Genomic DNA, 114,438 nt, shown 5'->3' with positions numbered 1-114,438 from the left:
GCGCTCGAAAGTGCGTTCGGCGACGCGGGCACGGCCGGGGTGATCCTTCGCTGCAACAGCCCGGGTGGCAGTCCCGTGCAAGCGGGCATCATTTATGACCAAATTCGTCGATTGCGTGCAAAACATCCGTCAATTCCGCTCTACGTCGTCGTGGGCGACATGTGTGCGTCGGGCGGTTACTACGCTGCCGCTGCCGGCGACAAGATCTATGTCGACAAGGCGAGCATCGTCGGCTCGATTGGCGTGTTGATGGACAGCTTCGGTTTCACCGGGCTCATGGACAAGCTGGGCATCCAGCGCCGCCTGCATACATCTGGCGAGAATAAGGGGTTTTATGACCCGTTCTCGCCCGAAACGCCGAAGATGGACGAGCATGCGCAAGAAATGCTCGATCAGATCCACGGGCAATTTATCGACGCAGTTCGCCAAGGTCGCGGCAAACGCCTTCACGAAACGCCCGATATGTTCTCCGGGCTCTTCTGGACCGGTCAGAAGAGCGTCGAACTAGGTCTCGCGGATGGTTTTGGCGACGCCAACTTTGTGGCGCGCGAGATTATCAAGGCGCCGGAGATCGTCGACTACACGGTGAAGGAAAGCATCACCGACCGCGTCGCGCGCAAATTCGGCGCGGCCGTCGGCAATGGCGCCGTGCACGCGATGGCGTTGGGCGGCAAGCTCAACTTGCGCTAATCCGAGCGAGGCGCTCCTGTCGCAAAAGCCCCGCGCGGTCGTTCGGACCGGGCGGGGCTTTTTTGCATCGAAGTGGCTGGGAGGCCGTTTCGTTCAAGCGGCCAGTATCAGAAAAATCGCCGGCCGCTTATGCAGATCGAGTGCCGGTTTCTTCTTCCAGTCGGCCACCGTGTGGCTGCGGATCGTTTCCGTTTGTAGCGTCAGATCCACGGCGACGCAAACGAGTGTCGATGGCGCGCAGGTTGCCAGCAAGGTGTCCAGCAGTGCGCGGTTGCGATATGGCGTTTCAATGAAGATCTGCGTCTGCTTGCCCTTGCGCGATGTCAATTCGAGCTCGCGCAGGCGTTTGGCCCGTTCGGTCGCGTCGACCGGCAAATACCCGTGGAAAGCAAAACTTTGGCCGTTCAGCCCGGAAGCCATTAGCGCAAGCAGGATCGAGCTCGGCCCTACGAACGGCACGACCTTGACTCCGCGTTCATGCGCCCGCCGCACCAGCAGCGCTCCTGGATCGGCTACCGCAGGGCAACCCGCTTCCGATACGAGGCCGGCGTCCGTGCCGGCCAGAACCGGCGCAAGCAGTTTGTCGATCTCGCCGGCCGGCGTGTTGACGTTCAGTTCGCGGATCTCGATTTCCTGGATGGGCTGCTCGGTGCCTACCTTCTTCAGAAATGCTCGTGTTGTCTTGGCGTTTTCGCCGATGTAGTACCGAAGCGCCGCGGCGCGGGCCCGCACCGGGGCCGGCAGGACGGCGTCGAGCGCGTCGGCGTCGCCTTCGCCTAGCGTATTCGGAATCAAATAGAGCGTGCCGCTCATTGCGCCCCCAATAACGGATAACCCGCCGTCAGCAGCATGTCCGAGAGCGCAATCAGCGGCAGGCCGACGAGTGCAGTCGGATCGTCGGAATGGATGGCTTCGAGCAGCGCAATGCCGAGCCCTTCGGACTTGGCGCTGCCGGCGACGTCGTACGGCGTTTCAGCGAGAAGATAGGCTTCGAGCGCTGCGTCCGGCAGTTCGCGGAATCGCACGCGGGTGATCACGTCGACGCTCTGGGCGGTTCGCGAGCGGCTGTCGAACAGACACAGCGCACTATGAAACAGCACCTCGCGGCCGCGCATTGCTTGCAATTGTGCGAGCGCCTTGTCGTGAGACCCCGGCTTGCCGATTTGCAGGCCGTCGTAAGTGGCGACCTGGTCGGAGCCGATTACGAGGACGGCTTCGTCGGCGGGAAGCGCGCTGGCAACCGCTCGAGCCTTCGCCTCGGCGAGCCGCAAAGCGGTGGCGTCGGGTGTTTCGCCGGCGTGCGCGGTTTCGTCGATCGCGGGCACAGCAACGTCGAATGGAATGCGAAGGCGTTCAAGCAACTCGCGTCGATAGGGCGAACTCGACGCCAGAATGACGCGTGGCGGGCTTTGTGGGGAGTCTGGCATGGACGATCAACGGCTAAAAGGGCGGGACGTACGACGTTGCGCGGAGGCCGCGCTGGTACGAGCTTAAGTGTTTGACTCGAAAAGACAAAGCGGATATGATTTTGGGCTTTTCATCGGTATGCTTGCGTCAGGCGTGGCTCGCCGAGCGTGACGCGGTGAGAGCTGGAAGGGTAGCTGCAAGCAGGACTGCGGTGTCGTTGCGGTCATGCAGTTTAGCGGCAACACAATCGTGCATCGCTCAAGTTTCGCGGCCTTCTCGCGGACTGATTCACCCCGTGATTACCCTTGATTGACCCGTGAGTTGCCGGTGTTTAACCGGCGAAATCATTGCCGACGCAGGAGCGCACATGACTCAACATCCTGGCAAACCTGCAGGTCTGTCCGACCCGCATGAACTCGATCTGTTCGAATTTGCGCGAAGTGGACGGCAGGCCGCGGGTGTCGTGCGCGTCTCGCAACTGCCGCGCATGTTAAACGAAGTCCCGGCAGAAGCGCCAGAGCGCGACACCGCGTTCACGTGGCAAGCCGAAGGGGCGACGCAGCCGGAATTGCAGGACGACGGCACCGAGGGGCCTCAACCTTATCTGAGGTTGGCGATCCACGGCGCTGCATGGCTCGAATGTCAGCGATGCATGACACCGTATTCGCAGGCGTTCAACGTCGACGCAACTTATCGGATCGTCAACACCGAGGCGGAAGCCGAAGAGTTTCCGCTCGACGAGGATGAAGTCGAAGTGATCGTGGGCTCGCGCCAGTTCGATCTCATCGACTTGATCGAAGAAGAGTTGCTGCTTTCTTTGCCGCTCGTGCCCAAGCATGAGGTCTGTCCCGAGGTGCACGAAAGTCTCGTCTCGGGTGTGGCCGGTGCCGAAGGCGAAGGTGACGAAGCCGCGCTGGACGAAGCAGGCGAGGGCGATGAGCCCGAGCGGCCGAATCCGTTCGCGGCGCTCGAAAGTCTCAAGCGCGGCGAGCCGGGCGACAAGAAGCATTGAACAGTTGCATGGGAGCGCGATACGGGCGCATTGGCCATTCGGCCAATGGCGGACACCGGGTCGGGCTGTGTTAGAATTCGGAAAATTTTTAGGAGTTAGTCATGGCAGTTCAACAAAATAAGAAGTCGCCGTCGAAGCGCGGCATGCACCGTTCGCACGATTTCCTGACGGCAGCGCCGCTGGCCGTGGAACCGAGCACGGGCGAAGTGCATCTGCGTCACCACGTTAGCCCGAACGGCTACTATCGCGGCAAGAAAGTCGTCAAGACGAAGAACGACTAATCGTTTCACTGCGATGCGCCAACTGGCGTTTCGCGTGGCGATCAGCTCGCTTGACATTTTCCCGGCTCGGCAAAAAGGCGGCATTCGTTTGCCGCTTTTTTGTGTCGATCGCAGTTGCAGCTTCAGCGCTTACTGCGATCTCATGCAGAGCGCCTGAAATTCGCCGCACTCCATGACAGTAAAGCTCACGATAGATTGCATGGGAGGCGACCACGGCCCGTCCGTGACCGTTCCCGCTGCCGTCAACTTCGTTCGTTCGCATCCCGACGCGCAATTGCTGCTCGTCGGCATTGAGACTGCGATTCGTGCGCAGCTGAAGAAGTTGAAGGCTCAGGACCTGCCGGCGCTGACGGTCGTATCCGCTTCCGAGATCGTTGCAATGGACGACCCGGTCGAGGTCGCGCTGCGCAAGAAAAAAGATTCATCCATGCGCGTCGCGCTGAATCGCGTCAAGGAAGGCGAGGCGCAAGCCTGCATTTCCGCCGGCAATACCGGCGCACTCATGGCGGTTTCGCGTTATGTGCTGAAAACGCTGTCGGGAATCGAGCGCCCGGCAATTGCGTCCGCTTTGCCGAACCCGAACGGCTACACCATGATGCTCGACCTGGGCGCCAACGTCGACTGCGAGCCGCAGCATCTGCTGCAATTTGCGGAGATGGGGCACGCGCTCGTGTCGGCGCTGGAAGGCCGTGAGCGGCCCACCATTGGTCTCCTGAATATTGGCGAAGAAGTCATCAAGGGCAATGACACGATTAAGCGTGCCGGGGAGTTGCTGCGCGCGAGCACACTTAACTTCCACGGCAACGTAGAAGGCAACGACATCTTCAAGGGCACGGTCGACGTGATCGTGTGCGATGGTTTCGTCGGCAACGTGGCGCTCAAGACCTCTGAAGGCCTCGCGCAAATGCTGTCGAACATCATCAAGGAAGAGTTTGGGCGTTCGTGGCTTACCAAAGTGATGGCGGTGCTCGCGCTGCCCGTGTTGATGCGCTTCAAGAAGCGCGTCGATCATCGGCAATATAATGGTGCTGCGCTGCTCGGCCTGCGCGGACTGGTGATCAAAAGCCACGGTTCCGCAGATGCCTACGCGTTTGAGTGGGCTATCAAACGCGGGTATGATGCCGTCAAAAACGGCGTGCTGGAGCGCCTTGCGCAAGCGATGGAAGAGAACGCTGGTTCTCTTGAACAGGCGGCGCGCGACGCAAGCGGTGCGGGTCACGCAAGCCCCATCGCAGGCCAGCCGGCCGAGCCCTACGCTGCGCAATCCTCGAAGGCATAATGGCTCAATCGACAATTTATTCCCGCGTCCTCGGTACCGGCAGCTATCTGCCGCCCGCGCGCGTCACCAATCAGGACCTCGCTGAGCGTCTGGCGAAGCAAGGCGTCGAAACGAGCGACGAGTGGATCGTGGCCCGCACGGGCATCCATGCACGTCACTTCGCGGATCCTGATGTCACAACCAGCGACCTCGCGCAGTTCGCGTCGCTGCGTGCGATCGAAGCGGCGGACATCGACCCCCAATCCATCGATCTGATCATTGTTGCCACTTCCACGCCGGACTTCGTGTTTCCGAGCACGGCGTGCCTGTTGCAAAACAAGCTCGGCATCAAGAATCACGGCGCGGCGTTCGACGTGCAGGCCGTCTGCTCCGGCTTCGCTTACGCGGTGGCTATGGCCGACAGTCTGATTCGCGGCGGCCAGCATCGCACGGCGCTCGTCGTCGGCGCCGAGACGTTCTCGCGCATTCTCGATTTCAATGACCGCACCACCTGCGTGCTGTTTGGCGACGGCGCCGGCGCGGTGATCCTGCAGGCGTCGGACGAGCCGGGCGTGCTTGCGAGCGCATTGCATGCAGACGGCAGCCATTCGAACATTCTGTGCACGCCGGGCAACGTGAACGGCGGTGTGATCGCCGGTAGCGCGTTCCTGCATATGGACGGGCAGGCGGTGTTCAAGCTCGCTGTGAACGTGCTCGAAAAGGTCGCGGTCGAGGCACTCGAAAAAGCGAATCTTTCCGCCGATCAGATCGACTGGCTGATTCCGCATCAGGCCAACATCCGCATCATGCAGAGCACTTGCCGCAAGCTCGGCTTGCCGCAGGAACGCATGGTCGTCACGGTGGGCGAGCACGGCAATACGTCGGCTGCGTCCATTCCGCTCGCACTCGACGTCGCGGTCCGCGACGGTCGCATCAAGCGCGGCCAGAACGTGCTGATCGAGGGCGTCGGCGGCGGCTTCACGTGGGGCGCGTCGGTCATTCGCTACTAAGCGGGCCGACTTCAGGCGGCGCTCTTCATGCGCCCATGCGTCGCGTGCTTTCGAGCCGCGCGCACCTCACATCTGACTAAATCGATTTTGGGGACGATATGAAATTCGCGTTCGTTTTTCCCGGACAGGGTTCGCAATCGGTCGGCATGCTCAATGCATTTGCCGACCATGCGATTGTGCGCGAGACAGTTCAGGAAGCGTCCGACGCGCTGAGTCAGGATATCGGCAAGCTGATCGCCGAGGGTCCGGCCGAAGATCTGAATCTCACTACGAACACGCAGCCGGTCATGCTGACCGCGGCCTACGCGATCTATCGCGCGTGGCAGCAGGCGGGCGGCCCCACGCCGGCCATCGTCGCGGGTCATAGTCTCGGCGAATACACGGCGCTCGTCGCGGCTGGTGCGATCGCGTTTCGCGATGCCGTGCCGCTCGTGCGTTTCCGCGCGCAGGCGATGCAAACGGCGGTGCCCGTCGGCGAAGGCGGCATGGCGGCGATCCTCGGTCTGGACGACGACACCGTGCGCGCTGTTTGCGCCGAAGCGGCGGCCACGGGCGTCGTCGAAGCGGTCAATTTCAACGCGCCTGCTCAGGTCGTGATCGCGGGCCACAAGGCAGCGGTCGAAAAAGCCTGTGAAGTGGCGAAGGCGAAGGGCGCAAAGCGCGCGCTGCCGCTGCCGGTATCGGCGCCGTTCCATTCGTCGCTGCTGAAGCCGGCGTCGGATCAATTGCGCGAGTATCTGGCGAGCGTCAACGTTCAGGTGCCGTCGATTCCGGTCATCAACAATGTCGACGTCGCGATCGTGAACGAGCCGGCACAGATCAAAGATGCACTGGTGCGCCAGGCGGCCGGCGCGGTGCGCTGGGTCGAATGCATTCAGGCCATGGCGGCTCAAGGCGTCACGCACGTCGTCGAATGCGGGCCGGGCAAGGTCCTTGCGGGCCTCACGAAGCGTATCGACGGCAATCTGGTCGGCGCGTCCGTGTTCGATCCCGCTTCGCTGGAAGAAGCGCTCAAGCTCGTTACGGCAGGTTGAGCGCTGCATCGCATAGACGGCAACAGGCATCAGCAATCAATCAGCCCTCCGAAGGGCATTCGGACCGACAGATGGAAAAGAATCTCGATAAGCAGATCGCAATCGTAACGGGCGCCTCGCGCGGCATCGGCCGCGCCATCGCTATGGAGCTCGCGCGCCAGGGCGCAACGGTGATCGGCACGGCGACCAGCGAAAGCGGCGCGGCGGCAATCAGCGAAGCGTTCAACGCGGCCGGCGTGAGCGGGCGCGGCGCGGTGCTCGACGTGAACGACGCGGCTGCTGCCGAAGCGCTGATCGAAGGCACGGTGAAGGAATTCGGTGCGCTGCATGTGCTCGTGAACAACGCCGGCATCACGCAGGACCAACTGGCCATGCGTATGAAGGACGACGACTGGGATGCGGTGGTCGACACCAATCTGAAGTCGGTGTTCCGTCTGTCGCGCGCGGTGCTGCGTCCAATGATGAAGGCAAAGGGCGGCCGCATCATCAATATCACGTCGGTGGTCGGTTCGGCAGGCAACCCTGGGCAGATCAATTACGCCGCAGCGAAAGCGGGCGTGGCCGGCATGACTCGCGCGCTTGCACGCGAGATCGGCAGCCGTGGCATTACCGTGAATTGCGTGGCGCCCGGTTTCATTGATACAGACATGACGCGCACGTTGCCGGAAGAGCAGCAAACGGCGCTGAAAACGCAGATTCCGCTGGGCCGTCTCGGCAGCCCGGAAGATATCGCACACGCCGTCGCATTCCTCGCGTCGCCGCAAGCAGGCTACATCACCGGCACGACGATGCATGTGAACGGCGGAATGTACATGTCGTAACCAAATTCGGTTACTATCCGCGCCTTGATGCGTTTGCAAATGCGTAAGGCGCATGCCTTGACAGCAACCTGATGCGCCGCTTTTTTGCCGGGTCAAACCTGATAAAATGCGCGCACCTGTATTTTTGAACTTCTTTCCCTTGGAGGGGTAATGGACAATATCGAACAGCGCGTCAAGAAGATCGTCGCAGAACAACTGGGCGTGGCCGAAGCTGAAATCAAGAACGAAGCTTCGTTCGTGAACGACCTCGGCGCCGACTCGCTGGACACGGTTGAACTCGTGATGGCCCTCGAAGACGAATTCGGCATGGAAATTCCGGATGAAGAAGCCGAGAAGATCACCACCGTTCAGCAAGCGATCGATTACGCTCGCGCAAACGTCAAGGCCTAAGGTCATTCGCGCCTGCGTTTATGCGTTAGCGGCGTATGACGCCCTGCCGTGTCGGTTGCCGACGCCAGCGGGGTCGCCATTTTTTGCCGCGAGGTGTGCCGTGCAGGAGCCAGCGATGTTGACAGCGCATTCTTCAGCGCGATTGCCGACTTAACAGCCACAGGGTACACAGGTCAGGTTCCTGTGGCCGCTGTGGCTTTTGTTTTTGTCATCTATGAAAAAGGGGTTACCGTGAGCCGCCGTCGTGTTGTTGTTACAGGCCTGGGGCTGATTTCGCCTGTTGGCAATAATGTTGCCGACGGCTGGGCCAATCTGGTCGCCGGCAAGTCGGGTATTGCCAATATCACGAAGTTCGATGCGTCGAACTTCTCGACTCGTTTCGCCGGCGAGGTGAAGGGCTTCAATATCGAGGACTACATCCCCGGTAAGGAAGCGCGCCACATGGATACGTTCATCCATTACGGCGTGGCTGCCGGCATCCAGGCGATGCAGGACAGCGGCCTGGAAGTCACCGACGAGAATTCGGAGCGTATCGGCGTCGTGGTCGGTTCGGGCATCGGCGGTCTGCCGATGATCGAAGTCACGCAAACCGAACTGCTCAATCGCGGCCCGCGCCGCATTTCGCCGTTCTTCGTGCCGGCGTCGATCATCAACATGATCTCCGGGCACCTGTCGATCAAGTTCGGCATCAAGGGTCCGAATCTCGCCATCGTCACCGCGTGTACGACGGGTTTGCACTGTATCGGCGAGGCTTCGCGCCTGATCGAATACGGCGACGCAGACGTGATGATTGCGGGCGGTGCGGAATCGACCGTGTCGCCGCTCGGCATCGGCGGCTTTGCGGCGGCCCGCGCGCTGTCGCAACGCAATGACGACCCGGCGACGGCAAGCCGTCCGTGGGACAAGGATCGCGACGGTTTCGTGCTCGGCGAAGGCGCTGGCGTGATGGTGCTCGAAGAGTACGAACACGCGAAGGCTCGCGGCGCGAAGATTTACGCCGAAGTCGGCGGCTATGGGATGAGCGGCGACGCCTATCACATGACCGCACCGCTCGAAGACGGTGACGGCGCGCGCCGCTGCATGCTTGCGGCCATGAAGAACGCCGGCATCAACGCCGATCAGGTCAACTACCTGAACGCGCACGGCACGTCCACGCCGCTCGGCGATCTGGCTGAGACAACCGGCATTAAGCGGGCGTTCGGCGACCATGCCAAAGACATCGTCGTGAATTCGACCAAGTCGATGACGGGTCACCTGCTCGGCGGTGCCGGCGGTCTTGAGTCGGTGTTTACCGTGCTGGCTGTTCACCATCAGGTGTCTCCGCCCACGATCAACATCTTCAACCAGGACCCCGAGTGCGATCTGGACTACTGTGCCAACACTGCACGGGAGATGAAGATCGACGTCGCGCTGAAGAACTCGTTCGGGTTCGGCGGCACGAACGGTACGCTCGTCTTCAAGCGCGCCTGATCTCTCGCAACGGGTGAAGCGCCAGCCAACGGCGCCGGCTTTGCCGGCGCTTTTCCGTGATACGGCCATCTTCGAAGGAACGTCGCAGCAAATCGTGCTGCGGCGTTCCTTCGCGATGCGCGTTGCGTTGGCTGCTTTCGTGGTGACGGCGTCGTGTGCGGTGTATAGCTGCATGGCGTCGTGGCTCACCGCATGGCAGGCGGTTCCGTTGACGCTTGCGGTGTTTGCGCTCCTTACGCTTTGCGCGGTCAGGCACGACCGGGCGCAGCCAGCGGCGCTCAGAATGGGACGCGAGGGCATTTCTGTCTGGGGCCGGGCCGGAAATCTGCTCGTATACGGTCGAATCGCCGGCTGTGCGCACTGGAGCGACCGTTTGTTGGTGCTCGAAGTGACGCCAGACGAAGGTCGGCGTCAAACGCTTCTTGTTCCCGCCGACACTGTGCCGACGGCCGTTTTCCGCGAACTGGCGGTGCGCGGGCGGCGCCGCGCTGGCGCGTGACTGTAACGAAAGTAACCGCTGTTACCGCGCGTCATGACCTCCGTAACGTGCCTCGTCGACGGGAACGCTACAATGGTGCCCCCGTCATGCGCCCCAAAGTTAACGGATTTATCAGGTGAGCGAAAAAGAAATTGATCAGGTGCTGGTCGAGCGCGTCCAGAAGGGCGACAAGGCCGCCTTCGAGCTTCTGGTCTCCAAATACCACCGCAAAATTCTCCGGCTAATCTCGCGCCTCGTGCGCGACCCCGCCGAAGTAGAAGACGTTGCGCAAGACGCTTTCATCAAGGCGTATCGGGCGTTGCCGCAATTTCGCGGGGAATCGGCTTTTTATACGTGGTTGTACCGGATTGCGGTCAACACGGCAAAGAACTACCTTGCGACCCAAGGCCGGCGCGCGCCGACTTCGACCGAAGCAGATGCTGAAGAAGCTGAAACTTTCTCGGACGCCGACCAACTAAGAGATATCAACACGCCTGAGTCGATGTTGATGAGCAAGCAGATCGCTGAGACGGTCAATGCTGCAATGGCGGTTTTACCGGAAGAGCTGCGTACCGCCATTACTCTTCGTGAAATTGAAGGTTTGAGCTACGAGGAAATCGCTGAGATGATGGGCTGCCCAATCGGCACCGTCAGATCGCGAATTTTCCGCGCTCGCGAAGCCATTGCGGCAAAATTGCGTCCGTTGCTTGACACACCTGAAGGCAAGCGCTGGTAAGTCACTAGCGCGCCGAACGGGGCGCGGGTGCAATATCTGGATTAGTGGTGTCACTACGGGGTCTTTGTAAGATGGGGAGCATCATGGGGTCAGTCTCGATGCAATCGCAAGCCAGCTCGCGCGGCGAGCGTCTGTCCGCTTTTGTCGACGGTGAGCTGTTCGGCGAAGAGCATCTGAATCTGGACAAGTTTCTGTCCGAGCTGGACGGCGAAGATCGCGCCGCGTGGTCCAGCTATCACCTGATTGGCGACGCATTGCGTTCCGACGATCTCGCGGTCGGTTCCGCGACGAGCGGTGCATTCCTCAGCGGATTCGCCGCCCGGCTGGAAAGCGAGCCGCATTTGCTCGCGCCGGCAGCCATACCGGTTACGCGCCGTCTGCTGGCGCTGCGTCGCCGCGTGGTGCCGGCCTTCGCGGTGGCCGCCGCGGCCGCTACACTAACGTGGATCGTCGTGCCGCAACTGCAGGGCGTACCCGGCGGGCCGGGCTCGACGCAGGTCGCTTCGGTTTCCTCGCACGGCGACGCGGTGCAAAAGGTTGCCATGGCGTCCGTGCCGGTGGCGCAAGACGCGAACATCATTCGCGACGCGGGTCTCGACCAGTATCTCGAAGCTCATCAGCAGTTCGCGCAGCAACCCGTCATGCCGGGCTCAATGCCGCTGATCCGCGCTGCTGCAGTCTCCACGCAAGGCCAATAGTTTGATGCAGACTCCGCGGTTGAATATAACGACTATCTGGGGGCGGCTGCCGGCATTTCTGTTCTGCGCAGCCGTGTTGTTGTCCGCTACACCGCGGGTTTTTGCACAAACCGACGACCCGCTCGTCGCCCGCCGTACCGCTGCCGATCTGCTGGATCGCATCCATCAGGCTGCGCAGCAACAGAACTACGAAGGCGCGTTTGTCTATCAGCGGGGCAATTTCGTCCAGACGTCGCGGATCGCGCACTATGCGACGAAGGCAGACGGCGAATTCGAACAGCTGGAAAGCCTCGACGGCAAGCCACGCAAGATGCTTCGTCATAACGAGGAGCTCTATACGTTCGTGCCGGAACGGCATTTGTGCGTTGTCGAAAAGCGCCAGAACAAAGACTCGTTCCCCGCGCTGCTTGCCGTAAGCGGCGAGCAGGTCCTGTCGGTGTACGAGCCGAAACTGCTCGGCGACGACCGCGTTGCGGGCATCGAAAGTCAGGTCATCGAACTCGATCCGAAAGACGCCTACCGATTCGCTTACAAACTGTGGGCTGACAAGAAAACCGGCCTGCTGCTGCGCGCACAAACGCTCGATCCAAGCGGTCAGGTGCTCGAACAACTGTCGTTCTCGCAGATTCGCATCGGCGTGCCCGTCGACAAGGCGGGCATTGTCAACGGTATTCGCAATACCGCGGGCTGGACGGTGGTGCATCCGCCTATCGAACCGGTCGATATGGCCGCGCAGGGCTGGCAGTTCGGCGTGACGGTGCCGGGCTTTCGCAAGATCCGTGAACTGCGCCGCCCAATGGCGGCGCGCGAAGCGGGCCAGCCCACCATTCCTGTGGATCAGGCCGTGTTCTCCGACGGCCTCGCCGCGATCTCGGTGTTCATCGAGCCGGTTGAAAACAACACGCGCAAGGAAGGCGCGGGCAGTACCGGTGCTACGCACGTACTAGTCAAGCGCCGCGGCGACTTCTGGATTACCCTGCTCGGAGAAGTGCCCCAGACCACGTTGCAGCAATTCGCGTCTGCCATAGAATACAAGGCTCCGAAGTAATCCTCCGAATCCTGAATCCCTCGGCTTCCAACGATATGACGACTTTCTCGGTGCGCAAATTCCTCGCGGCCGCGGTGGTGGCGGCATGTTTGCCGTTCGCACCGCATACGGCGTCAGCGGCCTCCGCAGCCAATCTGCCCGACTTCACCGACCTCGTCGACAAAGTCGGTCCGGCGGTCGTCAACATTCGCACGACCACGCGCGTGACGAACAGTGGCGCGCGCGGCGGTTTGCCGCCCGGCATGGACGACGGCGACATGTCGGAGTTCTTCCGGCGCTTTTTCGGCATTCCGATGCCGCAGTCGCCGCAATCTCCCGGCGCGCCGCGCGGCGGGGACAATGGCGGCCATGGCGGCAGCGGCGGCAGTGGTGGCAGCCAGGACACGCCGGACAGCAACGATCCCGAACAGAATAGCGGCGTCGGCTCGGGCTTCATCCTGTCGGCGGACGGCTACGTGATGACCAACGCGCACGTGATCGACGACGCGGACACCATTTACGTCACGCTCACCGACAAGCGCGAATTCAAGGCGAAACTGATCGGCGTGGACGATCGCACCGACGTCGCGGTCGTGAAGATCAGCGCGGCGAATCTGCCGACCATCACCATCGGCGACTCGAACAAGGTTCGCGTGGGCGAGTGGGTGGTCGCAATCGGCTCGCCGTTCGGGCTCGAGAACACGGTGACGGCCGGCATTGTCAGCGCGAAAGGGCGTGACACCGGCGACTATCTGCCGTTCATCCAGACCGACGTAGCCGTCAATCCGGGCAATTCGGGTGGACCGCTCATCAACATGCAGGGCGAAGTGATCGGCATCAACTCGCAGATCTACAGCCGTACCGGCGGCTTTATGGGCATTTCGTTCGCGATTCCGATCGACGAAGCGATGCGCGTGGCCGATCAGTTAAAAGCGTCGGGCAAGGTGGTGCGCGGCCGGATCGCGGTGGCGATCGGCGAAGTGACCAAAGACGTCGCTGATTCACTCGGTCTGCCGAAGTCGCAGGGCGCGCTTGTCAGCAGCGTCGAGCCGGGCGGTCCGGCGGACAAGGCCGGCGTGCAGCCAGGCGACATCATCCTGAAGTTCAACGGTCATTCGGTCGATACGGCTACTGACTTGCCGCGCATGGTCGGCGATACCAAGCCGGGCACGAAGGCGACCATTACGGTCTGGCGCAAGGGCCAAACGCGCGAGCTGCCGGTCACGATCGCAGAGATGCAGCCGGACAAGACTGCAAAGGCCGATCAGCGCAAGCCGCAGGCGCCGAAGCAGCGGGCCACGAATGCGCTCGGCCTGGCCGTCAGCGACATCCCGTCCGACCAGCTGAAGGCGCTGAAACTGCGCAACGGTGTGCAGATTGACGCCGCGGACGGTCAGGCGGCACGCGTCGGCCTGCAAAAGGGCGACATCATCCTGCGTGTGGGCGACACGGATATCACGAGCGCGAAGCAGTTCGACGAACTGACCTCGCATCTGGACTCGCAGAAGATGGTCGCACTGCTGGTGCGTCGCGGCGAGAACACCCAGTTCGTGCCGATTCGCCCGCGCAGCGCTCAGAAATGACAACGGTGGCGCCGCTCACGCTTTATTCGCGCGCGTGGTGCCACTTGTGCGACGACATGCGCGCCGCGCTCGAGCCCTTGCTGGCCGAGTTCGGCGCGCAAGTAGAAGTCATCGACGTCGACAGCGATCCTTCGCTCGAAGCCCGATACAACGAGCTGGTACCCGTTCTGTTGTGCGACGGAATCGAGCTTTGTCACTACCGTCTCGACGAATCGCGGGTGCGTGAAGCGTTGGCTGCCCGCACCGCTGCGGCTTCCTGAACCGGTCTTTCGTCGAAGGTCTCCGCATCCAGGCCCTGCAAGATGCGCCGGGCACCGGCCTTTTCGGCTAAAATAGACAGGTTTTTCACCTACTTACAAGGCGTGCTCCGCTATTGTCCGAGCGCGCCTTTTTTGCTTGATCGGCACTGAATGGATCATATTCGTAACTTCTCGATCATTGCGCACATCGACCATGGCAAGTCGACGCTTGCCGATCGCATCATCCAGATTTGCGGCGGTTTGTCCGACCGCGAGATGGAAGCTCAGGTGCTCGACTCGATGGACCTCGAGCGCGAGCGCGGCATCACTATTAAGGCACAGACTGCGGCCCTGACCTATCGCGCCCGCGACGGCAAGGTCTACAACCTGAACATGATCGACACGCCGGGGCACGTCGACTTCTCGTACGAAGTCAGCCGCTCGTTGTCCGCGTGCGAAGGCGCACTGCTGGTTGTCGACGCAAGCCAGGGCGTGGAGGCGCAAACAGTCGCCAACTGCTACACGGCAATCGAACTCGGCGTCGACGTCATTCCGGTGCTCAACAAGATCGATCTGCCGGCCGCGAATCCCGAGAACGCAATCGCGGAGATTGAAGACGTAATCGGTATTGACGCAACCGACGCCACGCATTGCAGCGCCAAGACGGGCCAGGGTGTGGAAGACGTGCTCGAAGCGTTGATCGCGAAAGTGCCGCCGCCGAAGGGCGATCCGGAAGCGCCGTTGCAGGCGCTGATCATCGACTCGTGGTTCGACAACTACGTCGGCGTTGTGATGCTCGTGCGTATCGTCAACGGCACACTGCGTCCAAAGGACAAAATCCGCATGATGGCGACCGGCGCGCAGTATCCGGTCGAGCACATTGGCGTGTTCACGCCGAAGTCCAAGAACCTCGAATCGTTGTCGGCGGGGCAGGTGGGTTTCATCATCGCCGGCATCAAGGAATTGGCCGCGGCGAAGGTGGGTGACACCGTCACGCTGGTGAACGCGCCTGCTACCGAGCCGTTGCCGGGCTTCAAGGAAGTGAAGCCACAGGTGTTCGCCGGCCTCTATCCGGTCGAAGCGAACCAGTACGACGCGCTGCGCGACTCGCTTGAAAAGCTGAAGCTGAACGACGCATCGCTGCAATACGAGCCCGAAGTTTCGCAGGCGCTCGGTTTCGGTTTCCGTTGTGGCTTCCTGGGTCTGCTGCACATGGAGATCGTGCAGGAACGTCTCGAACGCGAGTTCGACATGGACCTGATCACCACGGCGCCGACCGTCGTGTACGAAGTCCTGCAACGCGACGGCACAACCATCATGGTCGAAAATCCGGCCAAGATGCCGGAACCCTCGAAGATCGAAGAAGTGCGCGAGCCGATCGTCACCGTGAACCTGTACATGCCGCAGGATTACGTCGGGTCGGTGATCACACTGTGTACGCAAAAGCGCGGCAACCAGATCAACATGCAGTATCACGGCCGTCAGGTGCAGTTGGCCTACGAGATCCCGATGGGCGAGGTCGTGCTGGATTTCTTCGATCGGCTGAAATCGATCTCGCGCGGTTACGCGTCGATGGATTACGAATTCAAGGAATATCGCGCGTCCGACGTCGTCAAGGTCGACATGCTGATCAACGGCGACAAGGTGGACGCGCTGTCGGTCATCGTGCACCGTTCGCAGAGCCAGTACCGCGGCCGCGAAGTCGCGGCGAAAATGCGCGAACTGATTCCGCGCCAGATGTACGACGTTGCGATCCAGGCCACGATTGGCTCGAACATCATCGCGCGCGAAAACATTAAAGCATTGCGTAAGAACGTGCTGGCAAAATGCTACGGCGGCGATATTTCACGTAAGAAAAAGCTGCTGGAAAAGCAGAAGGCAGGCAAGAAGCGAATGAAGCAAGTGGGGTCCGTCGAGATTCCGCAAGAGGCTTTCCTCGCCATCCTGCGTGTCGAAGACAAATAAGACGAACAACGGAACCCTATGAATTTTGCGCTGATTCTTTTTGTGCTCGTCGTTTTGACGGGCGTCGCATGGGTCGCAGACAAACTGGTGTTCATGCCGCAAAGGCGGCGCGCGGCGGAAGCCGCGGTCGCTGAGTTCGACCGTCAGCAGGCACGTATCGGTGAGCGTTTCGCCGACGAAAACGCCGCGCAGACGCGCGCGCGTCTGCGTGACGACAAGCTGCGCCAACCGTGGTGGCTCGAATATTCCGCGAGCTTTTTCCCGGTGATTCTGGTGGTTTTCGTGGTGCGCTCGTTTGTTGTCGAGCCGTTCAAGATTCCGTCCGGCTCAATGGTGCCGACGCTGCTGGTCGGCGACTTCATCCTTGTGAATAAATTCGATTACGGTATCCGGCTGCCGATCGTCAATACGAAAATTACAGAGGGCCGGCCGCTCCAGCGCGGCGACGTGGTGGTGTTCCGCTATCCGAAAGACGAGTCGGTCGACTATATCAAGCGCGTGATCGGCTTGCCGGGCGACACGGTTGCGTATCAGGACAAGCAGCTCACCATCAACGGCAAACCGGTGCCTGAAACGCCGCTGCCCGACTATCTCGACGAGGAGCGTCTTGGCTACGCGAAACAGTTCGAGGAAAACCTCGACGGCCGCAAGAACGCAATTTTGAACAATCCCGCGGTGCCGCCGTTTATCGTCGGCGCAGAAGATTATCCGTATCGCGACAACTGCACATACAACGCGCGCGGCGTGATCTGCAAAGTGCCGCCGGGCAATTACTTCATGATGGGCGATAACCGCGACAACAGCGCCGACAGCCGGTATTGGGGTTTTGCGCCGGACAAGAATATTGTCGGCCGCGCGTTTTTCATCTGGATGAACTTCAGCAATCTCAAGCGCATCGGCTTGTTCCAGTAAGTTTTGCGCCGACTGCATGACGTGCTGCGAACGTGATCGCTTAGCAAAGATCAGCGATCACGTGAACGACCCTGCGGGCGCCCGCGCGTTATCGCTACATAAAGTCCTCTAACGTCGCTTCACACGCTTTTCCCGTCGGGCCGGCCGCGTTTTCGCCCGGCCCGGCGCCCGCGTTATACTCTGCCCATGCCCTCATCTCCGTTGGAAAGCCGTCTGCGCTACGAATTTCGCAATGCGGAATTGCTGCGCCAGGCTTTAACACACCGCAGTCACAGTTCCACGCACAACGAACGGCTCGAATTTCTAGGCGATTCCGTTCTGAATTGCGCGGTGGCTGCGCTTTTGTTCCAACGTTTCGGGAAGCTCGACGAAGGCGACCTGTCTCGCGTTCGCGCTAATCTGGTCAAACAGCAATCGCTTTACGAAATCGCTCAGGCCCTGAATATCTCCGAAGGACTTCGGCTCGGGGAGGGTGAACTGCGCAGCGGCGGCTTCCGTAGGCCGTCAATCCTTGCTGACACGCTCGAAGCGGTGCTGGGTGCAGTGTTCCTCGACGGCGGTTTCGAAGCCGCCCAGACGGTCATTAAGCGGCTCTACGTGCCGATCCTCGATCACATCGACCCGCGTACGCTCGGCAAAGATGCGAAAACGCTTCTGCAGGAATATCTGCAAGGTCACAAGATCGCGTTGCCCACGTACACCGTCGTGGCTACCCATGGTGCAGCGCACAATCAGCAATTCGAAGTTGAATGTACGGTGCCAAAGCTGGACGTGAAGGTCTCTGGCTCGGGCGCCAGTCGGCGCGCGGCTGAGCAGGCCGCAGCCAAAAAAGCGCTCGACGAGGTCCTCGCCGCCGCGCCTGCCGTCGTCGGCAAGTCGAAGCGTTCGAAAGGCGCCCGCGCCGCGAAAAACGTCGAGCTTGAGATCGTTCCAGGCGTGACTGGCGTTCAAACCGCGCTTGACCTGCGCAGCCCGGATCGTAAGAGCGAGCGTGGCGCGGCAAGGGGAGAACCGCGGGTAACGTCCGGAACAGAGCCCGCAGCGGAGCGCAGCGCGTTGGCGACTGCCGTTGCGGCTGCGCCGCTGGCGGTGATTCGCGCGGCGCACGTCGAGTACAGCGCCCCGGAAAGAGTCGAACGTGGCGACAAGGGCGAGCGACTGGAGAAAGCCGACAGGGCGGAAAAGTTCGAGAAATCGGACAGAGCAGCGGTGCAGTCTGGCGAAAAATCGGCGGACAGATCGGCAGGGGACAAGCCGGCGGACAAACTGGACGCGAAGTCGGCCGAGGCCAAGCCAGCAGAGTCAAAAACCGCCGACCCGAAAACCGCCAACGCCTCGTCCGCAGACCCGAAGCCGGTCGACCCGAAGCCCACCGACCCAAAGGCAGAGTCCGCCGTCCGCAACGTAGACAAACCGCCCCGCGGTCGCGAGCCGGCGTCCGACGCTGTATCGCCCGTGACGAACACCGCGGCCCCCACCGAAAACGAACCCGGCGTAGCCGACGCGGTACAAACGCGCGTCGCCGACGCGGGCCATTGATTGCCCCGGTGCGCCACCCGAGCGCGTCGATCCGAAACTGCCGTAGCCCAATATGAACGCTCCCACTCCCACTGGTTTCCGCTGCGGCATGGTCGCGATCGTCGGTCGCCCTAACGTCGGCAAATCCACGCTGATGAACGCGCTGGTCGGCCAGAAAGTCAGCATCACGTCGCGCAAGGCGCAGACTACGCGCCATCGCATCACCGGCATTCATACGCTCGAAGACGTCCAGTACATTTTCGTCGACACGCCCGGTTTTCAAACCAAGCACAGCGGCGCGCTGAACCGTTCGCTGAACCGCGCGGTGACGTCTACGCTGACTTCCGTCGATGCGATCCTGTTCGTGATCGAAGCCGGCCGTTTCGGCCCGGACGACCAGAAAGTGCTCGACCTGATTCCGCCTTCCGTACCCACGTTGCTGATCGCAAACAAGCTCGACCGTGTGTCGGATAAAGACTCGCTGTTTCCGTTCATGCAGCAGGTGAGCGCGCTGCGCCAGTTCAGCGAGATCGTGCCGCTGTCGGCCAAGAACCCGGACGACATCAAGCGCCTGATGGCCACCGTCAAGCCGTATCTGCCGGAAGGCGCACCGATTTACGGCGAAGACGATCTCACCGATCGCAGCGAGCGCTTTCTCGCGGCCGAAATTCTGCGCGAGAAAGTTTTCCGCTGGACCGGCGACGAACTGCCGTACACAAGCACCGTGCTGATCGACAAGTTTGAAACCGAAGGACGCCTGCGCCGCATCTTCGCGACGATCCTCGTGGAGCGCGACACGCACAAGGCCATGATCATCGGCCAGAAGGGTGCGAAGCTGAAGCAGATCAGCACCGAGGCGCGCCTCGACATGGAGAAGCTGTTCGACGGACCCATCTATCTGGAAACCTTCATCAAGGTGAAGAGCGGTTGGGCCGACAACGAAGCAGGGCTTCGTGCGTATGGGTACGAATGACGCGTGGGTCACGCTGAATTCCGACACGGATCCGGACGACTCGGAGCCGGCTGCGCCGCCGCGCGAGCCCTCAAAACCGGCTCGCGCCAGCCGCAAATCTTCCACTAAGAGCGCCTCCGACACCGGCCCCGATGACGCGCCTCGCAAGGCGCCGACTCGCCGGTCCTCGCGCGGTTCCGCATTGGCTTCCGAATACCGGATCGCCGAGCAACCCGCCTTCGTTCTGCATAGTTATCCGTATCGTGAGACCAGTCTGATCATCGACGTGCTGTCGCGCGATCACGGTCGCCTCGCGCTCGTCGCCAAGGGCGCGAAGCGTCCGCACTCCGCGCTGCGCGGCGTGCTGCAGACGTTCCAGCCACTCGCACTGTCGTGGTCCGGCAGAGGCGAGGTACGTACGCTGACCGGCGCCGAGTGGGTCGGCGGCATGCTGCCTTTAACAGGCGACGCGCTGCTGTGTGGCTTCTACGTGAACGAACTCCTCGTGAAGTTTTGCGCGCGCGAAGATCCGCATCCGCAACTGTTCCATCACTATGTCGTCACCATGACGCGTCTCGCGCACGACGAGCCGCCGGTCCAGGTGTTGCGTTCGTTCGAGCGCGTGTTGCTGCGCGAAACAGGTTACGCGATGGCGCTCGATCGCACCGTCGCGCGCAAAGCGGTGGAAGCCGGCAGCCGCTATGTGTTCGATCCGGAGCGCGGCGTGCGCGAAGCATCCGACGATCTGCCGTCGCAGTGGCCGGTGATTGCAGGTCAAACCTTGCTCGATATGGAAAAGGACGATTACCATCGGGCGCAGACGGTGGCGCAAAGCAAAACGCTGATGCGCTTTCTGCTCAACACTTATCTTGGCGGCACGCCGCTCGCGACGCGCCAGATCCTGATCGACTTGCAGAACTTATGAGCTTCTTTCTAACGTCGCCGAATGTGATTGATCTCGGCGTGAACATCGATCACGTCGCCACGCTGCGCAACGCGCGCGGCACTTCGTACCCCGACCCGATCCGCGCCGCGCTGATGGCCGAGGAAGCCGGCGCCGACGTCATTACGCTGCATCTGCGCGAAGATCGCCGCCATATCGTGGACGCCGATGTGCGCGCGCTGCGCCCGCTGCTCAAGACGCGGATGAACCTCGAATGCGCGGTCACGCAGGAGATGCTCGACATCGCCTGCGAAGTCAAACCGCATGACGTTTGCCTCGTGCCGGAAAAGCGCCAGGAATTGACGACAGAAGGCGGTCTGGACGTCGCCGGTCAGTTCGAGGCCGTGCGCGCTGCGTGCAGGCAACTGGCCGACGCGAACTCACGCGTGTCGCTCTTCATCGATCCGGACGAGACGCAGATCCGCGCAGCGCACGAAGCCGGCGCACCGGTAATCGAACTGCACACCGGACGTTATGCCGAGGCGCACGATCCAGCCGAACAACAACGCGAATTCGAGCGCGTGGTTCGCGCGGTCGAATTTGGCGCGACGCTCGGTATCAAGGTGAACGCGGGCCACGGCCTGCACTACACGAACGTCCAGCAGATCGCGGCGATCGACGGCATCGTCGAGCTGAATATCGGTCACGCGATCGTCGCCCATGCGATTTTCGCGGGCTGGGACAACGCGGTGCGCGAGATGAAGGCGATCATGGTCGCCGCCCGTCTCGGCGCCCGTGCGTAACGCGTAAGGGCCGGCCCCCTATGGCGATCTACGGTATTGGTACAGACATCGTTCAGGTGAGTCGCGTGGCCGCGGTCATGACCCGCACCAACGGCCGCTTTGCCGAGAAGGTACTCGGCCCGGACGAACTGCGTGTCTACCACGCGCGCAACGCCCGTTCTGCCGCGCGCGGGCTCGCATTCCTCGCCACGAGATTCTCGGCGAAGGAGGCGTTTTCGAAGGCGATCGGTCTCGGCATGCACTGGCCCATGACATGGCGCGCGTTGCAAACGCTCAATAAGCCGAGCGGCGAACCGATGGTGGTCGCGTCCGGGGAGTTAGCCGAATGGCTCGAGGCGCGCGGCATCACGGCGCGCGTCACGATCACCGACGAGCGCGATTACGCCGTGTCGTTCGTGATCGCCGAAAGTGCGCAAGCGCAAGAGGCGAACGGCTCCGACTCTTGAGCTGCGGCTAACCAGAAATAATTGTGAACGCGGCCCTGCGCGGTCGCGTCTCTCCTTGCTTCACGCAATCTTCAAGCGAAAATCAATGAAAACCAATCCCGGACCGGTGATGCTCGACGTCGTCGGCAAGACGCTGAACGACGACGACAAGCGCCGTCTCGCCCATCCGATGACCGGTGGCGTGATTCTGTTCGCGCGCCACTACGAGAGCCGGGCGCAACTGATTGCGCTGACCGACTCGATTCGCGCGATTCGCGAGGACTTGCTGATCGCGGTCGATCACGAAGGCGGACGTGTGCAGCGCTTTCGAACCGACGGGTTCACCGTGCTTCCCGCAATGGGCAAGCTCGGCGCGCTATGGGACAGCGACGTTATGCATGCCACCAAGGTCACGACCGCAGTTGGCTATATCCTCGCTTCGGAACTGCGCGCCTGCGGCATCGACATGAGCTTTACGCCGGTGCTCGATCTGAACTACGGCCAGTCGCAGGTAATCGGCGATCGTGCGTTTCATAGCGACCCGCGCGTCGTGGCGATGCTGGCGAAAAACCTCAACCACGGTCTTGCGCTCGCGGGCATGAGCAACTGCGGCAAGCACTTTCCGGGGCATGGTTTTGCGCACGCGGATTCGCACGTCGCGATGCCCGTCGACGAACGCTCGCTCGACGAGATTCTGCGCGACGACGTAGCGCCATATGACTGGCTTGGGCTGTCGCTGGGCTCGGTGATTCCGGCGCACGTCGTCTATCCGCAGGTGGACTCCAGGCCGGCGGGTTTTTCACGCATCTGGCTGCAGGACATCCTGCGCGGCAAGCTGCGCTTCGAAGGCGCCATTTTTAGCGACGACCTCTCGATGGAAGCCGCGCGCCAGGGCGGCACGCTCACCGAAGGCGCGACCGCCGCGCTGCAGGCCGGTTGCGACATGGTGCTGATCTGCAATCAGCCGGAAAAGGCTGAACAGGTGCTCGACGAATTGCGCTTCACGCCATCGAAGGAATCGCAGCAGCGGCTCAAGCGCATGCGCCCGCGCGACAAGGCGCTGAAGTGGAGCAAGCTGGTGGCGGAGCCGCGATATCTGCAAGCCCAGGCTTTGCTGCGCAGCGTGTTCGCCTGAGCGACGCGCGAAGACAGTAGATAAACCAAAACGGCGCCTCGCTTGAGGCGCCGTTGTTCATTGGTCATCTGCACGCGTGCATGTGATGTGCGCCGCCCCGATCCGCTTTGCGAGCGCTTCGACTTGCAAAGCGAAGCGGGCGGTCAGTTCAGCCGCATCCGTTGCAGCTTGTTGTACAGCGTCTTCGGGCTGATGCCCAGCAGCGACGCCGCCCGATGGCGTGTACCGCCTACCGCGTCGAGCGTCGCGCGAATCAGCATTTCTTCCACATCGGCGAGCGGGGTGCCGACCGTGACCTGAACGCGGCTGCCATTCAGATCGCGACCGTTGACAGAGCCCGCTTCGTCGGCGCGCAACGACTCCAGCACGTCGCCCGACGCGTGGTACGCGCGCCGCACGCGGTCCTGCAACTCGCGCACGTTGCCCGGCCATTCGTATGTCAGGCATTCGCGCAGGAAGTTGGGCCCAATCTGCTTCGCGACGTCGGACACGCCCCGCGCGGCGGCGTCGTGATTCAGGTCGTCGACAATCGCCTGCGCGATCAGCGCAGGATCTTCGTCGCGCTCGCGCAACGGCGGCAGCGTCACCGCTGCGGCTTCGAGACGCAGCGCGAGGTCCTCGTGGAGGCTGCCGTCTGCGACCGCAGCGCGCGGCGGCTTGCGCGTCGACGCGATCAACCGGAAATCGGTCACGACCTGACTCGTGCCGCCGACCCGCATGAAGGTCTGCGAATCCAGCGCGCGGAGCAGTGCTTCCTGCTGCGCGCGCGGCAACTCCGCGATCTCGTCGATGAAAAGCGTCCCGCCGCTCGCCTGCTCGAAGAGGCCAGGCTCGCGTTGATCGGCGCCGCTAAACGCGCCGCGTTCGTGGCCGAACAGCACGCTATCTAGCGACCGCAACTGCGAACTGGCCGCGTTTCGGCAATCGAGCGTGACGAACGGGCCTTTGCGGCGCCGGCTCATATCGTGCATCGTCTGGGCGGCCACCTGTTTGCCGGTCCCGGCTTCGCCTGAAATCAGGACGGCCGCTTCGGTCGGTGCGATATGTTCGATCGTGTCGTACACGTGCTGCATCGCGGCGCTGCGACCCAGTACCGAGCCGAAGCGCCCAAGCTGGCGCAACGATGCGCGCAGCGTCTGCACTTCTTCAGTCAACTCATACGGACGCGGAATTCTCGCCAGCAGACTGCGCAGGCGCGGAATGTTGACCGGCTTCAGCAGATAGTCCCAGATGCCATGTCGCAAGCCTTCGATCGCGCTTTCCACGGTCGCATTGCCGGTCATGACGATCACGGGCAGTGCGCCGCCTGGCGGATGCGCGGGCAAATGCTGCAACAGATCGAGCCCGCTGCCGTCGGGAAGATTCAGGTCGACCAGAACAACGTCGGGGATGAAGCGCGTCAGCGCGGCGCGCGCTTCGGCGATGGTCGTCGCGGTGTCGACGGAAAAACCATCCGCGGCAAGAATCGCGGATAGGCCCGACAGGCTATTGGGGTCGTCTTCAACAATCAGAGCGTGTGGCATGGCGAGCGCAACTTTATAAATGGATGAAATAGCCGCTTTTTCTGCGCCTGAACCGCAGCGCGGCGAAGCGGGCACGATGGCTGGCCGGTACTGTCGGTCGGATGCGTCGCGACGCAAGTCAGCATCAGCCGGGCGGCGCGCAAGCGGCCTCCCGGTCGGCATGACCGCGATACCCGGCATTCATGACGCCGGGCGAAGCGGGCGGCGAGTCGACTCACGTAGTTCTGGTCCTTTTCTGTATCTGAGCGGGCGATTCGCCGCGCGCTGGTTAGCGCTGCGGCCCGCCTGGTTCTATTCGCCGGCATCCTGCGGTCACTATGCAACGCTGCAAGGACGCCGACGCTTACTTCGCGTCTGCTGTTTTTGCTGTCAGATATCCCGATTGCTGTCGAAGAAGCGGCGTACTTCGCGCTCCGCGTCCTCGCGAGTTTTGCCATAGCGTTCCTGAATCAGCCCTGCGAGACGGTCCGCGCGACCTTCGGCCTTGGTGAGTTCGTCGTCGGTCAGTTCGCCCCACGCAGCCTTTGCCTTGCCGACCAGTTGCTTCCACTTGCCTTCTGCGATGTCGTTATTCATCTCGCATCTCCGGAGTCGAGAGGTATTGGGTATGGGGTCTCTAGCATGAGCTATGCCAACGCGCTTTGACTTGGCATATCAAGGGCTTACATTGGCCCACACGGCAACATCGAACGCTGCAACCGGAAATTTGGACAAAATTGCCGGTAAAGTTTTCCTCAACGATACTCGGCGGCACAAAAAAGAAAAAGCGCCCAATTGGGCGCTTTTCATTTTTTGCCAGCGCGCGTTGCGTCGCGCTGGCGGGGCAGCTTGCCGGCGGTTATGCGCGGCTACGATACTCGTGCGTACGCGTGTCGATTTCGATCTTGTCGCCGATGTTGCAGAACAGCGGCACTTGCAGTTCGAAACCGGTGTTCAGCTTGGCATTCTTCAGTACCTTGCCCGACGACGTATCGCCCTTGACAGCCGGTTCCGTGTAGATGATTTCGCGGACCAGCGTGGTCGGCAGTTCGACGGAGATGGCTTTCTCGTTGTAGAACACGACTTCGCAAGTCATGCCGTCTTCGAGGTAGTTCATCGCGTCGCCCATCATTTCGGCTTCGACTTCATACTGGTTGTAGTCGGCGTCCATGAACACGTACATGGGGTCGGCGAAGTACGAGTACGTCACTTCCTTGCGCTCGAGCACGACGACGTCGAACTTGTCGTCTGCCTTGTATACGCTTTCCATGCCTGCGCCGGTCAGCAGGTTCTTGAACTTCATCTTGACGACGGCGGAGTTGCGGCCCGATTTGTTGTATTCGGCCTTTTGCACGACCATTGCGTCTGCGCCGATCATCACGACGTTGCCGGTGCGGAGTTCCTGTGCGGTCTTCATAAAACTGTCCTGTACGAAATAAGTAGCTTCAACTTGTGCTCAACGGCATACGGCGCAAGCGGCTTCGACGTTTCCTGCGCTTTACGCCGCGCCGCGATGAGACGGCCCGGCGAGAAGCGGTGCATGAAGCGCGGTTGACTTGCTGCGAGGGTTCCAGTGGCGTAGCCGATGCGACGCGTTCCGCAATTCCCGCAAATCCGTTACCTGCTTTTTACCCGATGCGGGCGTGTACACGAGTGGCGCCGGTCTGCAGCGTGTTTCCTGAAGTGCGCTTTACTCCGCCGTTTCTCCACCGATTACATGCGGCTTGCGTGAAGCATCGCATTTGCATCTTTCGATGCCGGGGGAACCGGCTAAAAGTCGGAGACTAAAAGCCAACTGAAGCCAACCGAGGCCAACTGAATCCAGGATTTTTGCTGCGATCGGGCCGCGCTTGCGTCGTCGGCCGTTGGATAACCGCTTATTTTAACTGACTTTTTGTGAACAAGGCCAGATTTCCGGCGAGGTCGCCGACTCGCGCGAGTTCGCCGGCCCATTCGGCCGCGCGTCGCTGCAGCGCCGGGTAGTGGTCGCGCAGCGCTGCCCAGTCCGGCTCGCCGGCGCCATTCCAGGCGTGCCAGAAGCGCGCGAGCGCGGCGCGGGCATCGACGGGAAGCGTGCGGCCGTAGTGTTCAAGCGCGGCGTCGAGCTTCGGCAGATGCGCGTCGTCCGCTTGCGGGTAAATGTGCCAGACGAAGGGTCTGGCGGCCCACTGCGCGCGCACAAACGAATCTTCGCCGCGCACAAAATTGATGTCGCTTGCCCACAGCAGCGCGTCGTAGCCGGATTGTTCGGTGAACGCGAGGCCGTGAGCGCTCAATGCGCCGCGCTCGGCATGGGCGCCGGCGCTGAACGCCGGCATTCCGAAAAAGCGCGCGACCGCGCCGGAGATGCGGCCCTCGGGCACAAGCAGCACCACAGGTTCGACACTGTCGCGCCATTGCTCGAGCAGGTTGTCGGCTGCCGGATTCTCGTAGGCGAAGAGCGAGACGACAGTCGCCCCGACAGGCGGCGCGCGTCCCACGGCTCGCAGCCACCACGCTTCTCGTGCCGCAGGCGACGCCTCGAACGCCGCGCGTGCGGCATCCAGATTCCGCTCCTTCAGCACGCCGCCGGTGCCCGGCCCGAGCCCGGGAAAGAAGAACGTCTTGACGAGCGGATAGCGCGGATGCGGCGACGGTCGCAGGTGAAAGTCCGCGACCCAGTCCTCGGCGCTCAGATATTCGAGGTTGATCCACACAGGCGGGCGCTTGCGCTGCGCCATTGCAGCCACGTAGATGGGCGGCAGTTCGCAGGCGAACGCCTCGATCACCACGTCGGCCACTTCGAGCGTGTCGCCGGCGTGCGTCGGCGCGTGCCAGTGTTCGACGACGATCCCGTCGATGGTCTGCCGTGCATGATCGAGCACGAGCGACGGACACAGTTTCTGGAACGCATGCAGATCGTCGACGAAGACTCGCACTTGCCACCCGTGCTCGCTCGCAAGCTGACGCGCGAGGCGCCAGCACACGCCGATATCGCCGAAATTGTCGATCACCGCGCAGAAAATATCGCACGCGATGGCTGCGGACGGTTCGCGAGGCGCAGCGGCGCTTGGATCGGCGGCTGCGTCGGCGGTCGGGTCGGATGGCGGCGCGGTGGAGGGCATCGGCGGGCTCGGGCGGACGCGGAATGTTCTAAACTGGCGATTCTAGTGCGACACGCACGCTCGTGTCCGGGTAGCCCCAACGTAAGGGGCATCGACTAGCGGCAAAGGAGGCGTCTGTCTGAGCCTAACCAGTCGCGAAGATATCACGCGGAGCATCGGGAAGGGGCGCGAGTCCCTCGACGCAACTGCTCAGAAGTGGGGTATCTCTTGTAGCGAAGCGAGAGCCGGTAGAGGTTTGCCGGGTCTCGTCCATACGAGTCTCGGTGAAGCACATTCTCCGAGAGCTCGCATTGCATTGACCTGATTACCGTCAGGTCCCGCCCAGTCAGCGGCTTCATCTCCGCCGACTGGGCGGAGTGATGTATGCAATTCCTGCGCCGTCATCGGCAACGGATTCGCGAACCGACACGAGCGAAAGCTCGGCGTGTCATTGTTTGGCCTCGTCAGTTGAACGGCGAGGATAGTGAACCTGCTGTACGACCAGCAGTAGCCTAGGAAGACATGCGTCACTGGCAACAGTGGGGTGTGAAGCTCTTCTGACAATGTAGCCCCCGGATGTTTCGGGCAGGCCATTCCCGTGAGGGATTGGTCTGGACACTCCTAGCAGCAATGGGGTCGAGGAGCTAGGCTGGCTGATAGGGTTAACGTATGTGAACTGCTGATAAACCTCGTTACCAGTGAGGAGCCAAAGCTGCTTGAACATCGGGCTCTAACCAAAAGGTACGTGGCTGGTTAGCCCACTTAGAATTTGGGCTACGTCGTTGTCAAGCCACCGGGGGATAGGCGGAACCTACGTCAGTCGTGTGACACGCCGGGAACGTGGTAAGCCTGTATGGTTGCCAGCTGTCGTTTGGCTGGCAGGCGAACCGCAAGGGACGCTGTTGATTGTGCAGGTATGGGAGGACGGAGAAAGCGAATGCTGGGCTGTAATGGTCCGGATAGGGGTTGGGACATTACCCTACGCGATAAGCGGGCAGACTTCCGTCTGGTCTACCGTCGCAGGGCGGCTGACTACCCTCTGTAACTTGGTTAGGTGCGAGCGCATGCGCTCGTACTGAAATGTTTGTCCGAGATGGGGGCGCATGCGCTCCTATTGAGGTGTCTGTTGTTCCCCAGAGGGGTGTGTCTGCCCCTCTGGGGGAGATGCGCCTTCTACCTGGGGACTTTTTCCAAGTAGGAGAGCAGCATGAAAGTATCTGGTCGAAAGACTGGGTCTGCGCTTTCCCATGCGCCGGACAACTGGAACGCCGTCGATTGGCGTCGGGTTGAACGGAACGTGAGAGGGATGCAGATTCGAATTGCGAAGGCGACGCGGGAAAGTGACTGGCGCAGGGTGAAAGCTCTGCAACGGATGCTGACTCGCACGTTGTCCGCGAAGCTGTATGCGGTACGACGTGTTACGCAGAACCAAGGTGCGCGAACGGCAGGCGTCGATCGCGAACTGTGGGACTCGCCTGAGAGCCGGTGGGAAGCCACCGGTGGGTTGAAGCGGCGCGGATACAAGCCTCTGCCATTACGGAGAGTCTTTATCCCCAAGGCCAATGGAAAGGAGCGCCCGCTGGGCATCCCGACCATGCGGGATAGGGCGATGCAGGCCCTGTATCTGCTGGCTCTGGAGCCGGTGTCGGAATCGACGAGCGACCCGAACTCTTATGGGTTCAGGATAAACCGCTCGACGGCTGATGCTATGGGTCAGGTACGCGCTTGCACGTCCCGGAAGGATTCGTCCCGATGGGTACTGGAAGCGGATATCAAAGGCTGCTTTGACCACATCAACCACGACTGGCTGGAGAACCATGTCCCCATGGACAGGGAGATTCTCCGGAAGTGGTTGAAAGCTGGCCTGATTTACAAGGGTCAGCTACAGGCGACTGAGGCCGGTACGCCGCAGGGAGGAATCATCTCCCCGACGCTGGCGAATGTGACGCTGAACGGGCTGGAGCGTGAACTGGTTGCGCACCTCGGTGCGAAATTCGGGATCGTCAAAGCCAAGAAGTTGAAGGTCAATGTGGTGCGATACGCGGATGACTTCGTGATTACCGGCGACTCGAAAGAGATACTGGAAAGCGTGGTCAGGCCTTGGGTGGAAGCGTTCCTTGCGGTCCGGGGGCTGCAACTGTCTGAGGCGAAAACTCGGATCACCCATATTGACGACGGCTTCGATTTCCTTGGGTGGAACTTCCGGAAGTACTCGGGAAAACTGCTCATCAAGCCGAGCAAGAAGAACGCGCAAGCGTTCTATCGCAAGGTGGCGGAAACGATCAGCGGCAACAAAACGGCAAAGCAGGGGGATCTGATCCAACTGCTGAACCCGATGTTGCGCGGATGGGCGCAGTATCACCGTCCGGTCTCAGCCAAGCAGACGTACAGCCGCATGGAGCATCTGATTTTTCGGAAGCTCTGGCGGTGGTCGAAGCGGAGGCACCCGCAAAAGAGCGCTGTGTGGGTGAAACAGAAGTACTTTCACTCTATCGGTGCCCGACACTGGGTGTTTGCGGTTCGTACGGAACGCGAAGACGGCAGTTGGGGGCTGAATGAGCTGTACCAGCTTAGTGGTATGGCTATCAAACGGCACACGAGGATCAAGGGCGAGTTCAATCCTTTTGATCCGACATGGAGCAATATGGCGAAACCTTGCGGCAGGGGCGTATGTGGGAACAAATGCGCTACCGAAAGCAGTGGGCGACGCTGTATATGTCACAAGGCGGCTTATGCGCGCATTGTGGCTGTGCGCTGACGGACGAAACGGGCTGGCACGATCATCATCTGGAATATCGGATGCATGGTGGTGCCGACACTCTGTCGAACCGGGTGCTGCTCCACCCGCACTGTCACCAGCAAGTGCACGCTGGTAAGCTGGTTGTAACTAAGCCGGTTCTGTCGTAGACAGAACTTTGTTTGTAGATTTGAGCCGTATGCGGGGAAACTCGCACGTACGGTTCTCGGGGGGCCCGGCTTTCGCAAGAAAGTCGGGCTACCCGACAAGCACCCGTTCGATCTCCTCGCGCCGGACTTCTTTGAGCGCGAAACCGATGCGGCCACACGAGGCCAGACGGGGCGACCGCCCGCGAGACAGTTCCATCAGCCGATCCTGCATGACCGAACCCGAAGCAAACATCGCTTTCGAGCCGAAAAAAGTGCTCGCCCAGTTGCCGCATCTGCCTGGCGTCTACCGCTATTACGACACGCACGGCGCGGTGCTGTACGTCGGCAAGGCGCGCGATCTCAAGAAGCGCGTTTCGAGCTACTTCACGAAGACGCAGCTGTCACCGCGCATCGCGATGATGGTGACGCGCATCGCGCGCATCGAGACGACCGTGACGCGCTCCGAGGCAGAAGCGCTGTTGCTGGAAAACAATCTGATCAAGGCGCTCGCGCCGCGTTACAACATTCTGTTTCGGGACGACAAGTCGTATCCATACCTGAAGCTGACCGGCCATAAATTTCCGCGCATGGCCTATTACCGCGGCTCGGTGGATCGCAAGAATCAGTACTTTGGTCCGTTTCCGAGCGCGTGGGCGGTGCGCGAGAGCATTCAGATCCTGCAGCGCGTATTCCAGTTGCGTACCTGCGAAGACTCCGTGTTCAACAACCGCACGCGGCCGTGCCTGCTACATCAGATCGGCCGTTGCACGGCGCCGTGCGTTGGCAACATCGGCGAAGAGGACTACGCACGCGACGTCGCGAATGCGTCGCGCTTTCTGCTCGGCCGCCAGGGCGAAGTGATGAAGGAACTCGAGCAGAAGATGCATGCGTTCGCGAGCGAGCTGAAGTTCGAGCAGGCTGCGGCCGTGCGCAATCAGATGAGTTCGCTGTCGACGGTGCTGCATCAGCAGGCCATTGAGGTGGGTAGCGATAGTGATGTCGATATTCTCGCGGTGGTCGCACTGGGCGGCCGCGTCTGCGTGAATCTCGCGATGGTGCGCGGCGGCCGGCACCTCGGCGACAAGGCGTATTTCCCCGCGCACGTTGAAAGTGCGTTGACGGCGGAAGAGGGTGGTCTCGAAGAGGAAGGCGACGACGACGTGTTGGTCGACGTCGCGTCGGATGCAGGTTCGGTTTCTGCGGAAAACGCGCTCGGCGATATAAGCGGCGACAAACTATCGTCGGACACCGCGGACGCGCTTGCAATCGCACAAGAACTGCCGCCGGAAGATGACGACGACCTCGCGGACGACGCAAGTGACCCGAGTGACGCGGGCGACGCAGCCGCGCTGGATGCCAGCCCCGATTCCGGTTCTGAACTGGCGAAGCCGCGCAAGAACAGCGCGTCGGGCAGCATCGAGTCGGAAGTGCTCGAGGCGTTCATCGCGCAGCATTATCTCGGCAATCGCGTGCCGCCCGTGCTGGTGGTCAGCCACGCGCCTGCCACGCGAGAACTCGTCGACGTGCTGATCGAGCAGGCCGGCCACAAGGTCACCGTGCTGCGTCAGCCGCAAGGGCAACGGCGCGCGTGGCTCGCAATGGCCGAGCAGAACGCGCGGCTCGCGCTCGCCCGACTGTTGTCCGAGCAAGGCTCGCAACAGGCGCGCACCCGCGCGCTTACCGACACGCTCGGCATGGAGTGCGACGACCTCGCGCACCTGCGCATCGAATGTTTCGACATCAGCCACACCATGGGCGAGGCGACGCAGGCGTCGTGCGTCGTGTATCACCATCACAAGATGCAGTCATCGGAATATCGCCGCTACAACATTACCGGCATCACGCCCGGCGACGACTACGCGGCGATGCGCCAGGTGCTCACGCGCCGCTACGAGAAAATGGTTGCGCAGGCTGCCGCGAATGCCGCCGACGAGGCCGTCGATCTGCAAAGCGATGCGGCGGTAGACCCGTCGCTCGCGCCCGAGGCCGCTGAACCGGTCGCGTCGGGAGGTATCTTGCCGACCATCGTGTTGATCGACGGCGGCAAGGGTCAGGTGGAAATCGCGCGGCAGGTATTCACCGAGCTTGGGCTCGATACGGGCATGCTGGTCGGCGTTGCGAAAGGCGAGGGGCGCAAGGTCGGCCTCGAAACGCTGATTTTCGCGGACGGCCGCACGCCGCTCGAACTCGGCAAGGAAAGTGCAGCGTTGATGCTGGTCGCGCAGATCCGCGACGAAGCGCACCGTTTTGCGATCACCGGCATGCGCGCAAAACGCGGCAAGACGCGTCAGACGTCGCGGCTCGAGGAACTCGAAGGCGTGGGGGCGAAACGGCGTCAGCGGCTGCTGGCGCGCTTCGGCGGACTGCGCGGCGTGGTCGCGGCGAGCGTCGAAGATCTTGCGAGCGTCGAAGGAATTTCCCAGGCGCTCGCCGAGCAGATCTATCGGCAATTGCACTGAATCGCGATGCGGGAGTCGCGCAAGCGGTGCGCGCGTCGCCCCCGGCGCCGCTTTGCTTGTGGCACGCACTGCGACACGGCACAATTGCATCTCTCCCGTCAGACGCTGCGCCTGCCCATGCCGTTCAATTTCCCGATTTTCCTGACCTGGCTGCGGATTGTTCTGATTCCGCTGGTCGTCGGCGTGTTTTATTTGCCCGACATGATGATGAGTCCCCCGCACCGTAATCTCGCGGCGGCAACGATCTTCGTGCTCGCTGCGCTGACCGACTGGTTCGACGGCTACCTGGCCCGCAAATGGAATCAGACGTCGGCGTTCGGCGCGTTTCTCGATCCGGTCGCGGACAAACTGATGGTGACCGCCGCCTTGCTGGTGCTCGTGCAACTCGCGCGAATCGACTCCGCGATTGCTCTCGTGATCGTTGGACGGGAGATCGCGATCTCGGCGCTGCGCGAGTGGATGGCGCAGATCGGCGCGTCGAAGAGCGTCGCCGTGAATTCGCTTGGTAAATTCAAGACCGTTTGCCAGATGGTGGCTATTCCGATGCTGCTGTTCAACGGTCCGTTGTCCTTCGGCGGCGGCGTGGCGATCGACACACGAACGTGGGGCTTGTGGCTCATCTATCTCGCGGCATTCCTGACGATCTGGTCCATGCTGTATTACATGAAGCTCGCATGGCCACAAATTCGCGAGCGCAGCGGGGCTGCCTGAGCGCCGTGCGCGCTCGCATTGAACGCGATTCGCGGGAACGTCATGAGTGAAATCTGTTCAGTTAAAGAGATTGGCAAAAGGGGTTGACACGTTTCAGTCGTTTCTCCATAATCTCGTTTCTCCGATGCACGCAGTTCGAAACGTCGGTTGCAGTAGAAGGAAGAAAGGCGCAGTAGGCCTTTTTAAGCAGCACAAAAGCAGCAATACGCGGGAGTAGCTCAGTTGGTAGAGCGCAACCTTGCCAAGGTTGAGGTCGCGAGTTCGAGCCTCGTCTCCCGCTCCAGATTTTTGAAGCAGCGCGTTGGTCAGTAATGTAGTTGAGAAGTGCAAGGCGTTGCGAAGCAGTGCAATGCGGGAGTAGCTCAGTTGGTAGAGCGCAACCTTGCCAAGGTTGAGGTCGCGAGTTCGAGCCTCGTCTCCCGCTCCATACATCAGGGGAAGCAACGCTTCCCTTTTTGTTTGGTGGACTGATGGTTGTCCACGAGACAAATCAGCGAATCTGCAGCTAGATTCCAATCCGCTTGCGGCGCGATAGCAAAGCGGTTATGCAGCGGCCTGCAAAGCCGTTTAGGCCGGTTCGACTCCGGCTCGCGCCTCCAGTAGTTGAAGTGCAGAAAAGCCCCGCCATGTCGGGGCTTTTCTTTTTTCTGCGTCCGCATTCCAGTGCGGGCTCGTGCGTATCGACGTGCTGCGGACGTGCTGCGCCGCGCGGACGATATGGCGCACAATGCACGTTTGTTCCTTGTCACACAACGTGCATGTACCTACACATCACCGGCACGAATGTGCGCCTCCTTGGCTCCATGCATCTCTTTCCCGCGTCGAGCCGCAGAACGCCGCCGTGGATCGAGCAAGCTTATGACTGGGCCGAGGCGCTCGTCTTCGAATCCGACGCGCCGACCATTCTTCCTTTTCTCAAAGCCGATCCGCAGCGTGGCGCGCAAAGCCTCGCGTCTTTCCTTTCCGCCGACACCTGGACTCGTCTGCAAGCGGCCTGGCCCGCTGACGGCCCGCTCACGCCGCTCGCCGATCTGCGTCCGTGGGCCGCGCTGATCATTGCGCCTACGTTGTTTCAGCAGCTCGTCGAGGGCGTCGAGCCGCGCATGCTGCGCTGGGCGACAGGCGAGGGCAAAGCCTATGAGTACCTGGAGACAGCTCAGGAAGTCGCCGGCGCGCTCGAATCGATTCCGCTCGATGCAGTCGCCGCTGCACTCGAGTTGCTCATGGCCGACATCAGCGAGCCGCAGCGCACGGTCGAGCGCATGCATGAAGCGTGGCTCGACGGAGATCTGTCAGCCGTGCACCGCATCGCCGTCGAGTCACCCATGTTCAATCTGCCCGATATTCGACGCACGATTCTGGACGGGCGAAATCACATGTGGGCGGCGCGCATAAACGAGTTGCTCGCCCGGCCTGAACGAACTCTGGTCGTGGTCGGCGCGCTTCATCTATGCGGACCGGGCAACCTCGTCGAACGTCTCGCACGATCCGTCGAGCCGGTGTTTGCCGGCGAGTAGCTAGGGCGCTATGGGGAACTTGTGCGCACGCGTAAAATCGCAGATCGAGAAGCCTCGAATCGCTCAAAAAATCACTCAGGAATCACCAGATCACTACTCGCTGTTTCACGCGATGGTTTCAGAGGACACCCCATGCATCTGCCACCCATTCCCGGCAATGAAAGCACGCGTCTGGAGACGTTACGCGCGCTGAATATTCTCGATACTTCGCCCGAAGAGCGCTTCGACCGCCTGACGCGACTCGCGAAGCGTCTGTTCGGTGTGCCGATCGCGCTGGTAAGCCTCGTGGATGCAGACCGGCAATGGTTCAAGTCGTGCGTGGGCCTGTCGGCGAGCGAGACGTCGCGCGACGTCTCGTTCTGCGCGCATGCAATCGTGTCGGACGAGATACTCACGGTGCCCGACACGCTGGCCGACGACCGCTTCCACGACAATCCGCTCGTGACCGAAGCGCCCAATATCCGCTTCTATGCCGGCTGTCCGCTGACGGTGCCCAACGGCAGCAAGCTGGGCACGTTGTGTCTGATCGACGTCAAGCCACGCGAACTCGACGATGAAGAGCGCGAACTGCTGCGCGATCTCGCGCGCATGGCCGAACAGGAACTGGCGGCCGTGCAGCTCGCCACGCTGGACGACCTCACGCTGCTGTCCAACCGGCGTGGCTTCTCCGCGCTCGCCCAGCATGCGCTCAATGTCTGCAAGCGCCTGAACAAGCCGGCGTCGCTGCTGTTTTTCGACCTCAACGATTTCAAGCAAATCAACGACACGTTCGGTCACGCCGAGGGCGATCGTGCGCTGAAGACTTTTGCCGACATACTGCGCACCGCGCTGCGCGAAAGCGACGTGATCGGGCGGCTCGGCGGCGACGAATTCGTCGCGTTGCTCAGCGACGCAGACGAAGCCGCCACGCGCGAAGTGACGGAGCGTCTTACGCACTTGCTCGACGAGCGCAATGCGCAGGACCAGCGCGGCTATCGAATTCGCTTTAGCGTTGGGCAGATTCAGTACGACGCCGGGCGGCACGGTTCCATCGCAGAATTGCTCACCGCGGCCGACGCCGCGATGTACAGCCACAAGCAGGCGTCGAAAGTGCGCGCCGCGCGAGGCGCGTAAGCAATTGATTATTCCGGTGCCGCGACGCGCGGCATCATTGTGCATTCGCCGCCGTCGGTGACGGCGCGCTTCATTCCAAAAGCCTGTCATGACCGAACCGCAACACACCGCTGCCGCGAGGCTCGCGCAACTCGAATGGCGCTGGAAGGCGTTCGATGAACTCACGAGCGCCGAGGTCTACGCCATGCTCGCCGCGCGCAGCGCTGTCTTCGTGATCGAGCAGAACTGCCTGTATGGCGATATCGACGGTCTCGATCTCGACGCATGGCATCTGCTCGCGTTCGGCGCAACGGACGATGCAACCACGGGCGCCGCGCGACCGCCGCTCGCCGGCTATTTGCGCGTGCTCCTACCCGACGCCGACGACGGCGATATTCGAATCGGCCGCGTACTGACTACCGCGGAATTCCGCGGCATCGGTCTCGGCAATGCGATGCTCGACCGCGCGATAGCGCATATCCGCACGCAGTGCCCTGGCACGCCGATCCGCTTGCACGCGCAGGCACATCTACAAGGCTTCTACGGCGCTTTTGGGTTTGCGCCAGTGTCCGAGATTCACGAAGAGGACGGCATTCCCCACGTGTGGATGCGTTCGGCCTGAGCGTGCATCAGCGTGCCTGCGTGATCGCCCGGCATCAGCCGGAGGCCGGCGAGGCGTTAGCGGATATCGGCGAGACGTCAGCGGTGAGAGCCGACAGTCGACGAGGCCGTGTTCGCGACATCGGCTTGCGTGGGGCTTGCCGGCATTGCACGTCGTTCGCTGCGCACGCGTCCGCGTGCGGAGAGGCGCATCCAGTGACGCAACGCCACGAGCGCGCCGATCACGCTCATCATGGAACCTGGAATCCACAGAAGTAGGCCGCCGATCTGTTGATCGCGCATCGGGCTCAGCCAGGTGAACGCGCGTCCGCAGATCGAATAGATCGGATACAGCTCTCGCGGCGAAAAAAAGATGAACGCGCCGAGGATGATCTGCGGCGGAATCGCGGCGATCACCACCAGCACGCGCTTGCCAGGCGACAGGCGCGCCGGCGGCGCGGGACGCGGATCGAGCACGAGCCACCAGAACAGCAGGCCGTCGACCACCATGCTCCAGTTCATCACGCGATAGAGCCGCCAGTCGAGCATCGCGACAAAATGGACCGGCGACATCAGCCAGAAGTAAATCAGGCCGACGAACAATGTCACCGCGACGACCGGATGCATGACGACGTCGAGCAACTTTCGTACGAACGGCAGCGCGAGCGCGGGCCGCACGAAGCGCTGTCGCCAGCGGAACGGAATGCCCGCGCGCAATGCCGCGCCCGGATACGACAGCGCGATAAAGAAAGGCCCGAGATGATGCAGCACGAGGTGCTGCGTGCGATGCATGAAAAACTCATGCTCGAAGAAATAATCGAGCCGCGTGTGCAACGCGACGTATAACGCCACTAGCCCGAACCAGAAGGAAACGCGGCGGGCAACCGACACCTTTGCCTTACTTGCGCCGCGCACGAACAGTATTGCGGGCAGCAGCAGGGCAATGACGACCGTCGGTGAAAATTCCCAGGGATCGAGCCAGTAGAGCAGGTTCATTGCCGCGGATTGCCGTGCTTACTTCGTCTGCGCGGGCGACTTCACCGCGAACGGTGTGTCGAGCGTTGCGCCGTCCGAAAACTTCAGCATCAGATGTACCGTGTCGCCCGGCGCGATCTTGTGCTTCGCGCCTTCGAGCATCACGTGATAGCCGCCCGGTGCGATTGCAACCTGCCCGTGCGCGGGGACCGTCAGCTTGTCGACCATCACCATTTTCTGCGACGAACCGTTCGAGACTGTCTGATGCAGCATCGCGTCGCCGTAGTCGGTGCTCGAAATATCGACGAGGTCCACGGGCTTGTCGCTTGAATTCACGAGCGTCACATAACCCGCTGCCGGCAGGTTGTTCGGCAGCCAGCGGACCCATGCATTCTGTGCGGTGATCGGCTGCGCGCCGGCGGCGTGGGCAGTCGCCCCGAAAGCAAACGAAAGGGCAAAGGCGCCGGCCACGGCGGAGAGCGTACGCATTCTGGACGTTGGGATCTGTGTCATGGATTGAGTCAGGAGCGTTGATCGACGATGCGGCGCAAGTCCTGCGCGATCGCATCGGGAGTGTCGTGGTCGGTGGCGAGCAGGCGTGCGCGGCCTTGCGCGTCGAACACGTAGACGGCGGAACTATGAGTGACTTCGTAATTGCCGTTCGGGTCGCGCTTTTCCATCTGATACGCAACCCTGTAGCGCTTGGCGAGCGATTCGATCTGCCAGTCACTGCCCGTCAGTCCTTCGGCATGCTTCGGATCGAACGCGCCGACGTAATCGTGCAGAGCTTGCGGCGTGTCGCGCGCCGGATCGACGGTGATGAACAGGATGCGCACCTTCTGCGCGTCGGGGCCGAGCTTTTCCAGCACCTGCATCAGCCGTCCCATGGTTTCGGGACAGACGTCCGGGCAATGCGTGTAGCCGAAATAGACGAGCGAGGCGCGCCCCTTGAACGAATCGCCGCTGACGGGACGCCCGTCGTCGCCTGTCAGCGTGAAGTCGAGGTCGGGCAAATGTCCCGCCACGTTCGTCAGATGCCACGGCTCCGCGCGACTCGTGCAGCCGGCAAGCGCGATCATGGCCATGAGCGCGCCGGCTGTGATCGTCGAGCGAAACCGGCGCGCGCGGCTCTCGCGAGGCTGAGACCCCGGGTGCGCTTGCAAGCGTTGCAGTGAGATGTTCGGGAACAAAGCAGGTATCAATGACTCGATTGAAGAGCGGGGCATTGCGCACGCTTTCGCGTGCGCGCGCTCAAACTTGTGCCGGCGAGCGGTTCGCGATAGTGGACGAAAATCGTCGTAACGCCAAAGTCCCATTTGGCTGCGACTGTATCGCAAAATGACGGAAGGCGTCGCTCATCGCCCACGGGCAGAGCGTTTGCGAGGCAATATGACGCACATGGCTGAAAGCCCGTTGAAGTCCGATCGTTTCCGTTTTGAACGCAATGCCAGCGAACGGGGCGCGACCTCACTGCCGTGCTGCTCCATCCGGCTTGCGGCCCGGCTCTCTTTCTCGAAAAATTGATGGATGCGCGGTAAGATGCGCACACTTTTCCGGCTGCGAAAGGCCGAAAGGCAAAATACCCGATGCAACCACTTCCGGCTTTCCTGTCTCCTGCCGAGACCGCATTTTTTTTCGATTTCGACGGCACGCTCGTCGAACTCGCGCCCACGCCGGACGGCGTTCAGGTGCAACCTCGCGTCATCGAGCTACTCGCCGAACTGCGGCGCTTGACCAATGGAGCGGTCGCTGTGGTGTCCGGGCGCGGCATCGACAGTATCGACGCTTTTCTCGGCATGCCCGATCTGCCGATTGCGGGTCTGCATGGCGCCGAGCGGCGCGACGCGAACGGCGACACGCAACGCATCGGCTTCCACGATGAACGCCTTCTGCGCATGGAGCAGGTTTTGGCCGAGGTGGTCAACGCCAACCCTGGCATGCTGCTCGAGATCAAGGGCGCCGCGCTCGCGCTGCACTACCGCAATGCGCCGGATCGCGAGCAGGCGGCGCGCGAGGCGACCGAGCGGCTGGTCGCGGATTATCCGAACTCGTACGTGTTGCAGCCGGGCAAGATGGTCTATGAAATCAAACCGAAGGACGTCGATAAAGGCCGCGCCATGCGCGCATTTCTCGACGAGCCGCCGTTCGTCGGACGCAAGCCGGTTTTTGCCGGCGACGACCTGACCGACGAGAAGGGCTTCGCCGTCGTCAACGAGCGCAACGGACTGTCGATCAAGGTCGGCGCGGGCGAGACGATCGCGCAGACGCGCGTCGAATCCGTTTCCGCACTGCTCGACTGGCTCGAGACGGTCGTTGCGGCGGCGCGTGCAGGATGAGCGGCGCGGTGTGCGGCGCAGGACATTTACAACGCACACGACATAGTGCGACAACAAGGCATTACATCGGGGACAGCGTTTCATGAGCCGACTGATTATCGTTTCGAACCGGGTTGCGCCGATCTCGGAGGGCGGTCCGGCGGCGGGCGGTCTGGCGGTCGGCGTGTACGACGCGCTCAAGGAGACCGGCGGCATGTGGTTCGGCTGGAGCGGCGACGTGCTGAGCTCCGGCCAGCCGCAGATCAAGGTCGAAGAGCGCGGCCCGGTGACTTTTGCGACCATCGCACTGATGCGCCGCGACTACGACCAGTACTATCGCGGCTTCTCGAACGCGACGCTGTGGCCGGCCTTTCACTACCGCGCCGACTTGCTGCAGTACGACCGGCATGACTTCGAGGGTTATTGCCGCGTGAACGCGTGGCTTGCGCAGCAACTCGTGCCGCTGCTGCGTGAAGACGACGTTATCTGGGTCCACGACTATCACCTGATTCCGTTCGCCGAGGCGCTGCGCGCCGCGGGCGTGAAGAATCGCATCGGTTTTTTCCTGCACATTCCGTTTCCAGCCTCGCAGGTTCTGCTGGCTGTGCCGCCACATCGCGAACTGGTACAGGCGTTGTGTTCGTTCGATCTGCTCGGTTTCCAGACTGCGCCTGACCTGCGCGCTTTCTGCGATTACATCGTCAACGAGGCGAACGGCACAGTCGACGCGTCGGCCGCCGGGCCGCTCGCAGTTCATGCGTTTGGCCGCACGTTGCGTGCAGCGGCTTACCCGATAGGCGTCTATCCAGACGAGATAGCCGAACTCGCCAAGGCGGGGGAGCGCGGCAAGCCGGTGCGCACGATGAAGGCTACGCTGCATTCGCGCAAGCTGATCATGAGCGTGGACCGTCTCGATTACTCGAAGGGACTGGTCGAGCGTTTTCGCGCGTTCGAGCGTCTGCTGGAACACGCCACCGCGCAACGCAACAAGGTGTCGTTCCTGCAGATCGCGCCGCCGACACGCGCCGACATGCATGCCTATCAGGACATTCGTCTGCAGCTGGAAGGGGAGTCGGGCCGCATCAACGGACGTTTCGCGGAGCTGGACTGGACGCCGATCCTGTACATCCATAAGCAATATGAACGCTCGGTGCTCGCCGCGCTCTTTCGTACGGCGCATGTTGGCTACGTCACGCCGCTGCGCGACGGCATGAATCTGGTCGCCAAAGAGTACGTGTCGGCGCAGGACCCCGAGAATCCGGGCGTGCTTGTGTTGTCACGTTTCGCGGGCGCGGCGCAGGAGCTGGACGGTGCGCTGATCGTCAATCCGGTGGATATCGACGGCATGGCCGATGCGCTTGCCAGAGCGCTCGACATGCCGCTCGCGGAGCGCCAGGCGCGTCATCGCGACATGATGGCGCAGTTGCGGGAGAACAATGTCTCGGTCTGGCGCGACAATTTCATGCGTGACTTGCAGAGCGCCGGTGGTGCAACCCGCACCAGGAGCGGGCGGGCGCGTACCGCTTCGGGGAAGAAGACCGCGCGCGAGGTTCTCGCGAGCTAGCTACGGTGAGCCGGTTCTAATCGGGAAAACGAAAAAAAGCCGCTTGAAAAAGCGGCTTTTTTCTTTGACTAAACGCGTTTCTCTCGACGGCGCGCGGTTCAGATAACGTGCTGTTCGTCGACTTTCTTTCCGCCCACATGCAGCGTGGCGCCCTTGCCGTATTGCTTCGACAGCAGGTCACGATACAGGCCGGGACGCAGGCGCAACTCTTCGGGACTGCCGTCGTCGATCACCTTGCCGGCGCTCATCACGATAATGCGGTCGAAGTTGTTGAGCGTCGACAGGCGGTGAGCAATGGCGATCACCGTGCGGCCTACCATCAGCCGGTCGAGCGCCTTCTGGATCGCTTCTTCGGATGCGCTGTCGAGCGCCGACGTGGCTTCGTCGAGCAGCAGGATCGGCGCGTTCTTCAGGATCGCGCGTGCAATGGCGATCCGCTGACGCTGTCCGCCTGACAGCTTCACGCCGCGGTCGCCGACGATCGTATCGAAGCCTTCCGGCATGGCTTCAATGAAGTCGGTGCAGCGGGCCTCGCGCGCCGCAGCCAGCACTTCTTCGCGGCTCGCTTCGGGGCGGCCATACGCAATGTTCTCGTACACCGTGCGATGGAACAGCGAAATGTCTTGCGGCACGAGCGCGATCGCATGGCGGAGGCTGTCCTGCGTGATCGTGTTGATGTCCTGACCGTCGATTTTGATCGAGCCGCCTTGCGTTTCGTAGAAGCGCTGCAGCAAGGCGAGCACGGTCGACTTGCCCGCGCCCGACTTGCCGATCAGACCGACTCGCTGGCCCGGCTCGATATGCAGGTCGAAATGGTCGAGGATCGGCCGGCGGCGCGGATAGGCGAACGTCACGCTTTCGAAGTCGACGCGGCCGCCCTGCGGCACGAGCTCGGTCGCGCCGTCGCGGTCGGGCATGCCATGCGGTTCGAGCAAGGTGCGCACGGCTTCCGCAAGACGGGCCACGTGCTGCGTGACGTCCACCAGCGCGACTGCGAGATCGCGCGTGCCGTGCAGAATAGTGAAGCCGAGCGAGCTGACCAGCACGATGTCGCCCGACGTCGCTTTACCTTGATCCCACAGCACGAGCGCCCAGCCCAGCAGGCCGGCCGACAGCAGCGCGGTAATCACGGCGTGCAGCAGACGCAGCTTTTCCAGGTAAAGCAGGCTTTGCTGACGCGCGTCCATCTCGGCCTTGACCGTCGCACCGAAGCGCTGCTGTTCGCGAAACGTCATGCCGAAGGCGCGCACGAGGCCCATGTTGCTGATGACGTCGACCAGTTCGCCGTCGACCGAGGCCGCCTTGGTCGCGAAATGGTGGTGGCGCGCCGAGCCGCGGCCGGCAAGCTTGTACAGCACGACCGACAGAATGGCCGAGCACAGCATCAGGCCGCCGGCCATCAGCGGGTTCACCGCGATGATCATGAAGATCGCGCCGAGCACGGCGATGCACGGCGGCAGCACGTTCCAGGCGGTAGTGTTCTCGGCGGTGTAGACCGCATTCGACGTTGCGGTGATCCGGCTGGCCAGCATGCCGGGCTGCTTCTCCGAATAGTAGGTCGGCGAGTGCCCGCTCAGATACTGGAACAGGTCGCGCCGCAAGTCGCCGGTCACGGCGACAAAAGTGTGGGCTGCAACCCAGCCGCCGACGCGCCACAGCAGATTGTCAGCGGCGATCAGCCCGACCAGGATTGCAAAAGCGCCCCACAGCGGCCCCGGATGATGCCGGCCAGCGCCGAGCACATCGATGAGATGCTTGATCGCATATTGCGACGCGAGCGCACAGCCCACGGCCGCTATCACGCTGCACAGCACGGTCGCGTGAGCGAGCGGGTGACGGCGGATAAAGCGGAAAAGGAACGCAAGGGGCCGATGCGCATAGCTCGCGAGCTTGGCGTTCTGGGCGTTGCGCTGGGCGATGGTCAAATGTTCCAATTGATCGTGAGGTTGATAAGGTTCGGGGGTGTGCATGCAAAGCGTGGGCCACGCGAAAAGATTCGCGGCGAAGCCAATGCTTCGCATTGTAAACATGCAAAAGCGATTGCGCCCTGTGTAACCGGGCTTTTGGCGCGATAGATGTCGCGATGGACGTCCGCGACCTACTTCTTGCTCGACTCACTGCAGCGGCAGTGGTTCACGCGGTCGGGGAATGTTTTTCGAGATATAATTACAAATTGCATTCAGCCGGGACTCTGCATTCTCTTCAACGGGTACCGGCAAGATTGATGCGAGAACTTACAAGATCCCCCGGGCGAACCGGGGACAGCCGCAGATGACGGCCAGTCGCTACTGTAGAACTGTCTTGTAAAACAAGGGTTTGCAAAGTGTATCCCCCTTGTAACAACGTAAAGACTTTGAAATGTTGTGGTGCAGCGTGAAGCTCGGCATCGATAATGCATGCGCTCTATGCCCCACGCGGAATTTTCTGACAGTTTGTCAACGTCCGTGTTGTTTGTGCGTTTACCGCACAGGCATGAACGGTGAGCACCGTTCGGGCTCCCTAACCCGAAGCGATCTATCGCAGGATTTCTCGAAAGAATAAGGCCCGCGCCGGCATGTCCAGCCCGGCTGACCTGGCGAGCAAGCGAGTCGCTTTTACCAAACGCAGTACTTTTGCCGGTTTTTTACGAGGAGTTCTTCATTATGCGAATCGCACAAATCGCTCCGTTGCACGAGGCGGTTCCTCCCAAGCTGTACGGTGGTACGGAACGTGTGGTGTCCTATCTGACCGAAGCGCTGGTCGAGCAGGGCCACGACGTCACGCTCTTTGCGAGCGGCGATTCGCAAACCTCGGCGAAGCTCGAAGCGTTCTGGCCGCAGGCGCTGCGCCTCGACCCCACCATTCGCGACGTGATGGCGCCGCACATGCTGCTGCTCGAGGAAGTGCGCCGCCGCGCCGACGAATTCGATGTGCTGCATTTCCACATCGACTATTACCCGTTTTCGCTGTTCGCACGCCAGCCCGTGCCGTTCGTGACCACGCTGCACGGCCGTCTCGACCTGCCGGAATTGCAGCCGATCTTCAACACGTTCAAGGACGTGCCGGTCGTGTCGATCTCGGACAACCAGCGCATTCCGCTGCCGCAGGCTCACTGGCTGCAAACCGTTTATCACGGCCTGCCGGAAAACCTGCTCACGCCGATCAAGGACGTGAAGCCGAGCTATCTGGCGTTCCTCGGCCGCATCTCGCCGGAAAAGCGTCTGGACCGTGCGATCCGCATCGCCGAACAGGTCGGCATGCCGATCAAGGTCGCGGCCAAGCTCGACAAGGCTGACCGTGCGTACTACGACGAAGTCATCAAGCCGCTCATGGCGCTGCCGCACGTCGAATATATCGGCGAAATCAGCGAAGCGGAAAAGACGGAGTTCCTCGGCAACGCGCACGCGCTGCTGTTCCCGATCGACTGGCCGGAGCCCTTCGGTCTGGTGATGATCGAGGCAATGGCTTGCGGTACGCCGGTGATCGCGTTCAATCGCGGTTCGGTGCCGGAAGTGATCGAAAACGGCGTGTCGGGCTTTGTCGTCGAAGACGAAATCAGCGCTGTCGCAGCGGTCAAGCGTCTGCATACGCTGCCGCGCGAAACGGTGCGCAAGGCGTTCGAAGCCCGCTTCTCGTCGAAGGTCATGGCGCAGAACTACGTCGCCACGTACGAAGAGCTGCTGCGTCGGAAGCACCGTACCGTGCTGCGTGAAGTCAACGCGAACTGATTGAGCCGGACCGGATAGTTCCGGTCCAGGAACGGGCTTGCTGGGAGGAGCGTCTTCTACGCATCTCGCCAGCGCCCGGCAACGCCCCGCGCGCAAGCCGCTCGCGGGGCGTTGTTGCATCCACGCCGCGTTTTTCGCGTTCCGCGATGCAAAGTAAGCGGTTCAGGCACGCGGCGGCGAGCCGGGCTTCGTAATATCCCTATAATGGCCGTGCCGCGAAATTGGCTGCGGCGCCGCCGACGACAGGAGGATGCCTTGGCGAGAACGAAAGAGACGCGTGCGAATGCCGCGCCCGGCGCCGGAACGATTTTCGCGTTACGCGCCATCGGTCTCGTGCTTCTCGCCCGCTGGCTGTTTTCCATGTCGGAGATGGATCTGACCGCGTCGCTGTCGGCCATGGCGTCCTCGCCGTGGGCGTGCATCAACCTGGTCTTCCTGTTCCTGCTCATTTTCCTTCCTGGTGCACGCGCGGTCGCAGAGCGTCCTTTTCATCCGCTGCCGCAATGGCTGCGGCAAGCGCTGCGCCTCTTCGCATTCCTGGGATTTCTGTTCGCGATGTGGTCGGTCAGCGCCTTTGCGGTAAGCGCCGGCTGGCGCCGTGCCGCGCAAGCCGTGGCGGCGACCAACGGCTGGCTGTTGGCGGCGCCCGCGCTGTACGCGGCCGTTCTGTGGATCTGCCGTCCGCGCGCGCTGTGGCGCACCAACATTGCTGCGCGCCGTTTTGCGATCGGCCGCTACGCCGTCTCGCTCGATCCGCTTACGCGCACAGTCAGCGTATGGGCCGAGCGTCGCAAGGTGGGGCAGTACGACGCGCGCGAACTCTCCGTGCGCTGGGCGGACGTGGCAGGCACGCGCTCTGCGACGGCGCCCACGCCGGTCATCGCGCTCCACGTCGCCGGTGACACTGGCGCCGGCGTTGCGTCGTCAGGCCCGAGCGGCGCTCCGTCGCTTGCTCGAGCCGCGTTCGGTCGGCGTCCGAAAATCGAGTTGCTGTGGGATTCGCCCGCGGCGGCCGGTCACAACCGGCAAACCGTATTTCGCGCGGCCCTGACGACCGAAGGGGATCGCGTCGCCGCACGCGCGCTCGACAGCACGTTGCGGCAGGTCTGAGGCAGAGGTTTTGTGCAGTCGGTCACATGCAGTGACGGTTGCGCGCGTTGTAAAGTAAGCCGTGGTCGATAATGAAACAACGATGCCGCCCGTACTGACGGCGGGCGAGTGAAACAACAATCGATGTGCCGTGTCGTTTGCAGGAGTCGCTATGCTGGTTCGCTGGTTGCTTGCCGCTCTTCATCTGCTCGCTTATGGCTTCGCACTTGCGTCGATTCTGCGGCGCACGTGGGCGCTGCGCCGTGCCGCGGTGCCAGCCGCGCTCCGCTCGGTATTCCGGGCCGATACACGCTGGGGCCTCTCCGCACTCGTGTTGATCGTTACCGGCTTGATGCGCGTTTTCGGCACGTATGAGAAGGGCGCCGATTACTATCTCCACGAGCCGCTCTTCCACGTCAAGATGACGCTGCTCGTGATAATCCTCGTGCTGGAAGTTCCGTCGATGCTGGCGTTAATGCGCTGGCGCGCATCGATACGAAAAGGCGCTGCGCCGGAGCTGCAAAACGCGCGTCGCTATGCGCATTTGAGCGTGATTCAGACTGTGTTGCTCGTGTTGATGGTCTTTGCGGCAACCGGCATGGCGCGCGGCATCGGTTTGCCCTCGGGCGCGGTGTAACGATAGCGGCGCGCCGGCGGAATATGCCTTGTACGAAGACATATTCCGCAAGACACGCCGGATCTTTCCCTCTTCAGTCATTGACCAGCAGGCTTGAATCGTCCACCGCGTGGCTGCGCGCGCGGGGCCGTTCGTGCGATGCCGGCGCTTCATTCAAGCCCTTGATCAGTTCCAGCGCCTGACGCTCGAACAGACGCCGGTAGAGTCCGTTCTCGAGTCGGATCAGCGTCTCGTGGCTGCCTTCTTCGATTACCTTGCCCTTGTCGAGCACGAGCAAGCGGTCGAGCGCGCGCACAGTCGAAAGGCGGTGTGCCACGACGAGCGTCGTGCGGCCTTGCATCAGCCGCTCCATCGCCTGCTGGATCAGCACTTCGCTTTCGCTGTCGAGGCTCGACGTGGCTTCGTCCAGAATCAGGATGGGTGCATCCGCCAGAAACGCCCGCGCGATCGCCACGCGTTGGCGCTCGCCTCCCGAGAGCTTGATGCCGCGCTCGCCGACCAGCGTGTCGTAAGCATTGGGCAGCGCGCTGATGAAGTCGTGCGCGTTCGCGAGTCGCGCGGCGTGTTCGATCTCGGCGCGGCTCGCGTCCGGACGTGCATACGCGATGTTTTCCGCGAGCGAACGGTGAAACAACACCGGCTCCTGCTGCACGATGGCAATCTGACTGCGCAACGACGTCTGCCTGACTTGCGCGATGTCCTGACCGTCGATCGTGATGCGGCCTTCTGACACGTCGTAAAGACGCTGAATCAACTTGATGAAGGTGGTCTTTCCCGAACCCGAATGGCCGACCAGCCCGACGCGTTCTCCGGGCGCGATGCGCACGGAGAAGTCGCGATAAAGCGGCGTGGCGTCCGCCCCATAGTGAAACGTCACATGCTCGAAGCGGATCTCGCCTTTGCCGATGACGATCGGACCTGCGGCCGGGCGATCTTCGATGCCGAGCGGCTGACGCTCCAGCGAGACGAGTTCTTCCATGTCGTTGACCGAGCGTTGCAAGTTGCGAATGTGCATGCCGACCTCGCGCAGATAGCCTTGCAGCATGAAGAACATCGTCAGCGCGAAAGTGATGTCGCCGACGCTCGCCTCACCGCGCAACCACAGTAGCAGCGCGGCGCCGAGAATTGCCGTCTGAATCGCCACCAGCATCGCGCCTTGCACGCCGCCGTTGATCGTGCCGCGAATCCACGTGCGGCGCGTGCGGTTGCGCCACTTGCCGATCACACGCGCAAGTAGCAACTCCTCGCGCTCTTCGGCGCCGAAAGCCTTGACCACACCGTTGCAACTGACCGCGTCCGCGAGCGCGCCGCCCATGCGCGTGTCCCACGCGTTGGCGAGGCGCGCGGCCGGCGCCACGAAGCCGCGCGACAGCGCGACAGTCACCGCGATATAGACTAACGAGCCGACACCGACCACCGCGCCCATCATCGGCCAACGCCAGCCGAGCAGCAGCGTCGCGCCCACCAGCATGACGAGCGACGGAAACAGCGCGATTAGCAGCGTGTCGTTGAGCAGATCGAGCGCCCACATACCGCGCGTGATCTTGCGCACCGTGGAGCCGGCAAAGCTGTTGGCATGCCAGTCGGTTGAAAAGCGTTGCACGCGATGGAATGCGTTGGCGGCGATCTCACTCATCATCTTCAACGTCAGCTTGATGATGTTGAAGTACATGGCCTGCCGAAGCAAAGTGGCGCCCAGTCCCAGCGCGGCCAGAACGCAGAAGGCCGTGATGGCTGCATGCCACGCGCTCGCACGTGCGGCCGGGCCGGATGCGATGGCGTCGACGAGGTGGCCGGCGAACATCGGCGTGAGCACGTCCGCCACGGCGGAGAGCATGACAAGCGCGGAAATGACGACAATGCGCCACGGCTGTTGAGCCCAGTGCCGGAAGGTGAAGCCGAGGACATCCTTGAACGCTTGCCCGCGAAAGTCGAGTTTTTTTCTGGTCATTTGCGACAACCCGTTCGCGCATGGCGCACCGGGGTTCCAGTCAGAAGCGAGATGGATAGACAGTTGAAGCGCGCCGCTTAACGGCAATGGAACTGCTGGCAATGAAACTGCTGGCAATAAGCCTGCGGACTTGGCTGCGAACTATCTGGGATTGCGCGGAGCGCCTTTTCAGGCCGACTTGCGCGGTTGACGAGTCAACGTCGTGGGACCATGTCAGGGATGGCCATATGCACTGCGAACATGTGACGCCTCCCTGTAGTCAATGAGGTGGAGAGAGTAGACGGGGCAAGTGTCCGAAAGCCGACTATATCAGCACTGTTTTGTCGCCGCAATCGACGAGGTTTCGTTGTTGACTCGCACGCACACCGTGGTGCCGACGACAGATATCGGCATGCAAGCAGCGAGAAATACAATGACGAGGCAAACCGGACGTGACGAAACTGGAAACACAAAACGGAAAAGGGCTTACGCATTGCTGCGTAAGCCCTTTTTTCTTCGGTGATCGACACACCAAAATTCTGGTGGGTAGTACTGGGATCGAACCAGTGACCCCTGCCGTGTGAAGGCAGTGCTCTACCGCTGAGCTAACCACCCGAAGAGAGCGAAATTATGCCGGGGATTTGCGAACTCGTCCAGCACTTTTTAAGCAGGTTGCTCATCCGACACGGGCACGGGTTCGAGGCGCCACACGCTCGTGCCTTTAATCGCCTTGTCGAGGCCATCCAGAACCGCCTGGTGTGCGGCTAGTTCTTCGTCGCTCGCGGCAATCACAACGAGGTCCAGCGAGTCGATGGCCACGCGCGGCGCATGCGCTTCGCCGCTGCCGTGCGATTCGCCAAGCATGTCGATGACAAGGCTTTCCTGGCCGCGTGTCATCGCCAGATAGACTTCGGCGAGCAGTTCCGAGTCGAGCAGCGCGCCGTGCAGCGTGCGATGCGCATTGCTGATGCCGAAGCGGTCGCACAAAGCGTCGAGTGAATTGCGCTTGCCGGGGAACATCTGCTTCGCACGCGCGAGCGTGTCGATGATCTCGCCGCAATAGGTGCTGACGGGCGGTAGGCCGAGCAACGCGAACTCGGCGTCGAGGAACCCGATGTCGAACGGCGCGTTGTGAATGATCAGGTCCGCGTCCTGAATGAAGTCACGAAACTGGTCGGCGATCTCGGCGAACTTCGGCTTGTCGCTCAGGAACTCGGTGGTCAGCCCGTGGACCGCCAGTGCGCCGGGATCACTGTCGCGCTCGGGGTTGATATAGAAGTGCAGATTGTTGCCGGTGAGCCGTCGGTTCACCAGTTCGACGCAACCCAGTTCGAGGATGCGGTCGCCGGTTCGGGCATTCAGGCCGGTTGTTTCAGTATCGAGGATAAGTTGACGCATGTTGGGTTAGCTTTGCCTCAGAATTGCAGCCGAAAATTTTGCGGGGAGAACATGGTCGCGCAGCCTGGCGGCCGACGGTCACAATTCCGCGAGCGACGCGACGCCGCGATTCGCAAGCTGATCCGCGCGTTCGTTTTCCGGGTGCCCGTTATGCCCGCGCACCCAGCGCCATTCGATCTCATGTTGCGCGACGAGCGCGTCGAGCCGCTTCCACAAATCGGCGTTTTTCACCGGTTGCTTTGCGGCGGTGACCCAGCCTTTCTTTTTCCAGCCGTGAATCCACTCGCTGATGCCTTTCTGCACGTACTGCGAGTCGGTGTGCACAACGGCTTTGCACGGACGCTTCAGCGCCTCGAGCGCGGAAATCACGCCCATCAGTTCCATGCGATTGTTGGTGGTATTCGCTTCGCCGCCGAACAGCTCTTTTTCCTGATCGCCGAAGCGCAGCAGCGCGCCCCAGCCGCCCGGGCCGGGGTTGCCCTTGCAGGCGCCGTCGGTATAAATGTCGATGATGTTTGCTGTCATTGAGTATGGTTGCGTGTGTTCGGTGTAGCGGCGGGCGCGAGGCCCGCGGCGAGGACGGGCTTTTTCACCTTGAGTGGTCCGACGAGGCGCATGCCGCGCACGCGCTTGATCGCCTTGATCATGTAGGTCGCGCCGAAGATCGGCCACCAGCGGTCGCCGGCGGCTTCCATGAAGCCATAGCGGGAGAGCCACTGATCGCTGTCGAGCGGCGGACGATAGCAGCCGAAGCGCCCGCGTTCAAGGTCGAAGCCGAGCAGCTTGATCCAGTCTTTCAGACGCGTGAAGGCGATCAGATCGACAGCGGCGGGCACGAACGGCCGGCCCGTCATCTTGCCGACCGATTGCCGCGCGCCCCACAGCGAAAGCGAGTTGAAGCCGAGAATGATCAACTGGCCTTCCGGCATCAGCACGCGCTCCGCTTCGCGCAGCAGGCGGTGCGGATCGCTCGTGAATTCGAGCGTGTGCGGCATCACGATCAGATCGACGCTCTGGGCTTCGAACGGCAAATCGAGCAGATCGCACCAGACCGCGCTGCGTCCGGCGGGCGAGGGCAGCGGTGCCGGCGCTGGTCCGCCGCGCATGGGGCCGTTGCCCGGGGCGCTTCTCAATCCGTCTCTCAATCCGTCTATGGAGCCGTCTCGCAAGCCGTCCATCGAGCCATTTCCGGCAAGTGCCTGAGCGCGCGGGAAACTATAAGGTGCACTCGCACCGCTCGCGGCATCGAGCACGAGCCCGCGACAGGGCATGCGGTTTTCGCGCAACGCGTCGAGCTGCGGCAGGCCGAGTTGCAGCGCGTGGTAGCCGAAAACGTCCGACACCACACGGTCGAGCTGCGTCTGTTCCCATTCCAGCACGTAGCGGCCGGGCGGCGAATCCGTCCAGGCGGGCCAGTCTATAATCGCTCGGTCAGTCATATCAAAGAATGCGTCGCCTATGAATGCGCTCGAGTACGTACCGGTCCCGGCGTTTGAAGACAATTACATCTGGGTCGTTTCCGACGGATACCATGCGGTAGTCGTCGATCCGGGTGAAGCCGCTCCCGTTCGCGCCTATCTGGCGAGGCGCGGTTGGCGACTGAGCGCTATTTTACTCACGCACCATCATCAAGACCATGTCGGCGGGGTAGCCGATCTGCTGAATGGCCAGGCCGTTCCCGTCTACGGGCCCGCTGGCGAAGCGATCGGGCATCTCACGCACCGTCTGAAACATGGCGATCCCGTGACGATCGCTGCGCCCGCGCTCGATTTGGGCGTACTCGAGGTCCCGGGCCACACGAGTGGCCACATCGCTTATTTTCAGGCGGCGGACCCGGGCGGCACGCCGCATGTGTTCTGCGGCGACACGCTGTTCGCCTGCGGGTGCGGGCGGCTCTTCGAAGGCACGCCGAGCCAGATGCTCGCATCGCTCGACTCGCTCGCGGCGTTGCCCGGCGCGACCGAAGTGCACTGCGCGCACGAGTACACGCTGTCCAACATCCGCTTCGCGCTCGCTTGCGATCCGGACAACGACGAACTGCTTGCCTGGCGCGACAAGGCGAGCGATCTACGGGCTCGCAAGGTGCCCACGCTGCCGACGACGATCGCTCACGAGCGCGCCGTGAATCCGTTCCTGCGTGCCGACAACCCCGCCATTCAGACGACCTTGCGGGAGCAGTTGCATGCCGACGTACCCGACCGGCTGGCGTCGTTTACATTGATGCGCGAGTGGAAAAACCGCTTCCGGTGACCGGGTTCGAGTTGGGCGCTTCCTCAAGCGAAGAATCGGAAGAATTCGCCAAGCCCTAGATTTGCTTGATATTTTGGTCAATTTCCGATTGACGTAGACGTTACGGTTTCGTACTATCGGCTGCAAATTCCAGCCCTTGTGGAAGCCGAGACGTTCATGCGATTTATCTTCAGTGCGTTGCTGGTCCTGACGCTCGCCGCCTGCGCGAGCCAGGGACCAACGACGAGCAGCCCCACCACCGCAACAAATCCCGCCAGCCAGCAAGCCGTAGCCGACGCACTCCGCAAGACAGCCACCGCCAAGGAAACCATCAATGTCGACCAGGGCTCAGTCACGCAGTTGACGAGCGCCGACGCCGATTTATGGGGCCGCATTCGCCGTGGTTTCCAGATGCCGGATCTGCAAACGGACCTCGTCGACATGCAGGTCAACTGGTACGCGCAGCGTCCGGATTACGTGCAGCGCATGACCGAGCGCTCGCAGAAATACCTGTATCACATCGTCGAAGAGCTCGAGGCGCGCCATATGCCGACCGAGCTCGCGTTGCTGCCGTTCATCGAATCGGCGTATAGCCCGCAGGCGTTGTCGGTGGCGAAAGCGGCCGGCATGTGGCAATTCATGCCGGGCACCGGCCGCACTTACAACCTCAAGCAGAACATGTGGCAGGACGAGCGCCGCGACGTGCTGGCGTCCACCAGTGCCGCGCTCGACTATCTGTCACGTCTGCACGACATGTTCGGCGACTGGCAACTGGCACTCGCTGCGTACAACTGGGGCGAGGGCAACGTGCAGCGCGCGATTGCGCGCAATGAAGCGGCGGGCTTGCCGACAGACTATCTGAGCCTGCGCATGCCCAACGAAACGCGCAACTACGTGCCGAAGCTGCAGGCGGTCAAGAACATCGTGTCGAACCCGCAAATGTACGGGCTCGCGTTGCCGTCGATCCCGAACCACCCGTATTTCGTGACCGTCACCACGTCGCACGATATCGACGTGGACATGGCCGCCAAACTGGCTAATCTCTCGCTCGACGAATTCCGTTCGTTGAACCCGTCGTTCAGAAAGCCGGTGATTCTGGGCGCTACGCAGCCGCAAATCCTGCTGCCGTTCGACAACGCGAGCGCGTTCGAGCGCAATCTGAAAACGTACTCGGGTTCGCTGTCGTCGTGGACCACGTACACGGTTACCGAGCGCTCGGCGCCGGCGGCCATCGCGCAAAAGATCGGTGTCGATGCCGACACGCTCATGGAAGTCAACAAGATTCCGGTCGGCATGCGTCTGAAGCCGGGTTCAACCATCGTCGTGCCGCGCGGTTCGGATGACGACGAGGACATCAGCGCGGACGTCGCCGAAAGCGCCGTGCTCGCTATGGAGCCCGACGTTCCCGACACCCGCAAAATGCTGATCCGCGTACGCCGCAATCAGTCCATGGCGGCTATCGCGTTGCGTTATGGCGTATCCGTCGGGCAGTTGAAGTCGTGGAACCGCACGCATCGGGATAGCGTGACGCGCGGGCAGGTCATCGTGCTGCACGTGCCGGTCGGCAGGACTGTTCCGAGCGAACCGGGTCCCGAACGTATCGCGACCGACGTCCAGGGCGGCGGTGTCCAGAAGATCGGCACGCGTGTGGGCGGCTCGAAAAGCGAATCGCACAACGACTCAAAGAAGGGACGCGGCCACTCCGCTGTAGTGAAGGTGTCCGAGCCGGTTGCCAAGGCCGGCAAGTCGAAAGCGTCTGTCGCGCCTGCTGGCAAAGTGACCAAAGTGTCGGCTTCCACGTCGAGCAAGACAAAGAAGAGCAAGTAAGCACGGCGGGGGCAATCGGGGCCCTTACTGGCCCCTTGCCTTTGGGGCTCCTCCAGCCGGTTCGCTGCGAACGTATTCCCGTTTCATCGACGCCGTCACCCTGTGGTGACGGCGTTTTCCATTTGCGGGGCCGGCGGCGGACATAGCCGAATTCCGATATCGTTCGTCATTTGGCCTGCGGCCAACCGGATATTGAGCGTATGTCGTCGACCCAGTTGCGCGTCTTTCTGCTGTTTTCTGCCGGTTATTTCGTGTCCTATGTGTTCCGGGGCGTCAATCTCGGTTTTGCGCCGTTTATCACCCACGACCTCGGGTTGTCCGCGGCCGACCTCGGCGTGCTGACCAGTCTGTACTTTCTCGGCTTCGCGGGCGCGCAAATCCCGGCCGGCGTATTACTCGACCATTTTGGCCCGCGGCGCGTGACGGCAGTCACCTTGCTGTTTGCCGCCGCGGGAATCTGGGTGTTCGGCGCGGCCCACAGCCTCGGAATGATGATGGCGGGGCGGTTGCTCATCGGCGTGGGCGTGTCCGTGTGCCTCGGTGCAGCATTCAAGGCGTTGGCGCAGCATTTCGCATCGGCGCGTCTGCCGCTGATGAACGGTCTCGTGATGGCGATCGGCGGCTTCGGCGGAGTCATGGTCGGCTCGCCGCTCACATGGGTGCTCACCTTCAGCAGCTGGCGCTCGGTTTGCGTCGGCCTGGGTCTGATGACGGTCGCCGTTGCGCTCGCTCAGTGGATGCTCGTTCCGGAGACAAATGAGACCCGTCATCAGGCGAGTATCGGCGCGCAGTTTCAGGGCACGCTGCATATTCTACGGAGCGCCACCTTCTGGAAAATCGCGTCGTTTTCGGTCGTCACGCAGGGCGTTTTCTATGCAATGCAATCGCTATGGGTCGGCGCGTGGCTGCGCGACGTTCAGGGCTTCGCGCCGAAAGAAGCCGCTGCGCTGGTGTCGATTCTTGGTTTCGCGATGATGGCTGGTTGCGTCGGTTTCGGCGCAGCGGCCCGCAGTCTGGAGCGGCGCGGCGTATCGCTGTATGCGTTCTGCGGCATCGGCATGACGCTGTATGTGTTGACCCAACTGCTGATCGTGTTCAATGCGCCGCTCCCGGCGAGCTTGCTGTGGGCTGCGTACGGAATCTTCGGCGGGACGGGCATTCTCACGTATGCGGTCATGGCGCGCAGCTTTCCGGCGCAGATGACCGGCCGCGTGAACACCACGCTGACATTGATCATTTTTCTACTGATCTTCGGCTTTCAGATCGGCGTGGGCGCCGTGTTGTCGCATTGGCCGGCGAGCGGCGGCCATTATCCGGCGGCCGCTCATCTCGCGGCGTGGGGAATTCTCATCGCGTTTCAGGTGCTCAGCGCAGTCTGGTACATGATTCCGGGGCGCAAGCCGGTGCACGCCGCGGCCCACGCTCAGCAGGACGCATGAGCCTTTTCCGGCGATTTTACGGGAAGCGGCTGAACCGGCATCCTACGGCTCGTACTATCCCGAATCCGGCAACGTAAAACTTGCCGGCTTGCCGTGCGAGCCCGCCCAATAAGGCTTTGACCGGATTGCCGTGGGTCGCGGAGGTGTCGGCGTGCCATCTTGGATTTGGAGGGAAGGGCAGTCTCAGGCTATAATTTCGCGGTTTGAGCTTATCAACCCGCACCCTAGCGCCTACCTCTTCCATACCGTTCATCCGCCGCGCGCCACTGGCGTAGCAAGCAGCCCGCACCAAGCCGATCCGTCCACAAAATGGACACATTGGACACCCCGCGCGCGCTTTGCAACGTCAACGGCAGTACGCGAGCGAGTCTGCGCGCGCATCGCATGATGCTGTCCGCTGCGGCTCGCAAACCGGATAGGCAGGTCGGCAACAGGGTGTTCCCCCAAGGAGTCTCCCGTGTTGCCGTCATTTTCTCCCGCTCTGCTCGCGCTCGCCGACGGCACGGTCTTTCGTGGTTATTCGATCGGCGCCCCCGGGCATACCATTGGCGAAGTGGTGTTCAACACCGCTATCACCGGCTATCAGGAAATTCTGACTGACCCGAGCTACGCGCGCCAGATCGTGACCCTCACGTACCCGCATATCGGCAACGTCGGCGTGAACGACGAAGACGTCGAAGCGACGAAAGTCCATGCCGCCGGGCTGATCATTCGCGACCTGCCGGTTCTCGCGTCGAATTTCCGCATGGAGCGCACGCTCACGCAGTATCTGCAGGACGAAGGCGTGGTCGCGATCGCCGGTCTCGACACCCGCAAGCTGACCCGCGTTCTGCGTGACAAGGGCGCTCAGAACGGCGCGATTCTCGCCGGTTCGGACGACGAGGCCAAGGCTATCGAACTCGCACGCTCGTTCCCGGGCCTGGCGGGCATGGACCTCGCGAAGGTCGTGTCGACGAAAGAAACTTACGAGTGGACGCAGACCGAATGGCGTCTGGAAAGCGGCTACGGCAAACAGAATGCGCCGAAGTATCGCGTTGTCGCGTTCGACTACGGCGTCAAGTACAACATCCTGCGCATGCTCGCTGAGCGCGGCTGCCACGTGACCGTGCTGCCGGCAGAGGCATCCGCCGCCGACGCGCTCGCGCTCAATCCGGACGGCATCTTCCTGTCGAACGGCCCGGGCGATCCTGAGCCGTGCGACTACGCGATCGCGGCCACGAAGGAACTGATCGAGCGTGGCATTCCTACGTTCGGCATCTGCCTCGGCCACCAGATCATGGGCCTCGCGCTCGGCGCCAAGACCGTGAAGATGAAAACCGGCCACCACGGCGCCAACCATCCGGTGAAAGATCTGGACGACGGCCGCGTGATCATCACGTCGCAAAACCACGGCTTCGCAGTGGACGCCGACACGCTGCCGGCCAACGCGCGCGTCACGCACGTGTCGCTCTTCGACGGCACGCTGCAAGGCTTCGCGCTGAGCGACAAGCCCGCGTTCTGCTTCCAGGGCCATCCGGAAGCGTCGCCGGGCCCGCACGACATCGCCTATCTGTTCGACCGCTTCACCGCGTTGATGGACGCGAAGAAGGCCGGCAAGACCGCGGCGGCATAACGAGCGCGGCCAGAAGCAGCGAGAGGTAAAGCGCGCGCAACGCCAGGCGGCGCGCGCTGACGGAAAGAATTCAGGAATACATTAGCGAGAGCGTTATGCCCAAGCGGACAGACATCAAGAGCATTCTCATTATCGGCGCGGGTCCGATCATCATCGGCCAGGCGTGCGAGTTCGATTACTCGGGCGCGCAGGCATGCAAGGCGCTGCGTGAGGAAGGCTACAAGGTCATCCTCGTCAACAGCAATCCGGCGACGATCATGACCGACCCGAACACGGCCGACGTGACTTATATCGAGCCGATCACGTGGGAAGTGGTCGAGCGCATCATCGCCAAGGAGCGCCCGGACGCGATCCTGCCGACGATGGGCGGCCAGACCGCGCTGAACTGCGCGCTCGATCTGCACGCGCACGGCGTGCTGGAAAAGTACAAGGTCGAGCTGATCGGCGCATCGCCGGAAGCAATCGACAAGGCGGAAGACCGCCAGAAGTTCAAGGACGCGATGACCAAGATCGGTCTCGGTTCGGCCAAGTCGGGCACCGCGCATTCCATGGAAGAAGCGCTGCAGGTTCAGGCGCGCATCGCCGTTGAAACCGGCAGCGGCGGTTATCCGGTCGTGATCCGCCCGTCGTTCACGCTCGGCGGTTCGGGCGGCGGCATCGCGTACAACCGCGAAGAGTTCGAGGAAATCTGCAAGCGCGGTCTCGACCTGTCGCCCACGCGCGAGTTGCTGATCGAAGAATCGCTGCTCGGCTGGAAAGAGTACGAGATGGAAGTGGTCCGCGACAAGAAGGACAACTGCATCATCGTTTGCTCGATCGAAAACCTGGACCCCATGGGCATCCACACCGGCGATTCGATCACGGTCGCGCCGGCTCAAACGCTCACGGACAAGGAATATCAGGTTCTGCGTAACGCGTCGCTCGCGGTGCTGCGCGAGATCGGCGTGGACACCGGCGGTTCGAACGTGCAGTTCTCGATCAATCCGAAAGACGGCCGGATGATCGTGATCGAAATGAACCCGCGCGTGTCGCGTTCGTCGGCGCTGGCGTCGAAGGCGACCGGCTTCCCGATCGCCAAGGTCGCGGCCAAGCTTGCAGTCGGCTACACGCTCGACGAGCTGAAGAATGAAATTACCGGCGGCCAGACGCCGGCGTCGTTCGAACCGACGATCGACTACGTCGTTACCAAGATTCCGCGTTTCGCGTTCGAAAAATTCCGCGAAGCCGATTCGCGCCTGACCACGCAAATGAAGTCGGTCGGCGAAGTCATGGCGATCGGCCGCACTTTCCAGGAGTCGTTCCAGAAAGCGCTGCGTGGTCTTGAAGTGGGCGTCGACGGTCTGGACGAAAAGACCGATAACCGCGACGAGATCATCCGCGAGATCGGCGAAGCCGGTCCGGACCGAATCTGGTACGTCGGCGACGCGTTCCGTATCGGCATGACGGCGCAGGAAATTTTCGAAGAGACGTCGATCGACCCGTGGTTCCTCGCGCAGATCGAGCAGATCATCCTGAAGGAAAAGGCGCTGGCCGGCCGTACGCTCGCGAGCCTCTCGAAGGAAGAACTGAAGTATCTGAAGCAAAGCGGTTTCTCGGACCGGCGTCTCGCGAAGCTCGTCGGCGCGAAGCCCGCCGAAGTGCGCGCTCGCCGGATTGAACTGAACGTGCGCCCGGTGTACAAGCGCGTCGATACCTGCGCGGCCGAGTTCGCCACGAAAACCGCCTACATGTACTCGACCTACGAGGAAGAGTGCGAGGCTAATCCGACGAACAACAAGAAGATCATGGTCCTGGGCGGCGGCCCGAACCGGATCGGCCAGGGCATCGAGTTCGACTACTGCTGCGTGCATGCCGCGCTCGCCATGCGCGAAGACGGCTACGAAACGATCATGGTCAACTGCAACCCTGAAACGGTTTCGACCGACTACGACACGTCCGATCGTCTGTACTTCGAATCGCTGACGCTCGAAGACGTGCTCGAAATCGTCGACAAGGAAAAGCCGGTCGGCGTGATCGTGCAATACGGCGGCCAGACGCCGCTGAAGCTCGCGCTCGATCTCGAAGCGAACGGTGTGCCGATCATCGGCACGTCGCCCGACATGATCGACGCGGCCGAAGACCGCGAGCGTTTCCAGAAACTGCTGCAGGACCTCGGCCTGCGCCAGCCGCCTAACCGCACCGCGCGCGCCGAAGACGAAGCGCTCAAGCTCGCCGACGAAATCGGCTATCCGCTGGTGGTGCGTCCGTCGTACGTGCTGGGCGGCCGCGCAATGGAAATCGTCCACGAGCCGCGCGACCTCGAGCGCTACATGCGCGAGGCCGTGAAAGTGTCGAACGACTCGCCGGTGCTGCTCGACCGCTTCCTGAACGACGCAATCGAATGCGACGTGGATTGCATTTCGGACGGCGAAGCGGTGTTCATCGGCGGCGTGATGGAGCATATCGAACAGGCGGGCGTGCATTCGGGCGACTCGGCTTGCTCGCTGCCGCCGTACTCGCTGTCGGGCGAGACCATTGCCGAACTGAAGCGCCAGACCGGTGCAATGGCGAAGGCGCTGAACGTGGTCGGCCTGATGAACGTGCAGTTCGCGATTCAGCAAGTTCCGCAGGCGGACGGCTCGAAGCAGGACATCATTTACGTGCTGGAAGTGAATCCGCGTGCTTCGCGCACGGTGCCGTACGTGTCGAAGGCGACCAGCCTGCCGCTCGCGAAAATCGCAGCGCGCGCTATGGTCGGTCAGAAGCTCGCGGAACAAGGCGTGACGAAGGAAATCGATCCGCCGTACTTCAGCGTGAAGGAAGCCGTGTTCCCGTTCGTCAAGTTCCCGGCTGTCGACCCCGTGCTCGGGCCGGAAATGCGTTCGACCGGCGAAGTGATGGGCGTCGGCCAAACGTTCGGCGAGGCGCTTTTCAAGTCGCAGCTGGCGGCGGGCTCGCGTCTGCCGGAGTCGGGCACGGTGCTGTTGACCGTGATGGACGCCGACAAGCCGAAGGCCGTCGAAGTCGCGCGCATGCTGCACGAACTCGGCTATCCGATTGTCGCAACCAAGGGCACGGCGGCTGCGATCGAAGCGGCCGGCGTGCCGGTCAAGGTCGTGAACAAGGTGAAGGACGGCCGCCCGCACATCGTCGACATGATCAAGAACGGCGAAATTGCGCTGGTCTTCACGACCGTCGACGAGACGCGCGCCGCGATCGCCGACTCGCGCTCGATCCGCATGAGCGCACAGGCGAACAAGGTCACGTACTACACGACCATGTCGGGCGCGCGCGCGGCCGTCGAAGGCTTGCGCTACCTGAAGGATCTGGAAGTCTATGATTTACAAGGCTTGCACGCTCGCCTAAACTAAGGCTTCGAGTTCCTGTCCAAGATGTAAGTGCCGCGGTTAAGCGGCGTTCCGCAGGTGCTGTGTCTCGGTTTCTTCCGGGTCGCCGGCTCCCACGGAATGCACTTAACCGCGGTGTTTTTTTACGGCCGCTTTTTGTTTCAAAGCACTCCTCGCATCTGGCTCTTTCGCTTCAGATGCGGCGCGGGGCTCAGCGAACCGGAAGCGGCCCGGCGTTTTCACGAGAGTTGTTTATGAGCACTATTCCATTGACTAAGCGCGGCGCAGACATGTTGCGCGACGAATTGCAGCGCCTGAAATCGGTTGAGCGTCCCGCCGTGATCAACTCGATCTCGGAAGCGCGCGCGCAGGGCGACCTGTCGGAAAACGCAGAATACGACGCAGCGAAGGAAAAGCAGGGTTTTATCGAGGGCCGCATCGCAGAAATCGAATCGAAGCTCGCCGGCGCTCAGGTGATCGATCCGTCCAAAGTGGACGCGGATGGCCGCGTGGTGTTCGGCGCAACGGTCGAACTCGAAGATCTCGCCTCGGGCGCTTCGGTCAAATATCAGATCGTCGGCGACGACGAAGCGGATATCGACCACGGCCTCATTTCCATTAGTTCGCCGATTGCGCGCGCACTGATCGGCAAGTCGGAAGGCGACGTGGCGTCGGTGCAGGCGCCCGGCGGCGTGCGCGAGTACGAAATCATCGCAGTTAGCTACGTTTGAGGGCCGCTCAGGTGTCCCTGATGCCGCATCGGATTTTCCGTCTGCTGACGGTGGTGTGGGTCGGCAGCCTGCTGACTATCGGCTATGCCGTCGCGCCTGTGCTGTTCACTTCGCTCGACCGGACAACGGCGGGCGCAGTGGCCGCGCAGCTGTTTCGCATCGAAGGGGTGCTCGGCGCCGTGTGCGGCATTTTGCTGCTCGGCCTCGCGAACGTGGTGATCCGGCGCGGCGGCAACGCGTATCGCCGGTTGCGCTGGCTTGTCGCGGGAATGCTGGTGTGCGTGCTGGTTGGTTATTTCGCGCTGCAGCCGTTCATGAATGCGATGCGTATCGCCGCGGTCGAAGCGGGCACCGATGTCGGGCACTCCGCCTATGCTGCGCGCTTCGGCATGCTGCACGGCGTTTCGAGCCTGTTCTATCTGATTGAAAGCCTGCTCGGCCTGGTTCTGGTCTGGAAGCTGCCGCTGGGCGAGGGCGCTGGTTCAGTACAGCAGGGCGCCCCCGATGTTTCGGGCAAAGTGACAGGCTAAAGCGCCGACTAGAGGGCCGCTGCTGTGATGTGGCGCTCGCTTGTGCTGTCGGCGCGCCAGGCGAAGAGCGCGGCCGAACGTTGAAGTCAAAGCTGGCCGCAGGCAATAGGCGCGGAGCTCGCCGCACCTTTCATACGTTTGCTTATTTCGACTGATGCGCGCGCTTGGCGCTTGTTTGCCGCTTTTTCGCGCGTTTGATGTTGCCGCCTTGCGTGACGCGTTCGTTCCCGCGCACCAGCACGGCTTTCGCTTTGGGCTTGCGCATGGGCACTTCGCTAGGCTTGACGACTTTCACGACGCGCGGCGCGCGGCCCTTGCCGGGCTTCGCTTCGACAGCGGCTTCGCGGGCGCTCGGCAATGCGCCGCGCTTGCTCTTTACCGCAGGTTGCGCTGCGGCCTCCGGCTTCCAGATAACCAGCAGCTTGCCGATATGCTGGATCGGCGCGGCGTTCAGCGTGTCGCAGATCTGTTCGTAAATGGCGATGCGTTCTTCGCGTTCGTCGCCGAACACACGGATCTTGATCAGCTGATGAGCGGCGAGGTGGACCTTGATCTCGGCGAGCACGGCGTCGGTCAAACCTTCGGCGCCGACGAGCACGACCGGTTTGAGCGCATGTGCCTGGGAGCGCAACTCGGCGCGTTGGTCGGAAGAGACTTTGAGGGCGGGCATGTGAAGTGGGAGACTCGACTAAAATGGCAGCGCCTGCGTGGCCTATCCCGTCTTTCGATTGATTCGGTTTGGGCGCAATCGGGATACGAGTGGGACAGTACGGCAGGCGGCGCGTCAGAACAACAGAATCGCGGATAACTGCCGGTTTTTGGCGGTCGCCGCGCGAATTAACCGCGTATTATCCGCTAAAGCGTGACATGACGCAGCAAGAGTTCAACGTTTAATGGCAAAAAACAAGTTCAACACGGCGTGGTTGCACGACCACATCAATGATCCTTACGTAAAGATGGCGCAGCGCGAAGGCTATCGTGCCCGCGCAGCGTACAAGCTGAAGGAAATCGACGAGCAGGACAAGCTGATCCGCCCGGGGCAGGTCATCGTCGATCTGGGCTCCACGCCGGGCAGCTGGAGCCAGTATGCGCGCAACAAACTCGCCAAAGGGTCGCGGCGCGACGCCGAGCGGGAAGGCGGGATCGACGGCACAATTATCGCGCTCGACGTGCTGCCAATGGAGCCGGTCGCCGACGTCCACTTCATTCAGGGCGACTTTCGCGAAGACTCGGTGCTGGCCCAGTTGGAAGAATTAGTGGGAGAGCGCCAGGTGGACCTTGTAATTTCGGATATGGCGCCCAACCTGTCAGGCGTGGCCTTGGCGGATGCCGCGCGGATCGAGCATTTGTGCGATCTCGCGCTGGAATTCTCGCAGAATCACCTGAAACCGGATGGAGCCCTTTTAGTCAAATGCTTTCACGGCAGTGGTTACAGCCAGATTGTCGAAAAGTTCAAGCGCCAGTTCAAGGTGGTGGCTGCCCGCAAGCCGAAGGCTTCGCGGGACAAGTCGTCAGAAACGTTTATTTTGGGTAAGCATTTGAAGCGCCCCGCGTAGGGCGGCCCGCGTAGGGCTTCCCGTATAGGGCGGCCAACGTAAGGCCTGCAGAATGGTTCAGCGTCTGTCCATAAATGCGCTGATGACGGTGGAAATTTGCACCGTTACAGCCCGCTACGCTATTTCTGTGGTAGCGAAACCTTATGGCAGGGGTCTGCGGACTGGATTAGAATGCTTTCGTGGTGCCGCAAGGCAAATGTAGGCGCCCGTCTAAGTGAAGGAGTGGTGCTTTGAACAACAATATGTTTTCGAAAGCAGCAGTGTGGCTGGTTATCGCACTGGTGCTATTTACGGTGTTCAAGCAGTTCGACAAGCCCCGTGTCCAGGAAGGCGTTTCCTATTCGCAGTTCATGGACGACGCGAAGAACGGCAAAGTCAAGAACGTCATTGTCCAGGGGCGGAACCTCACGGTCACTCCAGCAGACGGCCAGAAGTACCAGATTGTGTCGCCCGGCGACATCTGGATGGTCGGCGATCTGATGAAGTATGGCGTTCAAGTAAGCGGCAAGGCTGACGACGAACCTAATGCGCTGGTGTCTGCGCTGTATTACCTCGGGCCGACGATCCTGATCATCGGTTTCTGGTTCTACATGATGCGACAGATGCAGGGGGGCGGGAAAGGCGGCGCGTTCTCGTTCGGCAAGTCTCGTGCGCGTCTGATCGACGAAAACAACAACGCAATCAATTTCACCGACGTCGCAGGTTGCGACGAAGCGAAGGAAGAAGTCTCCGAACTGGTCGATTTCCTGCGCGATCCGCAGAAATTCCAGAAGCTGGGCGGCCGCATTCCCCGTGGCGTATTGCTGGTCGGCCCGCCGGGAACCGGTAAGACGCTGCTCGCGCGCGCCATTGCCGGCGAAGCGAAAGTGCCGTTCTTCAGCATTTCGGGTTCGGACTTCGTCGAAATGTTCGTCGGTGTCGGCGCGGCGCGTGTGCGCGACATGTTCGAGCAGGCGAAAAAGCATGCACCGTGCATCGTGTTCATCGACGAAATCGACGCGGTCGGTCGTCATCGCGGCGCCGGCATGGGCGGCGGTAACGACGAGCGCGAGCAGACGCTGAATCAGATGCTGGTCGAGATGGACGGTTTCGAGGCGAATTCGGGTGTGATCGTGATCGCCGCAACCAACCGTTCGGACGTGCTCGACAAGGCTCTGCTGCGTCCGGGCCGTTTCGACCGCCAGGTCTATGTCGGTCTGCCGGACATTCGTGGTCGCGAACACATCATGAAGGTTCACCTGCGCAAGGTGCCGATTTCGAACGACGTCGACGCAGCGGTGATCGCGCGTGGCACGCCGGGCTTCTCGGGCGCCGATCTGGCGAATCTCGTGAACGAAGCTGCTTTGTTCGCGGCGCGTCGCGGCAAGCGCATCGTCGAAATGACGGACTTCGAAGACGCGAAAGACAAGATCTTCATGGGCCCGGAGCGCAAGTCGGCCGTGATCCGCGAAGAATCCAAGCGTGCCACCGCGTATCACGAGTCGGGTCACGCAGTCATCGCCAAGCTGTTGCCGAAAGCCGATCCGGTGCACAAGGTCACGATCATTCCGCGTGGCCGTGCGTTGGGCGTCACGTGGCAGTTGCCGGAGCATGACAACGAAACGTACTCGAAAGACTACCTGCTCGATCGTCTCGCCATTCTGTTTGGCGGCCGTGTTGCAGAAGAGCTGTTCCTCAACCTGATCAGCACCGGCGCGTCGGACGACTTCAACAAGGCCACGCAAACCGCGCGCGCCATGGTGGCTCGTTTCGGCATGACGGACGCGTTGGGACCGATGGTCTACGTTGACGACGAAAACGACGCAACGCCGTTTGGTCGTGGCTTCACGCGTACCATTTCGGAAGCAACGCAGCAGAAGGTCGACGCCGAAATCCGGCGCGTGCTGGACGAGCAATACAACCTCGCGAAGCGCCTGCTGGACGAAAACCGCGACAAGGTCGAAGCAATGACCGCCGCGCTGATGGAGTGGGAAACGATCGACGCCGATCAGATCAACGACATCATGGCAGGCCGTCCGCCGCGCTCGCCTAAGAGCTCGCCGCCGTCGGCAAGCGACGCTTCGTCGGGCGGCAGCCCCGGCACCGAAGTCAAGCCGGGCAGCGCGACCGCTCCGGCCTGATCGGCTATCAGTAGAAAGTGCGGGCCGGTGTGTTTCACACCGGCCCGTTTTGCATTTATCCGTCATAAGTGATGTAACGCTACGTGGCCACAGTCGCTATTCCTCCTCCCCGTATCCCGGAGCCGTTGCAATGCGGCCGGTTCAAGCTGAGCTTTGAACGCCCGTTGGTCATGGGCATCCTGAACGTCACACCAGATTCGTTTTCCGACGGCGGCCAGTATGCGATGCGCGGCGATGCGTTGCGTCAAGCCGAACGCATGCTGCTTGACGGCGCGGACATCATCGACATTGGCGGCGAATCCACGCGTCCGGGCGCGCCGCCAGTGCCGCTCGACGAAGAGCTAGAACGTGTGATCCCACTTGTCGAGCAACTGCGCGGCGCCAACGTGCCGCTATCCGTCGACACCTATAAGCCCGAAGTAATGCGCCACGCGCTCGCCGCGGGCGCCGATCTGATTAACGACATCTGGGGCTTTCGCATGCCCGGCGCCGTCGACGCGGTCCGCGAAAGCGACTGCGGTCTGTGCGTCATGCATATGCTCGGCGAGCCGCAGAGCATGCAACTGGGTGAACCGGCTTACGGCGACGTCGTCAGCGAAGTCCGGCAGTTTCTGGAAGAACGGGTGGACGCGCTCAGACAGGCGGGCATCGCACGGGATCGCATCAGCGTCGACCCCGGTTTCGGTTTTGGTAAGGCAGTGGTCGAGCATAATTACGCGCTGCTCGCGGCTCTGCCGGATACGGCGCCGCGCGGCGAGCCGCCATATCCCATTCTTGCGGGAATGTCGCGCAAATCGATGATCGGCGCGGTCACCGGACGGGCGGCGCCGGAGCGCGTCGCCGGCAGCATCGCTGCGGCCGTTTGCGCGGCGGAACGCGGCGCCGCGATTGTCCGCGTGCACGACGTCGCACAAACAGTAGACGCATTGAAAGTCTGGGTAGCCCTGCGCAACGCGGCGAATCACGCCGGCCCGCGCGGTTGAACCCACAGCCAAGGAGGAACATAAAAGATGGCACGTCGTTATTTCGGCACGGACGGAATTCGGGGAAAGGTCGGTGAAGGGCCCATCACGCCGGAATTTGTATTGCGGCTCGGCTATGCGGCCGGCAAGGTGCTGGTCGGTGCAGACCGTTGGGCACGCACGGGCACGCGGCCAACCGTGCTGATCGGTAAAGATACGCGGGTGTCCGGCTACATGCTCGAGGCTGCGCTCGAAGCCGGTTTTTCCGCAGCAGGCGTCGACGTGATGCTGGCCGGTCCAATGCCTACGCCGGGCATCGCCTATCTGACGCGCGCGTTGCGGCTCGCGGCCGGCGTGGTGATCAGCGCGTCGCACAATCCGTATTACGACAACGGCATCAAATTCTTTTCCGCCGACGGCAACAAGTTGCCCGACGAGGTCGAATCGCAGATCGAAGAGCACCTTGAGCTGCCGCTCGCCTGTGCTTCGTCTGAGCAGCTCGGCAAGGCGCGGCGTCTCGACGACGCCGCCGGCCGCTACATCGAGTTCTGCAAAAGCACGTTTCCCGCGGCGTTCGATTTGCGGGGACTGAAGCTGGTGGTCGACTGCGCGCACGGCGCCGCGTATGACGTCGCGCCGCACGTCTTTCACGAGCTCGGCGCGGAGATCATCCCGATTGGGGTTGCGCCGAATGGCTTCAATATCAACGACGGCGTCGGTGCGACCGCACCGGATGCGCTCGTGCGGGCGGTGCGGGCCAACCACGCCGACCTGGGCATTGCGCTCGACGGAGACGCTGACCGTCTGCAGGTCGTCGACGCGGCAGGGCGCCTGTATAACGGCGACGAACTGCTGTACGTGCTGGTGAAAGATCGTATCGCGACCGACGGCAAGGTCGAAGGCGCGGTCGGCACCTTGATGACCAATATGGCGGTCGAAGTCGCGTTGCAGGCGGCAGGCGTCAAGTTCGTGCGCGCGGCAGTTGGCGACCGCTACGTGCTCGAACAGTTGCGGGAGCACGGCTGGCAGCTCGGCGCGGAAGGGTCGGGCCACATTCTGTCGCTCGACCGCCATTCCACTGGCGACGGCATCGTGTCGGCGCTGCTCGTGCTCGCCGCCATGAAGCGCAGCGACAAGACGCTGGCCGAACTGCTCGACGGCGTCACGCTGTTCCCGCAAAAGCTGATCAATGTGCGGATGAAACCGGACGCCGACTGGAAGAGCAGCGACGCGATCCGGCGCGCCATCGCCAGCGCTGAAGACGCGCTCAATGGCCGCGGACGCGTGCTGATTCGCGCTTCGGGCACCGAGCCGGTGCTGCGGGTCATGGTGGAGGCGGAACATGCCGACGATGCGCTTCGTCATGCCGAATCCATCGCGACTGCGGTGAAGCAGGCGACAGCTTAAGCGGGCGCCTCAATGCGCGGGCGTGGGCCGACCATCGACGGCCCAGCCCGCGCATGCGCGAGTTTGATTGCGGCGAGCCGATGCGCACTCCCGCATCGCTAGATCCCCACGCTCCACCGCAAACCCTCACCCCATCTTTTTCGCCTAATCTATACAAGCACCGGGCAACGACGCGCCCGCTCCGTGATTTACCCACCACGCCTTTCACCTTCGTAAACCCACTGTCACGTACGTTTCACGGTAAGTCACGTTACTGTCACAAAGAGACCCTAAGCTTCGCGGTGTTCGTCTTACTCGCTCACACCGCTCACACCTTGGAGGTTTCGATGAAATTGATGCAAACCGTGTTCGCTGGCGTCGCTGGCGCGTTCTTCGCGATCGCAGCGCAAGCCGCAGACATCACCGGCGCGGGCAGCACCTTCGCAGCACCGATTTATACGAAGTGGGCCGACGCCTATCAGAAGTCCGGCGGCGGCAAGGTTAACTATCAGGGTATCGGTTCGTCGGGCGGCGTGAAGCAGATCGTTGCCAAGACCGTCGATTTCGCAGGCTCCGACGCTCCGCTGAAGGACGACGAACTCGCCAAGGACGGCCTGTTCCAGTTTCCGACGGTGGTCGGCGGCGTGGTGCCGGTCGTCAACGTACCGGGCGTGAAGCCGGCTGAACTCGTCCTGTCGGGCGAAGTGCTCGGCGATATCTATCTGGGCAAGATCAAGAAGTGGAACGATCCCGCGATCGTTGCACTGAACCCGAAGGTGAAGCTGCCGGACACGGACATCGCCGTGGTTCGCCGCGCCGACGGTTCGGGCACCAGCTTCATCTGGACGAACTACCTGTCGAAGGTCAACACGGAATGGAAGTCGAAGGTCGGTGAAGGCTCGACGGTCAACTGGCCGACGGGTACGGGCGGCAAGGGCAACGACGGTGTCGCCGCATTCGTGCAACGTCTGCCGGGCGCAATCGGCTACGTCGAATGGGCCTACGCCAAGCAGAACCACATGACCTACGTCGCGCTGAAGAATTCGACGGGCACGGTGGTCGAGCCGAAGACGGAAACGTTCAAGGCAGCGGCAGCAGGCGCGGACTGGTCGAAATCGTTCTACCAGATCCTGACGAACGAGCCGGGCAAGAACGCATGGCCGATCGTCGGCGCGACGTTCGTGCTGTTGCACACGACGCAGGAAAAGGCACCGCAAGGCACCGAGACGCTGAAGTTCTTCGACTGGGCATTCAAGAACGGCACGCAAGCCGCGAACGATCTCGACTACATTTCGCTGCCGGAATCAGTCGTGTCGGAAATCCGCACGCAGTGGAAGTCGAAGGTCAAGGACGCAGCGGGCAAGCCGCTCGCCGAGTAAGCGTTGCCCCAGCAGAAGTAGCAGGCAACGGCTGTACGTAACACATTGGCCGTCCTCGCGTGAGGACGGCCAATGGCATTAACCGGCACGTCCCGGCGACGTACCGGCACCCGGCAACATCAGTCGGTACTCACGCATTACCGGCCGCGCGGCATACGTCGCACGGCAACTGGAAAAGGTCCATCAGGCTCTTATGTCCGACATCCAACTCGCGTCAGGCGCTTCGCGGGCGACACCGCCCGGCAGCGCGTCCCAGCAGAAAGCGCCCAGCCGCGCCGGCGACGTGATCTTCGGCGGCCTCGCGCGCCTTGCCGCTATCGTCACGCTGTTGCTGCTCGGCGGCATCATCGTTTCGCTGATCGTCGCATCCATGCCGTCGATCAAGCAATTCGGCCTCGGCTTCCTGTGGAGCGCGCAATGGGATCCGCCGAGCAAGCAGTTCGGCGCACTCGTGCCGATCTACGGCACCATCGCCACATCGATCATTGCACTCATCATCGCGGTGCCCGTCAGCTTCGGCATCGCACTTTTTCTGACGGAACTCTCGCCCGCATGGCTGCGCCGGCCGCTCGGCATCGCGATCGAACTGCTCGCCGCGATTCCGTCCATTGTCTACGGCATGTGGGGCCTGCTCGTGTTCGCGCCGATCTTCGCGACGTGGTTCGAGAAGCCGCTCGGTGCCGTACTTGGCGGCATTCCGGTGGTCGGTGCGCTGTTTCAGGGCGCGCCCATCGGCATCGGCATTCTGTGCGCGGGAGTGATTCTCGCGATCATGATCATTCCGTACATCGCTTCGGTGATGCGCGACGTGTTCGAAGTCACGCCGGTCCTGCTCAAGGAATCGGCTTACGGCATCGGCTGCACGACGTGGGAAGTAATGTGGAAGATCGTGCTGCCCTTCACGAAGAGCGGTGTGATCGGCGGCGTGATGCTCGGCCTCGGCCGGGCGCTCGGCGAGACCATGGCCGTGACCTTCGTGATCGGCAATACGAATCTGCTCGATAACGTGTCGCTCTTTTCGCCGGGCAACAGTATCACGTCGGCGCTCGCCAATGAATTCGCCGAAGCGGATCCGGGCCTGCATACGTCGGCCCTGATGGAACTCGGCCTCATTCTGTTCGTGATTACATTCATCGTGCTGGCGATTTCAAAGATCATGCTGCTTCGTCTCGAGAAAGGGGAGGGCGCCAAATGAGCCAGTCCACCTTGAACATGCCGGGTTCGAACGACGCAGCCGCGCTCGAAAAAATGCGCGTGCGTCTGCAAGGGCGCCGGCGCATGAAGAACGCGATGGCGCTGACGTTGTCGCTCGCCGCGATGGCCTTCGGTCTGCTGTGGCTGATCTGGATTCTCTACACGACGCTGCGCCTCGGTATCGGCGGTTTGTCGATCGAGCTGTTCACGCAGTCCACGCCGCCGCCGAACACCGATGGCGGCGGTCTCGCCAACGCGATCGTCGGCAGCTTGATGCTGGTTGTGCTTGCAACGTTCGTCGGCACGCCGATCGGCATTCTTGCAGGCGTGTATCTCGCGGAATACGGACAGAAAGGCTGGCTCGCGAGCGTCACCCGGTTCATCAACGACATTCTGCTGTCGGCGCCGTCGATCGTGGTCGGTCTGTTCGTCTACGCGCTCGTCGTCGCGAAGATGGGGCACTTCAGCGGCTGGGCCGGCGTATTCGCGCTCGCGCTGCTGCAGATTCCGATCGTGATCCGCACCACCGAAAACATGCTCAAACTCGTGCCGAACGCACTGCGTGAGGCGGCGTTCGCGCTCGGCACGCCGAAGTGGAAGATGGTGTTGTCGATTACGCTGAAGGCATCCATTGCGGGCATCGTCACCGGCGTGCTGCTCGCCGTCGCGCGTATTGCCGGCGAAACGGCACCGCTGCTTTTCACCGCGTTGTCGAACCAGTTCTTCTCGGCGGATCTGGGCCAGCCGGTCGCGAACCTGCCGGTCACGATCTACAAGTTTGCGATGAGCCCGTTCGCGCAGTGGCAATCGCTCGCGTGGGCCGGCGTCTTCCTGATCACGCTCGCGGTGTTGGGACTGAACATCCTCGCGCGCACGATCTTCACGAACAAGTAAGGGCGGAGTGTAATCCGATGAATATGGCAGAAACTCAACTCAATCCGATCTCGCGTCCCACTGCGCCCGCCGGTTTCGATCCCGCACAAGGCGGCCAGGAGCCGTCGCCGTCGCGCCCGAAGATCGAAGTCAACGACCTGAACTTCTTCTACGGCAAGTATCACGCGCTGAAGAACATCAATCTGCAGATTCCCGAAGGCAAGGTGACCGCGTTCATCGGCCCGTCGGGTTGCGGCAAGTCGACGTTGCTGCGTACGTTCAACAAGATGTACGCGCTCTATCCGGAGCAACGCGCCGAAGGCGAAATCCTGATGGACGGCGAAAACCTGCTGACCTCGAAGCGCGATATCTCGCTGCTGCGCGCGCGCATCGGCATGGTGTTTCAGAAGCCGACGCCGTTTCCCATGTCGATCTACGACAACATTGCGTTCGGCGTGAAGATGTTCGAAACGCTGCCGCGTTCGGAGATGGACGATCGCGTCGAATGGGCGCTCACGAAGGCCGCGTTGTGGAACGAAGTGAAGGACAAACTCGGCCAGAGCGGCTACGGCTTGTCCGGCGGCCAGCAGCAGCGTTTGTGCATTGCGCGCGGCATCGCGATCCGCCCGGAGGTGTTGTTGCTCGACGAACCATGCTCGGCGCTCGACCCGATTTCGACGGGCCGTATCGAAGAACTGATCGCCGAACTGAAGAGCGACTACACGGTGGTAATCGTCACGCACAACATGCAACAGGCGGCCCGCTGTTCGGACTACACTGCCTATATGTATCTTGGCGAGCTGATCGAATTCGGCGACACCGAAAAGATCTTCATCAAGCCGGTCCGCAAGGAAACCGAAGACTACATTACGGGCCGCTTCGGCTAATCGGCCGGGCAAAAACAACGGAGTACGACATGTCCGATAAACACCTGTCCAGCCAGTTCGACGCCGACCTGAATCTGGTTTCCTCGAAGGTGCTCGAAATGGGCGGCCTCGTCGAATCGCAGATCGTCAAAGCGATGCAGGCGCTCAACGAGTTCGATCTCGACATCGCCGAGCAAGTGATCGCGGCAGAAGACCGCCTGAACACGATGGAAGTGGAGATTGACGAGGAGTGCAGCAACATCATCGCGCGCCGTCAGCCGGCCGCACGTGATTTGCGCTTGCTGATCGCAATCTCCAAGACCATCACGAATCTGGAGCGCGCGGGCGACGAGGCCGAGAAAATCGCCAAGCGCACCAAGCGTCTCATGGAAGACGGCGCATCGCGCACCATCAATATCGCCGAAATCAAATTGTCGGGCGAAATGGCGGTGTCGATTCTGCGCCGCGCGCTCGACGCGTTCGCGCGTCTCGACACGGTCGCCGCCGCGCAGATCGTGCGCGACGATAAAGCGATCGACGAAGAATTCCGCGCGTTCGTGCGTAAGCTGATTTCGTACATGACCGAAGATCCGCGCTCCATTTCGGTGGGCCTCGATTTTCTGTTCATCGCGAAAGCCATCGAGCGGATCGGCGACCATGCGAAGAACATCGCCGAGTTCATCATTTACATCGTGAAGGGTACGGACGTGCGGCACAAGTCGCGCGACGCGCTCGAACGCGAAGCACTCAGTTAATCCAGAGATAAGGACCAGAGGTGCCGATGCCCAGCAGCATTCTCGTCATTGAAGATGAGCCCGCGATTTCCGAACTGATTTCGGTCAATCTTCAACACGCCGGACACTGCCCGATTCGCGCGTACAACGCCGAGCAGGCGCAGAACCTGATCAGCGACGTATTGCCCGACCTCGTCCTGCTCGACTGGATGCTGCCGGGCAAGTCGGGTATTGCGTTCGCACGCGACCTGCGCAACAACGAGCGTACCAAGCACATTCCGATCATCATGCTGACCGCGCGCGGCGATGAACAGGACAAGGTGCTCGGCCTCGAAATCGGCGCCGACGACTACGTCACCAAGCCGTTTTCCCCGAAAGAATTGATGGCGCGCATCAAGGCGGTTCTGCGCCGCCGCGCGCCGCAATTGACCGAAGACGTCGTCGCGATCAATGGATTGAAGCTCGATCCGGCAACGCATCGTGTCGCGGCGCACGCGGAAGGCAGCGAGATCAAACTCGATCTCGGCCCGACCGAATTCCGTTTGCTGCATTTCTTCATGACGCATCCCGAGCGCGTGCACAGCCGCACGCAACTGCTCGACCAGGTATGGGGTGACCACGTGTTCGTCGAAGAGCGCACGGTGGACGTGCACATCAAGCGTCTGCGCGCGGCCCTCAAGCCGGCCGGCTGCGATGCTATGATCGAGACGGTCCGCGGCAGCGGCTACCGTCTGGCCAAAAGCGCTTGATCGCTTGATCAATGGGTAGCGGCGCGCTCGCCGCTCTCTTCGAACGTTTAGACCATGAACATCATCTGGGCGCGCTCCATCGTTTCGATCGTGCTGCTCGCCATACTGTGCGTGGTGGTCGGCGCATTGGTCAATGTGAAGGCAGCATTGATCCTCGCGGTCGTAATGCTGCTTCTGCAAAGCTTCTTCGGTACCTTTCATAAAGAGCGCTTGTGGCGTTTGCTCGACGCGCCGGTTTACGGCGAAGTGCCGAGCGCGCCTGGCATCTGGGGCGAAATCTATTACCGTTTGCACAAGCTCGCGAAGCGCTGGCATGCACAGGTGCGCCAGGTCGAGCAGCAACATTCGCGGTTCATTCAGGCAATTCAGGCGTCGCCGAACGGCGTCGCGATGCTCGACGACCACGATCAGATTGAGTGGTGTAACGCCATTTCCGAAGTGCATTTCGGGCTCGACGCGAAGCGCGACTTGCGTCAACACATCACGCATCTGGTGCGTCAGCCGGACTTCGTGCGTTATCTGAACTCGCACCACTACGAAGAGATGCTGATCATGCGCGGCATGGGCGAGAAGCGGCAGAACGTGCTCTCCGTGCAAGTGTTCCCTTACGGCGAGAACCGCAAGCTCGTGCTGTCGCAAGACATCACCGAACTTGAGCGCACCGACGCGATGCGGCGTGACTTCGTCGCCAATGTGTCTCATGAACTGAAGACGCCGCTCACGGTGCTCTCCGGTTTTCTCGAGACGATGCGCGAGTTGCCGTTGGCCGAAACCGAGCGCGCGCGTTATCTTGAGTTGATGGAGCAGCAGGCGTCTCGCATGCGCCATATCGTGAACGATCTACTCGTGCTCGCGAAACTCGAAGGCGATAACAAGCCGCCGAGTGATCAGATGATCGACATGCGCGCCGTATTGCGGCACTTGCGTGACGACGCGGAGAGCCTGTCGAGCGACCATCACAAGATTACATTCGACGCCGACGAGGGGCTCACGGTGACCGGCGTCGAGACGGAGATTCTGAGCGCGTTAGGCAACCTGGTGACCAACGCCATTCGCTATACGCCCGACGGCGGCGCGATCAAAGTCAGCTGGCAGGCGCAAAGCGGCGCTGCCGTGTTCTCCGTGACGGATAGCGGCCTGGGTATTCCGGCTGCCGACATTCCACGGCTAACCGAGCGCTTTTATCGTGTCGATCGCAGCCGCTCGCGCGACACCGGCGGCACGGGCCTGGGACTCGCGATCGTGAAGCATGTGCTGCAACGGCACGATGCGCAACTCGACGTGAAAAGCGAGGAAGGGCGCGGCAGTACTTTTACCGTGAGATTCCCGGTGTACCGCACGACGCGGCGGCAACCGGCGCATGCGTGAGAAGCACTCGCTTAAAAGAAAAGCCCGCTAGAAAGCGGGCTTTTCTTATATATGTGGCCGCGTTCACCCGCTCGACGCGGAGTGCGCGGCCCTTCACGGACAGAACTTCGTCAACAGACTCATTTGCGCATTGCGCGAGGACTTGCCGGGACGCCGCCGACGATAGTGCCCGTCGCTTTGCATCAGCCACGCAGACTGGTTGTCGCCGAGAAACGCGGACAGGCCTTCTGCAATCACACGCCGTTTGAGCCGCCGATTGTTGATGGGAAACGCAACTTCCACGCGGCGGAAGAAGTTGCGATCCATCCAGTCCGCGCTCGACAGATACACCTGCTCGCGGCCGTCGTCGTAGAAATAGTAGATGCGATGATGTTCGAGAAAGCGCCCGACAATCGAGCGCACCGTGATGTTTTCCGACAGGCCCGGCACGCCCGGCTGCAACGAGCACACACCACGCACGATCAAGTCGATCTTCACGCCGGCCTGCGATGCTTCGTATAACTCTGCGATCACCGTGGGTTCGAGCAGCGCGTTCATCTTCGCGACAATGCGCGCTTTTTTGCCGGCGCGCGCATGCTCCGCTTCGGCGCGAATTGCTTCCACGAGTTTCGGATGCAACGTGAACGGCGACTGCCATAACTCGTGCAGCTTGAGTTCGCCGCCAATGCCGGTCAGTTGCTGAAAAACGTGGTGCACGTCTTCGCAGATTTTCTGATCCGCGGTCATCAGGCCGAAGTCGGTGTAAAGGCGTGCAGTGCGCGGGTGATAATTGCCGGTGCCCAGATGCACGTACCGCTTGAGCGTCATCTTGCCGCCCACCGTTGCGCGCCGCACGATCAGCATCATCTTTGCGTGGCACTTGTGGCCCACCACGCCGTACACCACATGCGCGCCGACAGCTTCGAGTTGCGAGGCCCAGTTGATGTTCGTCTCTTCGTCAAAGCGCGCAAGCAGTTCGACCACCACCGTGACTTCCTTGCCGTTGCGCGCGGCTTGCATGAGCGCGTCCATCAGCGGCGAGTCGGTGCCCGTGCGATAAATCGTCTGCTTGATGGCGACGACGTTTGGATCTTTCGCAGCCTGCAGCAGCAGTTCGAGAACCGGCTGAAAACTTTCGTACGGATGATGCAGCAGCACGTCGCCCTGATCGATCACGTCGAACATGCTCGCTGCGTTGGCAATGGCGGAAGGGATCGCGGGAATGTGCGGCACGAACTTCAGATCGGGCCGATCCACCATCTCCGGCAATTGCATCAGACGCACGAGATTGACGGGGCCGTCCGCGTAATAGCAGTCCTTGTTCGACAGGCCGCTCTCGTCGAGCAGGCGCCGCACGACATGCGCGGGTGTCTCCGCGGATACTTCGAGGCGTACCGCGTTACCCAGATGCCGCGCGGGAAGTTCGCCCTGTAGCGCGACGCGCAGATTCGTGATTTCGTCTTCGTCGACGAACAGTTCGCTGTTGCGCGTAATGCGAAACTGATTGCAACTTCGCACGACGAGGTTCGGAAACAGCTCGCCGACAAAGCGCTGCAATAGCGAACTCAACAGCACGAAACCATGCGGATAGCCCGACAGTGCCTGCGGCATCCGCACGAGGCGCGGCAACGCGCGCGGTGCCTGCACGATGCCCATCATCGCCTGACGGCCGAACGCGTCTTTGCCCTCGAGTTCGACGACGAAGTTCAGGCTCTTGTTCAGCACACGCGGAAACGGATGCGCCGGATCGAGGCCGATCGGCGTGAGCACGGGCAGGAGTTCGTCGAAGAAGTAGTTACGCGCCCATTCGGTCTGCGCTTCGCTCCAGGCTTCGGTGCCGTGAAAGTAGATGCCTTCTGCTTCCAGCGCGGTGAACACGGTGTCGTGCAGCATGGTGTACTGCCGATGCACGAGCTTTTGCGCCCGCTCGACCACGAGGTCGTAGACATGCTGCAGCGACATGCCGTCGGGCGATAGCGCACCGGGGTTGTCGCGCATTTGCTCCTGCAGTCCGGCCATGCGGACTTCGAAGAATTCGTCGAGATTGCTACTGGTGATGCAGATGAAGCGCAGGCGTTCGAGCAAAGGGACGGCGGGGTCGGCGGCTTGCGCCAACACACGCTCGTTGAAACCCAGAATGCCCAGCTCGCGATTCAATAAGGGGTAGCGGATGGACATCGGCAGCGAGAATGGAATGTCAGATATGGAGGCAGAAAGACGCTCGGAAATTCTCACAGTATGATGACGTTGTTATGACATTCTCAATGTTATAAATTCTACGCTGTATTCCTCGCCTGTCGTCAATATGACGCAGTCCGTATGGGACCATGGGGCACCCCCATCTCCGCGAGGTGACATCGTGAGCTCCGGTACGCTTAGAATGGCGTCTTTGAACAGCGCGGCCGGCCGCAAGACGAAGGGAACCTCGCGTGACGGTCCCGCCTTGCTCACATCCACCGCTGCCGCGCTCGCGCGCATGGAGTCCGCATACCCGATGGTCAATACCCCACAACTCCTTGCTGCAGTCGACCTTGGTTCGAACAGCTTCCGGCTGATCGTCGGCCGGGTCGAGGAAACCGACGCGGGCAGCCAGATTTATCAGGTCGATGCATTGCGAGAGCCCGTGCGGCTCGCCGCCGGTCTGTCGCGCGACAAGATGCTCGATCGCGCGTCACAGGTGCGCGGCTGGGATGCACTGAAGCGCTTTGGCGAGCGGCTGCGCGACTTTCATCCCGACCACGTTCGCGCGGTCGCGACCAACACATTGCGAATCGCGAAGAATGCGGGCGAATTCCTCGGCGAAGCACAAGCCGCGCTAGGCTTCCCGATCGAGGTGATTGCCGGCCGCGAGGAAGCGCGGCTGATTTACGCCGGGGCAGCACACTCCGTGCCCGCGAGCCCGGGCAAGAGGCTCGTGGTCGATATCGGCGGCGGCTCGACGGAGTTCATCATCGGCTCGCACTACACGCCGATCAAGATGGAAAGCCTGTACATCGGCTGCGTGAGCCACAGCCGGGCATTTTTCCCGTCAGGCAACGTCGACGAATACACGATGCGTCAGGCCGAGCTTGCAGCAGGCCGCGAAATCCAGATCATTTCGGCCGAATACAAGAAAACCGGCTGGGAGCAGGCAATTGGCTCGTCCGGCACGGCGCGTGCCCTTGCGGAACTCGTCGAGGCAAACGGCTTTAACGATGCAGGCATCACGCACGGCATTTCGCGCGGGGGCCTCGAGCGTTTGAAGCGTGCGCTGATCAAGGCGGAGAACGTCAATCGTCTTAAGCTGGTTGCGTTGAAGGGCGACCGGATCCCGGTGCTGGCGGGCGGCCTCTCGATCATGATCGCGGTGTTCGACGAACTAGGCGTCGATTACGTCGATACGACAGATGGCGCTTTGAGACTCGGCGTGCTCTACGATCTGCTCGGTCGTTCGCAACACGAAGACATGCGCACGGTCACAGTGGAAGGCTTCATGCGCCGCTATGGCGTGGATCGTCCGCAGGCCGGGCGCATCGGCGAGCTGGCGGTGCGCTTTTACGATCAGTTCGCGGAGCCCGACGAAGAACGCCGCCAGGAGAACCGCATGTTTCTCGGCTGGGCGGCGGCTTTGCACGAAATCGGCTTGTCGATCTCGCACAGCGCCTATCACAAGCATTCGGCTTATATCACGAGCAATGCAGACATGCCCGGCTTTTCGCGCACCGACCAGGCGCGGCTTGCAGCGCTCGTGCTCGGTCATGCAGGCAAGCTCGGCAAGCTGTCGCAAACGCGCGAAGTGGAGTGGCCGCTGCTGTTCTGTTTGCGGCTCGCTGCACTGCTATGCCGTCGGCGTGCCGATGTCGGTCTGCCTGGCATCACGGTCGCGCAGGCCAACGGCGGATATGAGGTGCGTTTGCCTAACGAGTGGGTCGCCAATAATCCGCTTACGGACTACAGCCTGATCCAGGAAGCCGCGGAGTGGGAAAAGGTTGGCATTCCGTATCGAGTGGTCTATACGGACGAGTGACGTGTCGATGTCCGGTTCCGTCCGTACGTAGGCAGAGCAAGCGGCACATGTAGAAAAGCCCGGGTTTTACCGGGCTTTTCTGTTTCTGCTTGCAAGCTCGCTCAAGCGTTGTCAGCGCGGCAATGCATCGCCGAGGAAGTGGCGCGCATAGCGGGCGTTGATGTCCGACAGACGGAACAGCGTCAGAAAATCGGCGGTATTGAAATCAGGATCCCATGCCGGTGCGCCGCAAATCTTCGCACCTAGTCGCAGATATCCTTTGACGAGCGGTGGCGGTGCGACATTCGCGCCGGTCTGCAGTTCGTCGACGGGCAGCGGCGTGTGCGGAAATGCGCGATATTCCGGCGCGGTCAGCGCGCTATCGCGCAGCGAGCAATAGAGGTTCGCCGCATAGTGCCCGCCGTCGACCATCGCGACGCTCGCGCAGCCGAGCATCGTCTCGTAACCGTTGTGCTTCATATAAGCCGCGAGTCCAGCCCACAGCGACATGATGACGGAGCCGCTGCGATAGTCGGCGTGCACACACGAGCGGCCGACTTCGACCATCTTCGCGCGCAGGTGAGTGAGACGCGAGACGTCGAACTCGCTTTCCGCGTACAGACGTCCGATGCGCGCCGCCTGATGCGGCGGCAACGCGCGATAGGTGCCAACCACTTTCAGGGTGTCTAGATCGCGCACCAGCAGGTGATCGCAGTACGAATCGAACGGATCGACGTCGAGGCCTGCGGGGCCGCTCAGGCGAGCGCCCATTTCGTCGGCGAACACGCGGTAACGCAGGCGCTGCGCCTCGCGAAGCTCTTCGTCGGTGCGAGCCCACGTGACTCGCAGTCGGTGCTGGGCGGTGACCGTCTCTTCGGCGCGGGGCAGGCGACGCGACTCGAAGATCGAAGCGAGGGGCAGGGTAGGCGTCGGCAGTTCTCGCATTGGGGCGTCCTGGTCGAAAAAAGGATGAGTCTTTTTTCGCCAATGTAGTAACGCCCGGTGACGCTCGCATGGCAAAGCCGTGACGATTGGATGACTGTATGAAAGCTGCGGGTGCCGCGTCGCTTGCCGGGCGGCGTTCCTCGTACTCGCCGCGCCGGGCTTGCGGACGTTGGCGGTGCGCCGTTTGCCGCTCGAATCAGACGAGTTCGGGCGTCATCGCTGCGAGCAGCACCGCCTGGTCGTCGCCGTGGCGCTCGCGGCTGGCGATCCACCATAGGCCTGCTTTCTTGAGCGGCCAGCTGGCGTCGCTGTTCGCAAGCAGCTTTGCGGCAACGTGGCCGAGCGTCGGCTGATGACCCACGATCACCACCGTTTCGGCGATGCCCTTCGGCCAGCCGGATGCGGTGAGCACGTCTTGCGCGCTTGCATTCGGCGCGAGCTCGCGCACGACACGGTATTGATCGCTCAACGTCTCCGCGGTCTGGATGGTCCGCACCGCCGGACTGGCGAGGATCACGGCGTCGTCGGGCAGACGCGTGCGCAGCCACTTGGCGACGTGTTGCGCCTGCTTGCGGCCACGAGTGGTGAGTGCGCGGGCGAGATCCGTGGCGGCGCAGTCCTCGGCTTCGGCGTGACGCCAGAGAATCAGATTCATGCGTGGCTCCTCGAGTCTGGATGCGGGTGTTGCAGTGCTTTGCATGCGGCGCTGCACGGTTCCGAGGCTGGGGCGCGGGCTTGAAGTCCAGCGGGGCAGCTTGCTCCGTCGGCTGAACCGCGCTTCGGTTGCAATTGTTTTAGCAGATCGCGAGCCTGGCCTCGGACTCATCTGCGTTCATTCGGATGCAAAAAGCAAAAACCCGCGAAGCCGGAGGCGACGCGGGTTTTTGTGATGCCGTTGCTGCTTTTTTCGTGGTCGGAGCGAAAGGATTCGAACCTTCGACCCTCTGATCCCAAATCAGATGCGCTACCAGGCTGCGCTACGCTCCGACGAATCCGAGATTCTACGTGGCTTTAGGTGCCAGAGTCAATCGCGAATTGCGTCGGAGTGAAAATAGCCGCGTCATATGCGTCCCATGAGCAGCAACACGATGACGATGATCAGCACAACACCGAGCAGGCCGGTCGGGCGGTAGCCCCAGCCGCTGCTGTACGGCCAGGTCGGCAACGCGCCGATCAGCAGCAGGATGAGCACGATGAGTAGGATGGTTCCGATTGTCATTTGAGTTCTCCCTGTCCGGCTCCGACGAATGCCGGGCCGCATGGTTCGTTGATCCGACGCAAATTGCCCGTCGCGATGAGCGACCTGCAACGTGCGCTGCTTGCAGCCAGCCAATCAGCAATGCGTGTGCCTAAGCTTGTACTGCTGGCTGTGCGCCACGCGGAACGTTGGAGAGAGGCAATGCTTGACGACGCGGACAAGTCGGAGGTGCAACAAAGGCAGTGGTAAGTCGGCGGGCGAAACAGAGCGTGACGAGGCGCAGTAGAGCACACAGTGACAAAGCTGGACGGAGAGAGCAGGCCAGACGAAGGCCAAGGCCGGACAGGGAGGGTCAGGACCGGCGCTTGACGGGAAAGGCTCAAGGCGGGACAGATCTGGGCGTGACAGGCTCAGGCGCAACCCGGCCAGCCGTGGCGCCTCAATCGCAACATGAGCAGACGACACACCTCGACCGACACGACAGCGCCCCTCCCGCAACCGCGGGACACCCTGCAATCGAACGAGGCACAAAAACCTTCAGTGCCGGCGGCGCTTCCAGTGCGGCATGTGCACATGCTGATGAGTCAGCCAGTGATGCAGCATGCCTTCGCCGTGTTCGCGTCGATATGTCTTCGATTCAAAAATCGAAAGTGCGAGCAGCACGGCGAGGCCGATCCCGAGTCCGACCAGACCGGCAACCGATTCAGCGTCCATGGCAGTCTCCTTTGACGTTCTGCTGTGACTTTATAGTAGGTCACGCATCGCGAAACGGCAGAGCGGACTGCGCGCGCCGCGTCATGGAACGAGCGTTGCGGGTAGACTCTCGCGCTCCGCAGCTTCGTATCCCCGGCGCTCACGCCTTGCGTTCCTTCCCATAAGAGAGACTACCGTCCATGTTCCGTGTTTCGATGATTGCCTTGTTCCTGAGTGCCGGTGTCGCGGGTTGTGCAAACGAACCATTCGGCCACCACGCGGCCCCGCCGCAGGATCCCGCGGATTATCATGGTGTGCCCACCGACACCCGTCCGCCCGCAATGGTGCCCGCGCCGGTAGCGCGTTGAGCGCCAGCGGGAAAACCGACGGGCCCTCGCCGCTACACCCCCACGCTCGCCACCACTTTCGTCAGATGACGCGCAAGCGTCACCCCACGCGCGGCCATGAAGACAAGCATCGCGGCCCACAGGCCATGGTTGCCGTACAGCATGAGCAGCGGCCACGAGGCGCCGACGAAAATCGCGAACGACAAGACCATCGACGTCATCAATTCTCGCGTGCGTGTTGCGCCGATAAACACGCCGTCGAGCACATAGCCGCCTACTGACACCACCGGCGAGAGCGCCGCCCAAGGCAGATAACGCTCGCCCGTGGCACGCACGGCTGCCTGATCGGTCAGGCGCTCGACGATCCACGAACCCAGCCCCGCATACACGAGTGCGAAGCCGAGCGCGCCGAGCGCCGACCATAGCGCCGTAACCTTGATGGCCTGGACGAACGCGTGCCGGTCGCGCGCGCCGATTGCCGCGCCGACTAGCGCCTCGGCGGCATGTGCGAAGCCGTCGAGTCCGTAAGCCATGAAGGTCTGAAAGTTCAGCAGCAGCGCGTTCGCGGCGAGCGTCGCGTCGCCCTGTTTCGCTCCGAGGTGCGCAAACCAGCCGAACGACAGCAGCAGGCACAGCGTGCGAAAAAAGATATCGCGATTGAGAACGATCAGGCGTCGCAGCGCCGCGGCGTCGAAGAGCGCCTGCCGGTTGAGCGCGGGCAGGCCGCGCGACCTGCCGTGCCACAACAGTGCCGCGCCGAGCACGAAGCCGAGCGCGTCGGCGGTGGCAGTGGCCGCGCCGATTCCCGCAACGCCCCAATTGAACACATACACATACAGGAACACCGCGACGATGTTCACGCCGTTGATAAACACCTGCGACAACAGCGCGAGACGCACGCGTTGCGTGCCGAGCAGCCAGCCGAGTACCACGTAGTTGCCGAGCGCGAGCGGGGCGGCCCAGATGCGCGCGTGGCAGTAGAGGCGTGCGTTGCGCTGCACGGCGTCGCTTCCGCCGATGGCGCGCAAAGCGTAATCGATCAGCGGCACCTGGAGCGCGAGTATTGCGGCGCCGATCACGGCCGCGAGCAATAGTGCTCGCACGACGTTATCGCGCAATGCCGCATGGTCGCCCGCACCGTGCGCCTGCGCGACAAGGCCGGTCGTGCCCATGCGCAAGAAGCCGAAGCCCCAGAACACGAAGTTGAAGAAGAGTCCGCCAAGCGCGACGCCGCCGAGATACGCCGCTCCGTCCAGATGACCGGCGACGGCGGTATCCACGGCGCCGAGAATCGGCTGAGTCAGATTGGCGAGAACGATCGGAAATGCAAGCGCAAGCACGCGGCGATGCCAGCGCACCGGCAGCGCGGGCGCCGTATGTTCGACGCCTGACGCCGCTTCGCTCAATGGCGTTCCTGCACGCAAATCCATGGAGAAACGACCACGGCCCAAAGGTCAGGGTCGCGCGCGGCGAAGTCCGCGGCGGTCTCGGACTGCACTCGCTCGACAAGTCCCGCCGACAGCCATTGCGTGATCTGCGCGGTGTCGTCGCTGGCAATGGCTTCGGCCACGCTCACGAGATCGAGGTCGCTCGCGACGCGTAACAGCATGCCCCGCGCGAAGAAGCGTTCCAGTTCCGGCCAGCCGATTTTCGCTGTTTCGGCGAGGAGCTTGGCGTACAGGGGGCTATGGGCGGCGTCGTTGGAAGTCATCGTAAGCGGGTTCTGGCGGGGTCGATACTATAAACCATCGGCGCAAGCAGCCGGCGCGGCACGCATTCCGGTACGCTTAAGCCCTTCGCAATTCGTCCGATTCTGAACCTTCATGTCACTCGATTCAACCGCGCCGGCTCCGGGCGCGCCAGTTCACGAAGTGGCCGGCGCCACGCTCACTCGCGCCGACGTCGAGCAACTGATCGCGGCAAGCGCCGTCGCGAACAGGCAGGCGAGCGGCGCGCCGCTCGTCTTCAACGATTGCGATCTGGAAGGCGCCGATCTTTCGCGGCTCGACTTGCGCGGCGCGCAGTTCCACCGCTGCGCGCTTGCCGAGGCTTCGTTTTTCGGCGCAACGCTTGCGCAGACACGCTGGGTTCGTTGCCGGGCGCGCCAGGCCGATTTTGCATCGGCGGATCTCGTGGATGCGGCATTCCAGTCGAGTGATCTGAACAACACGAACTGGCGGCGCGCCAAGCTCGCCTCCGCGTCGTTTCGCGGCTGCAAGCTGACCGGCGCGAACTTCGAGGCGTGCACGGCGCTGGGCCTGAGCTTCGTCGAAACGCTGCTGGTCGGCGCGCATTTGCGCGGCCTGTCGTTCCGCAAGGCGACGCTGCATCAACTCGATTTCTCCGACGCCGACCTCGCGGGCGTCGATTTCCGCGAGGCGATTTTCGATGGCGGCAGCCTCAAGGACGCACACTTGAAGGGCGCACGGTTCGACGGCGCCGATCTGCGCGAGGCTGACTTGAGCGGCGTGCGGCTGGTAGACGCGGCCCTCTTCAAAGGCGCGACGATTTCGCATCTACAGGCTGCGGTGCTCATCACCGAGCTTGGATTGCGAGTCATGTAAAGCCCCGGCGAAACCCGGCCGGATTATGACTTTCGGCCGACTTGTGCGGAACCGCACGAATGACTAACATCTGATTTATTCAACGCCTGAAACCTGGGATTTTAAGCGGTTTATTTGTCGGTGGATTTGAGGCGAGTTTAGAGTTTCGCCATTCGCGGATTCTCATGAGGGGTTATTGGACGTGAGCAACGCGTGCTGATTCCGATTATTTAATTGAATTGGTGCGGTGGCGCACCTAGCGTTTTTAACACCAACGGTCCGCGAATAAGGCGAGGCGCCAGCGCTGGAAAGAGAGGCGCGTTATTTGTCAGCCTTGTTGCAATGAAGTGATTCAGAGCCTTGCTACGAAAGGGTTTGCGGGCGTACTAACACGCTTGAACCACCAGGCTACTAACCTGCCTACTACCGAGCCGGCCTGATTTATTAGGCGGTTATTGCCTATGTTTTCGGTTCACATAATGCGAAATCCGTGCGTCGCATCACATTGCTGTCGAAATTAAGATATTGCGCTTGTAAAACCGGGTTGTTAAATTTCGTTCTGGCGCATGGTGAACCGGTCCTTTGCCGATATGCGCCGAACCCCCGTTAGCCCGGCCTCGCGCCGGGCTTTTTTTTGGGCAGACCTTTAATTGCCGTCACCGCGATTACACACGCCGCGCGGATCATAAAAGCTTACCTTTTCTTTCCTCGGTTATGACCTGGGTAATCATATTCGTTGCCGCGTGGCCAATTGCATTCGGAGCGTTGCTGGCGTTCGCCGCACGCATCGAACCGCGGTCGGGGCGTTGGGTGCGCGGCCGGCTGCACTTCGTGCAACCCGGCAGCGTGGTACGCATGCTTTACTGCTTGCAGCGGATTACCATCGAGCGGTTTTTCACGTTCGCCCCAAAAATTCCGCCGACGGTGCCGCCCGAAGTCGCGCCGTTGTCGACATCTTTTGATACGACGTCGTAGCCATAATTGCCACAGACTTCACCGGCGCGCTTGTAGCATTCGGCCCAGCTCGTGCTGGCGTCGCTGCCGCTGCAGTTGATCGCAAAGCCGGTGTCGCCGCTTGGCAGATAAGTCATGTTGGTGGTGGTCGAGCAGCCGCTGAGGCCGCCCAATGTCAGCAGGCCCACGCTGATCGCTGCGGCCGTCGCCACGGACGCAAATGCGCTCTTCATTGCAGATTCCCTTACAGATGACATGAAAGACGTGGCGCGAAGCCACGCGTGTCGGATTGAGCGTTTATAGCACGCAGGGTTCCCCTGTCAGTCCGTGTAACGCGGTGCTCCGGATGCGCGGACTGTAGCGCCGCGAGCCAGGCGGCGCGCCAGCTGCAGGCTGTCGCCACGCCTACGTCGCGTCTAACGTCACGTCTAACGCCACGTCTAACGTGCGGGCAGCGCACGCGACGGGTCGATCGAGCGGCCCTGATAGCGCAGCTCGAAGTGCAGCATGACCCGATTGGTATCGGTGTCGCCAACCTCGGCGATTTTCTGGCCTTGCGCGACGGTTTCGCCTTCCTTCACGAACAGCACGCGATTGTGCGCGTAGGCGGTCAGATACTCCGCGTTGTGCTTCAGAATCAGCAGATTGCCGTAGCCGCGCAGCCCGTTGCCCGCGTAGACGACTGTGCCGGCCGCTGCCGCAACCACAGGCGTGCCCGCTGGAGCGGAGATGTCGATGCCCTTTGAGTTTCCGCCGTCAAAGCCGCGAATGACATTGCCGTTGGTCGGCCACACGAGCGAGATCGACGACGCCGGCGGGGAAGAGGGCGCGCTCTCGACCGGCGCGGAACGCGGCGCGGCGGAAGCACTCGCGCTCCCGTTGCCGCTGCTGCGCACGGCGCCGTTCGTCGAAGCCGCGCCGTTGGGCGGATCGACACGCAGTACTTGCCCGACCTCGATGCTGTCGGGGTTCGTCAGGTTATTCCAGCGCACGATGCTTTGCACCGACTGGTGATGACTACGCGCGATCTTCGACAGTGTGTCGCCCCGTTCGACGCGATAAAAGCCCGGCCCCACCGGCGCCGACCCGCACGCGGCGATGAGCGCCACCAACGACACGCACGCGAGTCGTTTGATAATTCTTGTTGTTTCAGACATTGGACCTCGCAAAGCGCTGCCGCGCGCCGATCCCGATCACGCGGCAGGTAGATACAAAGCATCTGATTCTAACGGTTTTGCGTTGCAGCATCGGAAAAACGGGCATTGGGCGCGCTCGGCATCTCGCGCAATCGAGCCGCGCGCACGTGACCGCTGCGCCCGTGTGACCGGAAATTAGTCGAGTTTTCCGACGCTGACGCGCAGCGCCGCAACCTCGGTCTTGCCCGGATCGAGCCAGCGCAGGCCCATGCCGTTATGAATCGCGTCGGGCAGCCCGAGCCACGGTTCGACGCAGTAGAAGTCGGACTCCGCCGCTTCCGTCCATGTCGTCACCGCGTACCAGGGCACGGAGTTCGGCCGCTGCAGATCGATGGTGATCACCCGACCGAGCCCAGGCGCGATCAACCGTACCGGTCGTTCCGGTGCGCCCGTGAGGCAGTGGAAGCGGTCGTGAATGCGTGCTTCGTCGAGTGTGTAACGCGCTTCGCCCGGCTCGGCCGCGCTGATCGAGCCGTCTGCCTGCTGGAAGCGCCTTTCAGTGCGCGGCAATTCGAGCGACGTCTCGGCACGTTGCCGGTGCGGCAGCGTGAAGTAAAAGTGATGGCCGGCGTAATAGGGCAGCGGTGCGTCGCCGGTGTTGGCGGTCGTCAGCGTGACTTCGAGCTTGTGCGCGTCGATCAGCGTGTAGGCCGCCTCGAAGCGGAAGCCGAACGGATAACCGCCGCGCGTGGCGTCGCTATCGGTGAGCACGAGGCGCAGGCCCGCGCCGTGCACGTCGGCGTGAGCGTCGAACGGAAGGTCGCGTGCAAAGCCGTGCATGGGCAGCTCGCGGACCGTGCCCTGCGCGTCTCGCCAGTAGCCGATCTTGCCGTCCACGCGATGACGTCCGAGAAACGGAAACAGCAGCGGGTTGCCGCCGCGGATGCGCGCGGGCTGACTCCAGTCGGCGTGCTCGGGCCAATGGATCACCTCTTCGCCGTCGATGATCCACGAAAGCAGACGGCCGCCGGCTTGCGGCGCGAAGCGGAGCACGGAGGCGTCCTGAGCGATTTCGAGAATGTCCTGCTGCGGGGAAAGAGGCATGGTCGATGGTGTGATGGAGTTAGTGGTAGACGCGCCGGACGCGACAACTGCAGCAGCCGCGACTTCCGGTACCGGCGGAAACGACGATTTTGCTCTGCTTTACGCTACGGGGAAACCCTTCTGGGGAAATTGCGGGTGTCGCAAGCGGCCGATCGTTGCCGATAATCCGTCTCACTGCCCGGTGATATCTACCGCCGGGCGAGATCGCTCAGGAGGGGTTATGGATCTCGCAATGGCAATGGGTGTCGCTCTCTTCGGCATGTTCACTGCAAGCACGGTCTACTTCTTTTACAAGCTCGAGCGCTGATCTGCGTGCTCGCCCGCTGTTTGCTCGCTCGCTTCAAACGATGCGTCGCGTCGCCCATGCGAGCGGCTTGCATTTCGTAAGCTTGACGACTTCTCGAACGCTGTAATCCCGCGTTCGCCGTTAGGCGATTGAAAGGATGCTGTCTCCCAACGGCCCTTTTCGTTTGCGTTTCGCGTAGCGACAGTCTTATGTCGTGACGCAGCGCGTCAATATCTCCCCGAATGTGGCCCAAACGCTTGGCGCTGACTTGTCAGCCAGGCATAATCGGTGCGCTTTTTAACGCGCCGGGTAATTCGTTGTGCGGCGCGCTGTCCCCGACATCTTCCTTACAAGGACTGCCGCGTGAATCTGTCGTTTCTTATCTTCCTGAGCGTGCTGCAAGGCGTGACCGAACTTTTCCCGGTGAGCAGCCTCGGTCATACGCTGCTCGTGCCAGCATTGTTCGGCATGCATATCGATAAACACGCGCCGCAGTTGCTGCCGTTTCTCGTCGCCTTGCACCTCGGTACGGCCTTCGCGCTGCTGTGGTATTTCCGCGAGCGTTGGTGCGCACTCGTGCGCGGCTTCTTCGCGTCGTTCGGCGGCCGCCGTAACGACGATGCTCACATGATGTGGGCGCTCATCATCGGCACGATTCCGGCTGGGCTCGTCGGCCTGCTGCTCGAGAAGCGGCTCGAACGGATCTTCCACGACCTGCGTATCGTGGCAATCGCGCTGATCGTCAACGGCGTGCTGTTGTGGCTGGGCGATCGCCTGCAGCGTTCGCGCGCGCATCAGGCGCCGGAGAAAATGGGTTTTGGTCAGGCGTTCCTCGTCGGCCTCGCCCAAGTCGGCGCGCTGATTCCCGGATTTTCGCGCAGCGGCCTCACGATGATTGCCGGCAATGCCGCTGGCCTCACGGCGGAGAAAGCCGCGGAGTTCTCGTTCCTGCTCGGCACGCCGATCATTTTCGCAGCCGGTTTGCTCGAGGTACCGAAGCTTTTCCATGCACCGGGCCAACTCGCGGACGCACTGCTCGGCGGCGTGCTGACCGCCATCGCCGCGTATCTGAGCGTGCGTTTTCTGATGCGCTATTTCGAAGGCCGCGGACGTCTTGCTTCGTTCGGCGTGTACTGCGTGATCGCGGGCATCGTGTTCCTTTGCTGGTTTGCGTTGCATCCGCAGCCGGTCTGATAATGTGCGATGTGCCCGCCGCGTTCTGGCGGGCATGAGGCGATCGGTTATAATCCGGGCCGACCTTTGCGGCGGTAGCTCAATTGGATAGAGCACAGGTCTTCTAAACCTGAGGTTGTGAGTTCGATCCTCGCCCGCCGCGCCATTGCCCGCATGTCAAGAATCCCATCTACCGAATCCGGTGATGGGATTTTTTTATTGCCTTGCGTTTTCCCGCGTTACGACAGCGCTTGCACGTCGATCGAATCGACGCGGTCGGGATAGAACGCGAGATGCTGGGCTATCTCTTTCACGGCCGCGTACGGCGACTCGTAGGTCCACACTGCATTGACCGCGCGCTCCCCGCCCGGCGTGATGCTGTAGTACGCACACTCGCCTTTGTACGGGCAGTAGGTCGTGTGGTCGGTACGCGCGAGCAGGTTCATGTCGGCGTCGTTGCGCGGAATGTAATACACCGCCGGATAAGACGCTTCGCGCAGCACGAGCGCCTTTTCCGTGTCGGCGATCACGCGGCCCGCCACCGTCACGACAACGCGAGCCCGCGCGGGCTCGACGCTAATCGGATGATCGGCGCCGGGGACCTTGATGGTTCTTTCAGTCATGCTGTCGAACTCCTGATGATCGGGCGAAATGACGTCGACGCAAACCGTCGAGCCTGTAGCGCAGCATACGCTCGTCGAGTCCGATGCGCCGCGCCGAAGGTCACCGGCCATCACGCCCATATCACGGCTGCGGGTCTATGCGTCGCGCCAATCAATCGCGCCAATAAATCGCGCCAATAAAAATGGGCAGCCGAAGCTGCCCGTCGAAAGCCGCGCCGCAAGGCCGGCTGTTGCTTACCAGTGCCGCTGCGCTGTCGCGCTTACTGCCTGACGTTCAGTGCGGCGGTCAGATCGCCCATCGGCTTGCCGCCGTTGGCGACGAGCGCCGAGTCGCGCGCCGCGATGCCCGGGAGCGTCGGCAGCGAGAAACGGTGCGTGATGAAGCGCAGGATCGAAGTCGTGTCGTATTGCGTGTGATCGACGAAACCCTTCTTCGCGAACGGCGAGATGATCAGCGCCGGAATACGCGTGCCCGGACCCCAGCGATCCGCCTTGGGCGGCGCGACGTGATCCCAGAAGCCGCCGTTTTCGTCATAAGTGACGACCACCAGCATGTTGTTCCACTGCGGGCTCTTCTGCAGATGCGAAATCACGTCCGCGATATGCTGGTCGCCCGACGCGACGTCGGTATAGCCCGGGTGCTCGTTCAGGTTGCCTTGCGGCTTGTAGAACGTCACTTGCGGCAGCGTGCCGCTGTCGATCGCCTTGATGAACTCCGAGCCGCCGAGGCCGCCGTCCAGCAGATGCTGCGAGCGGTTTGCCGTGCCCGGTGCGAGATCCGCGAAGTAGTTGAACGGCTGATGATGCGGCTGGAAATTAGGCGCCGTCAGGTTCGCGCCGTAAATCACGTTCGACGTGCCGTTCTGGGCGGCGCTCAACGCCGCGCCCCACGCGCCGCCGTACCATGCCCACGACACCTTCGCATTGTTCAGCAGATCGCCGATGTGTTGCTGCGTCTGCGCGGGCAACGTGGTGGCCGCGCCCGGATCGGCGAGATTCGCGTCGCCGCCCGAGGCCGCCTTGTTGCCGCTCGGCTGATACGGCGGCTGCATCGTGTTGATCGCGTAGAAGTCGGGCGTGAGGTTGCCGGACAGCACGAACTTCGGCGGCCCATTGAGCGACGAAGCCGGCGAATTGGACGCGACCTTGAGCGTCACGCCGTCGCTTTCGACGGCCGAAATCGAACCGGCCGCCGGGCTCTTGTCCGCGTTCGGATAGGTCGGCGTGCACGCGCACACGAGCCACTGGTGATTCAGAAACGAGCCGCCGAATGCGCCCATGAAAAAGTTATCGGCAAGCGTGTACTGCTGCGCGATCTTCCACAGCGGCAGCTTGTCCGCATTGAGCGTGTAATGGCCCATGACGAGGCCGCCCGAATCGGCCCATGCGGCGAACTTGTCGTTCTTTCCGCCGTCGATCTGCATCTGGTTCTCATAGAAGCGGTGATACAGATCGCGCGTCGTCGCGGTGATCGGCGTGTTGAAACCGTTGGGGTCGTCGATCGCGAACGGGCTGTTCGGCAAGTTGGCCGTCATGGCCTGCGTGACGACCGGCGTCACGCCGGTTTGCGTGAGGCCGTTCCAGACCTGCGGGAGCGTCGCGAGCGTGGAGCCGTCGCGATCCAACTGCTTCGCGCTCGCCGCGCTCACGTTCTGCAAACCGTTGGCACCAGGGAAGTTGCCGTACAGGTTGTCGAAGCTGCGGTTTTCCGCGTAGATCACCACAACGTTCTTGATCGACGTGATGTCCGGTTGCGTAACCTCGTTGCCGCCGCATGCATAAAGGCTTAACGCTGCAGCGATCGCCAACGGCGCCGCGCAGATCAGTTTCTTGTTCATCTTTGTAAGTTCTCTCTCTCGCGTTGGGGACGGGCCGCGTGCGTTTGATAGCTCGATGACCGCCCGCGAAAGTGTGGCGATGCAATTTGACAGAAAGATGTATTCATTACGAATTGCTTCGGCGCGGCGATTTGCTGTGGGGCGAATGTCATTTGAACGTCATATCCATGAAATACGCTCGCGGACTTCATATCGCACATTCACATCATTCACATGCGACTCGGTCTGACGGGGATCCGGAAAACAGTAGCGCCCGACGTGGCGTTGTCGCGCGCGAGGCCGGCGGTCAACCGCGGAGGTCACGCGATAGCGTTTTCGTTCGTGGTTGCGGGAATGGCGGTGAGCATGAGTCTCGCTGGCTGCGACGCGGGCGCGCCGGCCGCTGCCGCGGATGCGGGTGCGAGTGCCGCTCATGCTTCGGTGGATTCCGCTGCGGCCGTCGTGCGGGTCGCGGCGCATGAGGTGACGCCACCAACGCCGGCCGGCGGCCAATCGCGCGCACAAGTCTACGAATCCGTGCGGCAGATGACCGCGGTCGGCAAGCAGCTGTTCTTCGATCCGTCGCTATCCGGTTCGGGCAAGCTGGCGTGCGCGTCGTGCCACAGTCCGGACCACGCGTTCTCGCCGGCCAACTCGCTGTCCGTGCAACTGGGCGGCGGCGACATGCGCCGCACCGGCATGCGCGCAGCGCCGACGCTCAAATATCTGCAATCGGTGCCGGCGTTCGCCGAGCACTATCACGAGTCCGACGACGAAGGCGACGAAAGCGTCGATGCCGGTCCAACCGGCGGCCTCACGTGGGACGGCCGGGTGGATCGCGGCAGCGACCAGGCGCGCATTCCGTTGTTGTCGTCGTTCGAAATGGGCAGCTCGCCGGCCAAGGTCACCGCCGCGATCAAGGCCGCGCCGTATGCAGGCGCCTTCCGCGCCGCGTTCGGCGAACATATTTTCGATAGCGACGACGCGACCTTCAAAGCCGTGCTGCAGGCGCTCGAAACCTTCGAGCAAACGCCCGAAGTGTTCTACCCGTACACCAGCAAATACGACGCTTATCTGGCGGGAAAAACGCAGCTCACAAAAGCCGAGCTGCACGGTTTGCAACTTTTCAACGACGAAAAGAAGGGCAACTGCGCGAGCTGTCACATCAGCCAGCGGACGCTGGACGGCGCGCCGCCGCAGTTCAGCGACTTCGGGCTGATTGCGATCGGTGTGCCGCGCAATCGCGCGCTGCCCGTGAACCGCGATCCGCGCTTCTACGATCTTGGCGCATGCGGCCCGGAGCGCACCGACCTGCAGGGACGCGCGGAGTTCTGCGGCATCTTTCGCACGCCGACGCTGCGCAACGTCGCGTTGAAGAAGAGTTTCTTCCACAACGGTATCTATCATTCGCTCGAACAGGTTCTGCACTTTTATGCCGAACGCGACACGAACCCGGAGAAGTTCTATCCGGTGTCGAAGGGGAAGGTCCAGAAGTTCGACGATCTGCCGCAGCGCTACTGGGCGAACCTGAATACGGAGCCGCCGTTCGACCGCAAGCCGGGCGACAAACCTGCGCTGAACGACGCAGAGATCAAGGACATGGTGGCGTTTCTGAATACGCTCACCGATGGCTACAAGGCGGGGAACTGACGAACAAGCATCGGGAGCGGCGCGCCGCCACCGGATGGGCGGCGGGCACGAGGTGATCCGGCGCTTCAGATAGACGCGCCGGCGACGATGCAGAAACAGGCGGCGAGCAGCAGCGCAAAAGAGACGAGCATGCATGCGATGCCGGCGCGCGTTACAAGGTTCGGCCAGCGGGGACGGCGCAGTCCGTCGATCCGGATGATGGGCCGCGCGAGACCGGGATCGCGTCGGAGAGCGACCGGCACGAGCGCCACGCAAAGCAGCGCGAGTGCGACGGCAAAGGTTTCCAGTGCAACGGTGAATTCCATGATTGGGCGTTTGAAGGGAGCAGCGCGAAAGCGCAATACGGCCAATCTTAGGAAAGCGTGACGCACGGTGATATGGGAGCCATCCTAAAAATGAGAGCGCCTAAATCAGAGTGATTAGGTAAGAGCGGCTAAATGAGAGCCGCTAAATGAGAGCGGCTGCCGGTCGCGAGCTGCAGGCGCACATCGCGCATTTTTTGGGCGGGCGATTGATGCGTGGAAGGGGAACGGGTCGCCTCGGCGCAGCGCGCCCAAGCTGTCGCGACGGACATGCTATGCTTTTGGGGTCCAGATCAAGAGCGGCCATCAGTGCGCTCGAGACCGCCCAAAAACGCAGCAAAACGTATCTGAGGAGCCCCTTCATGTCGATGCGAACTCGTGCACTCCGTCAACTGACCGCCGCCGGTCTCCTGCTTGGAGCGGCCATCGGCGCGCAAGCGGCGAATCTCGGTTTCCTCAACGACACGCCGATCAGCTATATGAAAGAGCGCGACGTCGAGTCGATCAAGCAGGCGGTCTTCGCCGCGCTCGATCAGAAGCACGACGGCGAAAGCATCACATGGGTCAATGAAGGCACGCGCAACAGCGTGAAGATCGACGCGACCATTACGATCGCGAGCACGTCGAAGGAAGGCGAGCGCACGTGTCGCGACCTCGGTGTCGTGCTCAATGCAAAAGGGCAGTCCATGAACCTGCGCCCGCAGTTCTGCAAGCAGGGCGGCGGCAAGTGGCAGTTGCAGAAGAAGAACTAGGCATGCATCCAGTCGTTGGAATGCCGGCGGGTCGTTCGCGAGCCCGCACGGATGCCGTGAGTCGAACGGGGTCGGAGCGTCGATGAGCCCGCGGATCGTCTCGTGCGGCATCGTGCTACTCGATCCTGAAGGCCGCGTGCTGCTCGCGCATGCCACCGAGACATCGCACTGGGACATTCCGAAAGGTCATGGCGAGGAAGGCGAGGCCCCGCACGTCACCGCGCTGCGCGAGATGGTCGAAGAGACAGGAGTCGCAATCGAGCCGGAGCGTCTGAAGGATTTGGGCCTCTTTGTCTACCGGCGCGACAAGGATCTGCATCTGTTCGCAGCGCGCGCCACCGTCGATGAACTCGACCTGAGTTCCTACACATGCACGTCGCTGTTTCCGCGCCGCTCGGACGGTAAGCTGATTCCCGAGATGGATGCGTATCGCTGGACCGCGCCCGACGAAGTGGAAAAGTACGCGAGCCGCAGCCTCGCGCGGCTCTTTCAAACCACGCTTTCACTGACGGAATTGCATCGGTCGTTATAGCGGTGCGGCAGCGCTTCTGCTGACGATTCCCGACGCGAGAAGGCACGCACAAAGAAAAAGGCGTGCATCCGATGAAACAGATGCACGCCCTGGTCGATCACTGGTGCGCGGCTAACGCCCTCTGAAGCGGCGACGCTGCCGTTAGCCGTTGTCTTCGCCGCTTACGCCGGCTTGCCCCAACTGTCGCGCAAACTCACGATCCGGTTGAACACGGGCTTGCCCGGCTGCGAGTCCACGCGGTCCGCGACGAAGTAACCGTGACGCTCGAACTGATAGCGCTGTTCGGGCAACGTGCCGTGCGCGCCAGGTTCGAGGTAGGCGTTGACCACGCGCTTCGAGTCGGGATTCAGCGCTTCGAGGAAATCGCGGCCGCCTGCGTCCGGTTGCGGTTCCTTGAAGAGGCGGTCGTAAATGCGCACTTCGGCCGGGCACGCGGCTGCCGCGCTGACCCAGTGAATGTTGCCCTTGACCTTGTAGTTGTTCGCGCCTTCGGTGCCCGAGCGGCTGTCCGGGAAGTAGTTGCAATGCACCGCGACGATGTTGCCGTTCTCGTCCTTCTCCGCACCCGTGCATTCGATCACGTAGCCGTAGCGCAGACGCACCTTGTTGCCCGGGAAGAGGCGGAAATAGCCCTTCGGCGGCGTTTCGGTGAAGTCGTCGCGCTCGATCCACAGCTCGCGCGAAATCGGAAACTCGCGCATGCCCTGTTCCGGATGATGCGGATGCACCGGCGCACTGCACGGCTCGGTGAGTCCCTCAGGGAAGTTGTCGATGATCAGTTTCAGCGGGTCGAGCACGGCGGCGATGCGCGGCGCCTTTTCGTCGAGATCGTCGCGCAGCGCGCCTTCGAACACGCTCATGTCGATCCAGGAATCGACCTTCGTTACGCCGATACGCTCGCAGAACAACTGGATCGACTCAGGCGTGAACCCGCGACGCCGCACGCCGACGATGGTCGGCATGCGCGGATCGTCCCAGCCATCCACGTGGCCTTCGTTCACGAGTTGCAGCAGCTTGCGCTTGCTGGTGATCGCGTACGTCAGGTTCAGACGCGAGAATTCGATTTGCTGAGGCAGCGGGCGCGTGAAAATACCCGCTTCGGCCAGCTCGTTCAGAATCCAGTCGTACAGCGGACGGTGGTCTTCGAATTCGAGCGTGCACAGCGAATGCGTGATGTTTTCCAGTGCGTCCGAAATGCAATGCGTGTAGTCGTACATCGGATACACGCACCACTTGTCGCCCGTGCGGTAGTGATGCGCGAAGCGGATCCGGTAAAGCACCGGATCGCGCATGTTGAAGTTCGGCGACGACATGTCGATCTTCGCGCGCAGCACGTGCTCGCCTTCCTTGAACTCGCCCGCCTTCATGCGGCGGAACAGGTCCAGATTTTCCTCCACCGAACGCTCGCGGAAGGGCGAGGGCGTGCCGACCTCGGTAGCCGAGCCGCGGTTCGCGCGCATTTCCTCGGCGGACTGGCTGTCGACATACGCCTTGCCGCGCTGAATGAGCAACTCGGCGAATTCGTACAGCTTGTCGTAGTAGTCGCTCGCGTAGTAGAGATGTTCCTTGCCGTCTTTCTGCCACTCGAAGCCGAGCCAGCGCACGGCGTCGATGATCGAATCGACGTATTCGACGCTTTCCTTTTCCGGATTGGTGTCGTCAAAGCGCAGATGGCATACGCCGCCATAGCTGCGCGCCACGCCGAAGTTCAGGCAGATACTCTTGGCGTGACCGATGTGCAGATAGCCGTTCGGCTCGGGCGGAAAGCGCGTTTCGACGCGCTGGCCCCACTTGCCGGTACGGTTGTCGTCGTCAATGATGTTGCGGATGAAATTGGATGCCGCTGGCGCGTCGTTGCGTTCGGTATTCATGCGAGATGGTGAAAGTCTGTCGGGGGCGCGCAATACGCCCACTTATCCGACAATTCTACCTGACGAGGCACGATGCGGCAGGCGAGTGCGGCGCGCAGCCGACGTTCGAGCGGCTTTCATGGCGCGCCGCGCCGCGAGTTATGCGAGGACCTGCGCGGCAGTTCGGGCGCAGTTCGATGCGCAGACCGGCTGTAACAGGAGGTAAATCGTTTTGTTCAGCGCCTGACAGCGACTTAGCATGCCGGTCGGCGCGGGTCTGCGCGGGCGCAAGAAACGCGCGTTGCCCGTCAGGCCGCCTCAGCGCCCGCCGATCATTCAAGAACGGTGCCGCATGCGCCGTGGCGGCGCATCCGCCTCGCGCTGCGCTCACGCAAGCCGCACGTTCCGTCTCGCCTTGCTCGGACTTTTTCTGTTCGTGCAACATGGCGCCCTTAGTTGCCGGAGTTCCTCGGATGCCAATCTTGACGCACGACGCGCCTCGCGCGCCCTTTGCCTTTACTTCGTTCGCGCGACTGATCGCGGCCGCCACGTTATCGGCCACGTTCGCTGCGTGCATCGTCGCGCCCGCCGCGGTGTTCGCCAAAACGCCGCAGCCTAAAGCCGTGTTCGATGCATCCGCGGTGGCCGCGCCGGATCGCTACAGCGCCGACGCCGCGCAGCAAATCTTCGCCGCAGGCGGCAACGCGGTGGACGCCGCCGTGGCCATCGCGTTCACGCTGGCCGTCACGCGGCCGGATGCGGGGAACCTCGGCGGCGGTGGGTTCATGACGCTGTTCGTCGACGGCAAGCCGTATTTTCTCGACTACCGCGAGCGCGCGCCGCAGCAGGCGACGCGCGACATGTATCTCGACGACAAAGGCAACGTCGCGCCGGGCATGAGCTCCATCGGCCATCGCGCGGTCGCTGTGCCGGGCAGCGTCGACGGTATGTGGCAGGCTCAGCAGCGTTTTGGAAAGCTGAAGTGGAAGCAGGTACTCGCGCCCGCCATCCGCTACGCCACTGAAGGCTTTCAGGTCGATCCCCGGCTCCAGCAGCAGCGTGACGCGGCGGCGAAGAATTTCGCCGGCAGGACGAACTTCGACGCCTATTTCTCGGGCATGAAAGCCGGCGCCACTTATCGGCAGCCGGAACTGGCGCAAACGCTCTCACGGATTGCGAGCGACGGCGGCCGTGAGTTCTACGAAGGGCGCACCGCCGATCTGCTCGCGCAGCAGATGTACGGGCATGGTTTCGTCACGAAGGGTGACCTGCTGCAATACAAGGCCGTGTGGCGTCAGCCGCTCACTGCAAACTGGAACGGCTATCAGGTATTGACGGCGCCGCCGCCGAGTTCGGGCGGCGTGGGGCTGATCCAGATGCTGAAAATGAAGGCCGATCTGAAGCCGGCTTTCGACGGGCTCGAATTGAACTCCGCGCCGTATATCCATCTGGTCGCGCAGATCGAAGACCGCGTGTTCGCCGATCGCCAGCAGTACCTGGGCGACCCGGATTCGTACAAGCTGCCGGTCGATAAACTGCTCGACGACGCCTACCTTAGCCAGCGCGCCTCCGAAGTCAGTGCGGACGAAGCGCCAGGCGCGACGCCGGTCAAACCCGGCCTGGGCGACGCGGTACCCGAAAAAGCGCAGACCACGCATTTCTCTGTCGTGGACAAGTGGGGCAACGCGGTGTCGAACACCACGACGCTCGACGGCGAATTCGGCTCGGGCGTGGTGGTCGACGGCGCGGGTTTCCTGCTCAATGACGCGATGGACGACTTCGTGACGAAGGCCGGCGCCGCGGGCCAGTCTGGCTCGACCAGTGGGATGGCTGCGACGGGTGCCACGGCTGCCGCCGGTGCGGAACTCAACACGGTGGCGGCGGGCCGCCGCCCGCTTTCGTCGATGACGCCGACCATCCTGCTGAAGGACAACAAGGTGTCGCTCGTGATCGGGACGCCCGGCGGATCGCGCATTCTCACGTCGATCTTCCAGGTCATGACCGATCTCTACGACTTCAATATGCCGCCCGGCGACGCACTCGGCGCGATGCGCTTTCATCATCAGTTACTGCCGCCCAAGACGATTTACTTCGAGCCCTATCATCCCATTACGGGCGAACTCGCCACCGCGCTGCAGGACCTGGGCTACACGCTGGAAGGGCAGTCGTTCAACGGCGACGTGCAGATGATCCGCATCGACGGCACGACGCCCGAGCCGGCCGCCGATCCACGTGGCATGGGAACAGGACGTGTGATACGTTGAGCGCTCGACGCGTTGCAGCTGGCCACCGCTGATAGCGGTCGGCCGCGATTGCGCGCTAAAACAAAATCTACGGGGAACACAATGAACGCACGACAGCCGGGCGTACTCGTATTGCCGGGTTACCAGAACTCCGGCGCAGGGCATTGGCAGACGCGCTGGGAGGCTCTTGATCCCGCATTCGCGAGGGTGCAGATGCCTGACTGGAATTATCCCGTGCGCGATGCGTGGTGCCGCGCGCTCGACTCAGCGGTGGCAGCCGCTGATGGTCCGGTCGTCTTCGCGGCCCACAGCCTCGGTTGCCTGACGGCCGCGTTCTGGGCCACGCAGTACGCGAGCGTCGCCCAGCTCGGCAAAGTTGCGGGCGCGTTGCTGATCGCCATTCCCGATCCCGCTGGAGCGAACTTCCCGCAGGACGCGAGCGGATTCGCGCCGGTGCCGACTGAGCGTTTGCCGTTTGCGAGCATCGTGGTCGCGAGTAGCGACGATCCATACGGCGGCGTGCCGTTCTCGCAAGCCTGCGCAAACGCGTGGGGCAGCCGCTGGATCGACGTGGGTCCCCGCGGACATATCAATGCCGACAGCGGGCTCGGCGATTGGGAGGAGGCGCGCGGCTGGCTCGCTGCGCTGCGCGCTTCCGCTTGAGCGCGGGACGAGAGGCAGCCCGCGCGGAAGCGGGCATTTCTCAAATCACGGATTGCCCGCGTAACGCCGCGATCCGTTCGTCGCCGTAACCGAGCACGTCGCGCAGAACGCTTTCGGTATGCTCTCCGAGCGTGGGCGGATGCGTGAGCGCTTGTGGCGGCGTGCCCGTCATATTGATCGGATTGCGCACCAGCTTGACGGTGCCGCCCGACGGATGCGGCAGATCGACCTGCATGCCGCGCGCCACCACCTGCTCGTTTTCGAACACTTCGGCGAGATCGTTGATCGGACCGCACGGCACGCCGGCTGCCTCGAGCGCCGCGATCCAGTCCTGCTTGCCCTTCAAGCGGACCATTTCTGCGAGGATCGGCACGAGCACCTCGCGATGCCGCACGCGCGCGGGATTGGTCGCGAAACGCTCGTCTTCGGCAAGTTCCGGGCGTTGGCCCACCTCGACGAACTTGCGGAACTGGCCGTCGTTGCCGACCGCGACGATGATCCAGCCGTCGCTCGTCTGGAACGTCTGATACGGCACGATGTTCGGATGCGCGTTGCCCCAGCGGACTGGCGGCTGACCGCTCGCGAGGTAGTTCGAATTCATGTTGGCGAGCATGGCGACCTGCACGTCGAGCAATGCCATGTCGATATATTGGCCTTCCCCGGTGCGGTCGCGGTGCGTGAGAGCCGTGAGCACGGCGATGGTCGAATACATGCCGGTCATGAGATCGGCAATCGCCACCCCGGCCTTTTGCGGGCCGCCGCCCGGCTGGCCGTCGCGCTCGCCGGTGATACTCATGAATCCGCCGATCCCCTGTACGATGAAGTCGTAGCCCGCGCGCTGCGCATACGGTCCCGTCTGCCCGAATCCGGTTACGGAGCAGTAGATCAGATCCGGCTTCACTTCTTTCAGCGACGCGTAATCGAGGCCGTATTTCTTCAGTTGCCCGACCTTGTAGTTCTCCAGCACCACGTCGCTTTGCGCGGCCAGTTCGCGAATGATCCGCTGACCTTCCGGCGACGCGATGTCGATGGTCACCGAGCGCTTGTTGCGGTTCGCGGCGAGATAGTAGGCCGCCTCGCGCGTGTCCGTGCCCTCGGGCGTCTTGAGGTACGGAGGGCCCCAGTGCCGCGTGTCGTCACCCACGTCGGGGCGTTCGATCTTGATCACGTCTGCGCCGAAATCGGCAAGCGTCTGCGCGCACCAGGGGCCGGCGAGCACGCGGGTGAGATCCAGCACGCGGATATGACTGAGAGCGCCCATGTTTGTCGATGTCTCCTATGTAAGCGGCCGGCGCGCAAGGCACCGTGTATGTGGGCAATCTTAAGCGATTCGCGGGCGCCGGCGCAGTCGGCCAAACGTCATAAGACGAATGACGCGCAATTCTCGCAAGCGCTGCAAGAGCCACGCAAGGACCCATGCGCGGCTTGGCGCGTCCTGTGTCTCACACTACCCGGTGCGACCTGGCCGAACGGCTAACCACGCGGCAGCGCGCCGCGCAAGGCCGCCGATCCCGTATAATCAGTCGTTTAAGAAACAAACAGTTGGCGCATCTTCCGATGCCGCCGGTAAAAGTCTGGAAACAGTCAGGACCGTCCCCCGCACGCTATGAAAGCCGCCGAAATCCGCGAGAAATTCCTCAAGTTCTTCGAATCGAAGGGCCATACGATCGTTCGCTCGTCGAGCCTTGTGCCCGGCAACGACCCGACGCTGCTCTTCACCAATTCGGGAATGGTGCAGTTCAAAGATGTGTTCCTCGGCGCAGAGTCGCGTCCGTATTCGCGCGCCACTACCGCGCAGCGCAGCGTGCGCGCGGGCGGCAAGCACAACGATCTGGAAAACGTCGGCTATACCGCGCGCCACCATACGTTCTTCGAAATGCTGGGCAACTTCTCGTTCGGCGACTATTTCAAGCGTGACGCAATCCACTACGCGTGGGAACTGCTGACGGGCGTGTACCAGCTGCCGAAAGACAAGCTGTGGGTCACCGTCTATCACGAAGACGACGAAGCGCACGACATCTGGGCGAAAGAAGTCGGCGTGCCGGTAGAGCGCATCATCCGCATTGGCGACAACAAGGGCGCGCGTTACGCGTCGGACAACTTCTGGCAAATGGCAGACACTGGCCCGTGCGGCCCGTGCTCGGAAATTTTCTACGACCACGGCCCGGACGTGTGGGGCGGCCCGCCGGGATCGCCGGAAGAAGACGGCGACCGCTACATCGAGATCTGGAATCTCGTGTTCATGCAATTCAATCGCGACGCGCAAGGCAACATGACGCCGTTGCCCAAGCAGTGCGTCGACACAGGCATGGGTCTCGAGCGTATCGCCGCGGTGTTGCAGCACGTGCACAGCAACTATGAGATCGACCTGTTCCAGGCGCTCATTCAGGCTGCCGCGCGCGAAACCGGCGTGAGCGATCTCACGAACAACTCGCTGAAAGTGATCGCCGATCATATTCGCGCGTGCTCGTTCCTCATCGTCGACGGCGTGATTCCCGGCAATGAAGGTCGCGGCTACGTGCTGCGCCGTATCGTGCGTCGCGCCATCCGTCATGGCTACAAGCTCGGCAAGAAGGGCTCGTTCTTCCATCGCATGGTGGCCGATCTCGTCGCGCAAATGGGCGGCGCGTATCCAGAACTGAAGGACGCACAACAGCGCGTGACCGACGTGCTGCGTCAGGAAGAAGAACGCTTCTTCGAGACGATCGAGCACGGCATGTCGATTCTCGAAAACGCGCTGGCCGACCTCGAAAAGAAGGGCGGCAAGACACTCGACGGCGAACTTGCGTTCAAGCTGCACGATACGTATGGCTTCCCGCTTGATCTGACCGCCGACGTATGTCGTGAGCGCGAAGTGACGGTAGACGAAGCAGCGTTCGACGAAGCCATGGCGCGTCAGCGCGAACAGGCTCGCGCAGCGGGCAAGTTCAAGATGGCGCAAGGGCTCGAATATTCGGGCGCGAAAACCACGTTCCACGGCTACGAAGAAATAATCTTCGACGACGCGAAGGTTGCCGCGCTTTATGTCGATGGTGCTTCGGTGCAGGAAGTCACACACGGGCAGCAGGCCGTTGTCGTGCTGGACCACACGCCGTTCTACGCAGAGTCGGGCGGCCAGGTTGGAGATCAGGGCCTGCTCGCCAACGCAAGCGTGCGCTTTGCGGTATCCGACACGCTGAAAGTGCAGGCCGACGTGGTCGGTCATCACGGTACCCTCGAACAGGGCACGCTGAAGGTGGGCGACGTCGTCAAGGCTGAAATCGACGCGGTGCGCCGCGCCCGCACGGCCCGCAACCACTCGGCCACGCACCTTATGCACAAGGCGTTGCGCGAAGTGCTCGGCTCGCACGTGCAGCAGAAAGGCTCGCTCGTCGATCCGGACAAGACGCGTTTCGACTTCGCACACAACGCGCCAATGACAGACGAGCAGATCCGCCGCGTCGAAGAAATCGTCAACGCCGAAGTGCTGGCGAACGCACCGGGCATCGTGCGCGTCATGCCGTTCGACGAAGCGGTGAAAGGCGGCGCCATGGCGCTGTTCGGCGAGAAATACGGCGACGAAGTGCGCGTGCTCGACCTGGGCTTCTCCCGCGAGTTGTGCGGCGGCACGCACGTTCAACGCACCGGCGACATCGGTCTCTTCAAGATCGTGATGGAAGGCGGTGTGGCGGCAGGGATCCGTCGCGTGGAAGCAATCACGGGCGACAACGCCGTGCGCTTCGTGCAGGATCTCGACGCGCGCATCAATGCCGCGGCGGCCGTGCTGAAAGCTCAACCGTCCGAACTGACGCAGCGCATCACCCAGGTGCAGGATCAGGTGAAGCAGCTTGAGAAGGAACTGAGCGCGCTCAAGTCGAAGATGGCGTCGAGCCAGGGCGACGAACTCGCCGGTCAGGCGATCGAAGTGTCCGGCGTGCAGGTTCTGGCCGCCACGCTCGAAGGCGCAGATGTGAAGACGCTGCGCGAAACGGTGGACAAGCTCAAGGACAAGCTGAAGAGCGCGGCGATCGTGCTGGCTTCCGTCGAAGGCGGCAAGGTCAGCCTGATCGCCGGGGTCACCGCGGACGCGAGCAAGAAGGTCAAGGCGGGCGAGCTCGTCAACTTCGTCGCGCAGCAGGTGGGCGGTAAGGGCGGCGGCCGGCCGGATATGGCGCAGGCTGGCGGGACCGAGCCGGCAAATCTGCCCGCAGCGCTTGCTGGTGTGAAGGGGTGGGTCGAAGCGCAGCTTTGATCGGGTTTCGATCCGGCTGTTATGCGCTGGATCGAGCCGAACCTCGTTGAAAAGATCTGAAGTGGGTCACGCGGTGCGCCGGATTGTCGGCGTGGCGGGTGACCCAATTTTTTTGCTGCGTCGGCGTTCGGTTAGCGTCTCGGGCTTACCGTTGGGGAGCGAGATACGGCGGCGTGACGCGTCTACCGGCCAATTTCAGATACTCGCCGTGTGTCCAGCGTTGTAGCGAAAATCAGGCGACGCCAGCGCTCACGCCAGCGCGAACGCCTGGATCAGCATCTGAACCTCCACCCGCAACCACCTCCGCCGTCACAACCCCGGCGCCCTCCTGCGCGACCAGAGTCTGCTTAAGCGCGTTGAGGGCCGACGAAAAATGCCCACGTCGCCAAACGAGCAATGTCTCGATCACACCGATGTCGGGCAAGTCATGCACGGCGATGTTGCTCGCGTCCGCTTGCAGTCCCAGCACCGAGCGGGGCGCAACCGCCACCCCGGCGCCCGCGGCCACGCAAGCCACGATCGCATGATACGAGCCGAGTTCCAGCACCCGCGCCGGCCTCACGCCGTGCTCCAGATACCATTTCTCGATGTAAGCCCGGTAGGCGCAGCCGCGCTCGAACGCAACGAGCGTCGATAGCGCGATGTCGCGCACTCCGCGAATGGGCCGATGGCCGCGCGGCGTCAGCATCACCAGTTCCTCTCTGAACACCGGCACAGTCTCGAACAAGTCGCCAAGCGCCGCCGGGTCCAGTGGTGTTGCCACGAGAGCGGCGTCCACTTCGAATTCGCGCACCCGTTCGATCAGCTTGCCGGTCGTACCGGTTTCGAGTTCAAGTGCGACGTCGGGCCATTGCTGGTGATAGCGGGCGAGCAACCCCGGAAGACGTGTTGCCGCGACACTTTCCATTGTGCCCAGACGCAGCCGCCCGCTCGGACGGTCGGCGCGCACCGCGTGGCGTGCTTCGTCGGCAAGAGCGAGCAGCCGTTCGGCGTACGGCAGCAGCGTCTCGCCGGCGGGCGTCAGCACGAGGCGTCGCCCGTCGCGGATAAAAAGATCCGCCCCGAGCTGCTCTTCAAGCTGTTTGATGCGCGTGGTGACATTCGATTGCACGCGATTGAGCTTCGCGGCGGCGCGGGTTACGCCGTTTTCGCGCACGACTGCCCGAAAAATCGTCAAGGCTGCCAAGTCCACGATTCTCTCCTCGCGATGGATGATATCCAAATTATTCATTTTCCATGATTGAATCGTCAAGCTAATATGGATACAGCTTCGGCTCAGGCGCCGCCCGCATGCTGAGCGGCGCTGGGGCCGGCCGCGCGGCAGCTCAGGTGAGTTGGCGCGCGGCTTCCTGCATGTCGCGTGCGTTTCCTTCAACGGCCATCCATGAACGATTCTGCTTCCCAAGCCCAATTCATGTCCGCGGAACCCCATGCCGCCAGGCGCGCAGCGCTCGCCTGTATGGTGACGCTGGCCGTCGCGCTCGGAGTCGGGCGGTTTGCGTTCACGCCGCTATTGCCGCTGATGCTGCACGGCGGCGGCGTGTTCGGTCAGCCGCCGATCGACATCCAGCACGGCGGCTGGCTGGCGTCGTTCAATTACGCGGGCTATTTCGTCGGCGCTTTGACCTGCGCGGCGTTGCGCGTCGAGCCCGCCCGGATGGTGCGCTCGGGGCTGGTACTGACCGTTCTGTTGACACTGGCAATGGGCGTCACGAGTCAGTTCTGGGTGTGGGCTGCGGTGCGGTTCATCGCCGGAGCGGTGAGCGCCTGGACTTTCGTGTTCGCGTCGCAATGGGGTCTGCGGCGGCTCGCGGAACTCGGTCAGCCTGCATGGAGCGGCGTGATTTACACGGGGCCGGGCGTGGGCATCGTCGGAACCGGCTTGCTGGTCAGCGCGGCGGGCGGTTATGGCGCGACGGTGGGTTGGATCGGCTTTGGCTTGATCTCGGCGGTTCTCACGGTGGTGGTCTGGTCCGCGTTCGGCGGGTCGGCCGCTTCCGGTTCGGGTGCTGAGAATGCGCATCGCCGCTCTGCGCCTTTAGTCAATGAAAGGGCGATGGGCGAAAGGCCGACTAGCGGCTCGTTCACTGGAACGGTAGCGGGCGCCGGTCAACGCACCGGCCAAGAACACACATCGAGTTTTGGTCCGGCGACGCGCGGCTCAACGGCGCCGGAGGGTCTGGCTGCCGCGAACTCCGGCGTAACTACGGCAAAGAGTTTTACCACCGCCGCGCCTGACGCCATCGAAGCAAACGTCTCCGCCGCTGCAACCGCCGCTGCAACCGCCGCTGCAACCGCACATGCAACAGTAGCGCCCAGTCCTGCCCCGGCTACGCCCAACGCCGCCGCGCGAAGCGACTATGGCCCCGCAACCCGCCCGACCGTGGGCGACGAGCGTCGCAACCATCCCGCGGACGCCTTCTGGCTCGTCGTCCTTTACGGTGTGCCTGGCTTCGGCTACATCATTACCGCGACGTTTCTGCCGGTTATCGCCCGCCATGCGCTGCCCGGCTCGCCGTGGCCCGATCTGTTCTGGCCGATGTTCGGCGCTGCGTTGATCGTCGGTGCATTGCTGGCCGCGCGGCTGCCGCTGCACCTGGACAATCGCGTGTTGCTGGCGGGCAGTTACGTGTTGCAAGCCTGCGGTATCGCGCTCGGCATTGTCTGGCCGACCGCGGGCGGCTTCTCACTCGGAAGCATTCTGATCGGCGTGCCCTTTACTGCAATTACCTTGTTCGCGATGCGCGAGGCACGGCGTCTGCGCGGCGACGACGCGGCCGGCCTCATGGGCTATGCGACTGCCGCCTACGGCCTCGGCCAGATCATCGGACCGCTCGTCGCCGCGCCGATCGCCGCGCATACCGGTTCGTTTTCGCCCGCTTTGTGGCTGGCGGCCGGCGTGTTGTTGCTGGGGGCGGGCGGTCTTGTAGCCGTCGCCAGAATTCCTCGCGGGCGAGGGCGCATGCCGGAGTGCGGCTGCGGTTAAAGCCGAGGTTGGACACCTGCGGTAAGTTCGCCGACCGCCGCGCAGCCCGGTGATGAGATAGCGGGCCGTCGCGTCCTCCGGTTGCATACTTGTCCTTGGACACCGGCGGCGGATAACTTGGTAAATCTGCCGACGGTCGCGCAGACCGGTGACCGGACAACGCGCTGCCCGCGTGCTCCGATTGAATTCTCGCCAGCGAATATCCTCGAACAACACCCTTCCGCGATCCCACGCAAAAACCTCACGCTTGACCCCCAAGCTCGAACCACCCACGCTCAACCCCGAAACCGCACCCCATCAAAAAACAAATCCCGCCCTCTAGCACTAAAATGACGGCTTTCCGTCATCCCCGCGCGTCTGTCGCCGGCCGCGCTGCTCACCATGCAACATTTCGCGTCCGACAACTACGCCGGCATCTGTCCCGAAGCGCTCCATGCGCTGATCGCCGCCAACAACAGCGGCCACGAACCGGCCTATGGCGACGACTCCTGGACCAATCAGGTATGCGACCGTCTGCGCGAACTGTTCCAGACCGATTGCGAAGTGTTCTTCGTGTTCAACGGCACGGCGGCCAATTCGCTTGCGCTTGCGTCGCTTTGCCAGTCATACCACTCAGTGATCTGCCATGAACTCGCGCACATCGAGACCGATGAATGCGGCGGCCCCGAGTTCTTCTCTGGCGGCTCGAAGCTGCTCACGGCGCCCGGCATCGGCGGCAAGCTCACGCCCGATGCGATCGAGGCGGTCGTCACGCGCCGCGCCGACATTCATTACCCGAAGCCCAAGGTCGTCACGCTCACGCAATCGACCGAAGTCGGCACCGTCTACACCGTCGAGGAAGTGCGCGCGATCGCTGCAATCGCCAAGCGGCGTCATCTGAAGGTGCATATGGACGGCGCGCGTTTCGCGAATGCGGTCGCCGCGCTCGACGTGCATCCGTCCGAGATCACCTGGCGCGCGGGCGTCGACGTACTGTGTTTCGGTGGCACCAAGAACGGCTTGCCGGTGGGCGAAGCGGTGGTGTTCTTCGACCGTGCGCTCGCTGCCGACTTCGCCTACCGACTGAAGCAGGCGGGCCAGCTTGCTTCCAAGATGCGCTTCATTTCTGCGCCGTGGCTCGGCCTGCTCGATAACGACGTGTGGCTGCGCAACGCGCGTCACGCGAACGCGATGGCGCAACTGCTGCAAACGCGGTTGCAGGAAATTCCGGGCGTCAGCATCATGTTCCCGCGCGAGTCGAACGCGGTGTTCGCGCAGTTGCCCGCGCAAGCCGCGAAGGCCATGCGCGCGCGCGGCTGGAAGTTCTACGAGTTCATCGGCGCGGGCGGCTGCCGGCTGATGTGCGCGTGGGACACGCAACCCGAAACGGTCGAGCGTTTCGCGACCGAAGTCCGCGAGTTGTGCGCGGCGTAAAGTTCGTCCGCTGTGCAAACCGGGAAGCCGGGAAGCCGGGAAGCCGGGAATCCGTGTAAGCCGCAACGCCGCCAGCGCGCCGCGCCGGCAAAGACCGAACCTCCAAGTCACCTCACCATGACCGAATACCGATTTTGTCCCCGCTGCGCGACGCCGTTGACGGAGCGCGCCGACGCCGAGCATGAAGGCGGGCGCATCCGCCAGACCTGTCCCGATGCCGGATGCGGCTACGTGCACTGGAACAATCCGCTGCCGGTGATCGCGGCGATCGTCGAATACGAGGGCAAGATTCTGCTCGCGCGCAACGCTGCGTGGGCGGAGGGCGTCTTTGCGCTGATCACGGGCTTCCTCGAAAACGGCGAGACGCCGGAAGAGGGCATTGCGCGCGAGGTGCTCGAAGAGACGTCGTTGCATGCCGAGTCGGTCGAGCTGATCGGCGTGTACGAATTCATTCGCAAGAACGAACTGATCATCGCGTATCACGTGAAGGCAAACGGCACGATCTCTCTGTCGCCGGAACTGCTCGAGTACCGGCTGGTCGAGCCGGCGAAGCTGCGGCCATGGCGCGCCGGTACCGGGCAGGCGCTCGGCGAATGGATGCGGCGGCGCGGCTTGCCGTTCGAATTCGTCGACAAGCCGGGGCAATAGTCGTGAGCGGCCATGGTCGCCAGTAACGTCGGCGAGCCGGACAGCGGCGCCGCACATACGGCAACGGCAGGCGTCGCCCCAAACCCAACCGCACCCCGACACCACCACTCAAGCGACCCAGCCACCTCAATGTCCAAACCCGCCGCCGCGTCACGAAGCTCGTACCCGCACTTTCTCGCCATCACCACGCGCTGGATGGACAACGACGTCTACGGTCACGTGAACAATGTCGTCTATTACAGCTACTTCGATACGGTGGTGAACGAGTATCTGATCCGCGCCGGCGTGCTCGATTTCGAGCGCGGCGAAACGATCGGGCTGGTGGTCGAGACGCATTGCAACTACTTTGCGCCGCTCGTGTTCCCCGAGCGCGTCGAAGCGGGCTTGCGAGTGACGCGGCTCGGCACGTCGAGCGTGCGTTACGAAGTGGGGCTCTTCAAGGAAGGCAGCGACGAAGCCGCCGCGCACGGCCACTTCGTGCATGTGTACGTGGATCGCGTCACCCGCCGTCCAGTGAGCCTGCCCGATGCACTGCGCGAGGCGCTCGAGCCGATCCGCGTTGTCACCGGCACAGCGGCGGATTAGGCACGTGCAGTCGTTAGCCATCAACCTGCTTAACGGGCTCAGCTTCGGACTGCTGCTCTTCATGCTGTCGGCCGGGCTGACGTTGATCTTCAGCATGCTCGGCGTGCTGAACTTCGCGCATGCGAGCTTCTACATGCTTGGCGCCTATGTCGGCTATTCGGTGGCCGCGCGGGCCGGATTCTGGAGCGCGCTTGTGATCGCGCCGCTCGTCGTCGGTTTGATCGGTGCTGCGTTGGAGCGCTGGCTGTTGCGCCGGGTGCGAAGCCATGGCCATCTGGCGGAACTGCTGCTGACGTTTGGCGCTGCCTACGTGCTCGGCGAACTCGTGAAGCTCGGCTGGGGTTTGAGTCCGCTCGGCGCGAGCGTGCCGGCCGCGCTGGACGGTCCGCTTTTCACGCTCTACGGCGCGACCTTCGCGCGTTATCGAGCGTTCATGATGCTCGTCTCTCTTGTGATGCTCGTCTCGCTGTACGCGGTGCTGCGCGTGTCAAAGGCGGGCCTGATCGTGCGGGCCGCGCTGACGCACCCGAGCGCCGTCGAAGCGCTCGGCCACAATGTGCCGCGCGTCTTCACCGGCGTCTTCGCGGCGGGCACGGCGCTCGCCGCGCTGGCCGGCGTGATCGGCGCGCCGCTTTCCGTGATCGAACCCGCCATGGCCGAATCGCTCGGCTCGATTGTGTTCGTCGTCGTGGTGATCGGCGGGCTCGGATCGCTGGGCGGCGCGCTGGCTGCGTCGCTGCTGATCGGCTGTGTGCAGACACTGGCGGTGGCGAGCGATGTTGCGCTCGGCGACGTGCTCGCCACGTTCGACGCTTCGCTGCCGCGCGAATGGGACGCGCTGACGCTCGCGCAGCTTGCGCCGCTGATTCCGTACCTGCTGCTCGTCGGCATGCTGGCGCTGCGCCCGCGCGGACTCTTCGGCCGGCGCGACGATCATGCGTGAATTGCTCAAGCCGGAGCCCGCGCAAGCGTCGCCGGTAGCCCGGACCCAGCGTTCTCACGCGATGTGGCGTCGTCTCGCACCGTGGCTCGCGCTCATTGTCCTTCTCACGGCACCGCCATTGATCTGGCGTCAAAGCTGGCTGCTCGTCTACCTCGCGCAGACCGCCACGATGATCGTCTTCGCGCTCTCGTACAACCTGTTGCTCGGAGAGACCGGACTGCTGTCGTTCGGCCATGCCGCCTATTCGGGCCTCGGGGCGCTGATTGCCGCGCAGGTTTTCAACCGTATCGGCGCACCGCTCGCGCTGCTGCCGCTGGTCGGCGGCGCGGGCGCCGCGTCGTGCGGGGCGTTGCTCGGTTTTATCTCGACGCGTCGCGCCGGGACCGCGTTTGCCATGATCACGCTAGGCATCGGCGAACTCGTCGCGGCCGCCGCGTGGACCTTGCCCGACTGGTTCGGCGGCGAAGCGGGTGTTGCCATAGACCGCGCAAGTGGGCCCATGCTCGGCGCCTTTACGTTCGGCCCCGCGCGCGAGGCTTACACGCTGATCGCGCTGTGGTGCCTGCTCGCGAGCGCCGCGATGTTCGCCCTGTCACGCACGTCGTTCATGCGGCTCGCCAACGCGGTGCGCGACAACCCGGCGCGCGCCGCGGCGATCGGCTGCTATCCGCGCCGCGTCCGCTATGGCGTCGTGGTCATGTCGGCGTTCTTTGCGGGCATCGCGGGCACACTTGCGCTGATCAACGTCGAACTGGTGTCGACCGATAGTGTGAGCATGGTGCGCTCGGGCTCCGTGCTGATCGCCACGGTAATCGGCGGCACGGGTGTCTTTTTCGGACCGGTCGCGGGCGCGGTCGTGCTGACGTTTTTCAGCGTGGCCGTGGCCGGCGTCACGCGGGCCTGGCTCTTTTATCTCGGCCTTTTCTTTATCGTGATCGTGGTCGCTGCGCCGGACGGACTCGCCGGCTTTATCCAGCGGCATACGTCGAGGCTCGCGCGCGACGGTTGGCGCACATGCCGCGCCGTCTACGTCTGCGGCACGGCTGCCATCCTGTTGTGGACGGTTGCCACCGTGCTCGCGGTGCAGTGGGCTTACGCCGTCCAGTTCGGCGTCGAGGAGGGCGCTGCGCTGCGCGTCGGCGGTCAGTCGTCGTGGCTATCGTTCGTCGCCGCGTCGCCGTTGCGGCTCGGGCTGACGATCTTCGTGCTCGCAGCACTGGGCGCCTTGGCGGCTTTGTCCGCGTCGCGCGCGCAAACCCGTCTCGCGGCCCATGCACGCACGATGCAAAACGCCGGAGGTTCGCAATGATCCCCGCGCTCGCGCTCTACGGCGTCGAGAAGCGCTTCGGCGCCACGCGCATCCTGCGCGGTGTGAATCTCGCGATCGAACCGGGCGAGCGGCACGCGTTGATCGGCCCCAACGGCGCGGGCAAATCCACGCTCTTCAATCTCATTGCCGGCGCCGCGCGCCCAGACGCCGGGCGCATCGACCTCTTCGGTGCTGAGATCACGCGCCTTGCGCCGGCGGCAATTGCGCGCCGTGGTCTCGCGCGCAGTTTCCAGAACACGAGCGTGTTTGCACGGTTGAGCGTGTACGACAATTTGCGCTGCGCGGCGGCGCTCGCCGAGCGCGATCGCCTACGCTGGTGGCAGCGATTCTCTGGCGCACCGGAGGTCGATGCACGCGCGGCGCAGGTGCTCGAAGCAGTCGGCCTCGACGCGCGCGCGCATGCTCTGGCCGGCGCGCTGAGCTACGCCGAGCAGCGCGCGCTCGACCTCGGCATAGCACTCGCTGGCGGCGCGCATACGTTGTTGCTCGACGAGCCGACTGCCGGCATGAACCGCGCGGAGGCGGCGCGCGCAATCGAACTGATCCGCGAGACCACGGCCGGACGCACGCTGCTGATGGTCGAGCACGACATGGACGCGGTGTTCGCTATCGCCGATCGCATTTCAGTGCTCGTGCAAGGGCGCATTATTGCGACGGGCACGCCTGCGGCGATTCGCGCGGACGCCGCGGTGCGCGCGGCTTACCTTGGCGAAGGGTTCGACGCATGACATCCTTGCTCGAGATTCGCGGACTGAATGCCTGGTACGGGCCGAGCCAGGCGTTGCACGGCGTGAATTTGCAGATCGGCGCGGGCGAAGTGGTCGCGCTCGTCGGGCGCAACGGTTCGGGACGCTCGACACTCGTTCGCTCGATCATGGGCCTCTTGCATGCCGAAGGCGAGTTGCGCTTCGCGGGCCACTCACTTGCCGGATTGCGCACCTTTGAAATCGCACGGCTCGGCATCGGCTATGTGCCCGAGCATCGCGATGTGTTTCCCACGCTGAGCGTCGGCGAAAACCTCGAACTCGGCGTAGCCCCGCGCAATCGCGCGCGCACGCCGCGCTTCAGCATAGACGACGCCTACTCGCTTTTCCCCGTGCTGCACGAGCGACGGCGCACGCGCGCGGGCGCGCTGTCCGGCGGCGAGCAGCAGATGCTGAGTCTCGCCCGCGCGCTGCTCGGCGATCCCGATCTGCTGCTGGTCGACGAGCCCGGCGAGGGCCTCGCGGGCTTCGTGATGCAGCAGGTCGCCCAATGCCTGCGCGTGCTGCGCGAGCGCGGCATGGCGATGTTGCTGATCGAGCAGCGACTTGTGATCGCGCAAGACATCGCGAGCCGCGTCGCGGTAATGGGTCATGGCGAGATCGTGTTCGACGGTGAACTTAACGCCTTCCTGCAGCGTCCGGACGTCATGCGTGAATGGCTCGGTGTGGGTTGATCCCTGGGTGTGGATTAAACCCTTTCCCTGCTTGCGGTTCTCAACCGCGCGTGTGCTGTTGTCGAATGCCCATTCTTCCGCAAACAAAAAGGGCGGTGGTATTAGCGTTTGAATCTCCGTTCCGACTATGCCGCTTATCCCGAGCCCGCACGGCTTTGCGTCGACTCGTCAAAGCGATTCAAACGCTGGATCGTTTGGTGAGCGTCCTCCAGAAATCTTGTCGGCAGCGCGCGTACAAATGAAGACAATCACGTGAAAGACGAGCGACGTGGACGTGAGCGTTGAAGACGCGTCGCGGCTTCAGGAGGAGACATCATGAACGAGACAGGCGCGGTCGCCACGGTGCTCACCGTGGCTCTGCTGATGTGCGCTTGTGCCGACGCCAGTTCGTCGGCGAATCTGGCAACGTCGGCGACCATGCAGGCGTCGCAGGACAAAACGGGGTACGACTCACAAGCCGCATCCCCGTCGCTCCCTGCCATCGAGAGCGCCAAGGCCAAACAGCTCGCCATCGAGCAAAGCATCGCCACGAGAGTGCCGGCAGCAAGCGGCCTCAGCACAAAGCGCAGCCGCGCGCTTACGCTGCGCGACTCGGGCATCGACGGTTCGTTGATGTTCGCGCGTGACGTCGACTTTCGCGTGACGGGCGACATCGGCTTCATGATTTACGACATGGCCGCGACGCTGGTTCCGTCGCGGCGAGGAGAGCCGATCGTATTCGACGACCCGACCAGCCTGAGCATCGACGTTCATCGCGGCGAGGTGATGCTCGACAGTGCAAAACTCACCGCGATCTTCAACCGTTATCTGTTCCAGTATCGAGGTTCGCCGCTGCGCAACATGCGCGTCGTGCCGCAAGACGATGGAAGCTTGCGCATTACCGGCGAGATGCATCGCGATACGTGGGTGCCGATCGTGTTGTCCGGTTCTCTGTCCATGCGCAGTGCCGACGAACTCGTGTTCCATGCCGATCACGTCGAGGTTGCAGGCGTGGCAGCCGACAGGTTGATGCAGGC

At 62.3% G+C, this 114,438-nt stretch carries 101 protein-coding genes, 6 tRNA genes and 1 pseudogene (2 of these 108 only partly in view); 75 read left to right on the top strand and 33 right to left on the bottom strand.

Going from position 1 to position 114,438, the window contains the following annotated elements:
- Positions 1-690, top strand: the 3' portion of a protein-coding gene (locus tag J2W46_RS06865) for a S49 family peptidase (protein WP_020069380.1). The gene continues 315 nt to the left of window position 1, outside the view; 690 of the gene's 1,005 nt are visible here — the last part of the coding sequence; its start codon lies beyond the left edge, outside the window; it ends in the stop codon at positions 688-690.
- A gap of 93 nt (positions 691-783) precedes the next feature.
- Here the strand turns inward: J2W46_RS06865 and J2W46_RS06860 are convergent, their stop codons facing one another.
- Positions 784-1,503, bottom strand: a complete 720-nt coding sequence (locus J2W46_RS06860) for an SAM-dependent methyltransferase (RefSeq protein ID WP_087752812.1) — start codon at positions 1,501-1,503, stop codon at positions 784-786.
- Complete coding sequence (locus J2W46_RS06855; RefSeq protein WP_310352395.1) at positions 1,500-2,117, bottom strand: Maf-like protein; 618 nt, start codon at positions 2,115-2,117, stop codon at positions 1,500-1,502. Before J2W46_RS06855 ends, J2W46_RS06860 begins: the two co-directional genes overlap by 4 nt.
- A 347-nt stretch (positions 2,118-2,464) precedes the next feature.
- Here J2W46_RS06855 and J2W46_RS06850 point away from each other — a divergent pair, with 347 nt between their 5' ends.
- The 22 genes from J2W46_RS06850 to nagZ all read left to right on the top strand — a co-directional run bounded on the left by J2W46_RS06850 (position 2,465) and on the right by nagZ (position 22,727).
- Entirely contained in the window at positions 2,465-3,109 is a 645-nt protein-coding gene (locus tag J2W46_RS06850; RefSeq protein WP_310068164.1) for a DUF177 domain-containing protein, read from the top strand.
- 101 nt (positions 3,110-3,210) lie between these two features.
- On the top strand, positions 3,211-3,390 hold the full coding sequence (rpmF, locus tag J2W46_RS06845) for a 50S ribosomal protein L32 (RefSeq protein WP_006051932.1): 180 nt from the start codon (positions 3,211-3,213) through the stop codon (positions 3,388-3,390).
- 172 nt (positions 3,391-3,562) lie between these two features.
- The gene (gene plsX, locus J2W46_RS06840; protein WP_027776481.1) at positions 3,563-4,669 is read left to right on the top strand and encodes a phosphate acyltransferase PlsX; all 1,107 of its coding nucleotides are present in this window, start codon (positions 3,563-3,565) and stop codon (positions 4,667-4,669) included.
- On the top strand, positions 4,669-5,658 hold the full coding sequence (locus tag J2W46_RS06835; protein WP_087752810.1) for a beta-ketoacyl-ACP synthase III: 990 nt from the start codon (positions 4,669-4,671) through the stop codon (positions 5,656-5,658). The genes plsX and J2W46_RS06835 overlap by 1 nt, the downstream gene beginning before the upstream one ends.
- Positions 5,659-5,756: 98 nt before the next feature.
- Entirely contained in the window at positions 5,757-6,692 is a 936-nt protein-coding gene (fabD, locus tag J2W46_RS06830; protein ID WP_310352391.1) for an ACP S-malonyltransferase, read from the top strand.
- 71 nt (positions 6,693-6,763) lie between these two features.
- On the top strand, positions 6,764-7,513 hold the full coding sequence (fabG, locus tag J2W46_RS06825) for a 3-oxoacyl-ACP reductase FabG (RefSeq protein ID WP_214877423.1): 750 nt from the start codon (positions 6,764-6,766) through the stop codon (positions 7,511-7,513).
- Between the two features lie 150 nt (positions 7,514-7,663).
- Positions 7,664-7,903: an acyl carrier protein gene (acpP, locus tag J2W46_RS06820; RefSeq protein WP_004197638.1), complete on the top strand. Its 240-nt coding sequence runs from the start codon at positions 7,664-7,666 to the stop codon at positions 7,901-7,903.
- 231 nt (positions 7,904-8,134) lie between these two features.
- Positions 8,135-9,373, top strand: coding sequence for a beta-ketoacyl-ACP synthase II (gene fabF, locus J2W46_RS06815; protein WP_020069388.1), 1,239 nt, complete (start codon positions 8,135-8,137; stop codon positions 9,371-9,373).
- A 115-nt stretch (positions 9,374-9,488) separates the two neighbouring features.
- Positions 9,489-9,872, top strand: a complete 384-nt coding sequence (locus J2W46_RS06810) for a protein YgfX (RefSeq protein WP_027804853.1) — start codon at positions 9,489-9,491, stop codon at positions 9,870-9,872.
- Positions 9,873-9,987: 115 nt separating this feature from the next.
- Entirely contained in the window at positions 9,988-10,587 is a 600-nt protein-coding gene (rpoE, locus tag J2W46_RS06805; RefSeq protein WP_006051939.1) for an RNA polymerase sigma factor RpoE, read from the top strand.
- A gap of 83 nt (positions 10,588-10,670) precedes the next feature.
- Entirely contained in the window at positions 10,671-11,285 is a 615-nt protein-coding gene (locus J2W46_RS06800) for a sigma-E factor negative regulatory protein (protein WP_310352383.1), read from the top strand.
- A gap of 4 nt (positions 11,286-11,289) precedes the next feature.
- Positions 11,290-12,333, top strand: a complete 1,044-nt coding sequence (locus tag J2W46_RS06795) for a MucB/RseB C-terminal domain-containing protein (protein WP_020069391.1) — start codon at positions 11,290-11,292, stop codon at positions 12,331-12,333.
- A gap of 35 nt (positions 12,334-12,368) precedes the next feature.
- Positions 12,369-13,895 carry a DegQ family serine endoprotease gene (locus J2W46_RS06790; protein WP_020069392.1) on the top strand — a complete coding sequence of 509 codons (1,527 nt, stop codon included), beginning with the start codon at positions 12,369-12,371 and terminating at the stop codon, positions 13,893-13,895.
- Positions 13,892-14,155, top strand: coding sequence for a glutaredoxin family protein (locus J2W46_RS06785; protein WP_087752808.1), 264 nt, complete (start codon positions 13,892-13,894; stop codon positions 14,153-14,155). Before J2W46_RS06790 ends, J2W46_RS06785 begins: the two co-directional genes overlap by 4 nt.
- Before the next feature lie 150 nt (positions 14,156-14,305).
- A complete protein-coding gene (lepA, locus tag J2W46_RS06780; RefSeq protein WP_310352379.1) occupies positions 14,306-16,099 on the top strand; it encodes a translation elongation factor 4 in 1,794 nt (597 codons plus the stop codon).
- A gap of 18 nt (positions 16,100-16,117) precedes the next feature.
- Positions 16,118-17,011, top strand: a complete 894-nt coding sequence (gene lepB, locus J2W46_RS06775; RefSeq protein ID WP_204522241.1) for a signal peptidase I — start codon at positions 16,118-16,120, stop codon at positions 17,009-17,011.
- A 186-nt stretch (positions 17,012-17,197) separates the two neighbouring features.
- Positions 17,198-18,550 (top strand): ribonuclease III, encoded by a 1,353-nt coding sequence (gene rnc / locus J2W46_RS06770; protein WP_310352375.1) that lies wholly within the window; start codon positions 17,198-17,200, stop codon positions 18,548-18,550.
- A gap of 52 nt (positions 18,551-18,602) precedes the next feature.
- Positions 18,603-19,502, top strand: coding sequence for a GTPase Era (gene era, locus J2W46_RS06765; RefSeq protein ID WP_027804855.1), 900 nt, complete (start codon positions 18,603-18,605; stop codon positions 19,500-19,502).
- Complete coding sequence (gene recO, locus J2W46_RS06760) at positions 19,489-20,406, top strand: DNA repair protein RecO (RefSeq protein WP_310352372.1); 918 nt, start codon at positions 19,489-19,491, stop codon at positions 20,404-20,406. Before era ends, recO begins: the two co-directional genes overlap by 14 nt.
- Positions 20,403-21,167, top strand: a complete 765-nt coding sequence (gene pdxJ / locus J2W46_RS06755) for a pyridoxine 5'-phosphate synthase (RefSeq protein WP_020069399.1) — start codon at positions 20,403-20,405, stop codon at positions 21,165-21,167. The genes recO and pdxJ overlap by 4 nt, the downstream gene beginning before the upstream one ends.
- Positions 21,168-21,187: 20 nt before the next feature.
- The gene (gene acpS / locus J2W46_RS06750) at positions 21,188-21,613 is read left to right on the top strand and encodes a holo-ACP synthase (RefSeq protein WP_020069400.1); all 426 of its coding nucleotides are present in this window, start codon (positions 21,188-21,190) and stop codon (positions 21,611-21,613) included.
- Positions 21,614-21,698: 85 nt separating this feature from the next.
- Positions 21,699-22,727: a beta-N-acetylhexosaminidase gene (gene nagZ / locus J2W46_RS06745; protein ID WP_088173492.1), complete on the top strand. Its 1,029-nt coding sequence runs from the start codon at positions 21,699-21,701 to the stop codon at positions 22,725-22,727.
- A 143-nt stretch (positions 22,728-22,870) separates the two neighbouring features.
- Here the strand turns inward: nagZ and J2W46_RS06740 are convergent, their stop codons facing one another.
- The 4 genes from J2W46_RS06740 to earP form a co-directional block, all read right to left on the bottom strand.
- Complete coding sequence (locus J2W46_RS06740) at positions 22,871-24,250, bottom strand: sigma-54-dependent transcriptional regulator (protein ID WP_027804856.1); 1,380 nt, start codon at positions 24,248-24,250, stop codon at positions 22,871-22,873.
- 369 nt (positions 24,251-24,619) lie between these two features.
- The gene (locus J2W46_RS06735) at positions 24,620-24,826 is read right to left on the bottom strand and encodes a CsbD family protein (protein ID WP_020069403.1); all 207 of its coding nucleotides are present in this window, start codon (positions 24,824-24,826) and stop codon (positions 24,620-24,622) included.
- 262 nt (positions 24,827-25,088) lie between these two features.
- Positions 25,089-25,646, bottom strand: coding sequence for an elongation factor P (gene efp, locus J2W46_RS06730; RefSeq protein WP_020069404.1), 558 nt, complete (start codon positions 25,644-25,646; stop codon positions 25,089-25,091).
- Positions 25,647-26,106: 460 nt separating this feature from the next.
- Positions 26,107-27,333 (bottom strand): elongation factor P maturation arginine rhamnosyltransferase EarP, encoded by a 1,227-nt coding sequence (earP, locus tag J2W46_RS06725; protein ID WP_310352365.1) that lies wholly within the window; start codon positions 27,331-27,333, stop codon positions 26,107-26,109.
- Positions 27,334-28,519: 1,186 nt separating this feature from the next.
- Here earP and ltrA point away from each other — a divergent pair.
- From ltrA to J2W46_RS06680, 9 genes and pseudogenes are all read left to right on the top strand, one after another.
- Positions 28,520-30,219: pseudogene (gene ltrA / locus J2W46_RS06720) on the top strand (group II intron reverse transcriptase/maturase).
- A 209-nt stretch (positions 30,220-30,428) separates the two neighbouring features.
- On the top strand, positions 30,429-32,657 hold the full coding sequence (uvrC, locus tag J2W46_RS06715; RefSeq protein WP_310352362.1) for an excinuclease ABC subunit UvrC: 2,229 nt from the start codon (positions 30,429-30,431) through the stop codon (positions 32,655-32,657).
- Positions 32,658-32,774: 117 nt separating this feature from the next.
- Positions 32,775-33,368, top strand: coding sequence for a CDP-diacylglycerol--glycerol-3-phosphate 3-phosphatidyltransferase (gene pgsA / locus J2W46_RS06710; protein WP_310353069.1), 594 nt, complete (start codon positions 32,775-32,777; stop codon positions 33,366-33,368).
- A 207-nt stretch (positions 33,369-33,575) separates the two neighbouring features.
- Positions 33,576-33,651 (top strand) — tRNA-Gly (locus J2W46_RS06705).
- A gap of 68 nt (positions 33,652-33,719) precedes the next feature.
- Positions 33,720-33,795: transfer RNA gene (locus tag J2W46_RS06700), tRNA-Gly, on the top strand.
- A gap of 98 nt (positions 33,796-33,893) precedes the next feature.
- A tRNA-Cys gene (locus tag J2W46_RS06695) sits at positions 33,894-33,967 on the top strand.
- A 159-nt stretch (positions 33,968-34,126) separates the two neighbouring features.
- Positions 34,127-34,885, top strand: a complete 759-nt coding sequence (locus tag J2W46_RS06690) for a TraB/GumN family protein (protein ID WP_310352360.1) — start codon at positions 34,127-34,129, stop codon at positions 34,883-34,885.
- A gap of 132 nt (positions 34,886-35,017) precedes the next feature.
- On the top strand, positions 35,018-35,998 hold the full coding sequence (locus J2W46_RS06685; RefSeq protein ID WP_087752800.1) for a sensor domain-containing diguanylate cyclase: 981 nt from the start codon (positions 35,018-35,020) through the stop codon (positions 35,996-35,998).
- 88 nt (positions 35,999-36,086) lie between these two features.
- Entirely contained in the window at positions 36,087-36,599 is a 513-nt protein-coding gene (locus J2W46_RS06680; RefSeq protein WP_310352353.1) for a GNAT family N-acetyltransferase, read from the top strand.
- A 77-nt stretch (positions 36,600-36,676) separates the two neighbouring features.
- Here J2W46_RS06680 and J2W46_RS06675 read toward each other — a convergent pair whose 3' ends face one another.
- Genes J2W46_RS06675 through J2W46_RS06665 form a run of 3 tightly spaced genes read right to left on the bottom strand, consistent with a single transcriptional unit; the run spans position 36,677 to position 38,778 of the window.
- Complete coding sequence (locus tag J2W46_RS06675) at positions 36,677-37,573, bottom strand: cytochrome c oxidase assembly protein (RefSeq protein WP_310352349.1); 897 nt, start codon at positions 37,571-37,573, stop codon at positions 36,677-36,679.
- An 18-nt stretch (positions 37,574-37,591) separates the two neighbouring features.
- Complete coding sequence (locus tag J2W46_RS06670) at positions 37,592-38,065, bottom strand: copper chaperone PCu(A)C (RefSeq protein WP_310352346.1); 474 nt, start codon at positions 38,063-38,065, stop codon at positions 37,592-37,594.
- 8 nt (positions 38,066-38,073) lie between these two features.
- A complete protein-coding gene (locus tag J2W46_RS06665) occupies positions 38,074-38,778 on the bottom strand; it encodes an SCO family protein (RefSeq protein ID WP_374726814.1) in 705 nt (234 codons plus the stop codon).
- Between the two features lie 360 nt (positions 38,779-39,138).
- Here J2W46_RS06665 and otsB point away from each other — a divergent pair, with 360 nt between their 5' ends.
- A complete protein-coding gene (gene otsB, locus J2W46_RS06660) occupies positions 39,139-39,888 on the top strand; it encodes a trehalose-phosphatase (RefSeq protein ID WP_310352338.1) in 750 nt (249 codons plus the stop codon).
- 82 nt (positions 39,889-39,970) lie between these two features.
- Positions 39,971-41,431 (top strand): alpha,alpha-trehalose-phosphate synthase (UDP-forming), encoded by a 1,461-nt coding sequence (gene otsA / locus J2W46_RS06655; protein ID WP_088173502.1) that lies wholly within the window; start codon positions 39,971-39,973, stop codon positions 41,429-41,431.
- A gap of 98 nt (positions 41,432-41,529) precedes the next feature.
- Here the strand turns inward: otsA and J2W46_RS06650 are convergent, their stop codons facing one another.
- Positions 41,530-43,401, bottom strand: coding sequence for an ABC transporter ATP-binding protein (locus J2W46_RS06650; protein WP_027804859.1), 1,872 nt, complete (start codon positions 43,399-43,401; stop codon positions 41,530-41,532).
- Positions 43,402-44,073: 672 nt separating this feature from the next.
- Here J2W46_RS06650 and J2W46_RS06645 point away from each other — a divergent pair.
- The 3 genes from J2W46_RS06645 to J2W46_RS06635 all read left to right on the top strand — a co-directional run bounded on the left by J2W46_RS06645 (position 44,074) and on the right by J2W46_RS06635 (position 46,864).
- Positions 44,074-45,138 carry a glycosyltransferase family 4 protein gene (locus tag J2W46_RS06645; protein ID WP_020069419.1) on the top strand — a complete coding sequence of 355 codons (1,065 nt, stop codon included), beginning with the start codon at positions 44,074-44,076 and terminating at the stop codon, positions 45,136-45,138.
- 255 nt (positions 45,139-45,393) lie between these two features.
- Positions 45,394-46,248: a hypothetical protein gene (locus tag J2W46_RS06640; protein WP_020069420.1), complete on the top strand. Its 855-nt coding sequence runs from the start codon at positions 45,394-45,396 to the stop codon at positions 46,246-46,248.
- A gap of 151 nt (positions 46,249-46,399) precedes the next feature.
- Entirely contained in the window at positions 46,400-46,864 is a 465-nt protein-coding gene (locus tag J2W46_RS06635; RefSeq protein ID WP_020069421.1) for a DUF2214 family protein, read from the top strand.
- 73 nt (positions 46,865-46,937) lie between these two features.
- Here J2W46_RS06635 and J2W46_RS06630 read toward each other — a convergent pair whose 3' ends face one another.
- From J2W46_RS06630 to J2W46_RS06610, 5 genes are all read right to left on the bottom strand, one after another.
- Positions 46,938-48,815: an ABC transporter ATP-binding protein gene (locus J2W46_RS06630; protein WP_310352336.1), complete on the bottom strand. Its 1,878-nt coding sequence runs from the start codon at positions 48,813-48,815 to the stop codon at positions 46,938-46,940.
- Positions 48,816-49,334: 519 nt separating this feature from the next.
- Positions 49,335-49,409 (bottom strand) — tRNA-Val (locus J2W46_RS06625).
- A 48-nt stretch (positions 49,410-49,457) separates the two neighbouring features.
- The gene (dnaQ, locus tag J2W46_RS06620; protein ID WP_087754231.1) at positions 49,458-50,192 is read right to left on the bottom strand and encodes a DNA polymerase III subunit epsilon; all 735 of its coding nucleotides are present in this window, start codon (positions 50,190-50,192) and stop codon (positions 49,458-49,460) included.
- Positions 50,193-50,270: 78 nt separating this feature from the next.
- A complete protein-coding gene (gene rnhA, locus J2W46_RS06615; protein ID WP_006051973.1) occupies positions 50,271-50,717 on the bottom strand; it encodes a ribonuclease HI in 447 nt (148 codons plus the stop codon).
- Positions 50,714-51,631 (bottom strand): class I SAM-dependent methyltransferase, encoded by a 918-nt coding sequence (locus J2W46_RS06610; RefSeq protein WP_310352332.1) that lies wholly within the window; start codon positions 51,629-51,631, stop codon positions 50,714-50,716. The genes rnhA and J2W46_RS06610 overlap by 4 nt, the downstream gene beginning before the upstream one ends.
- Positions 51,632-51,650: 19 nt before the next feature.
- On the opposite strand from J2W46_RS06610, the gene gloB reads away from it, so the two are divergent.
- The 7 genes from gloB (at position 51,651) to J2W46_RS06575 (ending at position 61,886) form a co-directional block, all read left to right on the top strand.
- Positions 51,651-52,442 carry a hydroxyacylglutathione hydrolase gene (gloB, locus tag J2W46_RS06605; RefSeq protein WP_310352328.1) on the top strand — a complete coding sequence of 264 codons (792 nt, stop codon included), beginning with the start codon at positions 51,651-51,653 and terminating at the stop codon, positions 52,440-52,442.
- Positions 52,443-52,598: 156 nt separating this feature from the next.
- On the top strand, positions 52,599-54,248 hold the full coding sequence (locus J2W46_RS06600; RefSeq protein ID WP_020069427.1) for a transglycosylase SLT domain-containing protein: 1,650 nt from the start codon (positions 52,599-52,601) through the stop codon (positions 54,246-54,248).
- A gap of 200 nt (positions 54,249-54,448) precedes the next feature.
- Positions 54,449-55,687 (top strand): MFS transporter, encoded by a 1,239-nt coding sequence (locus J2W46_RS06595; protein ID WP_310352325.1) that lies wholly within the window; start codon positions 54,449-54,451, stop codon positions 55,685-55,687.
- 457 nt (positions 55,688-56,144) lie between these two features.
- Positions 56,145-57,299 carry a glutamine-hydrolyzing carbamoyl-phosphate synthase small subunit gene (gene carA, locus J2W46_RS06590; RefSeq protein ID WP_310352323.1) on the top strand — a complete coding sequence of 385 codons (1,155 nt, stop codon included), beginning with the start codon at positions 56,145-56,147 and terminating at the stop codon, positions 57,297-57,299.
- 95 nt (positions 57,300-57,394) lie between these two features.
- Entirely contained in the window at positions 57,395-60,649 is a 3,255-nt protein-coding gene (gene carB, locus J2W46_RS06585) for a carbamoyl-phosphate synthase large subunit (protein ID WP_310352321.1), read from the top strand.
- Positions 60,650-60,879: 230 nt separating this feature from the next.
- Positions 60,880-61,356 (top strand): transcription elongation factor GreA, encoded by a 477-nt coding sequence (gene greA, locus J2W46_RS06580; RefSeq protein WP_020069431.1) that lies wholly within the window; start codon positions 60,880-60,882, stop codon positions 61,354-61,356.
- Positions 61,357-61,376: 20 nt separating this feature from the next.
- Positions 61,377-61,886, top strand: coding sequence for a DUF4149 domain-containing protein (locus J2W46_RS06575; RefSeq protein WP_310352320.1), 510 nt, complete (start codon positions 61,377-61,379; stop codon positions 61,884-61,886).
- Between the two features lie 142 nt (positions 61,887-62,028).
- Here J2W46_RS06575 and J2W46_RS06570 read toward each other — a convergent pair whose 3' ends face one another.
- On the bottom strand, positions 62,029-62,556 hold the full coding sequence (locus J2W46_RS06570) for a YhbY family RNA-binding protein (RefSeq protein WP_020069433.1): 528 nt from the start codon (positions 62,554-62,556) through the stop codon (positions 62,029-62,031).
- A gap of 223 nt (positions 62,557-62,779) precedes the next feature.
- On the opposite strand from J2W46_RS06570, the gene J2W46_RS06565 reads away from it, so the two are divergent.
- The 11 genes from J2W46_RS06565 (at position 62,780) to phoR (ending at position 75,073) form a co-directional block, all read left to right on the top strand.
- Entirely contained in the window at positions 62,780-63,442 is a 663-nt protein-coding gene (locus J2W46_RS06565) for an RlmE family RNA methyltransferase (RefSeq protein WP_020069434.1), read from the top strand.
- Between the two features lie 230 nt (positions 63,443-63,672).
- Positions 63,673-65,562, top strand: coding sequence for an ATP-dependent zinc metalloprotease FtsH (ftsH, locus tag J2W46_RS06560; protein WP_006051983.1), 1,890 nt, complete (start codon positions 63,673-63,675; stop codon positions 65,560-65,562).
- A gap of 98 nt (positions 65,563-65,660) precedes the next feature.
- Positions 65,661-66,545 (top strand): dihydropteroate synthase, encoded by an 885-nt coding sequence (gene folP, locus J2W46_RS06555; protein WP_374726817.1) that lies wholly within the window; start codon positions 65,661-65,663, stop codon positions 66,543-66,545.
- Between the two features lie 27 nt (positions 66,546-66,572).
- Positions 66,573-67,931: a phosphoglucosamine mutase gene (gene glmM, locus J2W46_RS06550; protein ID WP_310352315.1), complete on the top strand. Its 1,359-nt coding sequence runs from the start codon at positions 66,573-66,575 to the stop codon at positions 67,929-67,931.
- 326 nt (positions 67,932-68,257) lie between these two features.
- The gene (pstS, locus tag J2W46_RS06545) at positions 68,258-69,289 is read left to right on the top strand and encodes a phosphate ABC transporter substrate-binding protein PstS (protein WP_087754224.1); all 1,032 of its coding nucleotides are present in this window, start codon (positions 68,258-68,260) and stop codon (positions 69,287-69,289) included.
- Positions 69,290-69,482: 193 nt separating this feature from the next.
- Positions 69,483-70,484: a phosphate ABC transporter permease PstC gene (pstC, locus tag J2W46_RS06540; protein ID WP_027804860.1), complete on the top strand. Its 1,002-nt coding sequence runs from the start codon at positions 69,483-69,485 to the stop codon at positions 70,482-70,484.
- Positions 70,481-71,377 carry a phosphate ABC transporter permease PstA gene (gene pstA / locus J2W46_RS06535; protein WP_131319830.1) on the top strand — a complete coding sequence of 299 codons (897 nt, stop codon included), beginning with the start codon at positions 70,481-70,483 and terminating at the stop codon, positions 71,375-71,377. The genes pstC and pstA overlap by 4 nt, the downstream gene beginning before the upstream one ends.
- A gap of 17 nt (positions 71,378-71,394) precedes the next feature.
- Positions 71,395-72,243, top strand: a complete 849-nt coding sequence (gene pstB, locus J2W46_RS06530) for a phosphate ABC transporter ATP-binding protein PstB (RefSeq protein WP_020069440.1) — start codon at positions 71,395-71,397, stop codon at positions 72,241-72,243.
- Positions 72,244-72,272: 29 nt separating this feature from the next.
- Complete coding sequence (gene phoU / locus J2W46_RS06525; protein ID WP_020069441.1) at positions 72,273-72,977, top strand: phosphate signaling complex protein PhoU; 705 nt, start codon at positions 72,273-72,275, stop codon at positions 72,975-72,977.
- 26 nt (positions 72,978-73,003) lie between these two features.
- Complete coding sequence (phoB, locus tag J2W46_RS06520; RefSeq protein WP_006051991.1) at positions 73,004-73,705, top strand: phosphate regulon transcriptional regulator PhoB; 702 nt, start codon at positions 73,004-73,006, stop codon at positions 73,703-73,705.
- A gap of 54 nt (positions 73,706-73,759) precedes the next feature.
- Positions 73,760-75,073 carry a phosphate regulon sensor histidine kinase PhoR gene (gene phoR / locus J2W46_RS06515; protein WP_214877387.1) on the top strand — a complete coding sequence of 438 codons (1,314 nt, stop codon included), beginning with the start codon at positions 73,760-73,762 and terminating at the stop codon, positions 75,071-75,073.
- Positions 75,074-75,166: 93 nt separating this feature from the next.
- On the opposite strand, the gene ppk1 is transcribed toward phoR, so the two are convergent.
- On the bottom strand, positions 75,167-77,230 hold the full coding sequence (gene ppk1, locus J2W46_RS06510; protein WP_027804861.1) for a polyphosphate kinase 1: 2,064 nt from the start codon (positions 77,228-77,230) through the stop codon (positions 75,167-75,169).
- A gap of 202 nt (positions 77,231-77,432) precedes the next feature.
- Between ppk1 and ppx the strand changes: the two genes are divergently transcribed.
- The gene (gene ppx / locus J2W46_RS06505) at positions 77,433-79,058 is read left to right on the top strand and encodes an exopolyphosphatase (RefSeq protein WP_020069444.1); all 1,626 of its coding nucleotides are present in this window, start codon (positions 77,433-77,435) and stop codon (positions 79,056-79,058) included.
- 111 nt (positions 79,059-79,169) lie between these two features.
- Here ppx and J2W46_RS06500 read toward each other — a convergent pair whose 3' ends face one another.
- The 7 genes from J2W46_RS06500 to J2W46_RS06470 form a co-directional block, all read right to left on the bottom strand.
- A complete protein-coding gene (locus tag J2W46_RS06500) occupies positions 79,170-79,982 on the bottom strand; it encodes a GNAT family N-acetyltransferase (RefSeq protein WP_020069445.1) in 813 nt (270 codons plus the stop codon).
- Positions 79,983-80,178: 196 nt separating this feature from the next.
- Positions 80,179-80,637: a phosphohistidine phosphatase SixA gene (sixA, locus tag J2W46_RS06495; protein ID WP_310352295.1), complete on the bottom strand. Its 459-nt coding sequence runs from the start codon at positions 80,635-80,637 to the stop codon at positions 80,179-80,181.
- A 255-nt stretch (positions 80,638-80,892) separates the two neighbouring features.
- Positions 80,893-80,969, bottom strand: a tRNA-Pro gene (locus tag J2W46_RS06490).
- A gap of 73 nt (positions 80,970-81,042) precedes the next feature.
- Positions 81,043-81,201: a DUF3309 family protein gene (locus J2W46_RS06485; protein ID WP_020069447.1), complete on the bottom strand. Its 159-nt coding sequence runs from the start codon at positions 81,199-81,201 to the stop codon at positions 81,043-81,045.
- A 516-nt stretch (positions 81,202-81,717) separates the two neighbouring features.
- Positions 81,718-81,894: a hypothetical protein gene (locus tag J2W46_RS06480; protein ID WP_020069448.1), complete on the bottom strand. Its 177-nt coding sequence runs from the start codon at positions 81,892-81,894 to the stop codon at positions 81,718-81,720.
- A gap of 379 nt (positions 81,895-82,273) precedes the next feature.
- The gene (locus tag J2W46_RS06475) at positions 82,274-83,626 is read right to left on the bottom strand and encodes an MATE family efflux transporter (RefSeq protein WP_310352292.1); all 1,353 of its coding nucleotides are present in this window, start codon (positions 83,624-83,626) and stop codon (positions 82,274-82,276) included.
- Positions 83,623-83,931, bottom strand: coding sequence for a DUF2288 domain-containing protein (locus tag J2W46_RS06470; RefSeq protein WP_027804863.1), 309 nt, complete (start codon positions 83,929-83,931; stop codon positions 83,623-83,625). The genes J2W46_RS06475 and J2W46_RS06470 overlap by 4 nt, the downstream gene beginning before the upstream one ends.
- Before the next feature lie 112 nt (positions 83,932-84,043).
- On the opposite strand from J2W46_RS06470, the gene J2W46_RS06465 reads away from it, so the two are divergent.
- A complete protein-coding gene (locus J2W46_RS06465; RefSeq protein ID WP_310352290.1) occupies positions 84,044-84,784 on the top strand; it encodes a pentapeptide repeat-containing protein in 741 nt (246 codons plus the stop codon).
- Positions 84,785-85,623: 839 nt separating this feature from the next.
- On the opposite strand, the gene J2W46_RS06460 is transcribed toward J2W46_RS06465, so the two are convergent.
- The 3 genes from J2W46_RS06460 to J2W46_RS06450 form a co-directional block, all read right to left on the bottom strand.
- Positions 85,624-85,950, bottom strand: a complete 327-nt coding sequence (locus J2W46_RS06460) for a hypothetical protein (RefSeq protein WP_310352288.1) — start codon at positions 85,948-85,950, stop codon at positions 85,624-85,626.
- Between the two features lie 207 nt (positions 85,951-86,157).
- Positions 86,158-86,874 carry a peptidoglycan DD-metalloendopeptidase family protein gene (locus tag J2W46_RS06455; RefSeq protein ID WP_020069453.1) on the bottom strand — a complete coding sequence of 239 codons (717 nt, stop codon included), beginning with the start codon at positions 86,872-86,874 and terminating at the stop codon, positions 86,158-86,160.
- A gap of 174 nt (positions 86,875-87,048) precedes the next feature.
- The gene (locus J2W46_RS06450; RefSeq protein ID WP_310352285.1) at positions 87,049-87,957 is read right to left on the bottom strand and encodes an aldose epimerase family protein; all 909 of its coding nucleotides are present in this window, start codon (positions 87,955-87,957) and stop codon (positions 87,049-87,051) included.
- Between J2W46_RS06450 and J2W46_RS06445 the strand changes: the two genes are divergently transcribed.
- The 3 genes from J2W46_RS06445 to J2W46_RS06435 all read left to right on the top strand — a co-directional run bounded on the left by J2W46_RS06445 (position 87,956) and on the right by J2W46_RS06435 (position 89,582).
- Positions 87,956-88,264 carry a hypothetical protein gene (locus tag J2W46_RS06445; protein WP_310352283.1) on the top strand — a complete coding sequence of 103 codons (309 nt, stop codon included), beginning with the start codon at positions 87,956-87,958 and terminating at the stop codon, positions 88,262-88,264. The two genes, J2W46_RS06450 and J2W46_RS06445, sit on opposite strands and share 2 nt — an antisense overlap.
- Before the next feature lie 342 nt (positions 88,265-88,606).
- Positions 88,607-89,437: an undecaprenyl-diphosphate phosphatase gene (locus J2W46_RS06440; RefSeq protein WP_310352280.1), complete on the top strand. Its 831-nt coding sequence runs from the start codon at positions 88,607-88,609 to the stop codon at positions 89,435-89,437.
- 68 nt (positions 89,438-89,505) lie between these two features.
- A tRNA-Arg gene (locus J2W46_RS06435) sits at positions 89,506-89,582 on the top strand.
- A gap of 73 nt (positions 89,583-89,655) precedes the next feature.
- On the opposite strand, the gene J2W46_RS06430 is transcribed toward J2W46_RS06435, so the two are convergent.
- Together J2W46_RS06430 and J2W46_RS06425 are read right to left on the bottom strand one after the other, a co-directional pair.
- On the bottom strand, positions 89,656-90,039 hold the full coding sequence (locus tag J2W46_RS06430) for a DUF427 domain-containing protein (RefSeq protein WP_027804864.1): 384 nt from the start codon (positions 90,037-90,039) through the stop codon (positions 89,656-89,658).
- A gap of 260 nt (positions 90,040-90,299) precedes the next feature.
- Positions 90,300-91,877, bottom strand: a complete 1,578-nt coding sequence (locus J2W46_RS06425) for an acid phosphatase (RefSeq protein ID WP_088173521.1) — start codon at positions 91,875-91,877, stop codon at positions 90,300-90,302.
- A gap of 333 nt (positions 91,878-92,210) precedes the next feature.
- On the opposite strand from J2W46_RS06425, the gene J2W46_RS06420 reads away from it, so the two are divergent.
- Positions 92,211-93,506 (top strand): cytochrome-c peroxidase, encoded by a 1,296-nt coding sequence (locus J2W46_RS06420; RefSeq protein ID WP_310353067.1) that lies wholly within the window; start codon positions 92,211-92,213, stop codon positions 93,504-93,506.
- A 65-nt stretch (positions 93,507-93,571) separates the two neighbouring features.
- On the opposite strand, the gene J2W46_RS06415 is transcribed toward J2W46_RS06420, so the two are convergent.
- Entirely contained in the window at positions 93,572-93,811 is a 240-nt protein-coding gene (locus tag J2W46_RS06415; protein ID WP_310352277.1) for a hypothetical protein, read from the bottom strand.
- 359 nt (positions 93,812-94,170) lie between these two features.
- Between J2W46_RS06415 and J2W46_RS06410 the strand changes: the two genes are divergently transcribed.
- The gene (locus J2W46_RS06410; RefSeq protein ID WP_087754213.1) at positions 94,171-94,560 is read left to right on the top strand and encodes an RT0821/Lpp0805 family surface protein; all 390 of its coding nucleotides are present in this window, start codon (positions 94,171-94,173) and stop codon (positions 94,558-94,560) included.
- A gap of 82 nt (positions 94,561-94,642) precedes the next feature.
- Positions 94,643-95,092: an NUDIX domain-containing protein gene (locus tag J2W46_RS06405; protein ID WP_131319818.1), complete on the top strand. Its 450-nt coding sequence runs from the start codon at positions 94,643-94,645 to the stop codon at positions 95,090-95,092.
- A 161-nt stretch (positions 95,093-95,253) separates the two neighbouring features.
- Here the strand turns inward: J2W46_RS06405 and J2W46_RS06400 are convergent, their stop codons facing one another.
- Complete coding sequence (locus J2W46_RS06400; protein WP_020069464.1) at positions 95,254-96,963, bottom strand: glutamine--tRNA ligase/YqeY domain fusion protein; 1,710 nt, start codon at positions 96,961-96,963, stop codon at positions 95,254-95,256.
- Positions 96,964-97,415: 452 nt separating this feature from the next.
- Here J2W46_RS06400 and ggt point away from each other — a divergent pair, with 452 nt between their 5' ends.
- Together ggt and J2W46_RS06390 are read left to right on the top strand one after the other, a co-directional pair.
- Positions 97,416-99,206 carry a gamma-glutamyltransferase gene (ggt, locus tag J2W46_RS06395; RefSeq protein WP_310352274.1) on the top strand — a complete coding sequence of 597 codons (1,791 nt, stop codon included), beginning with the start codon at positions 97,416-97,418 and terminating at the stop codon, positions 99,204-99,206.
- An 81-nt stretch (positions 99,207-99,287) separates the two neighbouring features.
- On the top strand, positions 99,288-99,848 hold the full coding sequence (locus tag J2W46_RS06390) for an RBBP9/YdeN family alpha/beta hydrolase (protein WP_310352272.1): 561 nt from the start codon (positions 99,288-99,290) through the stop codon (positions 99,846-99,848).
- A gap of 40 nt (positions 99,849-99,888) precedes the next feature.
- Here J2W46_RS06390 and J2W46_RS06385 read toward each other — a convergent pair whose 3' ends face one another.
- Positions 99,889-101,109: a CaiB/BaiF CoA transferase family protein gene (locus J2W46_RS06385; protein WP_087754209.1), complete on the bottom strand. Its 1,221-nt coding sequence runs from the start codon at positions 101,107-101,109 to the stop codon at positions 99,889-99,891.
- A 345-nt stretch (positions 101,110-101,454) separates the two neighbouring features.
- On the opposite strand from J2W46_RS06385, the gene alaS reads away from it, so the two are divergent.
- Positions 101,455-104,079, top strand: coding sequence for an alanine--tRNA ligase (gene alaS, locus J2W46_RS06380; protein ID WP_310352262.1), 2,625 nt, complete (start codon positions 101,455-101,457; stop codon positions 104,077-104,079).
- A 232-nt stretch (positions 104,080-104,311) separates the two neighbouring features.
- Here the strand turns inward: alaS and J2W46_RS06375 are convergent, their stop codons facing one another.
- Positions 104,312-105,271, bottom strand: a complete 960-nt coding sequence (locus J2W46_RS06375; protein WP_310353064.1) for a LysR family transcriptional regulator — start codon at positions 105,269-105,271, stop codon at positions 104,312-104,314.
- Positions 105,272-105,463: 192 nt separating this feature from the next.
- Between J2W46_RS06375 and J2W46_RS06370 the strand changes: the two genes are divergently transcribed.
- The 9 genes from J2W46_RS06370 to J2W46_RS06330 all read left to right on the top strand — a co-directional run.
- Positions 105,464-107,065, top strand: a complete 1,602-nt coding sequence (locus J2W46_RS06370; protein ID WP_310352260.1) for a YbfB/YjiJ family MFS transporter — start codon at positions 105,464-105,466, stop codon at positions 107,063-107,065.
- 381 nt (positions 107,066-107,446) lie between these two features.
- The gene (locus J2W46_RS06365; RefSeq protein WP_087754206.1) at positions 107,447-108,478 is read left to right on the top strand and encodes a threonine aldolase family protein; all 1,032 of its coding nucleotides are present in this window, start codon (positions 107,447-107,449) and stop codon (positions 108,476-108,478) included.
- Positions 108,479-108,595: 117 nt separating this feature from the next.
- Positions 108,596-109,126, top strand: coding sequence for an NUDIX domain-containing protein (locus J2W46_RS06360; protein WP_310352257.1), 531 nt, complete (start codon positions 108,596-108,598; stop codon positions 109,124-109,126).
- A 129-nt stretch (positions 109,127-109,255) separates the two neighbouring features.
- The gene (locus tag J2W46_RS06355) at positions 109,256-109,711 is read left to right on the top strand and encodes an acyl-CoA thioesterase (RefSeq protein ID WP_027804867.1); all 456 of its coding nucleotides are present in this window, start codon (positions 109,256-109,258) and stop codon (positions 109,709-109,711) included.
- A 4-nt stretch (positions 109,712-109,715) separates the two neighbouring features.
- Positions 109,716-110,654 carry a branched-chain amino acid ABC transporter permease gene (locus tag J2W46_RS06350; RefSeq protein WP_310352255.1) on the top strand — a complete coding sequence of 313 codons (939 nt, stop codon included), beginning with the start codon at positions 109,716-109,718 and terminating at the stop codon, positions 110,652-110,654.
- Positions 110,647-111,963: a branched-chain amino acid ABC transporter permease gene (locus J2W46_RS06345; protein WP_310352252.1), complete on the top strand. Its 1,317-nt coding sequence runs from the start codon at positions 110,647-110,649 to the stop codon at positions 111,961-111,963. The genes J2W46_RS06350 and J2W46_RS06345 overlap by 8 nt, the downstream gene beginning before the upstream one ends.
- Positions 111,960-112,712, top strand: coding sequence for an ABC transporter ATP-binding protein (locus J2W46_RS06340; protein ID WP_310352249.1), 753 nt, complete (start codon positions 111,960-111,962; stop codon positions 112,710-112,712). Before J2W46_RS06345 ends, J2W46_RS06340 begins: the two co-directional genes overlap by 4 nt.
- On the top strand, positions 112,709-113,422 hold the full coding sequence (locus J2W46_RS06335) for an ABC transporter ATP-binding protein (RefSeq protein ID WP_310352248.1): 714 nt from the start codon (positions 112,709-112,711) through the stop codon (positions 113,420-113,422). Before J2W46_RS06340 ends, J2W46_RS06335 begins: the two co-directional genes overlap by 4 nt.
- 315 nt (positions 113,423-113,737) lie before the next feature.
- Positions 113,738-114,438, top strand: the 5' portion of a protein-coding gene (locus tag J2W46_RS06330; RefSeq protein WP_310352246.1) for a hypothetical protein. It continues 1,507 nt past the right edge of the window; 701 of the gene's 2,208 nt are visible here — the first part of the coding sequence; it begins with the start codon at positions 113,738-113,740; the stop codon falls past the right edge of the window.

Source organism: Paraburkholderia strydomiana (assembly GCF_031456815.1).
In the GTDB taxonomy this organism is placed as follows: Bacteria; Pseudomonadota; Gammaproteobacteria; order Burkholderiales; family Burkholderiaceae; genus Paraburkholderia; species Paraburkholderia caledonica.
Note: the sequence above shows the minus strand (reverse complement) of the source record. Positions and strands in the feature narration are given on the sequence as shown.

What these genes read in the sequence shown, in the direction of transcription:
- J2W46_RS06860 (WP_087752812.1), bottom strand. Translation starts at nt 1,503, where the DNA reads ATGAGCGGCACGCTCTATTTGATTCCGAATACGCTAGGCGAAGGCGAC.
- J2W46_RS06855 (WP_310352395.1), bottom strand. Translation starts at nt 2,117, where the DNA reads ATGCCAGACTCCCCACAAAGCCCGCCACGCGTCATTCTGGCGTCGAGT.
- J2W46_RS06850 (WP_310068164.1), top strand. Translation starts at nt 2,465, where the DNA reads ATGACTCAACATCCTGGCAAACCTGCAGGTCTGTCCGACCCGCATGAA.
- rpmF (WP_006051932.1), top strand. Translation starts at nt 3,211, where the DNA reads ATGGCAGTTCAACAAAATAAGAAGTCGCCGTCGAAGCGCGGCATGCAC.
- plsX (WP_027776481.1), top strand. Translation starts at nt 3,563, where the DNA reads ATGACAGTAAAGCTCACGATAGATTGCATGGGAGGCGACCACGGCCCG.
- J2W46_RS06835 (WP_087752810.1), top strand. Translation starts at nt 4,669, where the DNA reads ATGGCTCAATCGACAATTTATTCCCGCGTCCTCGGTACCGGCAGCTAT.
- fabD (WP_310352391.1), top strand. Translation starts at nt 5,757, where the DNA reads ATGAAATTCGCGTTCGTTTTTCCCGGACAGGGTTCGCAATCGGTCGGC.
- fabG (WP_214877423.1), top strand. Translation starts at nt 6,764, where the DNA reads ATGGAAAAGAATCTCGATAAGCAGATCGCAATCGTAACGGGCGCCTCG.
- acpP (WP_004197638.1), top strand. Translation starts at nt 7,664, where the DNA reads ATGGACAATATCGAACAGCGCGTCAAGAAGATCGTCGCAGAACAACTG.
- J2W46_RS06810 (WP_027804853.1), top strand. Translation starts at nt 9,489, where the DNA reads ATGCGCGTTGCGTTGGCTGCTTTCGTGGTGACGGCGTCGTGTGCGGTG.
- J2W46_RS06800 (WP_310352383.1), top strand. Translation starts at nt 10,671, where the DNA reads ATGGGGTCAGTCTCGATGCAATCGCAAGCCAGCTCGCGCGGCGAGCGT.
- J2W46_RS06795 (WP_020069391.1), top strand. Translation starts at nt 11,290, where the DNA reads ATGCAGACTCCGCGGTTGAATATAACGACTATCTGGGGGCGGCTGCCG.
- J2W46_RS06790 (WP_020069392.1), top strand. Translation starts at nt 12,369, where the DNA reads ATGACGACTTTCTCGGTGCGCAAATTCCTCGCGGCCGCGGTGGTGGCG.
- J2W46_RS06785 (WP_087752808.1), top strand. Translation starts at nt 13,892, where the DNA reads ATGACAACGGTGGCGCCGCTCACGCTTTATTCGCGCGCGTGGTGCCAC.
- lepA (WP_310352379.1), top strand. Translation starts at nt 14,306, where the DNA reads ATGGATCATATTCGTAACTTCTCGATCATTGCGCACATCGACCATGGC.
- lepB (WP_204522241.1), top strand. Translation starts at nt 16,118, where the DNA reads ATGAATTTTGCGCTGATTCTTTTTGTGCTCGTCGTTTTGACGGGCGTC.
- rnc (WP_310352375.1), top strand. Translation starts at nt 17,198, where the DNA reads ATGCCCTCATCTCCGTTGGAAAGCCGTCTGCGCTACGAATTTCGCAAT.
- era (WP_027804855.1), top strand. Translation starts at nt 18,603, where the DNA reads ATGAACGCTCCCACTCCCACTGGTTTCCGCTGCGGCATGGTCGCGATC.
- recO (WP_310352372.1), top strand. Translation starts at nt 19,489, where the DNA reads ATGGGTACGAATGACGCGTGGGTCACGCTGAATTCCGACACGGATCCG.
- pdxJ (WP_020069399.1), top strand. Translation starts at nt 20,403, where the DNA reads ATGAGCTTCTTTCTAACGTCGCCGAATGTGATTGATCTCGGCGTGAAC.
- acpS (WP_020069400.1), top strand. Translation starts at nt 21,188, where the DNA reads ATGGCGATCTACGGTATTGGTACAGACATCGTTCAGGTGAGTCGCGTG.
- nagZ (WP_088173492.1), top strand. Translation starts at nt 21,699, where the DNA reads ATGAAAACCAATCCCGGACCGGTGATGCTCGACGTCGTCGGCAAGACG.
- J2W46_RS06740 (WP_027804856.1), bottom strand. Translation starts at nt 24,250, where the DNA reads ATGCCACACGCTCTGATTGTTGAAGACGACCCCAATAGCCTGTCGGGC.
- J2W46_RS06735 (WP_020069403.1), bottom strand. Translation starts at nt 24,826, where the DNA reads ATGAATAACGACATCGCAGAAGGCAAGTGGAAGCAACTGGTCGGCAAG.
- efp (WP_020069404.1), bottom strand. Translation starts at nt 25,646, where the DNA reads ATGAAGACCGCACAGGAACTCCGCACCGGCAACGTCGTGATGATCGGC.
- earP (WP_310352365.1), bottom strand. Translation starts at nt 27,333, where the DNA reads ATGCCCTCCACCGCGCCGCCATCCGACCCGACCGCCGACGCAGCCGCC.
- uvrC (WP_310352362.1), top strand. Translation starts at nt 30,429, where the DNA reads ATGACCGAACCCGAAGCAAACATCGCTTTCGAGCCGAAAAAAGTGCTC.
- pgsA (WP_310353069.1), top strand. Translation starts at nt 32,775, where the DNA reads ATGCCGTTCAATTTCCCGATTTTCCTGACCTGGCTGCGGATTGTTCTG.
- J2W46_RS06690 (WP_310352360.1), top strand. Translation starts at nt 34,127, where the DNA reads ATGTACCTACACATCACCGGCACGAATGTGCGCCTCCTTGGCTCCATG.
- J2W46_RS06685 (WP_087752800.1), top strand. Translation starts at nt 35,018, where the DNA reads ATGCATCTGCCACCCATTCCCGGCAATGAAAGCACGCGTCTGGAGACG.
- J2W46_RS06680 (WP_310352353.1), top strand. Translation starts at nt 36,087, where the DNA reads ATGACCGAACCGCAACACACCGCTGCCGCGAGGCTCGCGCAACTCGAA.
- J2W46_RS06675 (WP_310352349.1), bottom strand. Translation starts at nt 37,573, where the DNA reads ATGAACCTGCTCTACTGGCTCGATCCCTGGGAATTTTCACCGACGGTC.
- J2W46_RS06670 (WP_310352346.1), bottom strand. Translation starts at nt 38,065, where the DNA reads ATGACACAGATCCCAACGTCCAGAATGCGTACGCTCTCCGCCGTGGCC.
- J2W46_RS06665 (WP_374726814.1), bottom strand. Translation starts at nt 38,778, where the DNA reads ATGCCCCGCTCTTCAATCGAGTCATTGATACCTGCTTTGTTCCCGAAC.
- otsB (WP_310352338.1), top strand. Translation starts at nt 39,139, where the DNA reads ATGCAACCACTTCCGGCTTTCCTGTCTCCTGCCGAGACCGCATTTTTT.
- otsA (WP_088173502.1), top strand. Translation starts at nt 39,971, where the DNA reads ATGAGCCGACTGATTATCGTTTCGAACCGGGTTGCGCCGATCTCGGAG.
- J2W46_RS06650 (WP_027804859.1), bottom strand. Translation starts at nt 43,401, where the DNA reads ATGCACACCCCCGAACCTTATCAACCTCACGATCAATTGGAACATTTG.
- J2W46_RS06645 (WP_020069419.1), top strand. Translation starts at nt 44,074, where the DNA reads ATGCGAATCGCACAAATCGCTCCGTTGCACGAGGCGGTTCCTCCCAAG.
- J2W46_RS06635 (WP_020069421.1), top strand. Translation starts at nt 46,400, where the DNA reads ATGCTGGTTCGCTGGTTGCTTGCCGCTCTTCATCTGCTCGCTTATGGC.
- J2W46_RS06630 (WP_310352336.1), bottom strand. Translation starts at nt 48,815, where the DNA reads ATGACCAGAAAAAAACTCGACTTTCGCGGGCAAGCGTTCAAGGATGTC.
- dnaQ (WP_087754231.1), bottom strand. Translation starts at nt 50,192, where the DNA reads ATGCGTCAACTTATCCTCGATACTGAAACAACCGGCCTGAATGCCCGA.
- rnhA (WP_006051973.1), bottom strand. Translation starts at nt 50,717, where the DNA reads ATGACAGCAAACATCATCGACATTTATACCGACGGCGCCTGCAAGGGC.
- J2W46_RS06610 (WP_310352332.1), bottom strand. Translation starts at nt 51,631, where the DNA reads ATGACTGACCGAGCGATTATAGACTGGCCCGCCTGGACGGATTCGCCG.
- gloB (WP_310352328.1), top strand. Translation starts at nt 51,651, where the DNA reads ATGAATGCGCTCGAGTACGTACCGGTCCCGGCGTTTGAAGACAATTAC.
- J2W46_RS06600 (WP_020069427.1), top strand. Translation starts at nt 52,599, where the DNA reads ATGCGATTTATCTTCAGTGCGTTGCTGGTCCTGACGCTCGCCGCCTGC.
- J2W46_RS06595 (WP_310352325.1), top strand. Translation starts at nt 54,449, where the DNA reads ATGTCGTCGACCCAGTTGCGCGTCTTTCTGCTGTTTTCTGCCGGTTAT.
- carB (WP_310352321.1), top strand. Translation starts at nt 57,395, where the DNA reads ATGCCCAAGCGGACAGACATCAAGAGCATTCTCATTATCGGCGCGGGT.
- greA (WP_020069431.1), top strand. Translation starts at nt 60,880, where the DNA reads ATGAGCACTATTCCATTGACTAAGCGCGGCGCAGACATGTTGCGCGAC.
- J2W46_RS06575 (WP_310352320.1), top strand. Translation starts at nt 61,377, where the DNA reads ATGCCGCATCGGATTTTCCGTCTGCTGACGGTGGTGTGGGTCGGCAGC.
- J2W46_RS06570 (WP_020069433.1), bottom strand. Translation starts at nt 62,556, where the DNA reads ATGCCCGCCCTCAAAGTCTCTTCCGACCAACGCGCCGAGTTGCGCTCC.
- J2W46_RS06565 (WP_020069434.1), top strand. Translation starts at nt 62,780, where the DNA reads ATGGCAAAAAACAAGTTCAACACGGCGTGGTTGCACGACCACATCAAT.
- glmM (WP_310352315.1), top strand. Translation starts at nt 66,573, where the DNA reads ATGGCACGTCGTTATTTCGGCACGGACGGAATTCGGGGAAAGGTCGGT.
- pstS (WP_087754224.1), top strand. Translation starts at nt 68,258, where the DNA reads ATGAAATTGATGCAAACCGTGTTCGCTGGCGTCGCTGGCGCGTTCTTC.
- pstC (WP_027804860.1), top strand. Translation starts at nt 69,483, where the DNA reads ATGTCCGACATCCAACTCGCGTCAGGCGCTTCGCGGGCGACACCGCCC.
- pstA (WP_131319830.1), top strand. Translation starts at nt 70,481, where the DNA reads ATGAGCCAGTCCACCTTGAACATGCCGGGTTCGAACGACGCAGCCGCG.
- pstB (WP_020069440.1), top strand. Translation starts at nt 71,395, where the DNA reads ATGAATATGGCAGAAACTCAACTCAATCCGATCTCGCGTCCCACTGCG.
- phoU (WP_020069441.1), top strand. Translation starts at nt 72,273, where the DNA reads ATGTCCGATAAACACCTGTCCAGCCAGTTCGACGCCGACCTGAATCTG.
- phoB (WP_006051991.1), top strand. Translation starts at nt 73,004, where the DNA reads ATGCCCAGCAGCATTCTCGTCATTGAAGATGAGCCCGCGATTTCCGAA.
- phoR (WP_214877387.1), top strand. Translation starts at nt 73,760, where the DNA reads ATGAACATCATCTGGGCGCGCTCCATCGTTTCGATCGTGCTGCTCGCC.
- ppk1 (WP_027804861.1), bottom strand. Translation starts at nt 77,230, where the DNA reads ATGTCCATCCGCTACCCCTTATTGAATCGCGAGCTGGGCATTCTGGGT.
- ppx (WP_020069444.1), top strand. Translation starts at nt 77,433, where the DNA reads ATGGCGTCTTTGAACAGCGCGGCCGGCCGCAAGACGAAGGGAACCTCG.
- J2W46_RS06500 (WP_020069445.1), bottom strand. Translation starts at nt 79,982, where the DNA reads ATGCGAGAACTGCCGACGCCTACCCTGCCCCTCGCTTCGATCTTCGAG.
- sixA (WP_310352295.1), bottom strand. Translation starts at nt 80,637, where the DNA reads ATGAATCTGATTCTCTGGCGTCACGCCGAAGCCGAGGACTGCGCCGCC.
- J2W46_RS06485 (WP_020069447.1), bottom strand. Translation starts at nt 81,201, where the DNA reads ATGACAATCGGAACCATCCTACTCATCGTGCTCATCCTGCTGCTGATC.
- J2W46_RS06480 (WP_020069448.1), bottom strand. Translation starts at nt 81,894, where the DNA reads ATGGACGCTGAATCGGTTGCCGGTCTGGTCGGACTCGGGATCGGCCTC.
- J2W46_RS06470 (WP_027804863.1), bottom strand. Translation starts at nt 83,931, where the DNA reads ATGACTTCCAACGACGCCGCCCATAGCCCCCTGTACGCCAAGCTCCTC.
- J2W46_RS06465 (WP_310352290.1), top strand. Translation starts at nt 84,044, where the DNA reads ATGTCACTCGATTCAACCGCGCCGGCTCCGGGCGCGCCAGTTCACGAA.
- J2W46_RS06460 (WP_310352288.1), bottom strand. Translation starts at nt 85,950, where the DNA reads ATGAAGAGCGCATTTGCGTCCGTGGCGACGGCCGCAGCGATCAGCGTG.
- J2W46_RS06455 (WP_020069453.1), bottom strand. Translation starts at nt 86,874, where the DNA reads ATGTCTGAAACAACAAGAATTATCAAACGACTCGCGTGCGTGTCGTTG.
- J2W46_RS06445 (WP_310352283.1), top strand. Translation starts at nt 87,956, where the DNA reads ATGGTCGATGGTGTGATGGAGTTAGTGGTAGACGCGCCGGACGCGACA.
- J2W46_RS06450 (WP_310352285.1), bottom strand. Translation starts at nt 87,957, where the DNA reads ATGCCTCTTTCCCCGCAGCAGGACATTCTCGAAATCGCTCAGGACGCC.
- J2W46_RS06430 (WP_027804864.1), bottom strand. Translation starts at nt 90,039, where the DNA reads ATGACTGAAAGAACCATCAAGGTCCCCGGCGCCGATCATCCGATTAGC.
- J2W46_RS06425 (WP_088173521.1), bottom strand. Translation starts at nt 91,877, where the DNA reads ATGAACAAGAAACTGATCTGCGCGGCGCCGTTGGCGATCGCTGCAGCG.
- J2W46_RS06420 (WP_310353067.1), top strand. Translation starts at nt 92,211, where the DNA reads ATGGCGGTGAGCATGAGTCTCGCTGGCTGCGACGCGGGCGCGCCGGCC.
- J2W46_RS06415 (WP_310352277.1), bottom strand. Translation starts at nt 93,811, where the DNA reads ATGGAATTCACCGTTGCACTGGAAACCTTTGCCGTCGCACTCGCGCTG.
- J2W46_RS06410 (WP_087754213.1), top strand. Translation starts at nt 94,171, where the DNA reads ATGTCGATGCGAACTCGTGCACTCCGTCAACTGACCGCCGCCGGTCTC.
- J2W46_RS06405 (WP_131319818.1), top strand. Translation starts at nt 94,643, where the DNA reads ATGAGCCCGCGGATCGTCTCGTGCGGCATCGTGCTACTCGATCCTGAA.
- J2W46_RS06400 (WP_020069464.1), bottom strand. Translation starts at nt 96,963, where the DNA reads ATGAATACCGAACGCAACGACGCGCCAGCGGCATCCAATTTCATCCGC.
- ggt (WP_310352274.1), top strand. Translation starts at nt 97,416, where the DNA reads ATGCCAATCTTGACGCACGACGCGCCTCGCGCGCCCTTTGCCTTTACT.
- J2W46_RS06390 (WP_310352272.1), top strand. Translation starts at nt 99,288, where the DNA reads ATGAACGCACGACAGCCGGGCGTACTCGTATTGCCGGGTTACCAGAAC.
- J2W46_RS06385 (WP_087754209.1), bottom strand. Translation starts at nt 101,109, where the DNA reads ATGGGCGCTCTCAGTCATATCCGCGTGCTGGATCTCACCCGCGTGCTC.
- alaS (WP_310352262.1), top strand. Translation starts at nt 101,455, where the DNA reads ATGAAAGCCGCCGAAATCCGCGAGAAATTCCTCAAGTTCTTCGAATCG.
- J2W46_RS06370 (WP_310352260.1), top strand. Translation starts at nt 105,464, where the DNA reads ATGAACGATTCTGCTTCCCAAGCCCAATTCATGTCCGCGGAACCCCAT.
- J2W46_RS06365 (WP_087754206.1), top strand. Translation starts at nt 107,447, where the DNA reads ATGCAACATTTCGCGTCCGACAACTACGCCGGCATCTGTCCCGAAGCG.
- J2W46_RS06360 (WP_310352257.1), top strand. Translation starts at nt 108,596, where the DNA reads ATGACCGAATACCGATTTTGTCCCCGCTGCGCGACGCCGTTGACGGAG.
- J2W46_RS06355 (WP_027804867.1), top strand. Translation starts at nt 109,256, where the DNA reads ATGTCCAAACCCGCCGCCGCGTCACGAAGCTCGTACCCGCACTTTCTC.
- J2W46_RS06345 (WP_310352252.1), top strand. Translation starts at nt 110,647, where the DNA reads ATGCGTGAATTGCTCAAGCCGGAGCCCGCGCAAGCGTCGCCGGTAGCC.
- J2W46_RS06340 (WP_310352249.1), top strand. Translation starts at nt 111,960, where the DNA reads ATGATCCCCGCGCTCGCGCTCTACGGCGTCGAGAAGCGCTTCGGCGCC.
- J2W46_RS06335 (WP_310352248.1), top strand. Translation starts at nt 112,709, where the DNA reads ATGACATCCTTGCTCGAGATTCGCGGACTGAATGCCTGGTACGGGCCG.